Annotated in this window: 108 protein-coding genes, 5 tRNA genes and 1 pseudogene (2 of these 114 only partly in view); 82 read left to right on the top strand and 32 right to left on the bottom strand. The window is 64.3% G+C overall.

What is annotated here, in order from left to right:
- The 14 genes and pseudogenes from GE073_RS20285 to GE073_RS20220 form a co-directional block, all read left to right on the top strand.
- Positions 1–10 carry the 3' portion of an aspartyl-phosphate phosphatase Spo0E family protein gene (locus tag GE073_RS20285; protein ID WP_153784191.1) on the top strand. 173 nt of this gene lie to the left of the window's left edge, so the window shows 10 of its 183 coding nt (coding positions 174–183); its start codon lies beyond the left edge, outside the window; its stop codon occupies positions 8–10.
- A 213-nt stretch (positions 11–223) separates the two neighbouring features.
- Positions 224–475: a hypothetical protein gene (locus GE073_RS20280; protein WP_153784190.1), complete on the top strand. Its 252-nt coding sequence runs from the start codon at positions 224–226 to the stop codon at positions 473–475.
- Between the two features lie 224 nt (positions 476–699).
- Entirely contained in the window at positions 700–1,032 is a 333-nt protein-coding gene (locus GE073_RS20275) for a PadR family transcriptional regulator (RefSeq protein WP_153784189.1), read from the top strand.
- Positions 1,029–2,357, top strand: a complete 1,329-nt coding sequence (locus tag GE073_RS20270; protein ID WP_194843422.1) for an FtsW/RodA/SpoVE family cell cycle protein — start codon at positions 1,029–1,031, stop codon at positions 2,355–2,357. The genes GE073_RS20275 and GE073_RS20270 overlap by 4 nt, the downstream gene beginning before the upstream one ends.
- A 158-nt stretch (positions 2,358–2,515) precedes the next feature.
- Positions 2,516–3,847: a 4-hydroxyphenylacetate 3-hydroxylase C-terminal domain-containing protein gene (locus GE073_RS20265; RefSeq protein WP_153784187.1), complete on the top strand. Its 1,332-nt coding sequence runs from the start codon at positions 2,516–2,518 to the stop codon at positions 3,845–3,847.
- Positions 3,844–4,905, top strand: coding sequence for an ABC transporter ATP-binding protein (locus tag GE073_RS26085; RefSeq protein ID WP_153784186.1), 1,062 nt, complete (start codon positions 3,844–3,846; stop codon positions 4,903–4,905). The genes GE073_RS20265 and GE073_RS26085 overlap by 4 nt, the downstream gene beginning before the upstream one ends.
- Positions 4,902–6,344: a 4-hydroxyphenylacetate 3-hydroxylase family protein gene (locus GE073_RS20255; protein WP_153784185.1), complete on the top strand. Its 1,443-nt coding sequence runs from the start codon at positions 4,902–4,904 to the stop codon at positions 6,342–6,344. Before GE073_RS26085 ends, GE073_RS20255 begins: the two co-directional genes overlap by 4 nt.
- A gap of 188 nt (positions 6,345–6,532) precedes the next feature.
- Positions 6,533–7,561 (top strand): ABC transporter substrate-binding protein, encoded by a 1,029-nt coding sequence (locus GE073_RS20250; RefSeq protein ID WP_153784184.1) that lies wholly within the window; start codon positions 6,533–6,535, stop codon positions 7,559–7,561.
- Positions 7,562–7,716: 155 nt separating this feature from the next.
- Positions 7,717–8,505, top strand: a complete 789-nt coding sequence (locus GE073_RS20245) for an ABC transporter permease (RefSeq protein WP_052333665.1) — start codon at positions 7,717–7,719, stop codon at positions 8,503–8,505.
- On the top strand, positions 8,498–9,754 hold the full coding sequence (locus GE073_RS20240; protein WP_194843421.1) for an ABC transporter substrate-binding protein: 1,257 nt from the start codon (positions 8,498–8,500) through the stop codon (positions 9,752–9,754). The genes GE073_RS20245 and GE073_RS20240 overlap by 8 nt, the downstream gene beginning before the upstream one ends.
- A 614-nt stretch (positions 9,755–10,368) precedes the next feature.
- Positions 10,369–12,370, top strand: a pseudogene (locus GE073_RS20235) (Na+/H+ antiporter).
- Between the two features lie 118 nt (positions 12,371–12,488).
- Complete coding sequence (locus GE073_RS20230; protein ID WP_228551676.1) at positions 12,489–13,025, top strand: GNAT family N-acetyltransferase; 537 nt, start codon at positions 12,489–12,491, stop codon at positions 13,023–13,025.
- Between the two features lie 144 nt (positions 13,026–13,169).
- Positions 13,170–14,324 (top strand): winged helix-turn-helix domain-containing protein, encoded by a 1,155-nt coding sequence (locus GE073_RS25845; RefSeq protein ID WP_153784182.1) that lies wholly within the window; start codon positions 13,170–13,172, stop codon positions 14,322–14,324.
- A gap of 114 nt (positions 14,325–14,438) precedes the next feature.
- Positions 14,439–15,743, top strand: a complete 1,305-nt coding sequence (locus GE073_RS20220) for an MFS transporter (protein WP_153784181.1) — start codon at positions 14,439–14,441, stop codon at positions 15,741–15,743.
- A gap of 141 nt (positions 15,744–15,884) precedes the next feature.
- Here the strand turns inward: GE073_RS20220 and speD are convergent, their stop codons facing one another.
- From speD to GE073_RS20195, 5 genes are all read right to left on the bottom strand, one after another.
- Positions 15,885–16,691, bottom strand: a complete 807-nt coding sequence (speD, locus tag GE073_RS20215; protein ID WP_028600743.1) for an adenosylmethionine decarboxylase — start codon at positions 16,689–16,691, stop codon at positions 15,885–15,887.
- Positions 16,692–16,779: 88 nt separating this feature from the next.
- Positions 16,780–17,520: an ABC transporter permease gene (locus tag GE073_RS20210; RefSeq protein ID WP_416362096.1), complete on the bottom strand. Its 741-nt coding sequence runs from the start codon at positions 17,518–17,520 to the stop codon at positions 16,780–16,782.
- Positions 17,517–18,518 (bottom strand): glycine betaine ABC transporter substrate-binding protein, encoded by a 1,002-nt coding sequence (locus GE073_RS20205; RefSeq protein ID WP_153784180.1) that lies wholly within the window; start codon positions 18,516–18,518, stop codon positions 17,517–17,519. The genes GE073_RS20210 and GE073_RS20205 overlap by 4 nt, the downstream gene beginning before the upstream one ends.
- Positions 18,515–19,183: an ABC transporter permease gene (locus GE073_RS20200; protein ID WP_153784179.1), complete on the bottom strand. Its 669-nt coding sequence runs from the start codon at positions 19,181–19,183 to the stop codon at positions 18,515–18,517. The genes GE073_RS20205 and GE073_RS20200 overlap by 4 nt, the downstream gene beginning before the upstream one ends.
- Positions 19,180–20,481 carry an ABC transporter ATP-binding protein gene (locus tag GE073_RS20195; protein ID WP_153784782.1) on the bottom strand — a complete coding sequence of 434 codons (1,302 nt, stop codon included), beginning with the start codon at positions 20,479–20,481 and terminating at the stop codon, positions 19,180–19,182. Before GE073_RS20195 ends, GE073_RS20200 begins: the two co-directional genes overlap by 4 nt.
- 179 nt (positions 20,482–20,660) lie before the next feature.
- On the opposite strand from GE073_RS20195, the gene GE073_RS20190 reads away from it, so the two are divergent.
- The 4 genes from GE073_RS20190 to trhA all read left to right on the top strand — a co-directional run bounded on the left by GE073_RS20190 (position 20,661) and on the right by trhA (position 23,233).
- The gene (locus GE073_RS20190; protein ID WP_028600745.1) at positions 20,661–21,386 is read left to right on the top strand and encodes a hypothetical protein; all 726 of its coding nucleotides are present in this window, start codon (positions 20,661–20,663) and stop codon (positions 21,384–21,386) included.
- A 29-nt stretch (positions 21,387–21,415) separates the two neighbouring features.
- Positions 21,416–22,156 carry a pirin family protein gene (locus GE073_RS20185; RefSeq protein ID WP_153784178.1) on the top strand — a complete coding sequence of 247 codons (741 nt, stop codon included), beginning with the start codon at positions 21,416–21,418 and terminating at the stop codon, positions 22,154–22,156.
- Positions 22,153–22,494, top strand: a complete 342-nt coding sequence (locus GE073_RS20180; protein ID WP_153784177.1) for a hypothetical protein — start codon at positions 22,153–22,155, stop codon at positions 22,492–22,494. The genes GE073_RS20185 and GE073_RS20180 overlap by 4 nt, the downstream gene beginning before the upstream one ends.
- A gap of 94 nt (positions 22,495–22,588) precedes the next feature.
- Positions 22,589–23,233 (top strand): PAQR family membrane homeostasis protein TrhA, encoded by a 645-nt coding sequence (trhA, locus tag GE073_RS20175; protein WP_028600748.1) that lies wholly within the window; start codon positions 22,589–22,591, stop codon positions 23,231–23,233.
- 107 nt (positions 23,234–23,340) lie between these two features.
- Here trhA and GE073_RS20170 read toward each other — a convergent pair whose 3' ends face one another.
- On the bottom strand, positions 23,341–23,982 hold the full coding sequence (locus GE073_RS20170) for a GntR family transcriptional regulator (protein WP_028600749.1): 642 nt from the start codon (positions 23,980–23,982) through the stop codon (positions 23,341–23,343).
- A gap of 502 nt (positions 23,983–24,484) precedes the next feature.
- Between GE073_RS20170 and rocD the strand changes: the two genes are divergently transcribed.
- The 6 genes from rocD to GE073_RS20140 all read left to right on the top strand — a co-directional run bounded on the left by rocD (position 24,485) and on the right by GE073_RS20140 (position 34,784).
- The gene (gene rocD / locus GE073_RS20165) at positions 24,485–25,693 is read left to right on the top strand and encodes an ornithine--oxo-acid transaminase (protein ID WP_153784176.1); all 1,209 of its coding nucleotides are present in this window, start codon (positions 24,485–24,487) and stop codon (positions 25,691–25,693) included.
- 78 nt (positions 25,694–25,771) lie between these two features.
- The gene (rocF, locus tag GE073_RS20160) at positions 25,772–26,713 is read left to right on the top strand and encodes an arginase (protein ID WP_052333667.1); all 942 of its coding nucleotides are present in this window, start codon (positions 25,772–25,774) and stop codon (positions 26,711–26,713) included.
- Between the two features lie 1,106 nt (positions 26,714–27,819).
- Complete coding sequence (locus GE073_RS20155; protein ID WP_153784175.1) at positions 27,820–32,247, top strand: M20/M25/M40 family metallo-hydrolase; 4,428 nt, start codon at positions 27,820–27,822, stop codon at positions 32,245–32,247.
- A gap of 301 nt (positions 32,248–32,548) precedes the next feature.
- Positions 32,549–33,388 (top strand): ABC transporter substrate-binding protein, encoded by an 840-nt coding sequence (locus tag GE073_RS20150; RefSeq protein WP_028600753.1) that lies wholly within the window; start codon positions 32,549–32,551, stop codon positions 33,386–33,388.
- A 23-nt stretch (positions 33,389–33,411) separates the two neighbouring features.
- Positions 33,412–34,065 carry an amino acid ABC transporter permease gene (locus GE073_RS20145; RefSeq protein ID WP_307719995.1) on the top strand — a complete coding sequence of 218 codons (654 nt, stop codon included), beginning with the start codon at positions 33,412–33,414 and terminating at the stop codon, positions 34,063–34,065.
- The gene (locus tag GE073_RS20140; protein ID WP_028600755.1) at positions 34,062–34,784 is read left to right on the top strand and encodes an amino acid ABC transporter ATP-binding protein; all 723 of its coding nucleotides are present in this window, start codon (positions 34,062–34,064) and stop codon (positions 34,782–34,784) included. The genes GE073_RS20145 and GE073_RS20140 overlap by 4 nt, the downstream gene beginning before the upstream one ends.
- A 119-nt stretch (positions 34,785–34,903) precedes the next feature.
- On the opposite strand, the gene map is transcribed toward GE073_RS20140, so the two are convergent.
- The 4 genes from map to GE073_RS20120 form a co-directional block, all read right to left on the bottom strand.
- Positions 34,904–35,647 carry a type I methionyl aminopeptidase gene (gene map / locus GE073_RS20135; RefSeq protein ID WP_153784174.1) on the bottom strand — a complete coding sequence of 248 codons (744 nt, stop codon included), beginning with the start codon at positions 35,645–35,647 and terminating at the stop codon, positions 34,904–34,906.
- A gap of 91 nt (positions 35,648–35,738) precedes the next feature.
- A complete protein-coding gene (locus GE073_RS20130; RefSeq protein WP_153784173.1) occupies positions 35,739–36,101 on the bottom strand; it encodes a helix-turn-helix domain-containing protein in 363 nt (120 codons plus the stop codon).
- A gap of 119 nt (positions 36,102–36,220) precedes the next feature.
- Positions 36,221–37,054: a lipase family protein gene (locus GE073_RS20125; RefSeq protein ID WP_228551674.1), complete on the bottom strand. Its 834-nt coding sequence runs from the start codon at positions 37,052–37,054 to the stop codon at positions 36,221–36,223.
- 179 nt (positions 37,055–37,233) lie between these two features.
- Complete coding sequence (locus tag GE073_RS20120) at positions 37,234–37,398, bottom strand: DUF1328 domain-containing protein (protein ID WP_028600758.1); 165 nt, start codon at positions 37,396–37,398, stop codon at positions 37,234–37,236.
- A gap of 348 nt (positions 37,399–37,746) precedes the next feature.
- On the opposite strand from GE073_RS20120, the gene GE073_RS20115 reads away from it, so the two are divergent.
- The 3 genes from GE073_RS20115 (at position 37,747) to GE073_RS20105 (ending at position 40,781) form a co-directional block, all read left to right on the top strand.
- The gene (locus tag GE073_RS20115; protein ID WP_101808085.1) at positions 37,747–38,349 is read left to right on the top strand and encodes a DUF948 domain-containing protein; all 603 of its coding nucleotides are present in this window, start codon (positions 37,747–37,749) and stop codon (positions 38,347–38,349) included.
- Between the two features lie 144 nt (positions 38,350–38,493).
- Positions 38,494–39,648, top strand: a complete 1,155-nt coding sequence (locus GE073_RS20110; RefSeq protein ID WP_028600760.1) for a PP2C family protein-serine/threonine phosphatase — start codon at positions 38,494–38,496, stop codon at positions 39,646–39,648.
- A 128-nt stretch (positions 39,649–39,776) separates the two neighbouring features.
- The gene (locus tag GE073_RS20105; protein ID WP_146000463.1) at positions 39,777–40,781 is read left to right on the top strand and encodes a hypothetical protein; all 1,005 of its coding nucleotides are present in this window, start codon (positions 39,777–39,779) and stop codon (positions 40,779–40,781) included.
- Positions 40,782–41,077: 296 nt separating this feature from the next.
- On the opposite strand, the gene GE073_RS20100 is transcribed toward GE073_RS20105, so the two are convergent.
- The 9 genes from GE073_RS20100 to GE073_RS20060 form a co-directional block, all read right to left on the bottom strand.
- Positions 41,078–41,302: a hypothetical protein gene (locus tag GE073_RS20100; protein ID WP_228551672.1), complete on the bottom strand. Its 225-nt coding sequence runs from the start codon at positions 41,300–41,302 to the stop codon at positions 41,078–41,080.
- Positions 41,299–41,943: a DUF5345 family protein gene (locus GE073_RS20095; protein ID WP_153784172.1), complete on the bottom strand. Its 645-nt coding sequence runs from the start codon at positions 41,941–41,943 to the stop codon at positions 41,299–41,301. Before GE073_RS20095 ends, GE073_RS20100 begins: the two co-directional genes overlap by 4 nt.
- The gene (locus tag GE073_RS20090) at positions 41,940–42,428 is read right to left on the bottom strand and encodes a sigma-70 family RNA polymerase sigma factor (protein ID WP_194843417.1); all 489 of its coding nucleotides are present in this window, start codon (positions 42,426–42,428) and stop codon (positions 41,940–41,942) included. The genes GE073_RS20095 and GE073_RS20090 overlap by 4 nt, the downstream gene beginning before the upstream one ends.
- Before the next feature lie 87 nt (positions 42,429–42,515).
- Positions 42,516–43,397 carry an ABC transporter permease gene (locus tag GE073_RS20085; protein ID WP_028600765.1) on the bottom strand — a complete coding sequence of 294 codons (882 nt, stop codon included), beginning with the start codon at positions 43,395–43,397 and terminating at the stop codon, positions 42,516–42,518.
- A complete protein-coding gene (locus GE073_RS20080; RefSeq protein WP_028600766.1) occupies positions 43,397–44,257 on the bottom strand; it encodes an ABC transporter ATP-binding protein in 861 nt (286 codons plus the stop codon). The genes GE073_RS20085 and GE073_RS20080 overlap by 1 nt, the downstream gene beginning before the upstream one ends.
- Positions 44,258–45,218: 961 nt before the next feature.
- On the bottom strand, positions 45,219–46,448 hold the full coding sequence (locus tag GE073_RS20075; RefSeq protein WP_052333669.1) for a magnesium transporter CorA family protein: 1,230 nt from the start codon (positions 46,446–46,448) through the stop codon (positions 45,219–45,221).
- Between the two features lie 148 nt (positions 46,449–46,596).
- On the bottom strand, positions 46,597–47,379 hold the full coding sequence (locus GE073_RS20070) for a sigma-70 family RNA polymerase sigma factor (RefSeq protein WP_028600767.1): 783 nt from the start codon (positions 47,377–47,379) through the stop codon (positions 46,597–46,599).
- A complete protein-coding gene (rsbW, locus tag GE073_RS20065) occupies positions 47,376–47,834 on the bottom strand; it encodes an anti-sigma B factor RsbW (protein ID WP_028600768.1) in 459 nt (152 codons plus the stop codon). The genes GE073_RS20070 and rsbW overlap by 4 nt, the downstream gene beginning before the upstream one ends.
- A 33-nt stretch (positions 47,835–47,867) precedes the next feature.
- Positions 47,868–48,188 (bottom strand): STAS domain-containing protein, encoded by a 321-nt coding sequence (locus tag GE073_RS20060; RefSeq protein WP_028600769.1) that lies wholly within the window; start codon positions 48,186–48,188, stop codon positions 47,868–47,870.
- 199 nt (positions 48,189–48,387) lie between these two features.
- Between GE073_RS20060 and GE073_RS25145 the strand changes: the two genes are divergently transcribed.
- The 3 genes from GE073_RS25145 to GE073_RS20050 all read left to right on the top strand — a co-directional run bounded on the left by GE073_RS25145 (position 48,388) and on the right by GE073_RS20050 (position 50,879).
- Positions 48,388–48,543 carry a hypothetical protein gene (locus GE073_RS25145; protein WP_164820196.1) on the top strand — a complete coding sequence of 52 codons (156 nt, stop codon included), beginning with the start codon at positions 48,388–48,390 and terminating at the stop codon, positions 48,541–48,543.
- 89 nt (positions 48,544–48,632) lie between these two features.
- Positions 48,633–49,172, top strand: a complete 540-nt coding sequence (locus GE073_RS20055) for a general stress protein (protein ID WP_028600770.1) — start codon at positions 48,633–48,635, stop codon at positions 49,170–49,172.
- Positions 49,173–49,337: 165 nt separating this feature from the next.
- Complete coding sequence (locus GE073_RS20050) at positions 49,338–50,879, top strand: DHA2 family efflux MFS transporter permease subunit (protein WP_052333671.1); 1,542 nt, start codon at positions 49,338–49,340, stop codon at positions 50,877–50,879.
- 1,552 nt (positions 50,880–52,431) lie between these two features.
- Here GE073_RS20050 and GE073_RS20045 read toward each other — a convergent pair.
- The 3 genes from GE073_RS20045 to GE073_RS20035 all read right to left on the bottom strand — a co-directional run bounded on the left by GE073_RS20045 (position 52,432) and on the right by GE073_RS20035 (position 54,524).
- Positions 52,432–53,652 (bottom strand): NAD(P)/FAD-dependent oxidoreductase, encoded by a 1,221-nt coding sequence (locus GE073_RS20045; protein ID WP_028599476.1) that lies wholly within the window; start codon positions 53,650–53,652, stop codon positions 52,432–52,434.
- Positions 53,653–53,812: 160 nt separating this feature from the next.
- Positions 53,813–54,016, bottom strand: a complete 204-nt coding sequence (locus GE073_RS20040) for a hypothetical protein (protein WP_043111523.1) — start codon at positions 54,014–54,016, stop codon at positions 53,813–53,815.
- Between the two features lie 13 nt (positions 54,017–54,029).
- Positions 54,030–54,524 carry a YtxH domain-containing protein gene (locus GE073_RS20035; protein ID WP_052333375.1) on the bottom strand — a complete coding sequence of 165 codons (495 nt, stop codon included), beginning with the start codon at positions 54,522–54,524 and terminating at the stop codon, positions 54,030–54,032.
- A gap of 195 nt (positions 54,525–54,719) precedes the next feature.
- Between GE073_RS20035 and GE073_RS20030 the strand changes: the two genes are divergently transcribed.
- On the top strand, positions 54,720–55,808 hold the full coding sequence (locus GE073_RS20030) for an asparaginase (RefSeq protein ID WP_052333376.1): 1,089 nt from the start codon (positions 54,720–54,722) through the stop codon (positions 55,806–55,808).
- Between the two features lie 65 nt (positions 55,809–55,873).
- On the opposite strand, the gene GE073_RS20025 is transcribed toward GE073_RS20030, so the two are convergent.
- Positions 55,874–56,725: an AraC family transcriptional regulator gene (locus GE073_RS20025; RefSeq protein ID WP_153784169.1), complete on the bottom strand. Its 852-nt coding sequence runs from the start codon at positions 56,723–56,725 to the stop codon at positions 55,874–55,876.
- Between the two features lie 241 nt (positions 56,726–56,966).
- Here GE073_RS20025 and GE073_RS20020 point away from each other — a divergent pair, with 241 nt between their 5' ends.
- From GE073_RS20020 to GE073_RS20005, 4 genes are all read left to right on the top strand, one after another.
- Positions 56,967–58,145, top strand: coding sequence for a galactokinase (locus tag GE073_RS20020; protein ID WP_028598521.1), 1,179 nt, complete (start codon positions 56,967–56,969; stop codon positions 58,143–58,145).
- Positions 58,146–58,243: 98 nt separating this feature from the next.
- Entirely contained in the window at positions 58,244–59,230 is a 987-nt protein-coding gene (gene galE, locus GE073_RS20015; RefSeq protein ID WP_153784168.1) for a UDP-glucose 4-epimerase GalE, read from the top strand.
- A gap of 59 nt (positions 59,231–59,289) precedes the next feature.
- Positions 59,290–60,945 carry a UDP-glucose--hexose-1-phosphate uridylyltransferase gene (locus GE073_RS20010; protein ID WP_153784167.1) on the top strand — a complete coding sequence of 552 codons (1,656 nt, stop codon included), beginning with the start codon at positions 59,290–59,292 and terminating at the stop codon, positions 60,943–60,945.
- A gap of 357 nt (positions 60,946–61,302) precedes the next feature.
- A complete protein-coding gene (locus tag GE073_RS20005; protein ID WP_228551670.1) occupies positions 61,303–61,737 on the top strand; it encodes a hypothetical protein in 435 nt (144 codons plus the stop codon).
- 131 nt (positions 61,738–61,868) lie between these two features.
- On the opposite strand, the gene GE073_RS20000 is transcribed toward GE073_RS20005, so the two are convergent.
- A complete protein-coding gene (locus tag GE073_RS20000; RefSeq protein ID WP_028598517.1) occupies positions 61,869–62,099 on the bottom strand; it encodes a DUF1128 domain-containing protein in 231 nt (76 codons plus the stop codon).
- Between the two features lie 178 nt (positions 62,100–62,277).
- Here GE073_RS20000 and yyaC point away from each other — a divergent pair, with 178 nt between their 5' ends.
- From yyaC to GE073_RS19960, 8 genes are all read left to right on the top strand, one after another.
- On the top strand, positions 62,278–62,862 hold the full coding sequence (yyaC, locus tag GE073_RS19995) for a spore protease YyaC (protein ID WP_052333134.1): 585 nt from the start codon (positions 62,278–62,280) through the stop codon (positions 62,860–62,862).
- Positions 62,863–62,899: 37 nt separating this feature from the next.
- Entirely contained in the window at positions 62,900–63,730 is an 831-nt protein-coding gene (locus GE073_RS19990) for an alpha/beta fold hydrolase (protein ID WP_153784166.1), read from the top strand.
- Between the two features lie 51 nt (positions 63,731–63,781).
- Complete coding sequence (locus GE073_RS19985) at positions 63,782–64,429, top strand: DUF6483 family protein (RefSeq protein ID WP_028598515.1); 648 nt, start codon at positions 63,782–63,784, stop codon at positions 64,427–64,429.
- A gap of 111 nt (positions 64,430–64,540) precedes the next feature.
- Positions 64,541–65,746: a class I SAM-dependent methyltransferase gene (locus GE073_RS19980; RefSeq protein ID WP_228551667.1), complete on the top strand. Its 1,206-nt coding sequence runs from the start codon at positions 64,541–64,543 to the stop codon at positions 65,744–65,746.
- Between the two features lie 84 nt (positions 65,747–65,830).
- Positions 65,831–67,561, top strand: a complete 1,731-nt coding sequence (locus GE073_RS19975) for a histidine kinase N-terminal 7TM domain-containing diguanylate cyclase (protein ID WP_153784165.1) — start codon at positions 65,831–65,833, stop codon at positions 67,559–67,561.
- A gap of 125 nt (positions 67,562–67,686) precedes the next feature.
- Positions 67,687–68,769: an HD-GYP domain-containing protein gene (locus tag GE073_RS19970; RefSeq protein ID WP_153784164.1), complete on the top strand. Its 1,083-nt coding sequence runs from the start codon at positions 67,687–67,689 to the stop codon at positions 68,767–68,769.
- Between the two features lie 30 nt (positions 68,770–68,799).
- Positions 68,800–69,714 carry a hypothetical protein gene (locus tag GE073_RS19965; protein WP_028598511.1) on the top strand — a complete coding sequence of 305 codons (915 nt, stop codon included), beginning with the start codon at positions 68,800–68,802 and terminating at the stop codon, positions 69,712–69,714.
- Positions 69,715–70,259: 545 nt separating this feature from the next.
- Positions 70,260–71,882, top strand: coding sequence for an O-antigen ligase family protein (locus GE073_RS19960; protein WP_194843414.1), 1,623 nt, complete (start codon positions 70,260–70,262; stop codon positions 71,880–71,882).
- A 48-nt stretch (positions 71,883–71,930) separates the two neighbouring features.
- Here the strand turns inward: GE073_RS19960 and GE073_RS19955 are convergent, their stop codons facing one another.
- Positions 71,931–72,242: a dehydrogenase gene (locus GE073_RS19955; RefSeq protein WP_153784162.1), complete on the bottom strand. Its 312-nt coding sequence runs from the start codon at positions 72,240–72,242 to the stop codon at positions 71,931–71,933.
- 148 nt (positions 72,243–72,390) lie between these two features.
- Entirely contained in the window at positions 72,391–72,855 is a 465-nt protein-coding gene (locus tag GE073_RS19950; RefSeq protein WP_028598508.1) for a cupredoxin domain-containing protein, read from the bottom strand.
- 178 nt (positions 72,856–73,033) lie between these two features.
- On the opposite strand from GE073_RS19950, the gene GE073_RS19945 reads away from it, so the two are divergent.
- From GE073_RS19945 to GE073_RS19930, 4 genes are all read left to right on the top strand, one after another.
- On the top strand, positions 73,034–73,642 hold the full coding sequence (locus GE073_RS19945) for an undecaprenyl phosphate transporter UptA (protein ID WP_028598507.1): 609 nt from the start codon (positions 73,034–73,036) through the stop codon (positions 73,640–73,642).
- A gap of 66 nt (positions 73,643–73,708) precedes the next feature.
- Positions 73,709–74,275 carry a thioredoxin family protein gene (locus GE073_RS19940; RefSeq protein WP_028598506.1) on the top strand — a complete coding sequence of 189 codons (567 nt, stop codon included), beginning with the start codon at positions 73,709–73,711 and terminating at the stop codon, positions 74,273–74,275.
- An 8-nt stretch (positions 74,276–74,283) separates the two neighbouring features.
- Positions 74,284–74,919: an MBL fold metallo-hydrolase gene (locus GE073_RS19935; protein ID WP_101808246.1), complete on the top strand. Its 636-nt coding sequence runs from the start codon at positions 74,284–74,286 to the stop codon at positions 74,917–74,919.
- Positions 74,920–74,992: 73 nt separating this feature from the next.
- Positions 74,993–77,239, top strand: a complete 2,247-nt coding sequence (locus GE073_RS19930; RefSeq protein WP_153784161.1) for a Tex family protein — start codon at positions 74,993–74,995, stop codon at positions 77,237–77,239.
- Between the two features lie 90 nt (positions 77,240–77,329).
- On the opposite strand, the gene cmpA is transcribed toward GE073_RS19930, so the two are convergent.
- Positions 77,330–77,476: a cortex morphogenetic protein CmpA gene (cmpA, locus tag GE073_RS19925; protein ID WP_101808076.1), complete on the bottom strand. Its 147-nt coding sequence runs from the start codon at positions 77,474–77,476 to the stop codon at positions 77,330–77,332.
- Positions 77,477–77,549: 73 nt separating this feature from the next.
- Positions 77,550–77,903, bottom strand: a complete 354-nt coding sequence (locus GE073_RS19920) for a hypothetical protein (protein WP_028598503.1) — start codon at positions 77,901–77,903, stop codon at positions 77,550–77,552.
- A gap of 96 nt (positions 77,904–77,999) precedes the next feature.
- Between GE073_RS19920 and GE073_RS19915 the strand changes: the two genes are divergently transcribed.
- The 6 genes from GE073_RS19915 to GE073_RS19890 all read left to right on the top strand — a co-directional run bounded on the left by GE073_RS19915 (position 78,000) and on the right by GE073_RS19890 (position 79,115).
- A complete protein-coding gene (locus GE073_RS19915; protein WP_028598502.1) occupies positions 78,000–78,476 on the top strand; it encodes a SprT family protein in 477 nt (158 codons plus the stop codon).
- 31 nt (positions 78,477–78,507) lie between these two features.
- Positions 78,508–78,583 (top strand) — tRNA-Asn (locus GE073_RS19910).
- A 5-nt stretch (positions 78,584–78,588) separates the two neighbouring features.
- Positions 78,589–78,679 (top strand) — tRNA-Ser (locus tag GE073_RS19905).
- Positions 78,680–78,840: 161 nt separating this feature from the next.
- Positions 78,841–78,915 (top strand) — tRNA-Glu (locus tag GE073_RS19900).
- Positions 78,916–78,924: 9 nt separating this feature from the next.
- A tRNA-Lys gene (locus GE073_RS19895) sits at positions 78,925–79,000 on the top strand.
- 29 nt (positions 79,001–79,029) lie between these two features.
- Positions 79,030–79,115, top strand: a tRNA-Leu gene (locus GE073_RS19890).
- 129 nt (positions 79,116–79,244) lie between these two features.
- Here the strand turns inward: GE073_RS19890 and GE073_RS25570 are convergent.
- Positions 79,245–79,673, bottom strand: coding sequence for a DUF4183 domain-containing protein (locus GE073_RS25570; RefSeq protein ID WP_228551663.1), 429 nt, complete (start codon positions 79,671–79,673; stop codon positions 79,245–79,247).
- A 226-nt stretch (positions 79,674–79,899) separates the two neighbouring features.
- Here GE073_RS25570 and GE073_RS25565 point away from each other — a divergent pair, with 226 nt between their 5' ends.
- From GE073_RS25565 to GE073_RS19825, 13 genes are all read left to right on the top strand, one after another.
- Entirely contained in the window at positions 79,900–80,142 is a 243-nt protein-coding gene (locus GE073_RS25565; protein WP_028600465.1) for a hypothetical protein, read from the top strand.
- Positions 80,143–80,623: 481 nt separating this feature from the next.
- Entirely contained in the window at positions 80,624–81,580 is a 957-nt protein-coding gene (locus tag GE073_RS19880) for an ABC transporter permease (protein ID WP_028600466.1), read from the top strand.
- Positions 81,581–81,631: 51 nt separating this feature from the next.
- Positions 81,632–82,519 carry a carbohydrate ABC transporter permease gene (locus GE073_RS19875; RefSeq protein ID WP_043111943.1) on the top strand — a complete coding sequence of 296 codons (888 nt, stop codon included), beginning with the start codon at positions 81,632–81,634 and terminating at the stop codon, positions 82,517–82,519.
- A gap of 169 nt (positions 82,520–82,688) precedes the next feature.
- On the top strand, positions 82,689–84,353 hold the full coding sequence (locus tag GE073_RS19870; protein ID WP_028600468.1) for an extracellular solute-binding protein: 1,665 nt from the start codon (positions 82,689–82,691) through the stop codon (positions 84,351–84,353).
- A 114-nt stretch (positions 84,354–84,467) separates the two neighbouring features.
- Positions 84,468–85,256 (top strand): response regulator transcription factor, encoded by a 789-nt coding sequence (locus tag GE073_RS19865; protein ID WP_228551659.1) that lies wholly within the window; start codon positions 84,468–84,470, stop codon positions 85,254–85,256.
- An 8-nt stretch (positions 85,257–85,264) separates the two neighbouring features.
- Complete coding sequence (locus GE073_RS19860) at positions 85,265–87,079, top strand: sensor histidine kinase (protein WP_228551657.1); 1,815 nt, start codon at positions 85,265–85,267, stop codon at positions 87,077–87,079.
- Between the two features lie 81 nt (positions 87,080–87,160).
- Positions 87,161–88,231 (top strand): M42 family metallopeptidase, encoded by a 1,071-nt coding sequence (locus GE073_RS19855; protein ID WP_028600470.1) that lies wholly within the window; start codon positions 87,161–87,163, stop codon positions 88,229–88,231.
- A gap of 541 nt (positions 88,232–88,772) precedes the next feature.
- Positions 88,773–90,533 (top strand): ABC transporter substrate-binding protein, encoded by a 1,761-nt coding sequence (locus tag GE073_RS19850; RefSeq protein WP_323744207.1) that lies wholly within the window; start codon positions 88,773–88,775, stop codon positions 90,531–90,533.
- 213 nt (positions 90,534–90,746) lie between these two features.
- A complete protein-coding gene (locus tag GE073_RS19845) occupies positions 90,747–91,715 on the top strand; it encodes an ABC transporter permease (protein WP_153784158.1) in 969 nt (322 codons plus the stop codon).
- Positions 91,712–92,683 (top strand): ABC transporter permease, encoded by a 972-nt coding sequence (locus tag GE073_RS19840; protein WP_153784157.1) that lies wholly within the window; start codon positions 91,712–91,714, stop codon positions 92,681–92,683. Before GE073_RS19845 ends, GE073_RS19840 begins: the two co-directional genes overlap by 4 nt.
- Positions 92,650–93,687: an ABC transporter ATP-binding protein gene (locus GE073_RS19835; RefSeq protein WP_153784156.1), complete on the top strand. Its 1,038-nt coding sequence runs from the start codon at positions 92,650–92,652 to the stop codon at positions 93,685–93,687. The genes GE073_RS19840 and GE073_RS19835 overlap by 34 nt, the downstream gene beginning before the upstream one ends.
- Positions 93,684–94,712, top strand: coding sequence for an ABC transporter ATP-binding protein (locus tag GE073_RS19830; RefSeq protein WP_153784155.1), 1,029 nt, complete (start codon positions 93,684–93,686; stop codon positions 94,710–94,712). Before GE073_RS19835 ends, GE073_RS19830 begins: the two co-directional genes overlap by 4 nt.
- 188 nt (positions 94,713–94,900) lie before the next feature.
- Complete coding sequence (locus GE073_RS19825) at positions 94,901–95,302, top strand: DUF2500 domain-containing protein (RefSeq protein WP_180968393.1); 402 nt, start codon at positions 94,901–94,903, stop codon at positions 95,300–95,302.
- Positions 95,303–95,698: 396 nt separating this feature from the next.
- Here GE073_RS19825 and GE073_RS19820 read toward each other — a convergent pair whose 3' ends face one another.
- From GE073_RS19820 to GE073_RS19810, 3 genes are all read right to left on the bottom strand, one after another.
- A complete protein-coding gene (locus tag GE073_RS19820; protein WP_101808069.1) occupies positions 95,699–96,685 on the bottom strand; it encodes a lipoate--protein ligase in 987 nt (328 codons plus the stop codon).
- Positions 96,686–96,823: 138 nt separating this feature from the next.
- Positions 96,824–97,054: a hypothetical protein gene (locus GE073_RS19815; protein ID WP_028600476.1), complete on the bottom strand. Its 231-nt coding sequence runs from the start codon at positions 97,052–97,054 to the stop codon at positions 96,824–96,826.
- A 292-nt stretch (positions 97,055–97,346) separates the two neighbouring features.
- Positions 97,347–98,243 carry a phosphatidylinositol-specific phospholipase C/glycerophosphodiester phosphodiesterase family protein gene (locus GE073_RS19810; RefSeq protein ID WP_052333601.1) on the bottom strand — a complete coding sequence of 299 codons (897 nt, stop codon included), beginning with the start codon at positions 98,241–98,243 and terminating at the stop codon, positions 97,347–97,349.
- A gap of 164 nt (positions 98,244–98,407) precedes the next feature.
- On the opposite strand from GE073_RS19810, the gene GE073_RS19805 reads away from it, so the two are divergent.
- The 16 genes from GE073_RS19805 to GE073_RS19730 all read left to right on the top strand — a co-directional run.
- The gene (locus tag GE073_RS19805) at positions 98,408–98,842 is read left to right on the top strand and encodes a GtrA family protein (RefSeq protein ID WP_052333602.1); all 435 of its coding nucleotides are present in this window, start codon (positions 98,408–98,410) and stop codon (positions 98,840–98,842) included.
- A gap of 479 nt (positions 98,843–99,321) precedes the next feature.
- On the top strand, positions 99,322–99,624 hold the full coding sequence (locus GE073_RS19800; RefSeq protein ID WP_028600477.1) for a hypothetical protein: 303 nt from the start codon (positions 99,322–99,324) through the stop codon (positions 99,622–99,624).
- A gap of 115 nt (positions 99,625–99,739) precedes the next feature.
- Positions 99,740–100,513: a YveK family protein gene (locus GE073_RS19795; RefSeq protein WP_043111925.1), complete on the top strand. Its 774-nt coding sequence runs from the start codon at positions 99,740–99,742 to the stop codon at positions 100,511–100,513.
- Entirely contained in the window at positions 100,494–101,192 is a 699-nt protein-coding gene (locus GE073_RS19790; protein ID WP_028600479.1) for a CpsD/CapB family tyrosine-protein kinase, read from the top strand. The genes GE073_RS19795 and GE073_RS19790 overlap by 20 nt, the downstream gene beginning before the upstream one ends.
- Positions 101,193–101,284: 92 nt before the next feature.
- Positions 101,285–102,199 carry a UTP--glucose-1-phosphate uridylyltransferase GalU gene (gene galU / locus GE073_RS19785; protein ID WP_043111928.1) on the top strand — a complete coding sequence of 305 codons (915 nt, stop codon included), beginning with the start codon at positions 101,285–101,287 and terminating at the stop codon, positions 102,197–102,199.
- Position 102,200: 1 nt separating this feature from the next.
- Positions 102,201–103,100 (top strand): glycosyltransferase, encoded by a 900-nt coding sequence (locus GE073_RS19780; RefSeq protein ID WP_028600480.1) that lies wholly within the window; start codon positions 102,201–102,203, stop codon positions 103,098–103,100.
- A gap of 92 nt (positions 103,101–103,192) precedes the next feature.
- Positions 103,193–104,617 (top strand): lipopolysaccharide biosynthesis protein, encoded by a 1,425-nt coding sequence (locus GE073_RS19775; protein WP_084137572.1) that lies wholly within the window; start codon positions 103,193–103,195, stop codon positions 104,615–104,617.
- Between the two features lie 5 nt (positions 104,618–104,622).
- Complete coding sequence (locus tag GE073_RS19770; protein ID WP_052333603.1) at positions 104,623–105,612, top strand: polysaccharide pyruvyl transferase family protein; 990 nt, start codon at positions 104,623–104,625, stop codon at positions 105,610–105,612.
- A 104-nt stretch (positions 105,613–105,716) separates the two neighbouring features.
- On the top strand, positions 105,717–106,364 hold the full coding sequence (locus GE073_RS19765; protein ID WP_052333616.1) for a sugar transferase: 648 nt from the start codon (positions 105,717–105,719) through the stop codon (positions 106,362–106,364).
- Positions 106,365–106,392: 28 nt separating this feature from the next.
- Complete coding sequence (locus GE073_RS19760) at positions 106,393–107,325, top strand: GDP-L-fucose synthase family protein (protein ID WP_028600483.1); 933 nt, start codon at positions 106,393–106,395, stop codon at positions 107,323–107,325.
- Between the two features lie 43 nt (positions 107,326–107,368).
- Entirely contained in the window at positions 107,369–108,364 is a 996-nt protein-coding gene (gene gmd / locus GE073_RS19755; protein ID WP_028600484.1) for a GDP-mannose 4,6-dehydratase, read from the top strand.
- Positions 108,365–108,368: 4 nt separating this feature from the next.
- Positions 108,369–109,742: a hypothetical protein gene (locus GE073_RS19750; protein ID WP_028600485.1), complete on the top strand. Its 1,374-nt coding sequence runs from the start codon at positions 108,369–108,371 to the stop codon at positions 109,740–109,742.
- A gap of 16 nt (positions 109,743–109,758) precedes the next feature.
- A complete protein-coding gene (locus tag GE073_RS19745; protein ID WP_052333604.1) occupies positions 109,759–110,907 on the top strand; it encodes a glycosyltransferase in 1,149 nt (382 codons plus the stop codon).
- A 27-nt stretch (positions 110,908–110,934) separates the two neighbouring features.
- Positions 110,935–112,155 carry a glycosyltransferase gene (locus GE073_RS19740; RefSeq protein ID WP_052333605.1) on the top strand — a complete coding sequence of 407 codons (1,221 nt, stop codon included), beginning with the start codon at positions 110,935–110,937 and terminating at the stop codon, positions 112,153–112,155.
- Complete coding sequence (locus tag GE073_RS19735; protein WP_084137574.1) at positions 112,152–112,811, top strand: WcaF family extracellular polysaccharide biosynthesis acetyltransferase; 660 nt, start codon at positions 112,152–112,154, stop codon at positions 112,809–112,811. Before GE073_RS19740 ends, GE073_RS19735 begins: the two co-directional genes overlap by 4 nt.
- 69 nt (positions 112,812–112,880) lie before the next feature.
- A protein-coding gene (locus tag GE073_RS19730; protein WP_101808062.1) for a glycosyltransferase family 4 protein crosses the window boundary here: on the top strand, positions 112,881–113,276 show its 5' end (the start). It continues 972 nt past the right edge of the window; 396 of the gene's 1,368 nt are visible here — the first part of the coding sequence; the start codon lies at positions 112,881–112,883; the stop codon falls past the right edge of the window.

The following is a 113,276-nucleotide window of genomic DNA, read 5'->3' as shown; positions in this document are numbered from 1 at the left end:
GGTATCGTAGGGAGCGGCCCATTGGGACCGGCTGAAAGGTAGAAAAGCCGTCGGAATTTTTAGCCGACGCCCCCACTGAAAAATGAAGCCCCCGCAGGAGCGAGCCCCTGCGGGGGCTTAGTTCGTTGGCCCCGTGCTTCGGACTCTTGCTGCCGGACTCAGGAGCAGGGCGGGCATTCCGGCAGATTGACGGTCGCAGCGCCGATCTCAGACGGCGGACGACGTGCCTTACTACAAGCTGCAGGATGACGAGGACCTCTGGAAAGCGAGCTTCGCCGAATTCTGCGGCTCCGGCAAGAGCGGGAGGAGAGTTCGGCGAATTCGACCTCGATGCGAGGGCGAGACGATGGAGACGGGCGATGTTGCCGCCGGCGTACCGGACCTCCATGTCGAGGAGCGGATGCGGAGCGGGGGCCGCGCATCCGCCTTTTTCAAGCCGTCGCCGCATGAAGGGGCCGCGATGGATTTTGTGTGATACGCCATGGATACGAAAATCATCCAAAATCGAAAAAAGTCTGCCTAGGCGCAGGCTGAAGCCTAGGACGTGCTTGCAAACCCGCTCAGGGGCAAGTAACGCCGCCTTTTCGTGCCAGCTGCAAACCCTGATGGAAATAAAAGGGTTGATTATTTCCGCTCTTGCCTTTACCCTTATCCCTAGTATATCTATCCCTAGATAATCTAGGTATTGGAGGATTGCAGATGAAAATCGGCAAGGAGCTGATGAAAGGGAGCACCGTCATCCTCGTGCTGTCGCTGCTCGACCGCAAGGAGATGTACGGCTACGAGCTGGCCAAGGAGCTGGAGCGCCGCTCGGAGGGGCTGTTCCAGCTGCAGGAGGGGACGCTGTATCCGATCCTGCACGCGCTCGAGGCGGACAAGCGGGTGGAGTCGTATTGGAGCGAGGAGGGCGGGCGGCGGCGCAAGCATTACCGGATCACCGATCTCGGCCGCAGGCAGCTCGGCGAGCGCAAGCAGGAATGGCTGCTGTTCAGCCGGACGGTCAACCGGGTGCTCGGGGAGGGCGGCGCATGACGGGTATCGGGCAAGACCCGCGGGTGCGGGCGTATCTCGACGCCGTCTGCTCCAAGGTAAGGGCGAAGGAGCGGCATGCCGAGATCCGCGAGGAGCTGCTCGGCCATCTGGAGGAGCTGGCGGAGGAGCTGAGGGCGGAGGGCATGGAGGAGCCGGAGGCCGCTCGCGAGGCGCTGCGCCGCATGGGCGATGCGGAGCGGGTGGGCGCCGGACTGCACCTGGTGCATCGGCCGAAGCCGGATCTGTGGCTGGCGGCCATGGCAGTGCTGCTGCTGCTGGCGGGCTTGGCGTATGTGTACGGGCTGCAGCAGCGGTGGCCGTATGAGTCGACGCTGCTGCAGAAGCAGCTCCTCCACGGTGCAGCAGGCCTGGTCGTGCTGACCGCCTGCTATTATGCTCCGCTGCAGTCGCTTCGCCGCTGGAGCTGGCCTATTTTTGGGGCGGGAGCGGCGCTGCTTGCGGCGGCGCCGCGCTTGGGCGTTCAGGTGAACGGCCATAGAGGCTATTACAATCTTGGGCCCTTGATCGTTGAATCAGCCGGGCCCGCGATCTTGTTCATGCTTATAGGCGCGGCAGGCATTCTTTCCCGACTGGAGACGGGTAAAGCAGGGCAGACGAGCCTCTGGCGGGATGCGGTCGACAAAGCGGCTCTGCTCGGAATGCTGCCGGCTTTCCTTTTCCTCTATAGCAACGACTTGTCCAGGCTGCCCCTTTACGCAGCTGGCCTTGGGGTCATCGTGCTGCTGAACCGTCGGTGGCGGCTGGCTGCGGTCGGCGCCGCGATGGTTCCGGTGATCGTTCTTGCGGCTATGGTCTTTAAGGAGCCTTATTTTTATTACGCCTGGGAAAGGCTGACCGGTACGGGCATGGCCAAGGGCAGCAGCGAATATCAGCTTGCGATAGCCCTTGACGCGGTGCGGAGCGCCGGCTGGCTCGGCCAGGGCTTTCATGCCGGGCCGGATTCGACTGTCCCCGTCTCCAGCGAATTTCTGTTTCCCTTCCTCGTCTATTCGCTCGGCTGGGCGTTCGGCCTGCTGCTCGGCACGTTGCTGCTGCTGTTCAGCGGCCGCTGCCTCGCGCAGGCGCTGCGCGTACAGGACTGTCATGCCCGCGCCTTGGCTGCCGCGCTGGCGGCGGTGTTCGGCGTACAGACGATCTGGAGCTTGCTGCTCACCTTCGGCATCGTGCCGGTCATCGGCTATTCGCTGCCGCTGCTCGGCTGGGGCAGTCCGCTGCTCGGCGAGATGGCGATGCTCGGGCTGCTGCTCGGCTTGATCCGGCAGCGGGATCGGAAGCCGGCGGCCTTTTCCTCCGCAGCGGGTTGACAGGCGTGGAGAAGTGCTATACCTTATTATTCAAAGCAAATAACTTGGGATATTGTCCACCCGATCACGGGAGGCCTTTTGTTCCGGCTCGCGAGCGTCCGCTCGTCCTGCCGGGACCGAAGGCCTTTTTTCATTCTATCCGACGAGGAGAGGTAGCGATGAGCGTTCGACCGTGGCCGCATACCGGCCAAGCCGGGCTGCGGCTGGAAGAGGCGGAGGGCGAGCCGCCGCTGCGGCAGGCCAAGGAGCTTGACGGATTGCGGCAGGAAAGAAGGAAGCTCGCCGACTGGCTGCGCAAGGGCGAGGACCCGTGGGAGCGGTTCCCCGCCGCGCCGCGCTCGCGCGGCGAGCTGGCGGCGCTGAAAGGCGGCTGGCACGAGGCGGCGGACGGCGGCAGCCTGCTGCAGGGCGGATTCGCGGATTATGCGCTCGCGCTGCTGTCGGGCTGGGACGCCTTCGGCGAGGCGCTCGACGAAGGCGGAACGTTCTCCCGCCGTGTCCGGGCGATCGTGCGAGCGCTGCGGGAGGAGCGCCGCCTGCCGGTGTACGCGCCATTTCCGCTGCAGCCCGAAAGGACGGCATCCGGCGAGCGCGCGCCGCTGCTTCAGCCGTCGGCGGACGGCCTGCTGCTGACGGGAGTCCAGCCGGTTCCCGCGGAGGCGCTGCTCGCAGCCGAGCTGCTGCTCGCCGTGCCGGAGCAGCCGGACGGTCCGCCGTCGGCGCTGCTGCTCGTGCCGATCGCGAGCCCCGGCGCCGAGCTCGGCCCGTGGCAGGAAGGCGACGCCGCGCTGGAGCTGCGGCTGCGGCGGGTGCTCGTGCCGCAGGAGCGGGTGCTGGTCCAAGGCGATGCGGACCGGGTGCGGCTGCTGCTGAGCGAGCCGCCGTTCGCGGGGCTGGCGGACTTCCAGCGCGCGGCGCGGGAGCTGGAGCGGCTCGGGGAGCTGGCCGGGCTCGCGTTCGCGCTGGCCGAGCGCGGCGGCCGGACGCCGGAGCTGGAGCTCGGCAGCCGGCTCGGGCTGCTCGTGCAGCGGCTGGAGACGCAGCGGGCGCTGCTGCTGGCGGCGGAGCGGGAGGCGGCCGCCGCGCCGGGCGGCGTCTGGCTGCCCGCGGAGGTTCCGCTGTACGCCGCACTCGCCGAGAGCGGCGCGGCGCTTCGCGAGGCGGCGGCGCTGCTGCCGGAAGCGGCGGGCTGGCGCATCGCCGTCCCGATGCGGAGCGCCGGCCGTTCCGGCGCTGCGGCTTCCGCCGATGCGGCCGCATCCGAGGAAGCGGCGCTGGCGGAGCGGGCGCGCTGCTGGACGAGCGGCCGGCGCGCGCGGGAGCTGCAGCTCGGAGTGCTCGCCTGGGGCAGCGACGAGCAGCGCGCCGCGGCGAGCTGGAGCCGCTATCCGGCGGACCGGCTGCGGGGGCTGTACCGGAGCTTTTGGCAAAGCTGGGAAGCGGGTCGGACGGACGGTTCGGCGCAGCGACGAAAGGGGGAGGACGAATGACGGTCAAAATCGAGGCGCAGGGCATCCGCATGGCCTACGCGTCGGGGAGAGGAGCCGCCCGCGCTTCGCTGGAGGTGCTCCAGGACTTCGGCCTGCAGATTCGCGAGGGCGAGTTCATGAGCGTGCTCGGCCCGAGCGGCTGCGGCAAGTCGACGTTCCTCGGCATGCTGGCGGGCCTGACCAAGCCGACGGAAGGCTCGATCACGGTGGACGGCCAGCCGCTGACGGGAGTGAGCCGCCGCAACGGCGTCGTATTCCAGGGCTACGCGCTGTTTCCGTGGCGGACGGTGCTGCACAACGTGGAGACGGGGCTGCAGATTCGCGGCGTGCGCGCTAAGGAGCGAAGGGAGAAGGCCCGGCACTACGTTCGGCTCGTCGGGCTGGAGGCGTTCGAGGACCGCTATCCGCATGAGCTGTCCGGCGGCATGAAGCAGCGCGTGGCGATCGCGCGGGCGCTCGCCTACGATCCCGACGTGCTGCTCATGGACGAGCCGTTCGGAGCGCTGGACGCGCAGACGCGGGAAACGATGCAGGCCGAGCTGCTCCGCATCTGGGAGGCGAGCCGCAAGACGATCGTTTTCATCACGCACAGCTTGGACGAAGCGGTCTATCTGTCGGATCGCGTGGCGGTCATGACCGCCCGTCCCGGCCGGGTGAAGGCCATTCTCGACATCCCGCTGGAGCGGCCGCGTCCGGCCTCGATCCGGGGCGAGGAAGCGTTCGTGGCGCTGCGCAGGCAGGCTGCCGCGATCCTGCAGGACGAGGTCGAGCAGTCGGACCGGCTGCTGCGCGAGGAGGCGCTGCTCGGAGCCGCGGAGGCGGCGAGAGGGCAAGAGGCGGAGGCGGTCGGAAGAGGGAAGGCGGCTCTGGAAAAGAGGGCAGGAGGGCAAGCGGGGGCGGGGGCGGCTGAACCGGAACGGGTCAAGCTGGAGCCCGTACAGGCGCAGCTTTCGGCCAGCACGGAGCCTATTGGGACGGCTGCGCCGGCTCCGGCCAAGGCCGGGCATGGCGAGCCTCCGTCTCTCCTCGGCGCGGCCGCCGGCGGAGAGTCCCGATGAGCGCGGGCGCCCGGTATCTCGAGCGGCTGAACGACGGCCGCAACGTCTGGATCGGCGGCAAGCCCGCCGGCGATATCCGCGAGCACGAGGCGCTGCGCGGCACGGCGCGCTCGGTCGCGGCCGTCATGGACCTGCAGGACGATCCGGAGCTCGGGCCGAAGCTGACGTACCGGACCGAGGATACGGGCGCGCGGGCGAACCGCGCGTTCCAGAATCCGCGCAGCCCGCAGGAGCTGGCCGGCCGCCGCGAGGCGTTCTACCTGTGGTCGGCGGCGACGTTCGGCGTCATGAGCCGGATCGGCGGCTTTTACCGCGCGCAGCTGGCGGCATGGCACGAGCGGCGAAGCCTCATCGCGGCCGAGCAGCCGCAGTTTCCGGACAAGCTCGACGCGTATTTCCGCTATGTGCGGGACAACGACCTGCTGCTGACGGCGGCCGGCCACGACCCGCAGGTCGACCGCTCCAAGCTCGCCTCCGAGCTGGGAGACGCCTATGCGGCGCTGCGCATCGTGCGCGAGACGGAGGACGGCCTGATCGTGCGCGGCTCCAAGATGATCGCCACCGGAGCGCCGTACATGGACGAGATCATGGTGTCGCCGCACAGCCCCAAGCAGCAGGCGGAGCATCGATACGCCGTCATGTTCGCGGTGCCGGTGTCCTACCCGGGCCTGCACCTCGTCTGCCGCGAGCCGTTCCATGCCGAGGATACGGAGGACCATCCGCTGTCCGGGCGCTACGACGAGCTGGACGCGGTGCTTGTGTTCGACGATGCGCTCATTCCTTGGGAAAGGGTGTTCATCCACGACGATCCGGCCGCCATCTGGAAAATCCGCTCGGACCGGCTCGCCGGCTCGCTCAGCATCCATGAGAACATCGCGCGGCTGCTGGCCAAGCTGGAATTCACCGCCGCCGTCGGGCAGGAGCTGGCCTTCAGCATCGGCATTACGCGCTTCGGCCATGTGCAGGCGAAGCTGTCCGAGCTGCAGCGCCAGGCCGAGTCGGTGCGCGCGCTGCTATTGGCGGCGGAGGATGGAGCCGAGCGCCATGAGTCGGGCGTCTGGGAGCCGCGCCTCGCTCCGCTGACGACGGCCAAAAATCTCGGCAACCGCTACTACCCGCGCGCCATCGAGATTCTGCAGCAGCTTTCCGGCGCAGGCATGCTGCAGACGCCGGCGACGGCGCGCGAGCTGGACACGCTGGCGGGCGGCGCGCTGGCGCCGCTGCTGCACAGCGCCTACGGCGGAGCGGACCGCGGCGCTCCCGAGCGCGTGCGGCTGCTCAAGCTCGCCTGGGATCTCGTCGGCAGCCCGCTCGGCGCGCGGCATGAGCTGTACGAGCGCTTTTACGCCGGAGATCCCGCGCGCACCTATGCGGCTCAGTACGCCGAATACGACAAGAGCGCGCTGATCGCCCGCACTCTATCCCGCCTCGGCAGCTGAGGCAAAGCCAGGGTCCGCGCGCGAACAAGGGAAGAAGCTCCCTTGTTCGAGGAACAGCCCGGGTCCAAGCGCGGACAAGGGAAGAAGTTCCCTTGTTTCGAGGGAAAGCCCGGGGCCGACGCATCGCTCAACCGCCTCTCTTTTCCGACAGCCCCCTATCCATAGATTCGAAAGGAGCCTATCTATCGATGAAAGCCATCCGCATCCGCACCATGCGCCGAACGAGCCTGACGGCGCTCGCCGTCATCGCCGCCGCGGCGCTGCTCGCCTCCTGCGGCAAGAACGAGCCGGCCGAGCCGGCGGAAGCCGCGGCCGGAACCGGCGGCAAAGAAATCGTCGAGTTCAAGTACCCCGACAACCCCGGCTTCGACCTCGTCTATCTGGCGGACGAGCTCGGCTACTTCGACGGCACGTCCACCCGGCCGAAATATGTCGGCAAGATCGCCGCGCCGCAGATCATCCCGCTTGTCGGCACCGGAGATATCGACTTCGGCTCGCGGATGGTGCCGCTCGTCATCTCGGCGATCGCCAGCGGCGCCGACATCAAGGTTGTCTCCGCCGGCGGCAAGACGCTGGAGGACGCTCCGCACATGAAGTATTTCACCCGGGCGGACTCCGGCATCAAGACGGCCAAGGACCTCGAGGGCAAGACGATCGGCATCAACAGCTTCGGCGCCTGCGCCGAGTTCGTGTCCAAGAAATACTTCAAGGAGCAGGGCGTCGACGTGAGCAAGATCAAGTTCCTCGTCGTGCCGGACGACAAGCAGGAGCAGACGCTGGAGCAGGGCGGCATCGACCTGGCGATCATCCACGCGCCGTTCTCCGGCCGCGCCGGCAAGAACGAGAAGTTCACGCAGCTGTGGAGCGACTACGATCTCGACGGCGGCCTCGGCGGCATGGCGCCGTACAGCGCCAACGGCGAGTTCGCCCGCAAGCATCCGGAGGCGGTCCGCGACTTCGTCGCGACGATCGCCAAGACGGCCAACTGGGTGAACGACCATCCGGAGGAGGCGAAGGCGATCATCGCCAAGCGGCTGAACATGAACGTGGAGTACATCGACCGCTTCGCCTACGTCGAGGACCTGGTCGTCACCGAGCCGCCGATTCAATATTACATCGATATTCTCGAAGAGAACGGCAAGATCGACAAGGGCAAGGTGAAGGTGAAGGACGTCTATACGAACGAATTCAACCCGAACGCGTCCGGCTCGGCTTAGCGTCATATCGTCATAACGGACTAGCGCCGAAACGCCATAACGTCATAACGGCATGACGCAATAGCGGAATATCGTCATGACGGACTTGCGCCATAACGCCATAACGTCATAACGCATAGCGGCCAAGCGGTCTGCCCGAAAAGGAGAAGATGCTCATGGCTCGACCCTCGTCCGCCTTCTCGGCGGGACGAATCGTAGAACGGAGCGCGGCGATCGTCGCGTTCCTCGTACTCTGGGAGCTGCTGCCCCGGCTCGGCGTCATCAGCGAGGCTTACCTCAGCCCGTTTTCCGTCGTGGCGGCCACCGTCTGGGAGCTGCTGAGCAGCGGAGCGGCATGGGAGCATGTGTCGGCCAGCCTGAGCCGCTCGCTGTCGGGCCTGCTGCTGGCGGCCGCGGGAGGCATTGCGCTCGGCCTGCTGATCGGCTGGTTCCGCCGCGTCGAGGCGCTGCTCGATCCGCTGCTGCAGCTGTTCCGGCAAATATCGGCGTTCGCCCTGCTGCCCGTATTCATCCTCTTCCTCGGCATCGGGGAAGCGTCCAAGACGGCGATCATCCTCTGGGCGTCGTTCTGGCCGATCCTGCTGAACACGGTGGGCGGGGTGCGCTCCGCCGACAAGCTGCTGATCGACTCGGCCCGCTCGATGGGCGCGTCGCAGGCATACTTGTTCTTCCGGGTCATCCTGCCGTCGGCGGCTCCGAGCATCTTCACCGGCATCCGGCTCGGCGGAGCGAACTGCATCACGGCGCTCGTCGCCGCCGAGATGATCGGGGCTTCGGCGGGACTCGGCTTCTACACGCTCAACTCGCAGGAGATTTTCCAGATCCCCGACATGTATGCCGGCATCCTGCTGCTCGCGGCGATGGGCCTGCTGCTCAATTACGTTCTGGCTTGGGTGGAAAGGCGGTTCACGCGCTGGCGGAGAGGTCTGGCCGCTCATGGCTGAGGAAGGCCGGCCCGACCGGCAGCGCTGGAGCGATCCGCTGGCATCGGCTTCGCTGCCGGCCGGACCGTCTGCGCGGCAGGACGGAGGCGGCGCCTCGGACCGCGCAGCGGCGGAGGCTGCCGGCGGCGCCTCGCAGCTTGCGGCGGCGGAGGAGAGCGGCGGACGCCGGCGCGGCGCTCGGCTGCGGTCCGGCGAGCGGCCCGGCGGCCAGACTGGACCGGCATCGCCTTGGCGGCTGGCCGCGCTGGTCGCCGCGAGCATCGCGCTGCTGGCGCTCGCAGGCTTCGGCAGGCTGCCCGGCCTCGCCGGCGGAAGCGCGGGCGGCCTCGGCAGCAGCTCCGGCAGCGGAGAACCCGCATGGGCGGCTCGCAGCCTCGACCCGAAGCGGCTGACGATCGGCTACGTCAAAGACAGCCCGCGCGTGCTGCTGCGCGAGGACGAGGCGCTGCGGCAGGCTGCCGCGGCTGCGGGCGTCAAGCTCGCCTGGCGCGAGTACGCGGACAGCTCCGCGCTCGTGCGGGCCGTGCAGAGCGGCGAGGCCGACTTCGGCGAGGCGGACGATGCGGCGCTGGCGAGCCTGCATGAAGCCGGCGACGGGCTGCGGGCGCTGGCGGCGGAGCCGTCCAACCCGCAGGCCTATGCGATCGTCGCCCGCGAGGGAAGCGAGCCGGGGGACGTCGCCGGGCTGCGCGGGCGGACGATCGGCTACGTGCCGCGCAGCAACAGCCACGCGCTGCTGCTGCAGGCGCTGCGCCAAGCCGGCTTGTCCGAGGCGGAGGTCGAGCTGCGGCCGCTGTCGCCGGCGGAGCTGATCCGCTCTTTTCGCAAAGGAAGCCTGGACGCATGGGCGGCGCAGGAGCCGGAGCTGACGCGGCTGGAGTCGCTGGACGACCGCGTGCTCGCGGACGGACAGGCGATCGCGGGCGCCGTCGGCCTGCGCGAGCTGCTGCTGACGACGGCCGAGAACGAGGCGAGCCGCGGCGAGCTGCTGGAGGCGGTCGTCTGGGCGTACGGCATGCAGGACGAGTACCTGCTGCGCGACTATCATGACGCGGCGGAGCGGCTCAGCGAGCAGACGGACGTCACGCATCTGCAGTGGCTGCGCCTGTTCGAGCGCAAAAGCTTCGGCACCGCTCCGCTGCTGCCCGGCATCCAGGCGGAGGAGCAGCGGCTCGCCGACGCGCTGGCCGAACTCGGCCTCCGCGCGAGCCCGATCGACATGCCGGAGCTGCTGCGAGCTCCAGAGTGAGGTTTCCTCATGCTTCCTCATATCGAAAGAAGCGTTCCAATCGGCTCGAAAGTGCCGGGCGGAACGCTTCTTTATTTCATGAGCTTCACTCTCGCAGCGCCGACATCATGTCGAGGCATGCAAGCCTGACAGCGGGATTGCATAGACGCTCAAGCGATACGGAGAAGCCTTATTTTGTCGAATCGGAGGTTTTTGGCAATCTAATGATACTGGCGAGCGCTATTCAGTCGTTTCGGCATGGCAAAAGCTCTTTTTTGGAGCAATAAGCTCGCTGAGTATCGTTGCGTTTTTGGCCAGCCTCTTTTGAAGGAAATAACGTCTGTGAGTATCGTTGGAGATGCGGGTGGAGGGGGCCGCCGGGAGGGCGCTGCTGGGGCGGGCTGCTTTAGAAATCGGGCTATGGTCGCTTCCGCGCGATGCAGGCGTGCCGCGAGGATGCCGGCGTCCCGCCTTGATCTGGCGTGCCGCAAGGATGCAGGCGTGCCGCCTTGATGCAGGCGTCCCCTGGACGCAGGGCGTCGCGTCCCGGTTAGGTTCAGCCTGCTTTCTTATGGTAAAGTAATAAGATACTGCCTCATAAGGCTGTCCATTCGCTGAAGGAGCTTGATGGAATCATGGAGATTTTTCTGCTGACGATGGCGCTGCTGGTCATGATCGGAGCCTCGAACGTCATCCAGCGCCTCATCCCGTTCGTTCCGGTGCCGATCATCCAGATCGGGCTCGGCATCGCGGCGGCGTACATGCCGTTCGTGCATCATGTGCCGTTCGAGCCGGAGCTGTTTTTCGTGCTGTTCATCGCGCCGCTGCTGTTCAATGACGGCAAGATCACCCCGCGCGAGGAGCTGTGGCGGCTGCGCTCGCCGATCCTGCTGCTGGCGCTGGGCCTCGTCTTCGCGACCGTGCTGCTCGTCGGGCCGTTCATCCACTGGCTGATCCCGGCCATTCCGCTGTCGGCCGCGTTCGCGCTCGCCGCGATCCTGTCGCCGACCGACGCGGTCGCGGTCGGCTCGATCTCCGGCCGGGCCAAGCTGCCCGGCGGCATCCTGCGCCTGCTCGAGGGCGAGGCGCTCATGAACGACGCCTCCGGCCTCGTCGCGTTCAACTTTGCGATCGCGGCGACGGTGACGGGGTATTTCTCGATCACGCATGCGGCCGGCAGCTTCATCGTCATCGCGCTCGGCGGACTCGCCGTCGGCGCGGCGCTCGGCTTCGCCGCCGTCTGGCTGCGGGTGTGGCTGCGGCGCTGGGGGATGGAGGACATCACCGTCCATATGCTGATCCTCATCCTGACGCCGTTCCTCATCTTCCTTGCCGCCGAGCATCTGCATGTGTCGGGCATCCTCGCCGTCGTCGCGGCGGGCGTCGTGCATGCCGTCGAGCGCGACCGGATGGGACCGTCGACGATCCGCCTCAACGTCGTGTCCGACAGCACCTGGTCGGTCATCCTGTTCTGCCTGAACGGCCTCGTGTTCATGCTGCTCGGCTTCGAGATTCCGGCCGTCATCACGAAAATATGGGAGGATCCGAACTACCACAACGGCCAGGTCATCGGCTATATCTTCGCGATTACGGCGCTGCTGCTGGCGCTGCGCTTCGTCTGGGTATGGGCGAGCGACCGCCGCTGGAAGCCGGCGCTGCTGACGGCGCTGTCCGGCGTGCGGGGAGCCGTGACGCTGGCGGGCGCGTTCTCGATCCCGCTGCTGCTCGGCGACGGCTCGCCGTTCCCGGAGCGCAGCCTCATCCTGTTCATCTGCGCCGGCGTCATCCTGCTGACGCTCGTCATCGCGAGCGTCTTCCTGCCGCTGCTCACCCGCGAGCCGGGGGCGGCGCCGAAGGTCGGCGCGGAGGCCGCCGCCAAGGAAGCGGAGCGGCGGGCGCGCATCAAGGTGCTGGAAGCCGGCCTGAGCACGGTGCAGGCCGAGATGCGCGAGGACAACCAGGCGGCGGCGCTTGCGATCAAGGCCGACTACGCCCAGCGGCTGCAGGAGCTGCGCATCGGCCTGGCGGCCGACACGGAGTCCCGCTCGGCGGTCGTGCCGCTGCGGCTGGAAGCGCTGGAGGCCGAGCGCCGGCTCGCCCGCGAATGGCTGGCCGACGGGCGCATCACGCCGCAGCTGGAGGAGGCGTTCCAGTCGTCGCTGAACCGCGTCGAGCTGGCGTTGACGAATCGCTTCAAGCTGCTGGCGGCGCTGCTGTACGGCTTGTTCATCCGGCTGTTCACCAAGCGCGGCCGCCTGCGCAAGGCGCTTGAAGGCCGAGCGGGTGAAGGAGGAGTACAAGGATCTCAAGCAGGCGGCCATCGGCGCCTCGATCGAGCGCCTGCGCGAGCTTGAGGGCGAGTACAGCCCGGACCTCATCCAGGCGATGCTGGGCCATTATCGCGAGCTGGCGCTGCGCCTGCGCGGAGACCGGTTCGGGCGGGGCGAGACGGGCACTGCCGCCGAGCGCCGCGAGCTGGAGCAGAAGGCGGTGCAGGCCGAGCGCAACGAGATCCAGCGGCTGTTCGAGGAAGGCGGCATCGACCGCAAGCTCGCGGCCAAGCTGCGCGTGTACGTCAACTACCGCGAGGCGAGCCTGCAAGAGAACGAGCAGCTCGGCACGCACGCCGCCCATTGACGGCGCATGCGTCAGGATCTAGAAAGGACGGAGAGAGATGAGCCCAGACAAAGCGGATTTTTCCAAAAAGACGGCAATCCCTCATCAAGAGGAAGAGGGGCCGCGTGAGAAATCGGGCTTGGATGCAGCCCTGGCGGTGAGGCGGGCTCTCGGGCCGATCGGGCAGGAGCTGTCGGCAGACGCAGTCAAGGTGTCGCCTCCGGCGGCCGAGCAGCTCCGCCTGCAGCCGATGACGATCGCCCATTACGCCGGGGCCTATGCGCTATGGGAGCGGACGGAAGGTCTGGCGCTGAGCGGCGCGGACTCGCTGGAGGCGATCGCCTCCTATCTGGAGCGCAACCCGGGCATGAGCTTCGTCTGCCTGAGCGGCAGCCGGGTCGTCGGCACGTCGATGTGCGGCCATGACGGCCGGCGGGGCTATCTCTACCATCTGGCGGTCGATGCGGAGCACCGCGGCCGAGGCATCGGCCGGCAGCTGGCGGAGCGCTCGCTCGCGGCGCTCGGAGAGGCCGGCATCGAGCGCTGCCACCTGATGGTGCTCGAGGACAACGAGAGCGGCGTTGCTTTCTGGAGCCGATCGGGCTGGACGCGCCGCAGCGGCATCCTGCTGTTTTCCAAGGATCCAAGCGGCTTGGCCGTGCCGGAATCCGGCTAGCCGGCCGCCGCCGCATCCGTCCCTTGCAGTCCCGTCTTCGGCCAAGGCCGAGGCGGGGCTGCTTTTGCTTGGACATCCGCAGGGAAGCGGCTCTCGCGAAGAGCATGCTATAATGGCGCCAGGATCTTGAAAAGGAGCAACGTCATGAGACTGGATTTCAGCGAGAACGGATATGCGGTGTCGACGGAGGGAATGTCGATCGAGCTCCTGCCGAAGGAGTATGCCTTGCTTCATTTTCTCAGCCGCAACCAGGGGCAGGCCTTCAGCCGCGAGCAGCTGCTCGACCGCGTATGGCCGCGCGAGTATCCGGTCGAACGGACGGTCGACGACCATATTTACCGGCTGCGCAAAAAGCTGGCTCCGCTCGACGGAGTCGAAATCCGCACCGTGCGGGGCTTCGGCTATGTCCTGACCATCGGCGGCGGCGGCGATCCGTGCAAGCCCTCCGCGCAGGACGGAGAGCTGCAGGAGCAGATGCGGGAGATCTTCGTCAAATACCATCGCTACGGCCAGGGCAAGTCGATGCTGGCGCTGGCCCGCCAGCAGGATGTGCTCGGGTTCGAGCTGGACCCGTTCTATGCCGTCTACACCCGCTTCGTGCAAGGCGACGTGCAATGGCTGCTGGACGGCGGCGGCCTGAAGCCGCCGGAGCGGCTGTACTGGCTGCTGCTGTTTTTCCTGTTCGCCGGGAAGCCCGAGGAGAGCCTCGCCTACTGCGAGCGGGCGCTCGCTGACGGACGGCTGCCGGAGAGCCAGCATCGCGAGGTGGAGCTGCTCAACATTCTGGATCTGTATGCGGCGTCGGGCCGGCCGGAGGCCGCGCTGGAGCGGCTCCGGCACACCCGGGAGCGGATCGCCCGCGATCCCGGCTTCAAGAGCTTCGAGACGCCGGCGGCCGTCTCCGAGCTGTACGCCCGGCTCTACATGGAGACGGACGATGAGCGGCTTCAGGCTCTGGAAGCCCGCATCGAAAGGCTGCTGGCCGAACAGCCTTTCCTGAGGGAGATCGGCAGCTTCCAGATCGTCAGCGGGCTGAGGCGCCTGCGCGCCGGCGACCGCAAGGCGGGGGAAGCGAGGATCGACGAGGGGCTCGGCGTCCTGGACATCTCCGGCTTCGTGCCGATCAAGCTGTTCGGGCTGTTCCGCATCGTGCAGCTCTGCCGGCAGATGCCTGTCCCCGGCGCGGAGGCTGCCGTCCGCCGGTACGAGCGGCAGTTCGCGGAGGAGTCCGCCCGCTGCGGCCTGCCCGGCCTGCTGAGCCGGATCGGACGGGAGCTCGAGGCCGGACTGCAGGGCTGATTTCAGCGTCGCGCCCCGGACGGATTTTTTGGCGCTCCTCTGATCATCCTCTGACATTCCGGCGCTAAAGTGGATCTCAACCAACGGCTTCCCGCCGGACAGGAGAGATCCGTCATGACCCATCCATCCGCAGCAGGCCGCGGCCTGCTGGCCAACAAGGCTTACAGGCGCGTCTTGGGCGCCTATACGTTCGCCGTCTTCGGCGACTGGTTCGATATGATCGCCATCCAGGTGCTCGTCGCCTACCGCTGGGGAGCGAGCCCGCTCATGCTGGCTCTCATCCCCGTCAGCCTCGCTCTGCCCGGCATCGCGTTCGGCTCCTTTGCCGGCGTCATCGCCGACCGGGTCGACAAGCTCAAGCTGATGCGGCTCTGCGATCTGGCTACGGCGCTGCTGACGGCTTCTTTGCTGCTCGCGCCGAACCTTTACGCGCTCTTGCCGCTGCTCGCCCTGCGGTCGGCCGTCTCCTCGCTGAACGTGCCGGCCCAGCAGGCGCTGACCCGCAGCCTCGTCCGCGAGGATCAGCTGCTGCAGGCATCCTCGCTGAACGGCCTCGTGAACCAAAGCTCCAAAATCGCCGGACCGCTGCTCGGCGGACTGACGCTGAGCGTCCTTTCACCGGGCTGGTGCATCGCCCTCAATGCCGTCCTGCGGCTGCTCTCCTGCCTGCTGCTGTTCTTCGTCAAGCCGGAGGCCGCGGCGTCCGGCGCCGCCCGCGGCGCTGGTGCGCCGGCGAGCGCCGGCGATGACGGCCCTCCGCCGATTCCGGCCCGGCAGATGTGGCGGGAGGGCTGGAGCTTCATCCTCCGCTCGCGCCTGCTGCGCAATACGATGCTGTTCGGCCTGGCGGGCACGCTGCTCATCCAGATCGTCGACTTCCAGTTCGCCAGCCTGTTCCTCGCGATCGCCCCTGAGCGGGACGAGATGCTGGGCTGGCTCATCGCCGCGGCGGGCGCCGGAGCGGTGGGCATGATCGCCCTTATGAACCGCGCCGGAGCGAAGCTCAGCCACGGCGTCCGGCTCGGCGGAGGCTACGCGATGATCGGCGCTGCCATCGGCGGGCTCGGCCTGCTGCAGCCCGGCGTCGCCGCGCTGCCCGTCCTGCTGCTCGGCCTGCTGCTCGGCGCCGGCAACGGCATGTTCATGGTCGCCTTCAGCTATTGCCTGCAGAAGGAGACGCCTCCCGCCATGACGGGAAGGGTGTTCGGCATCCAGAGCATGGTGCTGGGCACGGTCATGATCGTGGCGCCGCTGCTCGGCGGGCTGCTCGTCGGCCTGGCCGGACCGCGCCTCATCTTTGCCGGCCTCGGAGCCCTGATCGCGGTCGTCGGCGTCGGAGGCCTGCTGCTCGCAGGCCGGCTGTGGCCGGCCTCGGCGCCCGTCCAGAGCCCGCCTCCCGTCCGCGCGGCCCAAGGCTGAGCGCCGCTGACGGACGCGCGCCGCCGCTCCTGCGTCGTCGACGCCATGCGAAAAAAGACGCCTCATCGAATCGTCATCGGCTTGGCCCCCTGGGGGGCGCCAATGTCCATTCGGCGGGGCGTCTTTCCTTTTCCGCGGCGGTCAGCTCATGTTTTTTCCGTAGAAGATCTCGTCCATCTCGGCCTTGAGCTTCTCCGTAATCTCGTCCTGCTCGGCGCGGCTCAGCTTGTCCCGGGTGTAGCCGAACAAGTAGTTGTCGAGGTCGAACTGCTTGAGCTTGCACTTCGTGTGGAAGATGTTCTCCTGATAGACGTTGACGTCGATCATATGGAACAGATCCTGCGCCTCGTCGGGAATGTAGTTCTGGATGGAGCTGATGTCATGGTCGATGAACAGCTTGTGCCCGGTAATGTCGCGCGTGAAGCCTCGCACTCGGTAGTCGATCGTCATGATGTCGGTATCGAACGAGGAGATCAGGTACGTCAGCGCCTTCAGCGGGCTGATCTCGCCGCAGGTGGAGACGTCGATGTCCGCGCGGAACGTGCTGATGCCCTCGTCCGGATGGAACTCGGGATACGTGTGCACGGTGATATGGCTCTTGTCGAGCTGCAGCACGACGTTGGCCGGCATCGGGCCTGGCGACTCGTCGAACGCTTCCTTGGGCACCTGGACGACCGGCCCCTCGGAGACGAGCAGCGTCACGCTCGCGCCCTGGGGCTCGTAGTCCTGCTTGGCCGTATTCAGCACATGCGCGCCGATGATGTCGGCGACATGGCGGAGGATGCCGTCGAGCCGATCCGAGTTGTACTGCTCGTCGATGTAGGCGAGGTACGCCTCGCGCTCTTCCTTCGTGCGCGTGTAGCAGATGTCGTACATGTTGAAGCTGAGCGACTTCGTCAGGTTGTTGAAGCCATGCAGCTGAATCACTTGCTCGTGCGTCAGTTTCATCCGGCAGTCCTCTCCTTCGCTGCGATAAGTCCGTCTTCCTTATTACCCGGCCGCGGCAAAATGACCCAAAGGCCCCGAGCGCCGGCGCTCAGCCCTGCGCCTTCGGCACCGGCGGCACGGCCGCATCGGCGCCGTCCTTGCCGGACGCGCCGCCGCCGGCGCGCGGCCGCCGCGAGCGGGCGGCGGCCGGATCGAGCCGGCGCTGGAGCGCTCCGAGGCCGATATCCGCTACGATCGCGAGCAGCGCGGCCGGCAGCGCGCCGGAGTAGATGCGCAGCGAGTTCTGGCCGTTGATGCCGGCGTACACCTCGCGGCCGAGGCCGTCGCCGCCGACGAGCGGCGCGATCGTGGCGACGCCGATGGCGATGACGGCCGCGACGCGCAGGCCGGTCATCATGTACGGCAGCGCGAGCGGCACGCGCACGCGCCACAGCTGCTGCCAGCGGCTCATGCCGACGCCGCGCGCGGCGTCGATCAGGCTGCCGCTCACCTGCTGCAGCCCGACGTAGGTGTTGCGCACGATCGGATTGAGCGAGTAGAGGAACAGCCCGGCCATCACGGTCGCGTTGCCGAGCCCCATCCACAGCATGAGCAGCACGAGCATCGCGAGCGAGGGCACGACCTGCAGGATGCCGGTCACGGCGAGGACGAGGCGCGCCGTCCAGCGGCCGCGCATGCACAGGATGCCGAGCGGCAAGCCGGCCAGCAGGGCAAGCCCGACGCCGGCGGCGACCATCTGCACATGCTGGAGGAAGTATTCGCCCATAAGCCCGCGGTTGCGCCAGAAATAGTCCGCGAAGTCGGCGAACGTCATGTCCGGTTCCGTCACTTCGGAATCAGCCCTTTCTGCTTCAGGTAGGCGAGGGCGACCTCGCGCTCGCTCTTTTTCTCGATGTCGACCTGGTAGTTGAGCCCGATCATCGTCTCCGCGTCGATCGCGCCGATCAGCGGCCGCAGCGCCTCCTTGACGCCGGGATGGAGCGCCTCCATCTTCTTGCGCATGACCGGCGAGGCGTCATAGGGCGGGAAGAAACGGCGGTCGTCCTGCAGCGTCTGGAGATCGAACGCCTTGAGCCGGGCGTCGGTGGAGTAGGCGAGCACGATGTCGACCTGCTCGTTCTTGACCGCCGTATAGACGAGGCTCAGCTCCATCGGATACGCCTTGGCGAACGAGATGCCGTACTCCTGCCGGAAAGCCGGATAGCCGTCGCTCGCCCGCTCCAGCCAGGACGTGTCGACGCCGAAGCGCATCGAGGCCGCATCGGGCTTGATGTCGGAGATGCGGCGATAGCCGCTGGCCTCCGCGACCTGGCGGCGCACGGTGAAGGCGTATGTGTTCTCGAAGCCGAGCGGATCCATCCAGTCGAAGCCGTAGTAGCGGTCGAAGCCCTCCTGCGCCTGCCGCAGCACCTCGGCGCGGTCCTTGGACAGGCTCTCCAGCGGGAAGTGGTTGTTGAAAATCTCGCCCGAATACAGCGTCGCCAGGTCGATGTCGCCGCGATCGAGCGCGCTGAAGACGAGCGGGCTGGCCGCCAGGTCGGGAATGACCTTGACGTCGAGGCCGGTCTTCTGCTCGATGAGCGCCTTGTACATCTCGGCGAGGATTTTCGTCTCGGTGAACGTCTGCGCCCCGATCCGCAGGTCGGGCCGGGCGCCGCAGCCGGCTCCCGCCAGCGTCAGCAGCAGGACGAGGCAGGCGCTCGCCGCCGTCCTCGCCGCCCGAGGCTTGCCGGCCAGAGCCTTTAGAGCCGTCGCTGTCTTCGGCCAGCGCCAGCCGCAGCGTCCCTTGTCCGTGCCGCGCTCGCCGCATCGCCGTGCCAGGCTCATGCCGCCGCACCTCCCCGCAGGCCGAAGCGGCGTCCGAGCGCGGATTCGAGCCAGCCGAGCAGCAGGTCGGCGGCGAGCGCCAGCGCGATCGCGCCGAGCGCGCCGGCGACGATCAGATACGGCTGGTTGACGCCCATGCCGGAGACGATGAGCTGGCCGAGGCCGCCCGCGCCGACGAGCGTGGCGAGCGTCGCCCAGCTGATGACGTACACCGTCGTCAGCCGGATGCCCGACATGATGTACGGCACGGCGAGCGGCAGCTGCACCCGCAGCAGCCGCTGGGCGGCCGAGTAGCCGAGGCCGCGCGCCGCCTCCAGCACATGCGGATCGACGGAGCGGAAGCCCTCGTACGTGTTGCGCAGCACCGGCATGATCGAGTAGAGCAGCAGCGCGAGCACGGCCGGGCGCGCCCCGATGCCCATGAGCGGGATGAGGATGGCGAGCAGCGCCAGGCTCGGGATCGTCTGCAGCAGGTTCGCAAGGAAAAAGACGGCGCTGTTCAGCCAGCCGATCCGGCTGTAGACGAGCAGCACGCCGAGCGGGAGCGAGATCGCCGAGCCGATGAGCACGGCGATCAGCGACAGCGTCAGATGCTCGCGCAGCGCGAGCAGCAGGTCCGGCAGCCGCTCGCCGAGAAACTCAAAAAAAGAGAGGCCGTCGCTCATGAGTGCTCCTCCCGAGTGCCGCTTTGCGGGCCGAGGCCGGTCGAGGAGCTGGCGGGGGGCTCCTCCCTGGTGCCGCCATGCGGGCCGAGGCCGGTAGAGGAGCCAGGCTCCTCCCCGTTGTCGCCATGCGGCAGCTTCTCCGCCAGATGCCGCACGACGCTGCCGCGCGTGATGAGGCCGATGAAGCGGCTGCCCTCGTCGATGACGGCGACGTTGTGCAGCCGGTGGCTCGCCAGCAGCTCGACCGCCTGCGTCAGCGGCGTGCCGGACTGCACGGAGTAGCGCACCGGCATCATGACGTCGGCGACCGTCTTGTCCTCGTCGCCGTAGCTGTCCATCACGTTGTAGATGGATACGCTGCCGAGCAGCTTGCGCTGGCGGTCGACGACGTAGAGCGAGTCGACCTTGCGCCGCTCCATCGTCGTGATCGCCTCGGCCAGGCCGCGTCCCGGATAGGTGACGGCCGGCTGCGTCACCATGACGTCGTTCACCGTCGGCCCGTCGGCCATCACGAAGCCGCCGAGATCCGGTCCGGCCTCGCGCTCGGCGACGTCCGCCGCTCCGCCGGCCTCGAGCCGCTTCTGCCCGATGAACGTGCGCACGAAGTCGTTCGCCGGACGCCGCAGCATGCGGTCCGGCGTATCGCTCTGCACGACCTCGCCGTCCTTCATGAGCACGATCCGGTCGGCGATCTTGAGCGCCTCGTCCATGTCGTGGGTGACGAACACGATCGTCTTGTGCAGCTCCTGCTGGAGCCGCGCCACGTCCTCCTGCAGCTGCTCGCGGCTGAGCGGATCGAGCGCGCTGAACGGCTCGTCCATCAGGATGATGTCGGGATCGGCCGCCAGCGCGCGCACGACGCCGACCCGCTGCTGCTGCCCGCCGCTCAGCTCCGACGGATAGCGGTCGCGGTACAGGTCGGGCTTCAGCCCGACCATGTCGAGCAGCTCGTCGACGCGCCGGGCCGTCTTGTCCGCGTCCCAGCGCTTCAGCCTCGGCACGACGGCGACGTTGCGCCCGATCGTCATATGCGGAAACAGGCCGACGCTCTGGATGACGTAGCCGATGCTGCGCCGCAGCTCGACCGGATCGATCGAGCGGATGTCGCGGCCGCCGATCTCGACCGTGCCGCTCGTCGGCGAGACGAGCCGGTTCACGAGCCGCATCGTCGTCGACTTGCCGCAGCCGCTCGGGCCGATCAGCACGGTCATTTCGCCTTGGCGGAATTCGAGATTGATGTTCTTGAGGGCATGAAAGCCGTCGTCATAGCGTTTGTTCACGTCGCGGATCTGGATCATCGTCATCCTCGCTTCACCTCCGGATGCGGCTTCATGCCGCGCATGCGATGGGTAAAGTATGTTCCTGATGCTGGAGCTTCATCCGTCCGCTCCCTGCCGCGCCTCGCCGGCCGCCGAATTGGCGCCGCGGAATCGGAACATGCTACAATTTAGCAATCGGGGAAAGGGGAGGACGGAGCATGGAGCAGCAGCTTCCGCCAAAGATGACGGTGTACCATGTCGCGGGCGTCGCGACGTATCCGTCCACCTTTTACGAATGCCGGCGCCGCCTCGAGCGGCTGCTCGGCTTGATCGGCACGGAGGCCGAATTCGAGACGCTGTTCCCCTACGGCGACTATTCGCGGAGCCTCTGGCGGCAAGTGTGGGAGGTCCGCTCCGACCTGGCGCGCCGCGTGCTGCCCTCGCGGATCGGCGGGCGCTCGATGGTCAAGGAGATCGAGCGCACCTACGGCGGGGCTGGCCCGATTCTGTTCATCGGGCATAGCGGAGGAGGGCTGGCCGCCTATCAGGCCGCCCGCCTGCTCCATCAGCGCGGAGTGGACGCCGAGCTGCTGCGCGTCGCCCAGGTCGGCTCGCCCAAGACGCCGATCGACGACGCGCTGCAGGCGTCGGTCGCGTATTTCTACGCGGTCGACGCCGCCGGCAAGCCGGACGATCCGATCACGCGCATCGGCGGCTGGGGCGGCTGGCGGTCCGTTCCCGGACGGATGCCGCAGTGGAGCCGCGTCCGCCATGCGCCCGGCCATGTGGAGGGGCTGCCGGTCATCGGCGGGCATACGAACTATTTCCGGCATCAGCTTCCCTATGTGGACGCCAGCTCGCGCAGCAATCTGGAAAAGACCGTCGACGCGATCTATTCCTGGTTGAAAGCCGGCTATTCGTCCGCTACACTTATAAAAGGTTAGCTGATTCAATAAAGAAAGGGGAATCTTCCATGCAGGCCATTATCCGCAACGAGGACCGGTACCACCGCGAGAGCGACTGGCTGAAAAGCAGCTTCAGCTTCAGCTTTGGGGAGTTTTACGACGAGGCGAATCGCAGCTTCGGGCCGCTGTGCGTATTCAACGAGGACATCATCGCCGGGGGCAAAGGCTTCGGCGCGCATCCGCACCGCGAGATGGAGATCGTCTCCGTCGTCCTGAGCGGCCGGCTGAAGCATGAGGACAGCGCGGGCAACAGCGCCGTCACGACCTATGGGGGAGTGCAGCGGATGACGGCCGGCACCGGCATCGTGCACTCCGAGGTCAATCCGGATCCGGAGGAGCCGGTCCATCTGCTGCAAATCTGGCTCGCCCCGCAGACGCGGCGGCTCGAGCCTTCCTATGAGACGAGCGTCTTCGATCCCAAGTCGGCGCGCGGCCAGCTGCTGCCGATCGTTTCCCGCGATGCGGCCGGACCGGGAGCGGCCGCCATTCATCAGGACGTGACGTTCTATCTGACCGTGCTGGACGAGGGAATGACGGTCGAGCATTTCACGCGCGAGGAGCGGCTGCTGTATCTGTTCGCCATCGACGGCCAAGCGGAGATCGAGGGCATCGGCGAGCTGTTCAAGGGCGATACGCTGCGGGCGGACGGCCTGTCGCGGCTCTCCCTCAAGGGCGGCGCGGGCGGCGGCCGGCTGCTGCTGCTGGACATGGGCGCGGGCGCGCCGGCCGGAGGAGGAGAGGGCGCATGAGCGAAAAGCGCAGCGAGAAGCTGCTCATCAAGCTCGTCATCGGCCGGACGCTCATCGACACGGCCGAGCACAAGCTCTCCGCGCATGTCGAGGAAGGCGGCCGCGGCTGGATCATCACCGTCAGCGCGCTGACGCCGCGCGAGGCCGACTATATCGGAGCGAACGTCGGCCAGCTGAACTTTTTCCACTTCATTACGGAGGCGGTCGGCGGCGAGGAGCGCATCCGCAAGTTCTGGCTGTATGATCTGGACGAGCCTGCCTATCAGTACGACCCGGCGACGGGCGAGGCGATCTTCGAGGTGAACGCCAGAGTGGCGTATTCCAACGAGCGGGTGTAGACTTTAAGGACGAGCCGCTCGTCTAACGAGCGATGCCGGAACCGCCCAGGCCCAAGCGCCATAGGATGGAGCAAGACCGGAAAGGAGGGGCCCCATGGCCAACACGCATACGTACACCCGCCGCGAGGAGGTCGCGAACGCGATCACCCACGGCATCGGCACGGCGCTCAGCATCGCGGCGCTCGTCGTGCTCATCGTTTTCGCCGCCTGGAAGGGGACGGCGATGCATGTCGTCAGCTTCACGATCTACGGCACGGCGATGCTGCTGCTGTACACGGCTTCGACGCTCGTGCACAGCTTCCGCGACGGACGGATGAAGGACATTCTCGAGGTGCTGGACCATTCGTTCATCTATGTGTTCATCGCCGGCACGTACACGCCGCTCGTGCTGCACACGATCGGCGGATCGCTCGGCTGGACGCTGTTCGGCATCGTCTGGGGGATCGCCGTCGCCGGCGTCGTGTTCAAGGCGTACTTCACCAAGCGCTTCCTGTTCACGTCGACGCTGCTGTACATCCTGATGGGCTGGATCGTCGTCTTCGCCTGGGGCCCTCTTACCGCGAGCCTCGCTCCGGCGGGCCTGACGCTGCTGATCGCCGGCGGACTGCTGTATACGGTCGGCACGGTGTTCTACGTCTGGCGCAGCTTCCCGTACCATCACGCCGTCTGGCATCTGTTCGTGCTGGCGGGGTCGATCGCGCATTTCTTCACGATCCTGCTGTACGTGCTTCCCCGCTGATCGGGGAGGCTCCCTATCCTAAAAGAGCCCGCCGCTCCAGCTTCCGATCCTCTTGGGTCGGAAAGCCGAGCGGCGGGCTGTTTTGGCTGCTGCCGGTCGAAAGCTGTTCAGATCATGTCGAAGTCGATGATCCGCCAGTGATGCTTGATCGCCTGCTCGAGCCGGAGCTTGTCGCGCTCGCGGAACAGCTGCGCGATCAGCCGATGCTCGGCGTTGACCTGGCGGAGCAGCGACGCGAGCCGGCCCTTGTCGTCGCTGGCGTAGCTCTGGCGCATGAAGCCGTTCTTGAGCGAGTGGAGGCTGTCGACGAGCGGCGAGTTGCCGCAGCGGTTCTGGTAAAAGTCGTGGAATTCCGCCTGGCGGGCATAATAGCCGCCGAAATCATGGGCATCGAGATCGTCCTCGATCGCCTCGACGATCCGGTCGAGCTGCTTCCAGTCGCGTTCCTCCAGCCGTTCGCAGGCGAGCGAGGCGGCGAGCGCGTCGAGCGTGCCGAGCAGGAGGGAGTAATCCTCCTTCTTCTTGCGGTCGAACGCCTTCACCGTGAAGCCCCGGCGCGGCAAGTAGTCGAGCAGATTGTCCGAAGACAGCTGGAAAAGCGCCTCCCGCGTCGGCGTGCGGCTGATGTCGAGCCGCTTGCAGATTTCCGCCTCGTTGATCTTGGAGCCGGGCTGCAGGCTGCCGTCCTGAATGCGCTGCGCGATATATTCGTAGACATGGTCCTTCAACGATTGATACTTGAGCTGCATGCCGAAGACTCCTTTGCGGCGTAATGGCGATCATCCTGCTATGTATGGTTATGCAATATAATGTATACAAATGATCTACCGTCATCATATCACTGCCTCCTTGCCTCATCAAGCTTCTTTCCGTCTGAAATGGAAATAAAAGGCGGGCCTGGGGGGCCGCCATCGGAAACGTCTGAAAATTCCGTTGATGGTTTTCGAATCCTATGTTATGATCTCTTCCATAACTCTCTCTTTTTTTTGATTCAGACTGAATATTGTATACATAGGGGTGAGCCGGCGGCGACCCGGACGCTGGGACAACCGCCCCATTCGGGCGCAGCAGGAATCGGACAAGCGCTGTCCGAATAGGATAGAGCAGCCCATTCTTTGCTCGAATTCGAGCAGCGGGGATTTTCGCTGGAAGACGCTTTTCCGCCTGGATGCCGAGGGCATGCAGGTTTTTTACCGGCATGATTTGTATACAAAATACAATATGCATATTGATGCAGACGGGAGAGGATTTATGAACTCGGCTCGCACGATTGAACTCTCGGAACGGTATGCGGCGCACAATTACCATCCGCTGCCGGTCGTCATCGAAGAAGCCCAGGGCGTCTGGGTGAAGAGCCCGGAGGGCAAGTCGTACATGGACTTTCTGAGCGCCTACTCCGCGCTCAACCACGGCCATCGCCATCCGAAGCTCGTCGCCGCGCTCAAGGAGCAGGCCGACAAGGTGACGCTGACCTCGCGCGCGTTCCACAGCACCGCCGCCGGTGAATTTTACGAGAAGCTAGCCCGCTATACGGGCAAAAGCCGCCTCATCGCCATGAATACGGGAGCGGAGGCGGTCGAGACGGCGCTGAAGGCGGTCCGCCGCTGGGCGTACCGCGTCAAGGGGGTGCCGGACGGCCAGGCGGACATCATCGTCTGCAGCGGCAATTTCCACGGGCGCACGCTCGCCATCACCTCGTTCTCGTCGCATGAGGAGTACAAGAGCGGCTTCGGCCCGTTCCTGCCGGGCTTTACGATCGTTCCGTACGGCGATCTGGCGGCGATGGAGGCGGCGATCACGCCGCATACGGCGGCGATCCTCGTCGAGCCGATCCAGGGCGAGGCCGGCATCGTGCTCCCGCCGGACGGCTACCTGCGCGGCATCCGCGAGCTGTGCGACCGCCACCGCGTGCTGATGGCCGCGGACGAGATCCAGACCGGCTTCGGCCGCACCGGCTATCCGTTCGCCTGCGACCGCGAGGGGGTCGTGCCGGATCTGTACATCATGGGCAAAGCGCTCGGCGGCGGCATCCTGCCGATCTCGGCCGTCGCTTCCAGCGATGAGGTGCTCGGGCTGTTCGAGCCCGGCTCGCACGGTTCGACGTTCGGCGGCAATCCGCTCGCCTGCGCCGTCTCGGCAGCCGCGCTGGACGTGCTGGAGGAGGAGGATCTCGCCGGCCGCTCGCTCCGTCTGGGCGGCCTCGTCATGGAGCGGCTGCGCGCCATGGGCAGCCCCGCGGTCAAGGAAATCCGCGGCAGCGGCCTGTTCATCGGCATCGAGCTGCAAGGTCCGGCGCGTCCGTACTGCGAGCAGCTCATGCAGCTGGGGCTGCTTTGCAAGGAGACGCATGAAAATACGATCCGGCTGGCGCCGCCGCTGACGATATCGGAGGAGGAGCTGGAGTGGGCGCTGGAGCGCCTGCGGCTCGTGCTCGTCGGCGACGGCCACGGACTGGATTGAAGCGGTTGACGTGAATGAACTGAATCTGACCTCGAGCTGAATTCGATTTCCATTCCATCGATAAAGGGGCAATCCGATATGTTCAGCTATGCCGAATCGTTCCACAGCCGCCCGGAAGCGGCGAAAAAAATCCAGCTGATCCATGCGCCGTTCTGGCTGGGAGGCGGAAGGGCGGGCGCCGAGCTCGGCCCGGAGAGCATCGTCGAGGCGGGCATGAAGCGCCAGCTGAAGCATATGGGCCTCGAGCTGGCGGAGGAGATCGTCGTCGATGTGCCGCGTCTCGCCGCCGAACCCGCGACCGCCGGGACCAAGATGAAATACTTGGCCGAGGTGAAGGAGATGGCGGGACTGCTCGGCGAGCAGGTGCACCGGGCGGCCGCGGGCGGACGCTTCCCGCTCGTCCTGGGAGGAGACCACAGCATCGCGATCGGCACGCTGGCCGGACTGACGGGGCATCGGGGCAATCTCGGGCTGATCTGGTTCGACGCGCACGGCGACTTGAACACGGAGGAGACGACGCCGTCGGGCAACATCCATGGCATGGCGCTGGCCGCCGCGATCGGGCGGGGCGGCTTCACGCTCGCCGACATCCCGGGGGCGGGTCCGTTCATCCGCAAGGAGAACGTCGTCATCATCGGCGCCCGCGACCTCGATCCGGGCGAAAGGGAATTCATCCGCGCGGAAGGCATCCGCTGCTTCACGATGCATGAGATCGACCGCATGGGCATCCATGCCGTCATGGAGCAGGCGATCGCCATCGCCGGCGACGGCACGGACGGCGTGCATGTCAGCTTCGACCTCGACGTGCTCGATCCGCTCGAAGCATGCGGCGTCGGCACGCCGGTGCCGGGCGGGCTGAACTACCGCGAAGCGCATTATGCGATGGAGCTGCTGGCCGAAAGCGGCCTCGCCACGTCGCTGGAGCTGGTCGAGGTGAATCCGCTGCTCGACCCGAGCCGCCGCACGTCGCGGCTGGCCGTCGAGCTGGCCGCCTCGCTGCTCGGCAAGCGGATTCTGTAAGGCGGCGCGCCCGCAGCAGGGACGATGCGCAGCCGCAGGCCAGCGCGCCAGGCGCCTGCGTGACGCCGGGGCGCGGCAGATCGCCAACTAGTTAGCCTCTCGATTGGTGTGCGGGACATCGGCGGATGGAGTGAGGTCCGTTTTTACCCGTTGATTGGTTTACGGAACGCTAGCTGAGCGGATAGCGGCAACTCGCTGCTGGCTCATACGACGCGTGAAGGAAGTTTGAGCTCGCTACGCACGGTTTTTCCGCGCGTAGCGAACCAGACCGAGGGAGCCGAGCTCGCTACGCACAGTATTTCCGCGCGTAGCGGGCCAGGCCGAGGGAGCCGAGCTCGCTACGCACGGTTTTTCCGCGTGTAGCGGGCCAGGCCGAGGGAACTGAGCTCGCTACGCACAGTATTTCCGCGCGTAGCGGGCCAGGCCGAGGGAGCCGAGCTCGCTACGCACAGTATTTCCGCGCGTAGCGGGCCAGACCGAGGGAGCTGAGCTCGCTATGCACAGTATTTCCGCCCGTAGCGAGCCAGGCCGAGGGAGCTGAGCTCGCTACGCACAGTATTTCCGCGCGTAGCGGGCCAGACCGAGGGAGCTGAGCTCGCTACGCACAGTATTTCCGCGCGTAGCGAGCCAGGCCGAGGGAGCTGAGCTCGCTACGCACAGTATTTCCGCGCGTAGCGGGCCAGGCCGAGGGAGCCGAGCTCGCTACGCACAGTATTTCCGCGCGTAGCGGGCCAGACCGAGGGAGCTGAGCTCGCTACGCACGGTTTTTCCGCGCGTAGCGCCCTCGATCTAGCGAGGCAATTCCTCCCGTGGCAGCTAAACCCGTCCATCTCCATCGCCGCCGCCATAGACGCGGCAGTTGCGTTCCGCATCCAACGGCATGCGTTCGGATAAGTTTGGTCTCGGAATCTATGAATAAAGATGCAGATTGATCTCGATTCGCGCCCGATCGCGATTTTTCGCTATTTTCTCGAAAAAGGGCTGGGCAGAAGGCGGGCGGGGTGTTATAATTTCTCCCATACAATATACAATGTTATGAATATTGTATACATAGCATTCAGCGAGCAAGGGGAAGAAGAGAGATTTCATTCGGGGAGGAATGAACGTTGGTCGAACAGAAGCGCAGCAAAAAGGCGAGAAAGCCGTTCCTGGCGGCAGTCGTCGCGCTGTCCGTCGCAGGCACGCTCGTATCTCCGGCTGGTTGGGCGGTCACAGCCTATGCCCAAGAAGCCGCGGTCGTCACGGAGCCGACAGCATTGCCTTACAACGTACTGGCGAGCACGTCGCTGCAGCCGGGACAAGCCGGCTACGACGCGTATGTGTATCTGAACCATCTGGCAGGCGCGATCGGCGCTCGTCCGGCGGGCTCGGCAGAGGAGCAAGCGGCCCGGGATTACATCAAGCTGCAGTTCGAGGACATGGGCTACAGCCCTACGGTCACGGAGTTCACGTATACGACAAGGACAACTCAAGGCAAGTCGAACAACGTCGCCGCCGTCAAGCACGGCAAGTCGCCGCGCACGATCATCGTCGGCGCCCACTACGACAGCGTGAAGGCGCCGAGCAAGGGTGCCGACGACAACGCCTCTGGCGTCGCCGTCATGCTTGAATCCGCTAAAGCGGTATCGCAGCAGCAGGATCTGCCTTACACGATCAAGTTCGTCGCCTTCGGCTCGGAGGAAAACGGTAAGCAAGGCTCAGCTGCCTACGTCGCGGCCATGAGCGAGGAAGAGAAGGCGAATACCGTCGCGATGATCAATCTCGACAGCCTCGCCGCCGGCGACAACATGTACGTCTACGGCGACGAAGGCGAGGCCGGCTTCGTCCGCGAGCAGGCGCTCGCCATCGCGCAGCGGCTGAACCTGGACCTGCAGACGCAGCCGGGCGAAAACGCCGAGTATCCGGCCGGAACGACGGGCGATTGGAGCGACCATGCGCCGTTCGAGGACGCGGGCATTCCGTACGGCTATCTGGAAGCGACCAACTGGAGCCTGGGCGACAAGAACGGCTACACCCAGACGGAGAAGGACGGCGAGATCTGGCATACGGGCAAGGATACGCTGGACTATTTGAACACGAACTATCCGGGCCGCATCGAGGAGCGCCTGAGCACGTTCGCGTCCGTGCTGACGCAGCTGCTCCGGGAAATCAAGGAGCCGGGCGCGAAGCTGGAGCTGAGCAGCGACAAGGCATCGCTGACGAAGAAAAGCGAGATCGAAGTCGAGTTCACGGTGCCGAGAGGCTTTACCGTATCGGATGACACCTACTTGAACTGGAGCTTCGGCGGCAAGCCGCTGTCCGACTGGAAGCAGCGCGACGCCAGCGCCAAGCCGACGAGCAATGCCTTCATTTATTTGAAGGACAAGCCGGTCGTCGCAAACGGCAAGGTGACGGCGACGGTTGTGTTCGACCAGGCGTACAAGGTCAACAACCAGCCATACGAGCAGCTGAACGTCTCGCCGTCGACGCTGCGCCGCGACTATCCGAGCCTGCTCGGCACGCATGAGCTGATGGTGACGGACAAGCAGGGCGAACGCATCGGCTCCGCGCCGATCAAGCTGAACGTGTACGACTCGTACCGCACGTACGACGAGATCCGTCCGGAGATCGACCGCATCACGGCCGAGTCCAAGGCGGGCCGCTACATCGAGACCGAAGTGCTCGGCAAGTCCGTGCAAGGCCGCGACATCAACTTCACCGTGCTGGCCAAGGACAAGGCGTCCGTCGACCAGTACGTGAACGAGACGCTGCCGCTCATGATGGACGATCCGGCCGCGCTGCAGGCGAAAATCCGCAGCGGCCAGCTGACCGGCTACAAGGTGCCGATCTGGATCAACAACATCCATCCGGACGAGGCGCCGGGCGTCGACGCGATCCTGAACTTCTTCGAGGAAATGACGAAGAAGGACGAGATCTCCTACGAGACGACCGATGCCAGCGGGCAGAAGCAGCAGGTGACGATCGACATCGACGAGGCGCTCGACAACGTCATCTTCCTGATGAACTTCACGCAGAACCCGGACGGGCGCTTCCTGAACACCCGCGCCAACGCGAACGGGTTCGACCTGAACCGCGACAACTCGTACCAGACGCAGCCGGAGACGCAAATCGTCGCCAGCGAAATCGCGAAATGGTCGCCGCTGTCGTTCCTGGACCTGCACGGCTTCGTGGGCGAGTTCCTGATCGAGCCTTGCACGCCGCCGCATGATCCGAACATCGACTACGACCTGCTCATCGACAGCATGGTCGAGCAGGCGGATGCGATGGGTCGCGCGGCGATCGCCAACACGTACTACGACAAGTACCATATCCCTTACCTTGAGGCGAAGAAGCTGGCCGAAGGCAAGGATGGCGAAGTGATCGCGAACGCGACCGGATGGGATGACGCATCTCCGGCCTACACGGCGGTGTACGCGATGCATCACGGAGCGCTCGGCCATACGATCGAGATTCCGGAGCTCAACGAGGAGTCGACGACGGCGCTGCTGTACACGCTGTTCGCCTCGACGGACTATGTGATCCACAACAAGGAAAAGCTGTTCCTGAACCAGCTTGAGGTATACAAGCGCGGCGTGGACAACGTCGACAGCCCGAACGTCGACCAGTATCTCGTGAACGCCGAGTATGAGCCGATCGGACGTCCGCGTCCGGAAGGCAAGAGCTTCTTCCCGGACTATTATGTACTTCCTGTAGACGCATCGCTGCAAAAGAACGCGCTCGAAGCGGCCAATATGGCGAACTACCTCATCCGGGGCGGCGTGAAGGTCGAGCGCACGACCCGTCCGGTCCTCGCCGGCGGCGAGCTGTATCCGGCCGGCACGTACATCGTGCCGATGAACCAGGCGAAGCGCAGCTTCGCGAACCTGGTGCTGTACGACGGCATCGACGTCTCCGACTTCGGCGAGATGTACGCGGACATCGTGCAAAGCTTCTCTTATATGAGAGGATTCGACCGCTATGCCGTCTATGACAAAGGCGCATTTGCCGGCGCCACTGAGCGCGCGGCCAAGGCGGCCAAGCCGGCCAGCTCCCTCTCCGGCAGCGGCGACGCCTATGTCATCCGGAGCACGAACAACGACGCGGTCCGCGCGGTGAACGAGCTGACGGCGGCCGGCAAGACGGTCACGCTGCTGACGGCCGGCGGCGCGGGCTACGAGAAGGGCGACTACCTCGTCTCGTACGAGAGCCTGAAGCCGCTGCTCGCGAAGTATTCGCTGCAAGCCGTCCGCTACCCGGGCGGAACGATTTACGGCAAGCCGCTGCCTGCGGTGAAGGTCGCCGCCTCCGGCGTGCCGGCGTTCGCCCTCAAGGATCTCGGCTTCAACGTGACGACGGACGCCGCTGCGAGCGACGTGCTCGTCAATACGTGGAACAAGCCGCTCGTCGAAGCGGGCAAGCCGTACATCGGCTACGGCCGCGCGGCGATGAGCACGCTGAAGACCTCCGGCCTGCTGCCGGGCTTCGACTTCAAGACGACGGGCAGCACGCATGAGGGCCTGTTCAAGGCGACGATCAGCCAAGACAGCATCATCGGCGCTCCTTATGAAGCGGATGACTATCTGTATACGCAATCCGGAACGTTCGTGACGAGCGTGCCGAGCGGCTCGACCGTCGTCGCCAAGGCGAGCGGCGATCCGGACTTCTTCATCGCCGGCTGGTGGCCGGGACATGATGCGGTCAAGGGCCAGACGATCGGCTTTACGTACCACAAGGATCTGACGTATGTGACGGCATTCTCCAACGAGCTGACGAACAAGGCGCATCCGCAGGCTCAATACCGCCTGCTGGCGAACGCCATCTACAACGCGGCGACCAAAGCCGAGTTCGCGGATGCGGGCAGCATCGTCGCGCCGACGCCGACGCCGGATTCGGGCGGCCCGATCTATGTGCCGACGCCGACTCCTACGCCTAGCCCGACGCCGACTCCGTCGGCAGAGCCGACGGCTACGCCTAGCCCGACGCCGACCCCGGTCGTCGTGCCGAACTTCAAGGATCTCGGACCTGTCCTGAGCTGGGCGGGATCGGCCATTCAGGAGCTTGCGGCCAAAGGCATCCTGAAGGGACTGACCGAGGACGCCTTCGGTCCGAAAAAGACGCTCACCCGTGCTGAATTCCTGACGATGCTGGCGCGCGCTTACGGGCTGCCTGCCGCCAGCGGCGGGACGAGCTTCAGCGACGTGCCGGCGGGAGCCTGGTACAGCGAGGCGATCGCCAGCGCCGTAGCGGCCGGCATCGTGCAGGGCACCGGCACCGGCAAGTTCGAGCCGAATCGCGCCGTAACCCGCGAGGAGATGGCGATCATGGCCGCGAACGTCTGGAAGCTGAAGGCTCAGCCTGCCGCTCCGGACACCGCTTCGACGCTTGCCGGCTTCGCCGACCAAGCCAAAATCGGCGGCTACGCCAAGGACGCCGTCGCGCTGCTCGCCAGCGCCGGCATCATCCTCGGCACCGGCGACGGCAACTTCACGCCGAAGGGCGACGCGAACCGCGCCCAGGCGGCGGTCATCGTCAGCCGCCTGCTGGCGGTATCCTAGATGCCGAGCGGAACCTAGCATGCGAAGAAAGGACTGCCTGCGGGCAGTTCTTTCTTGCTGCTAAGACAAGCAACGGATGAAGCGATGATGCGGTAATCCGATAAAGCTTATTATTTTGCTTGCAGCATCGACATGCAGGGAATAAATGCTAGTATTTTGGGTAATATTGTTAAGTCGACTGCCTAATTATGCCCGGCAGTTGTGCGGGAAGTCCGGCAATGTTATACTGGCTTCCGGTAATTAATTATTACTTTTCGTGCATAATTCATCACAACTCATAGAGGCAGGGGAGATGCAGCCAATGAAAAAGGTTTGGACGGTTACGATTGCGGCAGCGCTGCTGCTGACGGCATGCGGACAAAAGACGACGAACGAGGGCGGAGCGGGAGCGACGGCTTCGCCGGCGCCGACGGCGGAGGCATCGGCAGCCCCGGGCGGACTGCAGATGGACAAGCTCGTGCTCGGCACGAGCGCGGACTACGCGCCTTACGAATTCCACAAGAAGATCGACGGCAAGGACCAGATCGTCGGCTTCGACATCGAGATCGCCAAGGAGATCGCCAAGGATCTCGGCGCCGAGCTGGAGATCAGCGACTCGGACTTCGACGGGCTGCTGCTGGCGCTGAACGGCGGCAAGGTCGACCTGGTCATCTCCGGGATGACGCCGACGGAGGAACGCAAGCAGAACGTCGACTTCTCCAAGATCTACTATAAAGCGGAGCAAGGCGTCATCGTGAAGAAGGGCGAGGAAGGCAGCTACGGCTCCCTGGACGATCTGAAAGGCAAGAAGATCGGCGTGCAGAAGGGCTCGATCCAGGAAGGCATCGCCAAGGAAGTCGAAGGCGCGAAGCTGACGTCGCTGGCGAAAATTCCGGAGCTGATCCTGGAGCTGACGAGCGGCCGCGTGGACGCGCTGATCGTGGAGAAGCCGGTCGCGGACCAATACGTCAAGACGCAGGACAGCATCGCGCTGGCGGACGTGAAGATCGAGCAGTCGGAAGAGGAAGCCGGCTCGGCGATCGCGATCAAGAAGGGCAATCAGGAGCTGCTGGACGCCGTGAACAAGACGATCGACCGCTTGCAGGCGAGCGGCGACATCGACCGCTTCGTCGTGGAAGCGAACGAGCTCGTCGGCGAATAAACGACGGACGGAGCGTTCTATAGATGAACTTGAACTTTTCCTTTCTGGATGAGTACGGCTCGTACTTCATCAGCGGCGCGTGGGTGACGCTGCAGCTGTCGTTCTTCGGCGTGCTGCTCGGAACTTTGTTCGGCATCGGCTTCGCCCTCATGCGGCTGTCGCGGATCTGGATCGTCAAATTCCTGGCGACCGCCTACATCGAGATCATCCGCGGCACGCCGATGCTCGTGCAGATTCTCATCATCCACTACGGCCTGACGAACTTCGGCGTCAACCTGCCTGCCTTCGCGTCCGGCGTCGTCGCGCTGACGATCAACAGCGCCGCCTACATGGCGGAGGTGTTCCGCGCCGGCATCCAGGCGATCGACAAGGGCCAGATGGAAGCGGCCCGCTCGCTCGGGATGTCGCGCTGGCAGGCGATGCGCCTGATCGTGCTGCCGCAGGCGTTCCGCAACATGCTGCCGGCGATCGGCAACGAGCTGATCGTCATCATCAAGGACTCGTCGCTCGTCTCGACGATCGGCATCGCGGAGCTGCTGTACAACGCCCGCACCGTGCAGGGCAATACGTTCATTCCGCTGGAGCCGCTTATCGTAGCGGCCGGCGTCTACTTCATCATGACCTTCACGCTCTCGCAGCTGCTGGGCGTGCTGGAGAGGAGGCTGGGCAAGCGATGATCGAGATCCAGGGATTGCGCAAGTCGTTCGGCAGCAATGAGGTGCTCAAAGGCATCGACGCCAGCATCCAGAAAGGCGAGGTCGTCGCCGTCATCGGACCGAGCGGCTCGGGCAAGAGCACGTTCCTGCGCTGCCTGAACCGGCTCGAGGAGCCGACTGGCGGCACGATCCGGTTCAAGGACCGCGACGTGACCGCGGCTCAAAAGGAGCTCAACGAGATCCGCCAGAAGATGGGCATGGTGTTCCAGCATTTCAACCTGTTCCCGCATATGTCCGTGCTGGACAACCTGACGATCACTCCGTGCAAGGTCAAAGGCTTGAAAAAGGAGGAGGCCGAGCGGATCGCGCTGGAGCTGCTGCGCTCCGTCGGCCTCGAGGACAAGCGGGACGCGCGTCCCGACAGCCTCTCCGGCGGCCAGAAGCAGCGCATCGCGATCGCGCGGGCGCTGGCGATGCAGCCGGAGGTCATGCTGTTCGACGAGCCGACGTCCGCGCTCGACCCCGAGATGGTCGGCGAGGTGCTCGACGTCATGAAGCGGCTGGCGCAGAACGGCATGACGATGATCATCGTCACGCATGAGATGGGCTTCGCCCGCGAGGTCGCCGACCGGCTGATCTTCATGGACGGCGGCTACATCGTCGAGCAGGGCGACCCGCGCGAGGTCATGGCCGCTCCGCAGCATGCCCGGACCAAGGAGTTCCTGTCCAAGGTGCTGTAAGCAGCCGAGGCTGAGCCGCTTGCAGCAGCCGGTTCTCCGCGGCGGCCGGAGTCTTGATTGACGTTCCCAGGCACATATGTGCCTGGGATTTTTTGTTTGCTGGATGCCCCCGGCCTCCGCTACAGCACGGTCAGGATGTGCGGACCGTCCTCCGTGATCGCGACGGAATGCTCGTACTGGACGCAGATCGAGCGGTCGGCGGTGCGGGCGGTCCAGCCATCGCTGTCGACGAAGGCGCGCGAGTCGCCGAGCGTGAACATCGGCTCGATCGCCAGCACGAGGCCGTTCTGGAGCAGCGGGCCTTTGCCCGGCAAGCCGTAGTGGGGCACGGACGGCTCCTCCCACAGCTCGCGCCCGAGCCCGTGTCCGCTGAAGTCGCGGACGTTGCCGTAGCCGCGGGCCCGGGCGAGCTGGTCGACGGCCGCGCCGATGTCGCCGACATGCCGTCCCGCGACCGCCTGCGCGATGCCGAGGAAGAGCGCTTCATGGCAGTCGTGCATGAGCCGCCGGATCGCCTCGGAGACGTCGCCGACCGCGTAGGTCCAGGCCGAGTCGCCATGGAAGCCCTGATAAAAGGCGCCGATGTCGATCGAGATGACGTCGCCCTCGGCCAGCGGCCGGTCATCGGGGAAGCCATGGCAGATGACGTCGTTCGGCGCGGAGCAGATCGAGTAGGCGAAGCCGTGATGCCCTTTGAAGCTTGGAACGGCGCCGCGCTTTCGGATCATTTCTTCGACGAGACGGTCCAGCTCCAGCGTCGTGACGCCGGGCTTCACCCGTTCCTTCAGCAGCTCGTGGCACTCCGCCACGATTTGGCCGGCCTTGCGCATGAGGGCCAGCTCTTCCTTCGTTTTCAAGTTCATGGAATCCCTCCTGTTGGAAAAGATGCGGCGCCGAATGTCCATCTCATGCAGGCCCTCGCAGGCGTCGGCTGCAGCCGCCAAGGCAGCCGCATCAGGATCCGCGCAATCGCAGCGCGGATCGATAGGCTTCGAGGCTGGCGAGCAGAAACTCGCGCTCGTCGGCGCGGAGGCCCGAGAGCGCGAGCGGATCGTCGCCCGACTGAGGAAGCGACGGAGGGCCGGCAGCCTCGGCCGAGAGGCCGAGCAGGTGGTCGGACGACACCCCGAACAGGCGGCACAGCCGAACCAGCATGTCATAGTCCGGCGCATTGACGCTGTTCTCGTATTGGGAGACGGTCGACTTGGCGACGGACAGCTCGTCTGCCAGCTGCTGCTGTGTCCAGCCGAGCCGCTGCCGCTGCGCGCGCAGACGGCCGCCGAGGCCGATGCGGCCGGGGGCGTTCGAAGTCGTCATGGGTCAAGGCCTCCTTTGGCCGGACAGCCGGCATGGAATCGCCTCATTATAGCGCAGCGCGAGCGCGCGCAAAAGGCGTCCTTCTCCGAGCCGGCGGGAAAGGACGTCTTTGGCCAGGACTAGCTGCCCTCGCCGGGCAGCTTTTGCGCGTTCGGACACCAGCCGATCGGACTGCGGCACATCGCGGCGGCGAACTCGGGCTCCCGTGCCGCCAGCGCGTTGAAGTAGCCGAGCAGCACATGATTGCCGGAGAAGCTGCCGCCGCTGAAGTCGAGCTCGGCCAGCTCGCTCACATGGGCGTAGTAGTAGATCAGCTTTGTTCGCGGATCTTGATAGACGAGCGGCGGCAAATAGGTGACGATGTCGTTGCTGTTCGCCAGCCGGAAGCTGCGCGGGACAGCTTTGGCGTACGCCTCGGCAAAATCGGAATCGCCGACGCGCGGCGCGGCGAACGTGTAGACGATCGGCTTGCGGACGGGGTCGTTCTTCGCCAGATCGAGAGCGGCCAGCGTCGCGAGCGCGCCGCCGAGGCTGTGTCCGGTCAGGAACAAGGGCTTGCGCGCTCCGGTCCGTCCGAGCAGCTCCCGCAGCTGCGAGCGCAGGCTCTCGTAGAGGGAGGTGAAGCCGCGATGGGTTTTGCCGCCGTCCTTGACGATGGCGTAGTCGACCTGCTCGGCCATGAAGTCGGTCAGCCACTCCGACGTCGAGCTCGTGCCGCGGAACGCGGCGACGACCGCATGCGGCGATTCGGCGACGAAGCCGAACGGCTGGGCTGGGGCTCCGGCATGCCCCCCGGCCTGAAAGACGCCGACCACCTCGTAATCGTCGGGCAGCCGCACCTCTCCCGTTCCTTTCAGCAGCAGATAGGTTTGTCCGCACACGGCCGCAAGAAACAAAGCCGTTCGCTGATCCATGACAGGGGTGGCGCTGCTGAGTTTCACTTTTCTGCTCACGCTGCCCAGCTCCTTTGGCGCTAGAGTGCTTGTAGAGCAGTATATGCAGCAGCGCATCCGGTTGCGCCTAAGCCCAGAGCCGATGCCGGGTTATCCTTCGCTATAAAATAGAAACATCCCGAAGCCCTTGTCAAAGGGATCGGGATGTCTAGTCTGAATTCGCTGCCGCCTGTCTAGCGTCAAGGGGTCGTTCGACGTCCGGTAATGAGGGAGATGACGAACAGCACCAGGAAGACGAAGAACAGGATTTTCGCGATGCCGGCTGCGGCTCCTACGATGCCGCCGAAGCCGAAGATTGCGGCGACGATGGCGATGATCAGAAAAATAACGGCCCATCTCAACATGGGATTCACCATACCTTTCAAAGTAGAGTTGGTTGGCGCGGATCCGGATGATTCGGCTTGCCTCTGCTGGAGGCTTCCGAAGCTTTCGGATCCGCCGGACGGTTGCTTGCCGTCCGCTGATGTAGCTGTATTAACCCTGGCCTTTGAGCCCTAAACAATCGTTCCCTGAATTTGTCCGGCCTTACATCTAATCTGAATTTTTGAGCGCGCTCGCGACCCTGCCGACCTGCGGCTACCGGCCGCAAAAGCTTTCCAGCGGCCGATCCGTTGATTGGATCGACGAAGCCCGGGGTATTAACGCTTAAGTCAAAATCGGTCGATAAGAGCCGTCTGAGGAGGATATAGAACATGGACTATTTGATTGGAATCAGCGTGCTGATCATCGCCATTTCGATCGCGGTGCTCGTCGTTTATTTGGCTCAGACGCTCAAGAAAGTGCAGTCGTCGCTTGACGCGGCGAGCGGGGCGATCCGCGAGGTTCAAGGTGCGGTGCAGGAATGGAAGGGCGATGTCGACGAGCTGGTCGTAAGCGTGAAGGATCTGACCAAACAGGTCAATCACCAGATCGATGCCGTCGATCCGCTGATGGCTTCGGTCCGCGAGGTCGGCACGACCGTGCATGAAGTCGCCGCTGCCGCCCGCGAGTTCTCCACCGGCTGGACGAACCGCCTGCGCCGCAAGGCGCATGAATCGGCGGTGACGGCCGAGCTGGAGGAAAAGGGCCTGAAGGCGAGCCTGCCCGCAGCGGAAACGGACGCTCGCAGCGGCAGCGCCGCCGCTTATGCCGGCACGGCCGTGCCGCTGCGCTCCGGCGGCTCCGCTGCCGGCCAGCCGCCGAAGAAGGTTCCGGTGCTGGCCGAGGACGCTTCCGGCTCGCCCGCATGGGTCGGCTGGCTGGACGTCGGCATCCAGGCGGCGCGCCTGATCCGTTCGAGCCGCTCCAAAGCCTAGATTCGTACGAGCCGCGCCGCGCGGCGGCTGGACTTTGCCGGCAAGTTGCTTTAGGATAGAACCAAACGTTTGGCTATAAAGGCAGGCAGGGGGGCCGCTTCGGCTGCCTTGCTTTTGCCGCGATTTCGGGGAGAAGGAATCATCATGCGGATAGTAGTTGTCGACGATAACGCGATGAATATAACGGTCGTTCAGGAGATGCTCAAGCGGGCAGGCTACTGGGACGTGAGGGCCGCTGCCTCCGGCATGGAGCTGTTCGCCATGCTCGGTCTGGAGGAGAACGGCGCCGAGCCGGCGGAAGGCATTCCGACGCCGGACGTGGACCTCATCCTGCTGGACATGATGATGCCCCGCATCGACGGCATTGCGGCCTGCCAAGCCATTCAGGCGTCGGAGCGGCTCCGGGACATCCCGGTCATCATGGTCACGGCGATCGGGGATTCCAAAAAGCTGGCCGAGGCGCTCGATGCCGGCGCGATCGACTACGTGACCAAGCCGATCAACCGCATCGAGCTGCTCGCCCGCATCCGCGTAGCGCTGCGGCTCAAGCAGGAGAAGGATTGGCATCGCGAGCGCGATCGGCGCATCCGCGAGGAGCTGCAGCTGGCCAAAGAGGTGCAGTCGGCGGCCTTGCCGCCGAAGCTGGAGGAGAGCGGAATCGTCATCGATGCGATCTACCAGCCTTCCGAGGAGCTGTCCGGCGATCTGTACGCCTGGAACCGGATCGACGAGCATCGCTACGGCATCGCCGTCATCGACGCGATGGGCCACGGCATCTCGTCGTCCCTCGTCTGCATGTTCATCGCTTCGGTGCTGAGGGACGCGATGGTGACCAAGGTCGAGCCGGTGCTCGTCATGGAGGAGCTCAACCGCCGCGCGCTGCAGCTGCAGTTCGCGGATCAGCTCATCCAGTATTATTTCACGGCGCTCTATATGGTCGTAGACCTGCAGCGGGGCACGGTGGAGTACGTCAATGCGGGCCATCCGCCGGGACTGCTCGTGCGCGCGGGCGGACAGGGGACGGAGGAGCCGCTTTCCGGCGGAGGCATGGCGGTCGGATTGTTCGAGGGCGTCACCTTCCAAAAGCAGGTCGTGGAGGTGCAGCCCGGCGACCAGCTGCTGCTGTTCACGGACGGCCTGCTGGAGCTGGTGAGCGGACCGGAGGAGGGCCGGCTCGAGATGCTGATGGAGCGCATGGCCGGAGCCGTGCGGACGAGCGGCTCGCTGCATGAGCTGCTCCTGTCCGAGGACGGGCCTCGGCCGGACGACTGCTGCCTCGTGCAGATCGGCATCCGCTGAGCGGCTGCCCGCCTTGCCATCCGATGGAATTGAAAAAGGCCTCAAGCTCTGAAAAGCAGAGCTTGAGGCCTTTTTTTGCGAGGAGCTGCCGGCTCCTGCGCCAACACGCTCAGGACCGTAAGAACGGCATGAGGTCTCATCGGTTCGTCGAGGCTGGCATTGCCGGGGAGTCGAAAGTACCCTGGCTGGTGGAAATGAGGCGCAACGGCTCCACGAGGGAGTCGAAAGTGCCCTGGCTCGATGAGGCGTGGCAAATCGACTCGATGAGGGAGTCGAGAGTACCCTGGCTGGTGGAAACGCGGCGTATCGGCTCCACGAGGGAGTCGAAAGTGCCTTGGCTGGTGGAAATGAGGCGTATCGGCTCCATGAGGGAGTCGAAAGTGCCTAGGCTGGTGGAAATGAGGCGCATCGGCTTCGTGAGGGAGTCAAAAGTACCCTGGCTGGTGGAAATCCGGCGCATCGGCTCCACGAGGGAGTCGAAAATGCCTGGGCTGGTGGAAACGCGGCGTATCGGCTCCACGAGGGAGTCGAAAGTACCCTGGCTGGTGGAAACGCGGCGTATCGGCTCCACGAGGGAGTCGAAAGTACCCTGGCTGGTGGAAATGAGGCGCAACGGCTCCACGAGGGAGTCGAAAGTGCCTAGGCTGGTGGAAATGAGGCGTATCGGCTCCACGAGGGAGTCGAAAGTGCCCTGGCTCGATGAGGCGTGGCAAATCGACTTGATGAGGGAGTCGAGAGTACCCTGGCTAGTGGAAATGAGGCGCAACGGCTCCATGAGGGAGTCGAAAGTGCCCTGGCTGGTGGAAATGAGGCGTATCGGCTCCACGAGGGAGTCGAAAGTGCCCTGGCTCGATGAGGCGTGGCAAATCGACTCGATGAGGGAGTCGAGAGTACCCTGGACGGTGGAAATGAGGCGCAACGGCTCCATGAGGGAGTCGAAAGTGCCTAGGCTGGTGGAAATGAGGTGCATCGGCTTCGCGAGGGAGTCGAAAGTACCCTGGACGGTGGAAATGAGGCGCATCGGCTCCACGAGGGAGTCGAAAGTGCCCTGGCTGGTGGAAATGAGGCGCATCGGCTCCATGAGGGAGTCGAAAGTGCCTTGGCTCGATGAGCGTGGCAAATCGACTCGATGAGGGAGTCGAAAGTGCCCTGGCTGGTGGAAATGAGGCAAATCGGCTCAATGAGGGAGTCGAAAGTGCCTTGGCTCGATGAGCGTGGCAAATCGACTCGATGAGGGAGTCGAGAGTACCCTGGCTGGTGGAAATGAGGCGCATCGGCTCCACGAGGGAGTCCAAAGTGCCCTGGCTCGATGAGGCGTGGCAAATCGACTTGATGAGGGAGTCGAGAGTACCCTGGCTGGTGGAAATGAGGCGAATCGGCTCCATGAGGGAGTCGAAAGCGCCTGGGCAGAATGGAGCTGGTCATTCGTTCAGGCTCGTTTGTCGCGGCTGCGGCCCCAGGCATGCCAGAGCCAGTAGACGAGCAGCGGCGTCGGCACCTGGATCAGCCCCCATAGTCCCCAGAACCAGCGGTTGCGGCCATGCCGGGTCGCGTGGACGAACAGCCAGGTGCTTTGGGCGAACAAGGCGGAGAAAATCAACACCCACCCATACAGCGGAAATGCGGACAATGCCTCCCAATCCGTTCGGTTCATACGCTTCCCCCTCCGTTCCCGGCTGCTTTTTCGTTGCGCCTGCTCTCGAGCGGCCGCCGCAGCAGGCCGGCCAGCGCGACGAGAGCCAGCGCAGCGGCTGTCAGCGCGAGCTGCGCTCCGACGTAGTAGGCCGGAGCCGCTCCGGCCGCCCAGATGCCGGCGGCGAGCAGCACGGCTGCCGCCAGCCAGAAGCGCGCCAGGTCGCGCAGCAGCCGGCGGCGCTGAGCGGCCTGGACCTCGCGCACGAGAGCGAGCATCTGCTGCGGATCGGCATCCTTTTCCGGCAGCGCTTCATCCATCCGCTTCAGCTCGAGAGAGAGGCGGCGCTCAAACGCTTCCTGCGCCCGTTCCTCGGAACGATGCTCCGCCCGCCGCGCGGCGTCTGATCCCGCCTGCTCCACGCCCGGCGCTTCATCCTGACCATCCGCGGGCCGCGCGGCGTCCGATCCCGACCGCTCCACGCCCGACACTTCATCCTCTCCTTCCTCCGGCCGCGCGGCGTCCGATCCGGCTCGCTCCACGCCCGGCGCTTGATCCTGACCATCCTCCCGCCGCGAGGCCTCCAATCCGTCTCCTTGCCGCCGTTCCTCCCGCCGCGGCGCCTCGTCCCGGGCCGCTTTTGGACGTTCCTTGTCCTTCATTCCTCCGTCAGCTCCTTCCGCAGCTTGGCGAGTCCGTGATGGACCCGCGACTTGGCCGTGCCGGCGGCAACGCCGGACAGCTTTCCGATCTCCTCATACGAATAGCCGTAATAGTGCTTCAGCAGCACGGCGGCCCGCTGCTCGTCCGGCAAGGCGGCGAGCGCCTCCAGCAGCTCGAGCCGCAGCTCCGGATAGCTGTGCGCAAGCTTCATCCGCTCCGCTTCCGCGTAAGCGGACTGCCGCCGATCCCGCCGCGTCTCCCGCCGCTTCTCATCGAGATAGACGCGGGTCGCGATCGCCAGCAGCCATGTCGAGAACGCGGACTCGCCCCGGAACCGCCCGATGCTCTCCACGGCGCGGATCATCGTCTCTTGAGCGAGATCCTCCGCCAGCGGCCCGCTCAGGCATAGCTTGAGCAGGTACTTGCGCAATAAGCCGTACTGCTCCCGAAGCAGCTCCGCGATCGCCCCGGCATCGCCCCGCACGGCGCGGCGGAGGCGGGGATCTTCCGTCCGACGTTTGCTCCAAGCTCCGATCTTGACCTTCTCCGCCTCCTTCCGCAGCCCCGGCGGTCAGCCGAGCTTTTCGAGAAATTGATGCCGCTGCGCCAGTCGTCGCGCCGAGCGCAGCAGCAGCCAGGCGATCAGCGCGAGAGCGGCAGCCATCAACAGCATCGCGCCGCTGCCGAGCAGCAGCAGTCCCGTCGCCTGTCCGCCGGCGAGCGCGAGCACCGGCAGCACGACGACGCCTCCGAGCTGGTACGCCTCTTGGAATCCTTTGACCTTGGCCGAGATGAGCATCGTCGCCAGCACGATGACGGCCGTCAGCGCAGGCACGACGAGCAGCATCAGCGGGAGCCAGTTCCACGTCGGGAAGATCAGGCCGCCGAACACCGGGTACGCCAGCGAGTTGACGACGATGCCGTAAAGGAGAAAGCTGCCGAACGTCAGCCCGAGCGCGGGCAGGAGGGCTGACAGCGCCTTGCCGAGCAGCAGCTGGTTCATCGAGATCGGTGCATACAGCAGCCCCTCCAGCGTCTTGCGCTCCTTTTCCCCGGCGAAGCTGTTGGCGGTGATGATGCTGGCGGCCATCGCAGGGATGAGCAGGAACATCGGTGCGAGCAGGTAGGTCAGGGCGAAATACAGCACCCGCTCGATGTCGCCCGGCAGCGGCGCGAGCTGCGCCTGCAGCGCAGGCGGGGCGGACGTGGTCACGAGCTCGAGCAGGAAATCCAAGTTGCCCATGCGGCTCACTCCTTCGGCTCCGGCCGGCAGCGCGGAGAAGCGGACGACGGAGATGAGGATCGCCGGCAGCACGCCTCCGAAGACCAGCGGCACGATCAGCATCGGCAGCCATAGCTGCACGCTTGCCTTGAGCGCGCGCATGTCCTTGAGGGCGATCGCCCAGACGGGACCGAAGCGGCTTTGACCCACGAGTTTTTCATGCCGGCTCATCAAGACTCCTCCTTCCGGATCTGGAAATAGACCGACTCGAGATCGTCGTTCAGGATGCGCGCCTCATACAGGCGGCTTTCCGCGGCCGCCCGGGCGATGAGCGCCGGCAGCTCGCCGTACGACGGCGCCTCGACGACGAAGCGGCCGCTTCGTCCCTCCCAGCCGTCCGCGCGCAGCTCGACCCGCAGGCTGCGAATGTAGCGGGAGCGCAGCTCGTCCAGCGTGCCCTCGGTCTTTTTGACGCCCTGCTCGAGAAAGATATACCGGCTGCAGACGGTTTCCAGCTGGGCGAGCACATGCGAGCAGATGAGCACCGTGACGCCTTCGCGCTCGTTCAGACGGCGCAGATAGCCGAGCACGTCCCGCGTGCCGTCGGGATCGAGCCCGTTCGTCGGCTCGTCGAGCAGCAGCACTGACGGACGGTGCAGCATCGCGCGCGCCAGGCCGAGCCTCTTTTTCATGCCGGTGCTGTACGTCCCGGTCGCCCGATCGAGAAAAGCGTGCAGAGACAGCACGTCGGCCAGCTCCTCGATGCGCTCCTCGGCCGGAATGCCGTACAGGTCCGCATAGAAGCGCAGATTGGCCCGCCCCGTCATGTCCTCGTAAAGGCCCGGCTGCTCCGTAAGCGTCCCGCAGCGACGCCGCACCTCGTCTCCATTCTGCAGCGGACTGAGCCCGTCAACGGAGATCGTGCCTTCTTCCGGCCGCAGCAGGCCGTTCAGTAGCCGGATGAGCGTCGTTTTGCCGGCGCCGTTCGGCCCGATCAGGCCGGTGATCGCTCCGGGCTCGATCTGCGCGCTGAAGTCTTTCAGCGCTGTCTTGTCTCCGAATCGTTTCGTCACCTTGTCGAACCGGATCATAGTCTATCGCCCCCTGTCTTTATTCTGCCTATAAGTCGTCTGCGGGAGCCGATTCGTTCAAGGGGAGGGAGGTTTTTTTTAGAGGGGCTGCCGGTAGAGAAGCCGACTTGGATCCGATTGGAGAAGGGGGAGCGATGGGAGCGGGAACGAGCTTGCAGCCGGCCTGCGAAGTTGGTGGGAAGGCAGGCGGACCTATCGGCAGGGCGAGCGGCGCCGAATCAGACTTTGAGGGGAGCTTCTTGGCCAGCGCGTGCGTCGGATTATCAGCGTCGATTTTACTTGCGATGTAGGCGTTCATGCAAGAGGGAAGACGGAGGGAGTGCAGGAGGAGACGGACGGAGTGCAGAAATGGGGGGGCCGGGAGCTGGCGGCAGCGATTGCGGCCAGCCGGAAGGGGAAGGCGACGGGGCGCTGAGCTTGGCGCGACCCGTTCGTGACGGTCCCGGCTTTGGGGACGCGCCTGGACCTGGGAGAAGCGCCGATATTCGGGGAATCGCCGCTGCCATGAACCAGTCCGCCGCCGCACCGCGGCCCGAACCGGGCGAATCGAAGGCACAATTGTGCCTTGGTGCCCGCTCCGCAGCCCGAACCGGGCGAATCCAAGGCAGAAAAGTGCCTTGGATCCCGCTGCGCGGCTCGAACCGGGCGAGTCCAAGGCACAAATGTGCCTTGGTGCCCGCTCCGCGGCCCGAACCGGGCGAATCCAAGGCAGAAATGTGCCTTGGTGCCCGCTGCGCGGCCCGAACCGGGCGAATCCAAGGCACAAAAGTGCCTTGGTGCCCGCTGCGCGGCCCGAACCGGGCGAATCCAAGGAACAAAAGTGCCTTGGTGCCCGCTCCGCAGCCCGAACCGGGCGAATCCAAGGCATAAATATGCCTTGGTGCCCGCTGCGCGGCCCGAACCGGGCAAATCCAAGGCACAAAAGTGCCTTGGAGCCCGCTCCGCAGCCCGAGCCCGGCGTCTAGTCCCGCTTCTCCCCGTCATCGCCGGGGTACGGGCGCCGGCTGCGGCTGCCGCCGGAAGCGGCGGCTTGCGGGCGCTTGGCCTTGGCCGGCCGCGAGCGCTTCGGCATCGGCGCGGCTGCGGACGGCTCCGCGGCGGCCTGCTCCTTGCCCCGCCGGGCGCGCCTGCGCGATTCGGCGCGGTCGGTGAGCAGGTCGCCCGTCCAGCCTTTGAACCAGAGCCAGGCGTACAGGCCGGCGGCGAACAGCACGATCGAGGCGCACAGGATCGGGAAGCCCCAGCGGCTGTCGATTCCCGGCAAGTAGCGAAAGTTCACGCCCCACAGCGTGCCGGCGATCGTCGGCGGCACGAACAGCGCGGTGAAGATCGTCAGCGTCTTCATAATGTCGTTGCCGCGGAAGCTGGCGATCGCATCGTCCATCGCGATGAGCGTGTCGATCTCCGACGTGTAGCGGGTGAGCAGCGAGTCGATGCGTTCAAGCTTGTAGCCGAGGCGCTGGAATTCCGGCGTATCCAGAATGGCGTCCACATACGCTTCCTTGACGGAATCCTGCACCTCGCGGATCGGCAGGAACAGATGCGTCCAGTGCAGCAGCTCGTGGCGGCGCTCGAAAATGACGGGCAGCAGGGCGGTGCGGTTGCGGCTGTGCACGGCACGCTCCAGCTCCGTCAGCTTCCGCTCGTAATCGTCGAGGCCGCCGTGGAACGCCTCCAGCAGCGCTCCGAGCAGCACGAGGAACGCCTCGCGCGCGCCTGGGCAGCCTTCCATCCATTCGGCCCAGGACCCCGCCTGCAGCTTGAGCGGCAGGCGCGGGTCCTCGTGCCAGGTGACGAGGCGGGAGCCGCACAGCCAGTAGTGCAGCGGCTGCGGCTCGCTCTCGGCGGCGTCCGGCTGCACCATGAGGGTGCCGGAGAGCAGCGGCTGCTGCCGCTCGTCGAGGCTGAAATGGACCTCGTTGCGGCGGCGGCCCTCCGTCTCGCGGAGCCATGAAGAGCAGAAGGGCAGCTCCGACGCGAGCGCGCGGAGCTGCTCGGCCCGCTGCGCGGCGATCTGCTCAGCCAGGCGTCCGGCCTGCTCCATGGCCGGATCGGCGGGCCGGCGCCGGCCCGCCGAGCGCGACCGGACAAGCGGAGCTTGCCCGTCCGGGAGGAAGGAGCGGGCATGGCGATCGTCCTGGATGACATGCCATTCCCATCCGGCCTTATAGTTGAGCTGGCGATGAATCATGGGCTCCGTCCCCCTCCCGCGCTTGGCGTCGATCTTTCCATCATACCCCGAAGCCGCCGCGCTTAACAACCGGCTCCGTTCCTGCGCAGGCCGCGCCAAAAGGCCGCATCCGACGTTCGGATGCGGCCTTTGGCGCGGCATGAGGTCGCTACGCCTCGTCGTACGGCTGGCCGTCCTCGGAGAGCAGCCGCTTGAGCTTCTCGATGGCGCGGCGCTGGATGCGCGAGATGCTCATCTGCGAGACGCCGAGCCGATCGGCGATCAGCCTCTGCGGGATGCCTTCCTCGAAGGCGAGCTGCAGCACTTGCTGCTCCTCGGGCTTGAGCTGCTCGAGGGCGGCCTTCAGATCCATCTTTTTGTCCACGGTATCGAAGTCGTCCGCCTGGGAGCCGATCAGCTCCCCGAGCGTCGTCGTGCTCTCGTCCTCCGAAATCGGAGTATCGAGCGAGATATAATGATATAAGTCCCGGCCGCCGAGAATTTCCAGCGTCTCCTCGACGGATAGATCCATGCGCAGGGCGATCTCCTCGATGCGGGGCGAGCGCTCCAGCTGGACGGTCAGCTCGTCGATCGCCTGCTGCACGGCGATGCCTTTTTCCTTGATGCGCCGCGGAACCTGGATATACCAGGATTTGTCCCGCAGGTAGTTTTTCATATGGCCAATGATGCTCTTCATCGCGTACGGCTCGAACTGCACGCCCATCGAGGCGTCGAACTGGGCGAACAGCCGCAGCAGCGCCATCTGGCCGACCTGGTACAGATCCTCGTACAGATCGGGGCGGTTGCGCGCGATCTTGCCGGCCGCCATCTTCACCATCGGCTCGTAATGCGTGATGAGCTGCGTCGCCAGATCGTTGTTCGGGTTGTTCTGATATTCCAGAATAAGGGCTGTTCCTGCCTGGGGAGAAGGGCTGGCCGGTTGCATGCTCATGCCATCTCCCCACTTTTTACCAGACGTTTGGTAAGTACGACCTCCGTCCCTTTTTCGCTCCGCACTTCGACTTCGTCCATGAGAGCTTGCATCAGATAAAGGCCGAGGCCTCCTGCCTGGATGTCGTGAATGGACTTGCCATGGAGCGGCTCGGCTCTCTGGGCGACGGAGGCGGCGTCGAAGCTGTCCCCCTCGTCCCGTACGACGATCGACAGCGCTTCGCCGGCCCGGAGGAAGCTGACTTCCATCTCGCCGGCCGGCTCGCTGTCGGCGCGTCCGGCATAAGCGTACAGGACGGCGTTGTTGCAGGCTTCCGACACGGCGACTTTCATATCCTCGATCTCCTCGTAGGTAAAGCCGACCTTGGTGGCCACTCCGTACAGAGTCAGCCGGATCAGGTCCAGATAGTCGGATTTGGCCGGCAGGCGCAGCGTGATTTTTTCTTCAGCAGTCATGGTTGATTCGGTCCTTTCTGGGCGCCGTAGGCTTCAGGATTTGGTGAGGAAGGAAGTGATTCCGGTCATGTCGAACAGCTTGCGGATGCCGGGCGGAATCGCCTCGACTTCGAACGGGGCGTTTTTGGCGTGCCGGGCTTTCAGGACGGAAACGAAAATGCCGATTCCCGTGCTGTCGATGTATTTAAGGTCGCGCAGGTTGAGGATCAGCTCGCGGTCCGTCAGCTCCATGAGGGGCGCCATCGCGGCGCGCAGCTGGGACGCGGAGTCGAGGTCGAGCTCTCCGCTCAGGTAGACGATGCAGCGGCCTTCCTGAGTTTCGGTGCGTAGTTGGAACTTCTCATTCTGGTTCATAGATCCCTCTCCTGGTTCTGATTGATGATACTTCGGCTTCATTAATAGCTCATAGCAAGATAATAACCCTTCCGAGACGGAATGAAACGGGCGCGGCCTGGGAAAACCGTCCTTTTTTTTGCGTGGAAAGCGGTTTTTCTCCGGCGGCCCCGGGTTAATAGTGCAATAAGCAGGGCGAAACCAAAAGGAGGTCCTATCCATGGACAATCGGAACGTGCAAGTCGAGGAAAGGCATGTGGAGCACAAATCGGACTCGAGCATGGTCGCATCGACGTTCATCAAGTACGCCGCTTATCTCATCATCTTTTTCGGCGTCCTGTACTTCCTGATCCAATACATCATCCCCATGTTCTAGCGCCGGCATCCGGGAGGCCGCCTGACCGCCAGCAGCGGATGGAGGAGCGGCGCCCGGGGAAGCCTATCTTTCACAAGGAGGAGAACGATATGAGCAGAACGATCGGAATTTTCGACAACCAGGAGCAGGCCGTCAAGGCCGTGCAGGCGCTGCGCGACGGAGGCTACGCCGCAGACGAGATCAAGGTCGTCGGGCGGGACCGCGACGCGGTACGCTTCGTCGAAGCGGATACGGACGTGCATGCCGACGAGCTGCAGGAAATTCGGGACGCGCGTGGCGGCGACGGCACCGGCATGCCCGGGACGTTCGTCGTAGGCGCGGCTCCGCTTGGCGGAGGGACGATGTCCGGCACCGGCGTCGCGCCTTATCTCGGCGGAGCCTATCCGGCCGTTGCCGGCGGCTTGATCGACAGCGGCGACACGCCGTTCGAGAACATCTTCAAAGACTTCGGCCTCGGCGAAAGCGATGCGGAAGCTTGCCGCGACGCCGTATCGGAGGGCCGAATCGTCATCATCGCGGACCGCGATGACGGCTCGGACGGCGGTTATGAGGCCGACGGACCGACGGAGGCCGCCCTCGGCGAGGCCGAGACGCTGCTCCGGGCGAACGGAGCGGTCAAGATCCTTTAAGGCACGAGCAGCACGGCATGGCGAAGAGCCTGCGCAGAAGCCATTCTGCCGCGGGCTTTTTGGACTTAGCGGAAACATCCATTGACTGTCCAATCCCTTTAGAAGTAAGATATACATCTGTCAAGAACATCAGAAGGAAAGAGGGGATAGTCCTTGAGCAAGTCCATGCCGGCTGCCGGCGTGCCAGACGCCGCCGCGGCCTCCATCCGCAAAGGACCGATCGTCGCTGCGCTCATCATCGGAGCGTTTGTCTCGCTCCTCAATCAGACGCTCATCAACGTCGCGCTGCCGACGATTTCGGCCGATCTCTCGATCGAGCCGAGCACTGCCCAATGGCTGACGACAGGCTTCATGCTCGTCAACGGCATCCTCGTGCCGCTCAGCGCCTATCTGGTCGGCCGCTTCACGACGCGCCTGCTGTTCCTCGTGTCGATGATCCTGTTCTCCATCGGCACCGTCATCTGCGCGCTCTCCGGACAGTTCCCCGTCCTCATGGCCGGCCGGATCGTCCAGGCTGCGGGAGCGGGCGTGCTCATGCCGCTGATGAACGTCATCTTCCTCTCGATCTTCCCGGTCGAGAAGCGCGGCCAGGCGATGGGGCTCATGGGCATCGCGATGATCTTCGCGCCGGCGGTCGGTCCGACGCTGTCCGGCTGGGTCGTCCAGCATTACGACTGGCAGGTGCTGTTCTATATCGTGCTGCCGATCGCGATCGCGTCGCTGCTGCTCGGAGCCTTTACGATGAAAAACGTGCTGCCGCGCCGCGAGGTGAAGCTCGATTATCTCGGCGTCGTGCTGTCCACGCTCGGCTTCGGCGGCCTGCTGTACGGCTTCAGCGAAGCCGGCACGAAGGGCTGGGACAGCTCGCTCGTGCTGGCGATGCTGGCGATCGGCGCCGTCAGCCTGGTCCTGCTCGTCTTGCGCCAGCTGTCCATCAAAACGCCGATCCTGGAGTTCCGCGTCTTCAAGTTCAACATGTACGCCCTGACGACGGTCATCAACATCCTCGTCACGATGTCGATGTTCGGCGCGATGATCCTGCTGCCGCTCTACCTGCAGAACATTCTCGGCTTCACGCCGATCAAGGCGGGGCTGCTGCTGCTGCCCGGCGCGATCCTCATGGGCATCATGAGTCCGATCACGGGCATGATCTTCGACCGTGTCGGCGCCCGCTGGCTCGCCGTCACCGGCCTTGTCATCACCGTCGTCACGACATTCGAATTCAGCCAGCTGACGGACTCGACGTCCTATCAAGTGCTGATCCTGCTGTATACGGCGCGCATGTTCGGCATGTCGCTGCTCATGATGCCGATCATGACGGCGGGACTCAACCAGCTGCCGCGCGAGCTGCTCGCCCACGGCACGGCGATGTCCAACACGCTGCGCACCGTCGGCGGCGCGCTCGGCACGGCGCTGCTCGTCTCGATCATGAGCAGCCAGGCCAAGCAGCAGGGAGCGGACATGATCCGCCAGGCGGGCATCGATCCGAGCGACGCCGCGAACAAGGCGGCGGTCGCTCATATTACCCAGGAAGCCTATATCCACGGCATCAATTCGGCTTTCCTGCTGGCCACGTGGATTTCGGCCGCGGCGCTCGTGCTGGCGTTTTTCATCCGCAAGACTTCGCCGCAGGAAGCGGTCGTGCAGTCGGTGCCGGCCGCCGCGGTTGCCGGCCACGCTCCGACGGAAGGCAAGCTGGAGGGATAAGGTCCATGCTGGGAAAAGGAAAGGCTCGCGCGATGCGCGGGCCTTTTTGATGGGTAAAAATGGATGAACAGGCCGCTGCGCCAGCTCGAGCCGAATGGGACGAATAGGCCGCTGCGCGATCCGAGCCGAATGGGACGAACAGGCCGCTGCGCGATCCGAGCCGAATGGGACGAACAGGCCGCTGCGCGTGCCGAGCCGAATGGGACGAACAGGCCGCTACGCGAGCCGAGCCTTTCTCCGATTCCACTGGAAGCCGGATGCCCTGATTTCCTGACCTCCTAGGCGGAGGCCATCCGTCTTCCAAGAGGACCGCTGCCGCTTCTCCGAAAGGCATCGTCTCGCTCCGCTTCCTTCGTCCCGGCGCCCGCCTTCACCCCCTTTTTATAGGGGGTGGACCACGTCTCCCGCAGACCCGGGAGACGGCAGTCTCCATTGCGCCCAACGCTTACTAGCCAAGCGAGTTGGCGTGCTCTTACCAATCACCTGCTCGTGCCTGCATAGCTGCCACTCGCTTGTTGCCAACTCACCTTTGGTCTCGGAGGCGCGAAATCGAGCCCGTAAGTCGAAAAAATCGAGTTAGCCGGCGCTTGGGGCGCGAAGTCGAGTCAGTAAGTCGAAAAAATCGAGTTAGCAGGCTCTTGGGGCGTGAAGTCGAGTCAGTAAGTCGAAAAAATCGAGTTAGTTGGAATGCGGGTCGGAGGAAGGGAGCGCAGTTACGCGGAAAAACCGAGCAACTCGGGTAGGAGAAGGCCCAAGCGGTCGGAGTTACACGGAAAAACCGAGCAACTCGGGTGAGAGGAGGCCCAAGCGGTCGGAGTTACGCGGAAAAACCGAGCAACTCGGGTGGGAGGAGGCCCAAACGGACGCAGTTACGCGGAAAAACCGAGCAACTCGGGTAGGAGGAGGCCCAAACGGTCGCAGTTACGCGGAAAAACCGAGCAACTCGGTCGTGCAGACGGACAGGGGCGGTAGCAATTAGTCAGCGGAGCGGGTTGGATGAGCTTTTGCTTGCAAGGGCGGAGGCCTCCTCGCGAAGAAGCAACGTAGGCTCAAGGACCAGCAGTGAAGCGAACGGGGAGCTCGTGGAGAAGCGGCAGCGGTTCCCTTGGAGGCCGGATTCCACCCCAGCTGGGGAATGGGATCAAAGGAATCTGGGCTCCAGGGAGATCGGAACGAGCCCCCGTCCCGCGAAGCGAATACGGTCCTGGCCTGCGTTCGCGAAGCGATTACGGTCCTGGCCTGCCCCCGCGAAGCGAATACGGTCCTGGCCTGCCTTCGCGAAGCGAATACGGTCCTGGCCTGCCTCCGCGAAGCGAATACGGTCCTGGCTCCGCCCCCGCGAAGGGATCGCGGTCCTGGCTCCGCCCCCGCGAAGGGATCCCGGTCCTCCCCCGCCTCCGCGAAGGGATCGCGGTCCTGCCTCCGTCCCGCGAAGGGATCGCGGCCTGCCCCCGTCCCGATCCGCCGATCCGTGAAAGCGGGCCGGGCCTTCCGCCGATTTTGCTCTTTTCGTCTTGCAGCCCCCGTCCCGCTCGGTTGCACCGCTGAGCAGCTACTGAAGGGAGGGGCGGGAAAGCCCGACAATGGCCTCCATCGGATGCGACTCGCCCCGGATCAGATCGCGAAGCAGATGCGCCGCCATCATGCTGTAGACGGTGCCGTTGCCGCCGTAGCCGAGGCAGTAATAGACGCCGTCGCGCTCCGGATCGCGGCCGATGAACGGCAGGTTGTCCCGCGACTCGCCGAAGGCCGCGCTCCACTCGTAGTCGAGCGTGCTGTCGAGCATGGGGAACAGCTCCGCCAGCTGCCGAGACAGCTTGGCGATCCGCTTCTGGCGGGCCGCCTCGCCCTGCACCGGGTCGGGACGCTCCTCGTCGAGGCCGCCGATGACGATCCGGCCGTCGACGGTCGTGCGCAGGTACAGGTACGGCCGCGCCGTTTCCCACAGCATCATCCCTTGATGCCAGGGCTCCAGCGACTGCTGGACCGGCGTCACGCCGGCAAAGGAGCGGTTGATCGCGGCCTTGATCAGCTGCCCGCGCAGCTCCTCCGGCTCGTAGCCGACCGCATAGATGACATGCTTCGCCTCGATGCTCGCGCCGTCGGCCGTCTCGAGCACCTGCTTGCCGCCGTTCAAGCGGTGGAGCGCGATCTCCGTCCGCTCGCAGATGAGCAGTCCCGCATTCACCGCGGCGTTCGCCATCGCTTGCACGAACTGGAACGGATTCACCTCCGCGTCGCCGGCTGTGACGATCGCGCCCGGCTTGGAGAACGGGAAGCGGGAAGCGATGTCCTGCGGCTCCCAAAAATGGACCGGGAAGCCGTGTTCCCGCAGCGCCTCGTATTCCTTGCGCAGCTTGGGCAGATCCTGCTCGCTGCTGGCATAGTAAAGGCTGCTCCGGCGGCGGAAGCCGATGTCTCCCGGCAGCGTGGAGGCGGTCAGAGCCAGCTGCTCGACGGCATGCAGGCATTCCCGGTAGAAGCGCACGGCGTCGGTGCGGCCGATCTGCTCGATCAGCTCCGTCAGCATGACGTCATTGGAAAATTGCAGCAGCCCCGTATTCGCCGACGTGCTCGCTCCAGCTACGGCATCCCGCTCCAGCACGCAGGCGGAAATGCCGCTGCGCGCGAGCACGAGGCCGCAGCAGATGCCGGACATCCCGCCGCCGATGATGGCGACTTCGACTTGCTGCTTGCCCGCCAGAGGCGGATAGGACTCGACATGGGTCATCGTCAGCGGCCAAAACAGCTTGCCGGCATGGTGGTCGTTCATGGACAGATCATCTCCTGGTCATAATATAGCCCATCCGGCGAATCGGCTATGCGCGGTTATCGCGAGCGCCCGCTCCCGACATCGGGACCGGGCAAGCGGCAAAAGCCCCGCCCTCATCCATGAATAGATGGATGAGGGCGGGGCTTCGCAGAGCGCGGCTTTACTCCTGGACGGGATCGGGCACGAGTCCATCCTGCTCGAGCTCGGCATTGGTGCGCACGCGCTCCATGTCGTTGCCGAGCCGCTTCATGTCATCCACGTCCTGTACCATCGACCCGTTCTCGGCCTCGTCGACGTCCCGGTGGGGAGCGCCGGCCTGTCCGTCGCGGATCGGACCATTGTCCTTGGATTCAGGGCTGCTCATCGGAATCGCTCCTTTAGTTGGAGAAGCCGGCTCCGCTGCTGTCGTTCTTGAACACGTTGGCGGAAGCCTGCGCGTCCTTCTTGTTCGCCTCGGCCTCTTCCTTGATGTTGTCGACGTGGCGGCTCGCTTCGGAAGACACCTGCTGGGCATGATCCTTCACGTCCGCGATCGCTTCCTTCGTCTCGGAGACTGCCGTCGCCGCCGTCTCCTTGATGGCGTCCTGATGGACGAGAGCCGCTTCCTTCGCCTTGGCGGCGAGCTCCTGCACCTTGGTGCCGATAGCGGAAGCCTTTTCGCCGGCTACGGCGGCCGTCGACTTGGCCTGCTCGGCGAGCAGCGCGCCTTGCTTCTTGGCGTAATCCGCCGCGTCCGAGGACTTGCGGGCCAGATCCGTACGGAGCTCCTTGCCCGATTTAGGGGCGAACAGGAGGGCTGCCGCCGCGCCGATCGCGCCTCCGATCAGAATGCCTTTCGTTACGCCTCCGCCTTTAACGGTTTCGTTTGCCATGACCGTTCATCTCCTTTAATTCGTCGTTGAAGATAGATAACCGCTATTCGTTTCGTTGAAACGAGTACGGTGGTGCTTGGACGAATCGGACTGGTATAATGGATTGCCGGCTGCTCGGACGTCACCCGTCCGAGGAATCGGGAATACATCGGTAGAAGATCATCGGCACGATCAAAGAAAGGAAGCCTGACGCAGATGGACTACACGCAACAGCATCATCCCGGCGTGCCTCTCTCCGGCACGACGCGAGGACAATGGGCTGAAAACATCCATACCGGCCGCATCGCGGTCGTCGACGCCTCGGGCCGCCTGCTGGCAGCCGCAGGCGATCCCTACGCCGAGGCGTTCATGCGCTCGACCGCCAAGCCGGTGCAGGCGGCTCCGTCCATCGCGGCCGGCCTCATGGAGCGCTTCGGGCTCCCGGAGGAGGCGATCGCCCTCATGTCGGCCTCGCATCGCGGAGCGCCGGAGCATATCGCGCTGCTGGAGCGCATGCTGGAGCTGACGGGAGTGCGGGAGGAGCAGCTCGCCTTCCACGACGACCTGCCGCTCGGACGGCATGAGCGCGACGAGGCGATGCGGGCCGGAGCCGCGCCGCGCAAGCTGTATCATACCTGCTCGGGCAAGCATGTCGGCCTGCTCGCTTACTGCCGGATGATGGACTGGCCGCTCGAAGGCTACACGAACCCGGAGCATCCGCTGCAGCAGCGGATGCTGGAGGCCGTCGCAGCGTTTGCGGATCTGGAGCCGGAAGAGATCGGCCGCGCGGTCGACGGCTGCGGCTTGCCGGTATTCCGGCTGCCGCTCGAGGCGATTGCGCTGACGTACGCGCGGCTCGCGCTGCCGGAAGCCGCGATGGCGGACGACGAGGCGCTGCCCGCCGCCAGGCGCGTCGCGGAGGCGATGCTGGCGCATCCCGCCCTCGTCGAGGGCGAGGGCAGGCTCGCGAGCGTGCTGCTGGAGCATGGCATTCTCGCAAAAAGCGGCGCCCAGGGGATGTTCGCGCTGGCGATTCCGCAAGCCGGAATCGGCGCGGCGATTCAAGTCGACGACGGCGGAGAATCCGCCTGGCCGGTCATCGCGGCGGAGCTGCTCGACCAGCTGCGCGGCAGCCTGGACCTCGCCGGGGTGCTCCCGGAGGATCGGATCGACTTGGAGCGGCTGCTGTCCGCTGCGGCCGAAGGCGTGCGGGCCCAGTTCCCGGAAGTGATGGTCAGCTCGACGGGCGTCGAGACCGGCCGGCTGCGGCCGGCCTTCGAGCTCGAATGGAGCAGCGGCTTGTAAAGGAAGAAGCTGTCCCGGGCGGGACAGCTTCTTTTTGCGGACTGCAATCCAAAGCGGGATGGAGGTCAGGAGCCCCATACCGACTGCCTGTACTCGCTCGGCGATTCGCCGTAGAAGCGGCGGAACTGCCGCGAGAAATAAAGCGCGTCCTGCAGGCCGACGGAGGAGGCGATCTGCTCGATCGTCAGATCCTTGCGCTCGCGCAGCATGAGCCGGCCTTTGTCGATGCGCAGCCGCAGCAGGTACGAGACCGGCGTCGCGCCGGTATGGCGCTTGAACACGCGGGACAGGTACGCGCGGCTGTAGCCGAGCGACTCGGCGATGCCTTCCATCGTAACGGGCTCGGCATACTGCGTCGACAGCAGCCGCAGCAGCGCGCGCACGAGCGCGTTGTCCTCCTCCGCGCCGCCCGGCGCATCGCCGGGCTCGTCGCGGCGCGCGCAGGCGCGGGCGATCTCGCCGAGCGCCAGCTGCAGGCCGCCCGCCGCGGCGAGCTGCGCTCCCGCCGGCTGGCGCAGGGCGTCCATCGCCAGCCGCAGGGCGGCGGCCGGCCGGCGGCTGCGCCCCGTATCGGCGACCGTCCGGCCCGCGCCGAAGGCGGCGGCCGCCTCGGCCGCCCAAGGCCCGCGAAAGGCGATCCAGCGGTACGCCCACGGATCGGCGCGGTCGGCCTCGTAGGAGACGAGCTGCTCCGGCTCGATCAGGAACGACTGGCCGGCGCCGAGCTCATGCTCGGCGCCGCCGCCCGTGAAGCGGCCGCGGCCGGACAGCACATGATGGAGCAGGTAAAAGTCGTACACCTTCGGGCCGATCCGATGGCCGGGCCGCGTCTGGCCCTCGCCGGCAAACAGGATCTCCAGCGGCTGTCCGGCGCCCGTCTCCGCGCTGGACGCGACGCGATAGTAGAATTCCTTCACTCGCAAGCGCCTCCTTTATAAGCTAGATTGTATCCGCGACGGGCTTGGTTGAACAGAAGAAGTCACATATATCCATATCCAGTTCACATGCTGCCATTCCGTGCGAGCTTTGCCGGACGTATACTGAGACTGTAACGAGCGTCGCGGCAAGCGTGAAAGGCGCGGCCCGGAGCCGGAGAGGCAAGGCCGCTCGGGCCCGATTTGTCTATAATGACCAATTCCGAGAAAAGGATGATTGAACATGGCGGATTTGAAACAGCTGACGGATTCGTTCCTGACTTTGTTTGGCGGAGAGGCGGAGAACATCCGCTTCTACCAGGCTCCGGGCCGGGTCAATCTGATCGGCGAGCATACCGACTACAACGGCGGCTACGTGTTCCCGGCCGCGCTCACGTTCGGCACGACGCTGCTGCTGCGGCCGCGGGAGGACCGCCTGCTGCGGTTCGCCTCGACGAATTTCCCGGACAAGCGGTTCGACGTGGCGCTGGACGGCATCGCGCATCGCGAGGAGGACGACTGGAGCAACTATCCGAAGGGCATCGTCCATGAGCTGCAAAAAAGCGGACGGGGACCGGAGAAAGGCTTCGACCTGCTCTACCATGGCGAGATTCCGAACGGCTCGGGCTTGTCCTCCTCCGCTTCGATCGAGGTCGTCACCGGCTACGCGCTGCTGACCGAAGGCGGGCATCCGGTCGACCTCACCGAGCTGGCGCTGCTGGCGCAGCGGTCCGAGAACGAGTTCAACGGCGTGCAGTGCGGCATCATGGACCAGTTCGCCGTCGCGAACGGCCGCGAGGGCCAGGCGATGCTGCTGATGTGCGACACGCTCGAGTTCCGCCACGTTCCGTTCGAGTCGGGCGACCATGTGCTCGTCATCGGCAACACCAACAAACGGCGGGGACTCGTCGACTCCAAGTACAACGAGCGGCGCGCCGAATGCGAGCAGGCCGTGCAGGAGCTGCGCTCCGCCTATCCGGAGCTGACGCTGCTCGGCCAGCTGACGCCGGAGCAGCTGCGCGCCGAGGAGAGCCGCATCGCCAGCGAGACGGTGCGGCGCCGCGCGCGGCATGTCGTCGAGGAGATCGACCGCGTGCTGCAGTCGGTCGACGTGCTGGAGCAGGGCGATCTGGCGGCTTTCGGCCGGCTGATGAACGCCTCGCATGACTCGCTGCGCGATCTGTACGAGGTGACGGGTCGCGAGCTCGACGCGATGGTCGACGCCGCGCGCAAGGTGCCGGGCGTGCTCGGCTCGCGCATGACGGGCGCCGGCTTCGGCGGCTGCACCGTCTCGCTCGTCCATAAGGACAGCGTGGACCGCTTCCGCGAGCAGGTCGGAGCCGAGTACGCCGCGGCGACGGGGCTGCAGGCGGACTTCTACGTCTGCTCGATCGGCGACGGCGTGTCCCGGATCGACGTCTAGCCTTCGCGGACCATATGCCGGAGGCGGGGTTTGTCGTATGATCGTAGAGGCGGCAAGCCTGGCAGAGACCGCATGAGCTTGGGAGAGGAGAGATCAGCATGGCAGTTCTGGTAACGGGAGGCGCGGGCTATATCGGCTCGCATGCCGTAGCCGCGCTTTTGGAAAAGGGAGAAGAGGTCGTCGTCGTCGACAACCTCCAGCAGGGCCACCGCGAGGCCGTCACAGGAGGACGCCTGTACGAGGGGGATCTTCGCGACGAGGAGCTGCTGGACCGCATCTTCCGCGAGAATGAGATCGACGCGGTCATCCACTTCGCGGCGAACTCGCTCGTCGGCGAGAGCATGAAGCTGCCCGGCAAGTACTACCACAACAACGTATACGGCACGCTCTGCCTGCTGGAGGCGATGAACCGCGCCGGCGTGAAGCGCATCGTGTTCTCCAGCACGGCCGCGACCTACGGAGAGCCGGAGAGCGTCCCGATTCGCGAGAGTGACCGGACCGAGCCGACCAACGCCTACGGCGAGACGAAGCTCGCGATGGAGAAGATGATCCGCTGGTTCGAGACGGCCCATGAGTTCCGCTACGTCTCGCTGCGGTACTTCAATGCGGCCGGCGCGCACGAGAGCGGCAAGATCGGCGAGGACCACGATCCGGAGACGCATCTCATTCCGATCGTGCTGCAGACGGCGCTTGGCCAGCGGCCGCATATCTCGGTATTCGGCGAAGACTATCCGACCGAGGACGGCAGCTGCGTGCGCGACTACATCCATGTCAGCGACCTGGCGGACGCGCATATCCTTGCGGTCGAGCGGCTGCGCAGAGGCGAGACGAGCGCCGTCTACAACCTCGGCAACGGGCACGGCTTCTCGGTCAAGCAAGTGATCGACATCGCCCGCCGCGTGACCGGACGCGAGATTCCGGCCGTCATCGAGCCGCGCCGCTCCGGCGACCCGGCGGTGCTGATCGCCTCCTCGGAAAAGGCTCGCGCCGAGCTGGGCTGGAATCCGCATCGCAGCGATCTGGAGGCGATCATCGCCTCCGCCTGGGCCTGGCACCAGTCCCGTCCGCAAGGGTACCGCGGCTAAGGCGTGCAGGCAAGCACGCCCTAGTCCGGCCCGTTCCATCTAGAAAGGAGCTGCATCCCATGACAACGCATCAACCCGCTTCGTCCGCCGAGCAGGCGCTGCAGGCGGTCGAGGCACTGATCGCCGGCGCGCTGAGGCGCGGCCTGCTCGAGCCGCTCGACGCCGGCGCGGCCCGCAACGCCGTTCTCGACCTGCTCGGCTTCGACGCGCCGCTGCCCGGCGAGGAAGAACGGCCGGCCTGGAGCCAAGGCCTGCTCGAGCCGCCCGCCTGGGCGTCCGGCACAGCCGGCGCCTCCCCGTCCGCCGACGGCCCGGGCATGCCGGAGCTGCTCGCTCCGCTGCTCGATTATGCGGCGGAAGCCGGCATCGTGCCGGACCGGACCGTGACGCAGCGGGATCTGCTCGATGCGCGCATCATGGGGCTGCTCCTGCCGAGGCCGTCGGAGACGCAGGCGCGCTTCGCCCTGACCGCGGCGAGCCAGGGCGTGGCGGCGGCGACCGACTGGTTCTACCGGCTCAACGTCGACAGCAACTACATCCGCATGGACCGCGTCGAGCTGAACCGGAGCTGGACGCATCCGACGGAGTACGGCGAGCTGGAGATTACGGTGAACCTGTCCAAGCCCGAAAAGGACCCCGCCGAGATCGCCCTGCTCAAGACGCTGCCTCCGTCGAGCTACCCGAAATGCCTGCTCTGCAAGGAGAACATGGGCTACGCGGGACGCGCGGACCATCCGGCCCGCCAAAACCACCGCATCCTGCCGCTCCAGCTGAGCGGCGAGGCATGGTTCCTGCAGTATTCGCCTTATGTGTACTACAAGGAGCACTGCATCGTGTTCCGCGCCGAGCATGTGCCGATGGCGATCAGCGAGGAGAGCTTCGGACGGCTGCTCGACTTCGTCCGGCAGCTGCCGCATTATTTCGTCGGCTCCAACGCCGACCTGCCGATCGTCGGCGGCTCGATTCTGAGCCATGACCATTTCCAGGGGGGCCATCATGCGTTCCCGATGCAGACGGCGCCGATCGAGGCGAGCTTCCGCCATCCCGGCTACGAGGATCTCCGCTTCGGCATCGTCCGCTGGCCGATGAGCGTGCTGCGCGTCAGCGGCAGCGATCCGGACCGGCTGCGGCGGGCGGCGGGCGAGCTGCTCGCGGCCTGGCGAGGGTACAGCGATCCCGAGGCGGAGGTGCTGGCGTCCAGCGTCCAGAACGGCGAGCGGGTGCCGCACAACACGATCACCCCGGTCGCCCGCAGAGGAGCGGACGGCTCCTACGAGCTCGACCTCGTGCTGCGCAACAATCGCACGAGCGAGCGGCATCCGGAGGGCATTTTCCATCCTCATCGCGAGCTGCATCATCTCAAAAAGGAGAACATCGGCCTGATCGAGGTGATGGGACTGGCCGTGCTGCCCGGCCGGCTGAAGCAGGAGATGGAGCTGCTCGCCTCCTGCCTGGACGGCTCGGCCTCGTGGGAGCAGGCGCTGGCGGAAGGACCGCCGACGATGGGGCAGCATCGGCTCTGGCTGGAGGAGCTGCAGGCTTCGGCCGGCGGCGCGGCGCTGGAGCGCGGAAAGGCGCTGCGGCTCGTGGAGGCTTCGGCTGGCGACAAGTTCCTGCAGGTGCTGCGGGATGCGGGAGTGTACAAGCAGACCGGAGAAGGACGGGAAGCGTTCGGACGCTTCCTGGCCTCGGCCGGCCTCGTGCCGGCTGGTTGACCGAAGCGGCGGCGCAGGGTCGGAGCCGGAGCAAAAGCATCAGGACGAAGCCCGGGGGCGGGAGAGCCTCCGGGCTTCGTCTTTTTTGCATTCCGATCGAGGCGCATTCTGTCGAATCTGCATGAATGTGAACAAAATTTCTGGTCGAAATTTACCGATGTTCATAGATTGATCAAAAATGGCGTCATCAAGAGGTCGATTGTAAAAATAAATTAAAAAATCAATTGTAGAACGTTCGTTTCTATGGTATTTTTTTATATATAAACGTTAATAAATTGACTATTATCACGTTCGACATGTTAATGTGGAGGGGAAACGAAAACGATGCAAATTATGCCGCTTGAGGATTTTCTGAAATTGGACTCGGACGAACAGGTCGAGAAGCTGAAGCGCTGGAAGGCGGACTACACGCTCAAGGATATCCGCGAAGCCTGGAACTTCAAGCATTCCGCCCAGTACTACATGCTGCTCAAGAAGCTGCGCATCTACGAGCGCGTCGTCAACAAATCGGACAAGTTCTACCCGGACCAGCTGAACGGCAGCCAGGCTCCGGCGGGAGAGCGGACGAGCTTCTCCTACCCGGCCCGCGAGCAGAAGCTGCCGGCCGATCAGTTCGGCTACCAGCTGAACGTGACGCTGACGGGACCGGAGCTCGCCGACAAGCTGGAGCGCCTCGCGGCCTTCCTGCGCGGCGAGCAGAAGAGCGTATCCGTACGCCTCTCCGTGGAAGCGGCTGCCGAGGAGGCCGGCGCCTCCGAAGAGGGCCAGGAAGAAGAGCAGACGGCCGTCTAAGCCGGATCGCATCGCGCCATGAAACGCCAAACAAGGTACCCGCTGCTGCGCGCGGGTACCTTGTTTTGATGTCGGACCTTTCCGGCGCGGGGCCGGATGAAGGGCGGGGACGGCGCTTCCGGTGCCGGCCGTCAGCCGACCCTGCGGAGCTTGCCGAGCTCGGAGACGAGCGCCTCCACCTCGGAGATGCTGAACGACGGCTTGGAGGCGACGACCTCGTACAGGTCGCGGATGTCCTCGTAGCGGTCGATGGAGAAGGAAGAGGCCTGCATCGCGGCGGCCGTCGCCATGCGGAGCTTCTCCTTGATCGCCTCGATCATGAATTCGACGTTTTGCTGGGTAGGCTCGTTGAGATCTGGCATAGGTTCCTCCTGTGGACTTGCTCTGCTTTCGGTCCATTGTATCATGAATGCCGGCCGCTCGCCGAGAGCTCGTTGAATCTGCTCCCGCACATCCGTTACAATGAAGCGAGACGGGCGGGTCAGGGAGCGGACGGCGGCATCAGGCGGCGCTCACCCCGCGTTAATGAGGGTGCGGATAATGAATCGTGAACCAAAAACGAACCGGATGGAAGATTCGGCCAAATGGGCTCGCGTGGACAAGGCCGGGCTGCAGACGTTTTTCGAGGCGGTGGCGGCCAAGTTCCCGGCTCGGGAGGACGTCGTTTTCCTCTGCATCGGCAGCGACCGCTCCACGGGAGATTCGCTCGGGCCGCTGGCCGGCTCGCTGCTGGCGGAGCTCGGCTTTCCGCGCGTGCTGGGCACGCTGGAGCATCCTTGCGACTCGGAGCAGGTCGGGCCGATCCTCGCGACGCTGCAGGAGGCGAGCTGCGTCGTAGCGATCGACGCCTGCCTCGGGAGGGCCGAGTCGACCGGACTGTATCTGGTGCGCAGCGGGCCGCTGCAGCCGGGCCAGGCGATCGGCCAGCATCTGCCGCCGGTCGGCGATTACAGCGTGGCGGCGGTCGTCAACACGCAGGGACATAAGCCGTATTGGATCATTCAGACGACGAGCCTGTACCGGGTGCTCGGCATGGCCCGCACGATCGCGGATGCGGCGGCGGCGGCCTGGCCGGGGGAGGACCGCGCGCCGGCAGGTTTGATGCCCGGCTCGCCGCGGCAATAAGGACGACTACATGCACGACGAAAGGATGAGGATGTCGATGTCGAACCGAACGCTCGCCAACCGCAGGCTTACGCTTCAAGGAGGCGCCGATCTGGCCTACCGCGACAACGGAAGAGGCGGCGAGGCTGGAACCGCGCTTGTGCTGCTGCACGGATTTTGCGGCAGCTCCGCCTATTGGGAGCCGCTGCTGCCGCTGCTCGAGCCGCATGGAAGGGTCATCGCGCTCGATCTGCGCGGGCATGGCCAGTCATCCGCCGCCGGCGAGGAGATCATCGGCATGGAGACGCTCGCCGACGATGTCGCGGAGCTGCTCGAGTCGCTCGAGGTTGGCCCGGCGGTCGTGCTCGGCCATTCGATGGGGGGCTACGCCGCGCTCGCGCTGGCCGAGCGGCATCCGCAGCTGCTCGCAGGACTCGGCCTGATCCACTCGACGCCGCTGCCGGACAGCCCCGAAGCCCGCGAGGGCCGGGACAAGGCCGCGGCCGCGCTGGCTGCGGACGGCATCGTGCCGTTCGTGGACGGGCTCGTGCCGAAGCTGTTCGCGCCCGGAGCGGACGGCAGCCTGCTGGACAAGGCCAAGGAGATCGGCTACGGCACGGCCGCGTCCGCAGCCGCCGCGGCGGCGCGCGGCATGAAGGCTCGCCCCGACCGCAGCTCCGTGCTGCAGTCGCTGGAAGCGCCGCTGCTGCTCGTCGCGGGCAGCGAGGACGGCGTCGTGCCGCCGGCCAAGGCATTTGCCGCCGAGGCGCCCCGGACGCGCAAGGAAACGCTGGACGGAGCGGGACATATGAGCATGATGGAGCAGCCGGAGCGGCTGGCCGGACTTATCCGGGACTGGCTCGGCTTCTTGCCGGGGCAGAGCCGCTAGCGGGCGGTCCGGCCGGCAGTCGTCGCGAGGCATCATCGGAGGAGGGATCGCATGTTCCAGAGGGATTACATCATGCGGATGATCGAGGGCATGGCGCAAGTATCGGCGACGATCCTCGGCCTGCGCAAGGCCGGCAAGCAGGAGGAGGCGCTGCAGGTCGTCGAGGAGCTGCTCGACCGGCAGTTCGGCATGAACGGCAGGCTGCTCAAAAGCTTGTCCGAGGACGATCTCGTCCGCATGCTGTCCCGTTCCGGCGATCCGGACCCGTCCCTGCTGCTCGGACTCGGGCTGCTGCTGCGGGAAGAAGCGTCCGTACAGGACGACCTCGGCCACGAAAGCGCCGCGTTCCATACGCGGCTGAGGGCGCTGCATCTGCTGCTGCGAGCCTCTTCGTACGGCGCGGAGCCGAGCCCGGACGGCGACGCCGAGCGGCTGCTCGGGGAGCTGTCCGCCTATGAGCTGCCCCCGGACAGCAAGCGCCGGATCGCCGCTTGGCGCGAGGAGCAGGGGCGGTACGATCGCGCCGAGGATTTGTGGTACGAGCTGCACGAGGACGGCCGGCTGGAGCCGGGCGAGCTCGGTCGTTTTTACGGCCGGCTGCAGCATCTGACGGATGAGAGCCTGGAGCGGGGCGGACTGAGCCGCCAGGAGCTGCTGGAGGCGGCGAAGCCTTGGCTCGCCGAGACCGGCAAGGAATAGAATGCGACCGAGCGCCGGCAAGCGGCGCGGACGGCGGAAGCGGCCCCAGCCGGCAGATGCGGCTCGGGGCCTTGCTTTTCGCTGCGGGAAAGAAAGGAGCCGAATGCAGGGATGATGAAAGAAGAGTGGGAACAGGCGCTGGAGGAGGCGGTCGGACAGGAGGCGCTGCTGCAGGCGACGTTCAGCGGAGCGAAAGGCTCGGCCGAGGAAGAAGGCGGCCTGCCTCCTCGCACGGTCGTGCGGCCGGTGCGGCTGAAGGCGGGACTGCGCTACCAGTTCGAAAAGCACTACCCGACGAAGGTGCTGCATGAGAACGTCGAGCCCGGCGACGCCGCCGGCCGCATGGCCGGACTGCTGCGCGCCGGCTACCGGCAGGCGCTCGTCAAGACCAAGGAGGCCGATCTGCAGGTCTTGATCTCCAAAAAAGGAAAAGCCGCGCTGCTGCGCAAGCCGCCGACCGGCAAGGCGGCGGCCGACGCTCCGTCGCATGACCGGATGAAGAAGCGGGTGCTGACGGAGGGCGAGGCGCCGGCGTTCCTGCAGGAGCTGGGCATCCTGACCCGCGAGGGCAAGGTGAAGGCGGACAAGCAGGACAAGTACCGCCAGATCAACCGTTTCCTCGAGATGGTGCAGGACGTGGCGGCAGAGCTGCCGACGGGGCGCGAGCTGACGATCGTCGACTTCGGCTGCGGCAAATCGTATCTCACGTTCGCCCTCTACCATCTGCTGGCCGTCGAGCAGAAGCGGCCGCTGCGCGTCATCGGGCTCGATCTGAAGGAGGATGTCATCGCGTTCTGCTCGGCGCTGGCGGAGCGGCTCGGCTACGACAGGCTGTCGTTCCAGGTCGGCGACATCGGCCAGTTCGGAGGGCTCGAGCAAGCCGACATGGTCGTCACGCTGCATGCCTGCGATACGGCGACCGACGCCGCCTTGGCCAAAGCGGTCGGCTGGGACGCCTCGGTCATCCTCTCGGTGCCCTGCTGCCAGCATGAGGCGTTCCGCCAGATCCGGAGCGAGCCGCTCGCGCCGCTGCTCGACCACGGCCTGCTCAAGGAGCGCTTCGCCGCGCTCGCCACCGACGCGGCTCGCGCCTCGCTGCTGGAGGCGGCCGGCTACCGGACCCAGGTGCTCGAGTTCATCGATCCGGAGCATACGCCCAAAAACCTGCTCATCCGCGCCGTCCGCCGCCGGGAGTCGGGCTCTGCCGCCGAGCATCGCCTCCGGAAGTGGGAGGAGTACCGTCGCTACCGCGACTCGCTGAGCCTCGATCCCGCTCTCGAGAGGATGCTCCGCAGTGCCGGAAGGCTCCCGGAATAAACGGCCGGACGTTGCCCGGCACCTGGAATCGGCCCTTCTCCCAAGCGTCAATCCGTGCTGGAATTGCCTCGATCCTGTGCTATAATGGAAGACAATGGAACGATGCAGGGATGGGTGAAGGGCTTGGAATCATGGATTTGGATTGATTTCAGTGTGTCTGTCTTCATGCTCGGCCTGTTTTTTTATATTTTTATTCATAATCCAATAACACGCCTGCATAAGGCGTATTTGGTTTTTCACTTTTTCATGCTCCTCTGGCCTCTCTCCCAGTTTCTCCTCCAAACGACGACGATCGTCCAATACCAATTGCTTTTCCGTTCGATCTCTTACGCGGGGCTGTCGCTGCAAGGGCTCGGCTGGCTCGTCTTCGTCTGCTTCCTGACGGGACGCTCCTATCTCCTGACCCGGCGGACGCTTGCGCTGCTGGCCGGTCCGACCGCGCTGCTCGCAGCGCTCGTGCTGGCCGAGCCTCGGCAGTTCTTCCTCTTCTCCGGGGACGGCGCGGGCGCGGTGCAGCGGTTCGGTCCGCTGTCCTGGGCGCTGCTGGCCCAGCTCATGCTGATGGCGGGACTGTCGATCGCCTGCATCCTCTCGGCGCTGCGCGCAGGAACGACGCTTCGCCATCGCAAGCAGGTCGGGATGGCTCTCAAGGGGCTGCTGCTGTTCCTGCTTTTCGGCTGGCTGGACCTGCTCGTCAACGTCGTCTACGACAGCCGATTTCCCGATATCTCCGGCATCTCCTCGGTCGGGCTCGCGCTGACCGCCCTCTATTTCTGCGTCTCCATCGACCGCTACCGCGTGTTCGACATCGTGCGCATCGCCCAGCAGGACATCGCCGATTCGATGTCGGCCGGCCTGCTCGTGCTCGACGCGGAAGGCACGGTGCTGGAGGCCAACCGTTCGCTGCAGCGTTATCTGTCCGTGCAGAGCGGGGACCGCTTCGATCTGGGCGCTTTTTTGCGCTCGCAAAAAAGGCCTTCCGGAGAAACGGCCGCGGAGCTCGGCCGAGCCGGCGAGGCGGTGGCGGAGCCGATCCTGCAGGAGCTGGTGCTGAGCGCATCCGACCTGCCCGGCGCGCCTTTGCTCCACGTCCAGGTGCACGCTTCTCCGATTGTGTCGGGGGAGCGCGAGCTGCTGGGGCGGGTCGTCACGTTCCAGGACGTCTCGGAGATCCGCCAGCTCGTCGAGGAGAAGCATCGGCAGAACGAGATGCTGCAGCTCCGCAACCGCGAGCTGGTCCAGATCCAGGAGGAGCTGTTCCGGGCCAATCTCAAGCTGGAGGAGATGGCGACGACGGACAGCCTGACCGGCTGCTACAACCGCCGCTTTCTCATGCAGCGGCTGGAGCAGGAGGTGGTGGCGAACGTCCGGTACCGGATTCCGTTCGCGATCATCCTGTTCGACATCGACCATTTCAAAGGCATCAACGACCGTCACGGGCATCTCGTCGGGGACGAGGTGCTGCTGGAGACGGCGACGGCCGTCAAGGGCATGCTGCGTCGCTCCGACGTGCTCGCCCGCTATGGCGGAGAGGAATTCGCGGTTTATCTCCCCCACACGACCCGCCTGCAGGCCGAGCGCCTCGCCGAACGGCTCAAGATCGGGGTAGAGGCGAACCGGGTCGCTACGGGACGGCCGGGACTGACGCTGTCGATTACGATCAGCCTCGGCGTCTTGTCGGTCGAAAACGAGAGTCCGCTCGGAATCAAGGACCCGAAGGCCTATTTGCGGGAATTGTTCGAGGAAGCGGACGCCGCGCTCTACGAGGCGAAGGGCAACGGGCGCAACTGCATGGTCGGAAGGAGAAGGGCCTAGGTATACTTCGGGACGTTCGACCCCCTCAAAGGAATGACAACTCTTCGAACCATTTGGTAGAATAGAAGGAAAATCCCGTATGTCAGCTCAATTCCGGCTGGACCAAAAGAAAGTGGAGCCCAAGCATGAGAAAAGTACAACTCGACCGCATCCAGCCCGGCGCGACGCTGGCCAAGCCGATCTTCCGCGAGGACGGCAACGTGCTGCTGGGGGAGGGCATGCCGCTGAGCGAGCGGTTCATCCAGCGGCTGCGCGATCTTGGCGTCGACATCGTCTATATCGAGGACGAGCTTACCGCAGGCATCGAGCCGAACGAGACGCTGCGCGAGGAGACCCGCCGCAAGGCGGCCGCGGCGATGCACAAGCTGGTCGCCGACCAGATGAGCCAGTCCGCCGTCAAGGGGCGGGCGGCACGGCCGGAGCTAGGCCGCGTCTTCCGGTCGGTATTCAGCGAGATCCTGAACGATGTCATGCGCCGAGAGGACGTGTTCGCCGGGCTGAGCGAGATCAACACCCACGACTCCTATCTATTCCAGCATTCGATCAACGTGGCGGTGCTGGCTGGCATCATCGGCATCGCCAAGGGCTACAACCGCAATCAGCTGGAGGAGCTCGGCATCGGCGCGCTGCTGTTCGACATCGGCATGACCAAGGTTCCCCGCGCCATCCTGGACAAAAAGGGACCGCTCACGGCCGAGGAGCGCAAGGTCATGGAGCGCCATGCGGTCGACGGCTACGATCTGCTCCGGAAGGAGCATGATCTGTCCCTGCTGTCGGCTCACTGCGCCCTGCAGCATCACGAGCGCTACGACGGCAGCGGCTATCCCCGCGGCCTGCGCGGCGGCGAGATCCACGAATACGCGCAGATCGTCGCCATCGCCGACGTGTTCGACGCGCTCACCTCGTCGCGGTCGTACCGCAAGCGCTATACCCCGTCGGAGGCGATCGAGTTCCTGTTCGCGGCCGGCAACACGTATTTCGACCTGGAGCTGGTGCGGCTGTTCTGCAGCCATATTTCCATGTACCCGGTGTCGACGACCGTGCTGCTCAGCACAGGCCAGATCGGAGTCGTCGCGCGCAATTTCCAGGTGGCTGTCCATCGTCCGGTCATCCGGATCATCCGCGAGGCTGGAGGCAGAGTGCCGGCCGAGCCTTACGAGATCGATCTGCGGGACCAGCTTCATGTGACGATCGTTCGCGAGATTTAGCTTGGCCACTAAGGATTGGGGAGGATCAAGATGATGCAGCCTGATTCAACGGCTCCCGCTCAAGCAGCAGAAGAGCCGGCAGCCGTACTTGCCGGAGACAGCCTGGAGACGACGCTCATACCCGCGCTGCTCCTCGGCAGCCGCACGCTCGTCGAGCAGCGGCAGCTGTCGGCGGTCGGCACGCTTACTCTGCTCGAAGGGGACTTGATCGAGATCGAGGCGGAAGGGCCCGAGCGGTTCCGTCTCGGCGAATCCGTCTGGCTGACGGTGGAGTCGCCGTCCGGCAGCTACCGCATGGCTACGCGCGTGATCGGCCGGCGCGCCAAGTCGCTCGCGCTGCTGTTCCCCTACGAGCGCTATCGGATCATGGACGAGAAGCGCATCCATCCGCGGGTCGAGGTGAACTGTCCCGGCCGCCTGCTCCTGGACGACGAGCGGCTGAAGCGCGAGCCGACGAGAGCGGATCTGCTCCGCTACAGATGGTCCGACGAGCTGCGGCATGAAGGTCTCGACGAGGCGCTGCTGGAGAAGCTCGTGCGCCTCATGGACGAGGAGGATCTGCATCTGCTCGAGGAGGAGGAGCGGTGCCGGCGGGAAAAGGCCGCGCGCGCCGAGATCGTCGTCTCCAACATCAGCCTGGAGGGCGTCGGCTTCCGCGCTGCGGGAGGCATGGAGCTGGAATGCCACGGCACCGTAGGCGCCGTGCTGGATCTCGGCTTCGAGCTGAGCTGCACGCTCGAGATTCTGTGGCGGCAGGACGCCGCAGGCGTGCTCAGCTACGGCGCGCGGATGAGCGGCTTCACCGCCGAGGGAGCGCGCCAGCTGAGGGCGTTCGTGCTTCACGAGCAGATGAAGCAGTATTATCAGGTGCGCCGCGGACTGGCGGCGGACGATGGCGCAGCCGCCGGTCTCGAAGCCGCGCCGGGCGAGGACGCGGAGCACTGACCGGCTTCGTCCGCGCGAATGGCGCGGCGGAGAGCGGCAGGCCAGGCGGGAAGCGCGGGCTTGCCCTGATGAGCGTGTTGGTTTTAATGCCGAAACAGCGAAGCCGGAGAGCGTGCTCTCCGGCTTTTTTCGCTTTTCGCAATGGGACTGCCCCGTGCGCCGAAGCAAGGGAAGAAGGTCCCTTGCACGCGGGCTGGCCGGGGCCGATCGCCGAAGCAAGGGAAGAAGTTCCCTTGCTCGCTCGTCGGCGGGGACTCCTTTCATGTGCGAGCCATCCTTCATCGCTTGTTCGGCCGTCCCCTTGGCCAAGTGCGGCCGTCTAAGCCGCGCTCCGGCAGGCTAGAATGCTACCAAAGGCCGCGGCGATCGCCTGTTGGTTCAACTAGGCGGCATGGGCCGACTGAGCGGCGGAGGAGGGGCGGCAATTGGCGGATGGCATGGAGGCGGGAGAAGCGGAGTCGAAGAGGGCGGGGGCGGCGCTTCTCTTGGCTAGAGGTCCCCTTGCTCGTGCGAGGAATATAGGTCGTAGAGCGGGAGCCAGAATGGTGGCAGGGAGAGCGGATACGGGACTTCGGCTCGCGCGCGCGGCGGGACTGGCGAGCATCTTGGAGTCGCAGCGCTGGCGCGACGAGCTGTTTCATCGGCTCGCGTTTGCGGCGGGACTGGCGCTGCTGCTGAGCGCGGCTTTTCGCCGCTCCGGCTGGTTTTTCGATCGCGACGGGCATGGCTTCTTGGCGCTGCTGGCGGCATTCGGGCTTGCCGCTTTTTTACGAGGAGACCCGGGAGGATGGCGCTTGACGCAAGGGAGCAGGGGCGGCAGGCTGCCGCTCGCCGCGGCTTGCTGCATCGGACTCGCGCTGCTCTATGCGGCGCGTAGCCTCGGATCGCCGGTCTCCGTCCAAGGCAGCGTGGAAGAAGCGCTGCGCTGGCTTTCTTTCGGCTCGTTGGCCCTCGTGCTGGCGGCATGGCAACGGAAAGAGCGTCGGCCCGAATCGGCCGTATCCGCCGCGGCCTGGGCGCTGCAAGGCTTTTCCGCCTTCGCGGCGGCAAGCTCGCTGGCCGCCTGGTGCGGCTGGATCGTCGGCCCTGACTTCATGCTGCGCACCGCCGACGGACGCTTGAGCGCCACGGGCGCCAGGCTCGCCGGCTACCTGCAGTACAGCAATGCGCTCGGCGCCTTCGCCGCCGCGCTGCTGGCGTGGCAATGGCTCGTTCTCGCGCGGAGCGGCTCGCCCCGGCTTCGCCGCAGCGCCGCTTGGCTGGCTCCGCCCTGCCTCGCCGTGCTGCTGCTGAGCGAGTCGAGAGGAGCGCTGCTGGCGCTGCTGGCGGCGGCGGTTCCGGGCTTGCTGCTGGCGCGCCGCTTGTCTAGCCGTGCGGAGCCGGGACCCGGCCGTCGCGAGCTCCGCGCGGAGCGGCTGCGCTGGCTTCTCGCGGCCTGGAGCAGCTTGCCGGGAGCAGCTGCGCTGGTCGCGCTCGCCCGCTTCCGCGAGCGGGCGACAGAGGCGGCGCTCGCCCAGGACGCGGCCGTCTGGCTCGCCCTGCTGGCGGCTTCGGCAGCGGGCGCCGTTTGGATCGAGCGTACGATGGCGGCCTCAAGCGAGCGCTTGTCCCAGCCCGCTACGGCGGCGGCAGCTGGGCCTGCGGCCGTCCTGCACGCCGGCATCCGTTCCGCCGCCGTCCTGCTGCTCGGCGCCGCCGCGGCGCTCAGCCTGAGCCGCGGCGGCGGCTGGGACCGGTTCGATCCCGCCGAACCGACCTCGGCGGCGACCGGAGCGTCGCGTCTGCTGCTCTATCGCGACGGCTGGGCCGCCGCCCGCGAATCCTGGCTGCTCGGCTACGGCGCCCGGGCGTGGGAGCTGCTGCGGGGCTCGTTCCAGTCGGCGCCGTATGCGGCCGGGGAAGTGCATAGCGGCTACCTCGACATGCTGCTGACCGCCGGGGCTCCCGGCCTCGCGCTGCTGCTGGCGCTCGGCGCTGCGCTGCTCGCGGCCGCAGGCGCGAAAGGCGCGCTCGGCGCCGTGCCGGCGGCCTCGCTGCTGCTGCATGCGGCGATCGACGTGGACATGTGCTACGGCGCCTACTGGCTGCTGCTGCTTGTCCTGTCGGCCGCAGGCGCGTCCCTCGCTCCGCCCGCGTCCGCTGCCCGGACAGAAGGCGGAGACGGCTAGGAGGCGCCGGCGTGGACGGGAGCGGGCCGCCGCGCAGGGCGGCGGCGCTCAGCCGCCGAAAGCATCCCGGAACGCCAAGCGCAGCCGCTCCGGCTCGACCTCCCACAGCTCGGCGATGTCGCCGCAGACGTTATCGTCCCACCAATCGCACAGCTTTTTGCGGTTGTCGTGATTTTCGTGGACGAAGATCAGGTTGAGGCCCACTTTTTTCGTGTACAGCTTCTCCGCCTGCTCCATCTTCTCCTTGGGGATGAACGTCTTGAGCCGCTTGGCGGTCCGGTACAGCTCGTTGCTGCAGGCGCGCCGGATCTTGCGGGCCGTCGGCAGCTCGGCCGCGTGCTTCGTCTTGTGGCTGTTCATGGAGCCCACTCCTTTCGTTCTCCATCTATATGCCGGGACGGCCGCCGCGGTGCGGGGATGGACGGGAGGCGCGCGCGCCTTCAAGCCGCAAGGAAAAGAGCCTTTCTTCTCGCTTCGGGAGAAGGAAGGCTCTTTCGTTTTTTTTCGCTTACTGGACGTGAATGTAGCCGACCATCGGGCCGCTGTGCTTGAGATCGGTGTGGATCTGGCATTCGATCGGGTACACGCCGGCCTTGGAGGCGACGAAGCTCACCTCGGTCGTCTCGCCTTTCTTGACCTCTCCGCTGACGCCGAGCCCCTTGATGGTGAAAGGATGGGAGGCTCCGTTTACCCCGCTGATGCGCAGCGTGACCTTCTCGCCCTTGGGCACGATGATCGTGGCCGGGCTCCATTGGTACACCTCGAGCTCCTCGCCGCCGCGCGTCGTCGTCTTGAATTCTCCCGTCACCATCTCATAGACATGTCCCGTATCCGGCTGCTGCGCGGCGGCCGAGGCGGGGAGCGGATCCCCCTGCTTCGGGTAGAGCTGCCAGCAGGCGAGCGCCAGGACGGCGATGGCGAGCGCGAGACCGGCCGTCCTTAGTTGGCGTTTCGTAATGATGATCGCTTTCATGCTTCGTCTCCCTTCTTGTCCGGTGCTGTCCTATTTTTATGCGGAGGACGGTCTGTCCATGCCAGCGGAAACGGGCCGATCCATCTATGGCATCTCTTGACAGCCCTATGATAGAATACCGATGACAGAAGCGGCTCGGACGAAAGCCGCGAGAGATGGAAATGAAGGAGTGGAGCGCATGCATCTGCTGCATGATCTGGTGGACAAGCTGCTCGGCATCGTCGAGCAGCTCGGTTATTTCGGCATCATCCTCGGCCTGGCGATGGAGGTCATCCCGAGCGAGATCGTGCTCGGCTACGCCGGCTACATGGTCTCGACCGGCAGCATGACGTTTTGGCTGGCGGTGCTGTGCGGCACGGTCGGCGCGGTCGTCCAGCAGTGGATCCTCTATGCGATCGGCCTGTACGGAGGACGGCCCTTCCTCGACAAGTACGGCAAGTACATCAAGATCAAGCCGAAGCATATCGACGCGGCGGAGCGCTGGTTCGACCGCTACGGTCCGGGCATGGTGTTCACCGCCCGTTTCGTGCCCGTCATGCGCCAGGTGATCTCGATTCCGGCCGGCATGGCCCGGATGTCGCTGACCCGGTTCACCGTGCTGACGGCGATCGCCTCGCTGCCGTGGGCGATCCTGTTCGTGACGATCGGGCGCAGCCTCGGCAGCAACTGGGGCCAGATCAAGGAAAAGGCGGCCCCGTACACGATTCCGGCGATCCTCGTCGCGCTCGCGGTCATGATCGTTTATGCGCTTTTCAAGTACCAGCGCTCGCGCGGACGGACCGTCTGATTGAGCAGGCGAGCCGCCATTTGATACAATGAATGCAATCGATCCATAACCCAAGGAGTGATTCCGATGGCACGCAGCGTAGCCAGCAAGCTGAACCAAGGCATCAGCCCCCGGCAGTTCCGGGACGGCATGACGAAAAACAAGGATGCTTTCGACGACTGGTACGACAAGTTCGAATGGCCGAGCGAGGACGATCGGGAATTTTTCGAGCAGCTGAACAACCGCGACGACCTGCGCGTGCTCATCCTGATGGCCGAATGGTGCGGCGACGTCGTGCGCAACATCCCGGTCGTGTTCCGCGCGCTCGAGAATAGCGGCGTTCCGGTGGAGGTGCTCGTCATGGAGGAGCATCTGGACACGATGGACGAGTTCCTGACGATGGGCGGACGCTCCGTGCCGGTCGTCATCGTGGCGGATACCGGCGGCCATGTGCTCGGCACGTGGGGACCGCGTCCGGAGCATGTGCAGGAGGCGATGAGGGCGTTCAAGCGGGACAACCCGGACCGCGAGGCGCCCGACTACCAGGAGAAGCTGTCGCTGACGCGGCAGGAGATGGGACGCCGGTACGGAGAAGGAACCGGCTATCAGGCGGTCATCGTCCGGGAGCTGCGCGAGCTCCTCTCCTCGTTCTGATGGCGGCGATGAAGATCGTCCCGTTCGTGCTCGGACCGATCCAGACGAACGGCTATCTGCTCGTCAACGAGGAAACGAACCGGGCCGTCGTCATCGACCCCGGCATGAACCCGAAGCCGCTCTTGAACCGCATCGCGCAGGATTCCATCCAGCTCGATGCGATCCTGCTCACCCATGCCCATCTCGACCATATGGGCGGGGTGGACGAGGTGCGCAAGGCTTGCGGCTGTCCGGTCTACATCCATGACCTGGAGGCGGACTGGCTGACCGATCCGGCGCTCAACGGCTCCTTGCGCTGGAGCCATATGACGCCGCCGCTGACGACCGATCCGGCCGAATATGCGCTCGAAGAAGGCATGCGGCTGAAGCTCGCGGGCTTCGAGTTCCGCGTGCTGCACACGCCGGGCCACAGCCCGGGCAGCGTCAGCTTCCTGCACGGCAAGAACCTGTTCTCGGGCGACGTGCTGTTCCGCGAGTCGGTCGGCCGCACCGATCTGCCCGGCGGACGCGAGGCGGATCTGTTCAACTCGATCCGGGGCAAGCTGTACCGGCTCGACCCGGACGTGACCGTCTACAACGGCCACGGGCCGAAGACGACGATCGGCCACGAGATGGCCCATAATCCGTACGTACGGCTGGGATGACCGGCCATCCGCTCCCGTCCTGCGGCGCCCACCGCCGGCGGGAGCGGTTCATTTTTGGACAGGAGGAATCGGCATGGCGGAGCAACAAGCAGGCGTGAAGGAAGCCGAGGGCGAGCGGACGGCGGCGCAGGCGGCGGAGGAGCAGGAGCGGATCGTGCGCGGCATCGCCCAGGAGCTGGGCTTGCCGCTCGGCAAGGTCAAGTCGGCGGTGTCGCTGCTGGACGAGGGCAATACGATTCCGTTCATCGCGCGCTACCGCAAGGAAATGACCGGCGAGCTCGACGAGAACGAGCTGCGCGGCATCGAGGAGAAGCTGGCCTACCGGCGCAATCTGGAGGACCGCAAGCGCGAGGTGCTGCGGCTGATCGGCGAGCAGGGCAAGCTGACGCCGGAGCTGGCGCAGGCGATCTCCGCCGCGTCCAAGCTGCAGGAGGTCGAGGATCTGTACCGGCCGTACCGGCAAAAGCGCAAGACGCGCGCTTCCGTCGCGCGGGAGCGGGGGCTGCAGCCGCTGGCCGACTGGCTGCTCTCGCAGCCGCGCCAGGGCGAGCCGCTCGCCGAGGCGCGCAAGTACGTCACGGGCGAGGCCGGCGCGCAGACGCCGGAGGAAGCGCTCCAAGGCGCGATGGACATCGTCGCCGAGAGCATCGCCGACGACGCCCGCATCCGCGCCTGGGCGCGCAAGTTCACCGCGGAGCAGGGCGTCATCCGCTCCGAGGTCCGGCAAGCGGGAGCGGAATCGGTGTACGAGATGTACTACGACTATCAGGAGCCGCTGCGCAAGCTGCCGCCTCACCGCACGCTCGCGATCAACCGCGGCGAGCGCGAGGAGGTGCTGCGCGTCTGGCTGGACGTTCCGGCAGCGCGCATCCATGACCATATTCTCCGCCATACGCTCCGCCAGGGCGTCGCGCCGGCGATTCGGGACGTGCTGGCCGCCGTCGTCGAGGACGCGTACAAGCGGCTCATCGCGCCGTCGATCGAGCGCGAGGTGCGCGCGGAGCTGACGGAGCGGGCGGAGGAGCACGCGATCGGCATCTTCTCCGCCAATCTGCGCAGCCTGCTGCTGCAGCCGCCGGTGCGCGGCCATGTCGTGCTCGGCGTCGATCCGGCGTACCGCACCGGCTGCAAGCTGGCGGTCGTCGACGCCACCGGCAAGCTGCTGGAGGTGGCGGTCGCCTATCCGACGCCGCCGAACAACAAGGTCGCCGAGGCGGAGCGGCTCATCGGCTCGCTGATCGACCGCCATGGCGTCACGCTCCTCGTCATCGGCAACGGCACCGCCTCGCGCGAGACGGAGAGCTTCATCGCCGCGCTCATCCGCGGCCGCGTCGCCGCCGGCAAGCCGGGCGCCGAGGCGCTCCGCTACATCATCGTCAACGAGGCCGGAGCGAGCGTCTACTCCGCCTCCAAGCTCGCCGCCGAGGAATTCCCCAAGCTCGATGTCGCGGAGCGCAGCGCGGTGTCGATCGCACGCCGGCTCCAGGATCCGCTGGCGGAGCTCGTCAAGATCGAGCCCAAGGCGATCGGAGTCGGCCAGTATCAGCACGACGTCAGCCAGAAGCGGCTCGGCGAGACGCTCGGCGGCGTCGTCGAATCGGCGGTCAACCACGTCGGCGTCGACGTCAACACCGCCTCGGCGTCGCTGCTCTCCTATGTGGCGGGCATCAATGCGACGACGGCCAAAAACATCGTCAAGCATCGGGAGGAGAGCGGACGGTTCGGCTCCCGCAAGGAGCTGCAGAAGGTGCCGCGGCTCGGCGCGAAGACGTACGAGCAGTGCATCGGCTTCATCCGCATCCCCGAGGCGGAAAATCCGCTCGACCGCACGCCGATCCATCCGGAGTCGTACGGCGTCGTCGACCGGCTGTTCAAGCAGCTCGGCCTGTCGCTCGGCGAGGTCGGCGGCGAGACGGCCCGGCAGCGGCTGGCGGCTGCCGACATCCCGGCGCTCGCGGCGGCGATCGGCGTCGGCGAGCCGACGCTGCGCGACATCGTAGACAGCCTCATGCGGCCGGGGCGCGATCCGCGCGAGGAGCTCGCGGCGCCGGTGTTCCATCAGGACGTGCTGGCGATCGAGGACCTGCAGCCGGGCATGGAGCTGCAGGGCACGGTGCGCAACGTGATCGACTTCGGCGCTTTTGTCGACATCGGCATCAAGAACGACGGCCTCGTGCATATCTCTCAGCTGAGCCGCAAGTTCGTCAAGCATCCGATGGACGTCGTGTCGGTCGGCGACGTCGTCACCGTCTGGGTGCTGAACGTCGATCTCAAAAAAGGCCGCGTCGGCCTGACGATGCGCGGTCCGAACCCTTCCTGAAAAGCCGAAAGGCCTCTCCTCCGACTCGGGCAGTCGGGGGAGAGGCCTTTGGCTTGCTTGCAGGCGGCGAACCGCGTCCGGGCCGGCGCGTCAGCCGTCCTGGCGGACCGCTTCCTCGTCCGGCTTGGCGGCCTGCTTCGTCCGATAATAGAACCAGCAATCGTTCAGCAGGCGCACCTGCCGGAGATCCTTCTTCTGGAAGGCGCGCATCAGTTGGCTGCTCAGCCATTGCGGCATCCGCATCGTCCTCCTTCTGCCGTTCGTGATCTACACAGCATATGGGGGAAGAGGCGAACAGGTGCAGGTCCAATCAGTCTTCGTACTCTTCCTCGTACCATTGCTCCAGCTGCGCGAGCAGCGCGCGGATCTCGGTCAGCAGCGAGATGAGCGGGTAGGACTTCTCCGGAATTTCCTTGAAGGAGCGCTCGAGCTGCTCCAGATGCTCGAGCCCGCTCTGCGTCGGCAAGCCGCGCTCATGCAGCTCGGAGGGGGAGAACTCGGCGATGCAGCGTGCGAGCGGCGGCACCTCGGCTGCCGTCAGCTTATCGAGCTCCTTGTGCAGCCGCAGATTGAGCGCGGACAGCTGATAGGCGTGCGTATCGGGCATTTCCACCAGGGAGAGCTGGCCTCCAAGCTGGAACAGAACATACTTCATCGTAGGCATGGCGAAACATCGGGCTCCTCTCGCGGTCGATCATTCGTCTACTTGACAGTGTAGCCCAGGATCCCTTTACAATTCAAGGGGAAGGAGGGGACGGGCATGGACGATCGGGAGCTGCAGGCATGGGTGGAGCGCGTCTCGCTGGAGACGTTCGGACTTCCGTTCCGCCACCGGGCCGCCTTCAACCGGAGGCTGTCCTCTACCGGGGGACGCTACTTCATGAAGTCGCATCATATCGAGATCAGCGCGAGGCAGCTCGAGGCTTACGGGGCGGAGGAGACGGAGAAGATCATCAAGCATGAGCTGTGCCACTACCATCTGCATCTGCTCGGACGCGGCTATCGTCATCGCGATCCCGAGTTCAAGGCCTGGCTGGAGCGCTCCGGCGGGTCCCGCTACTGCAAGCCGCTGCCGGACAAAGCCCGTAAAACGCTGCCCTATCGGTACAAGCTCGTCTGCGGAGCCTGCCGCATGGAATATCTCCGCAAGCGCAAGGTCGACCCGGCCCGCTATGTCTGCGGACGATGCCGGGGCCGGCTATCCCTTTACGCGCTTGACACAGCCGGAAGGCCATGATAAATTATGGTCAGGCTTGTTTTGTAAACGTTCCCTGATAGCTCAGTTGGTAGAGCACTCGACTGTTAATCGAGTTGTCACAGGTTCGAGTCCTGTTCGGGGAGCCATTCATGGAGAGATACCCAAGTGGCTCAAGGGGACCCTCTGCTAAGGGGTTAGACTGCGTAAGTGGTGCGAGGGTTCGAATCCCTCTCTCTCCGCCATCTGTTTCATCCAGGAAGGACCGGCAGCGGTCTTTTTTCTTTGTTGTTTTTCGGCAGTGGAGCGCTAAAATGGTTTTATAAAAAAAGCTTGCGTTATCCTGCGGCTTGTGATAAGATCATTCATGTTGCTTCGAGGAACTGGGTTCCGGACAAGCCATCGCGGCCCGTTGGTCAAGGGGTTAAGACACCTCCCTTTCACGGAGGTAACAGGGGTTCGAATCCCCTACGGGTCACCATCTTTTTTAGAGCCATTAGCTCAGTTGGTAGAGCACCTGACTTTTAATCAGGGTGTCGAAGGTTCGAGTCCTTCATGGCTCACCAGTTTTGTTTCCCCTCGTTTTACCTAACGTGCGGTAGTGGTGGAATGGCAGACACGCTATCTTGAGGGGGTAGTGGGCGTACGCCCGTGGAGGTTCGAGTCCTCTCTACCGCACCATACTTCGTCAATCCAACCCTTACTTCGTAAGGGTTTTTTGTTTTCCCGCAATACGCGGAAAGAGGCCCCCGTCTCCTAAAGGAAACGAGGGCCTCTTCGGCTTGTCTGGGCGCGCAGCGCGGACCGGCTTCAGCTCGTGATCGTCGAATTGACGATGAGCGAAGGCACCGACGTGCTGGTGGAGGTCGTGCCGTCGTAGGAATGGAATTCCAGAATGACCGGAGTGCCGGGGACGATGTCGGCGGATGCGATCACGACCGTCGTCGGCGACGTCGTCGTGAGCGCTCCTTGCTGCAGCATGCCGATGACATACACATTGACATAACCGCCGGCAGAGACGACGGGAAGGCTGCCCGTCGGCACAGGGTCTCCTGCATCGTCGAAGAAGCTTTCGGCCGGAATGGTCACCGTGCCGGCTCCGGCGTCGATCATCGGGGCGGTCACCGCCGTGTTGAAGCGGGTTACGGCATCGTCGACAGCCGTGACGGTCGTCGTATCCACGGTGCCGCTCACTGTGCTCGTCACGACGAGGTACGGCTTGATCAGGGAGGGAGGCATGAGAGGATCCTCTCCTTTCCGAGTTGATTCTATAAGATATGAATCCCGCCAGGGGAAAGTGATAGATTCGGGCCCGTTGCGAGCGGATCGGGAAGCTCTGCGGCGCGCTGCGGCCAGCGAGAGCCGGCAGCTCTCCAGCTGGATCGGCGTTCCGGGCGACGGCAGGTCGCGGACGAGCAGCGTGAGGCGGCCCGGCTCGACCGAATAGGCGCGCGGCGGCTGCGGCATGCCGTTGATGTACAGCTGCTGCCAGGTGACCGCGCTCGGAGCGGGGATGTCGCCGATGCCGCCCGCTCCTGGCCCGTATCGCCGGCTGACGCCGTCCGAGCGGGCCAGGAACCCGAAGCGCTCGGCTACGATCGTACGCCGTGCGACCGCCCGGGACCGGCTCGGCTTGCGCCTGACGGCTCGCGGCTCGCTCCGCCTTTTCCCGGCCTCTCGGCAGCGGCAGGCTCTGCGTCCGGGCTGATCCGTTCGAAGGAGCCGGCCTCTAGTTTTGCGCAGCGCCTCGCTTCCGCCTCTGCGGCGCTTCTTCAGCCTGCTGCACGGCGCCGATCGCGGGGCTCGCAGCAAGGGCTCGCTTTTTCGTCGTTTCGTCATATCTGCTCTCCGCCTTTGCCAAAAGTATATGAGGCGCGGAGCCGGATCGAAACGGCGCTGCCTCCGCTTTGGGCGTTTTCGAAGCGGACTCCATTGGAATGGGAGACCGGCATGTGAGGTATGTTGACCTTTTGGCCGGTCTGACGAAAGGCGATGTCAGGTGTAAGCGAAATCAAAATGGTTGGATAACGCATACATTTTTTGTAAGGGTTCACAAATTGCGATCATCCCAATCAAATATGTGATGGAAACTCACATTTCTTTGATTTCTATCATTTTTCGTTGAATGGGCCAGTAGAAGCGCTATCACGCCCATCCTACAATTAGAAGCGGGGGGAGGAACAATCAACATGGCTCAACTACAAACGGAATTGAACCCGGCGCAACGGCCGAAAAAGAAAACGGTCCTGACCCGCTTCTTCGGACAATGGGACCTGCAGCTGATGGTCATTCCCGCGCTGCTGCTCATTTTCGTCTTCAGCTACATCCCGATGTACGGCGTTATCACAGCCTTTCAGGACTACAACATCTTCAAGGGCATCACAGGCAGCCCATTCGTCGGTTGGAAGCATTTCGAGCGCTTCTTCAACGATCCGAACTTCACGCGCGTCATGCGCAACACGCTTGTCATCAGCGGGCTTAAGCTCGCCGTCGGCTTCCCGGCCCCGATCCTGCTCGCGCTGCTCCTCAACGAGGTGCGCAACCGCTTCTTCAAGCGAATCGTGCAGACGGTCAGCTACCTGCCGCATTTCCTTTCCTGGGTCATCGTATCCGGCCTCGCCATCTCCATCCTGTCCACGGAGAACGGCAGCCTCAATATGCTCCTGCAATCGCTCAACCTGATCGACGAGCCGCTCAGCTGGCTGAGCATGCCGGAATACTTCTGGACGATCCTCGTCACGACGGGCGTCTGGAAAGAAATCGGCTTCGGCTCCATCGTCTACCTGGCCGCCATCGCCGGTGTCGATCCAAGCCTGTACGAAGCCGCCTCGATGGACGGGGCCAGCCGCTTCAAGCAGATCTTCCTGGTCACGCTCCCGTCGATCATGCCGGTTGTCGTCATCTTCTTCATCCTGGCGGTCGGCAACCTGCTCAGCGCAGGCTTCGAGGATATTCTCCTGCTCGGCAAGGACCCGATTCTGCGCAATGTGTCCGATGTCTTGGATACGTACGTGTACCGGATGGGCATCGAGTCCCAGCGGTTCTCCTATGCGACTGCCGTCGGCCTGTTCAAGGCGATCATCAGCGTAGGGCTGCTGACGCTGGCCAATCTGTTCGCGAGACGTTCCGGCAACAGCCTCTGGTAATCGACACCAAGAATCAGGCCCTTTAAGGAGGAAGCTGCGTTGAAAATCAGGATGAGCAGCGGCGACCGCGTGTTGACCGCCTTCGTCTATCTCTTTCTGGCCTTGCTGGCCCTATCGACCTTCTATCCGTTCTGGAACGCGCTCGTCGTCTCCTTGAACAAAGGCATGGACACTGCGCTCGGCGGAGTCACCGTCTGGCCGCGGTCCTTCACCTTGGAAAACTACGAAATCGTCTTCCAGGACAAGCGCATCATCCACGCTTTCGGCGTCTCCGTGTTGCGTACGATCATCGGCACCGCCTCCGCGATTCTGTGCACGGCGATCTTCGCCTACGGCATGACCCGAAGCGAGCTGATGGGCCGCAAGTTCTACATGGTCGCTTGCCTGATCACCATGTACTTCAGCGGCGGACTGATCCCATCCTTCCTGCTGATTCGCGAGCTCGGCCTGTTCGACTCCTTCTGGGTGTTCATCATCCCGTCGCTCATCAGCGTTTGGAACATGATCGTCTTCCGCACCTTCTTCCTCGGTCTCCCGGCCGGTCTGGACGAGTCGGCGAAGATCGACGGCTGCGGCTATTGGGGCACTTTCTTCCGGATCGTGCTGCCGCTCTCGGGACCCGTCATCGCGACGCTGTCGCTGTTCACGGCGGTCGCCCATTGGAACGACTGGTTCATGCCAAGCATCTACATCAACAACGAGAACCTGATTCCGATCCAAACGAAGCTGCAGCAGATCCTCAACTCCAACATCATGACCGAGCAAATGCAGCAGCTCGATTCGGCGGCGCAGGCCCGCCTGTCGGCCATGAAGAGCATCACGAGCAAGTCGCTCTCGATGGCGACGATGATGGTGGCGACGCTGCCGATCATCATGGTCTATCCGTTCGTACAGCGCTACTTCGTCAAGGGCGTTCTGGTCGGCTCCGTCAAGGGCTGATTCGGAGACTTCAGCCCACTTCGGCCGCAAGCAAGTACTCTTGGTTTTTAGGCGCGGCAGTCCGCCGAGCGGGTGGCCGCGCGTTCAAACATAGCAATCCTTCTATCATTAGAGCTGAGAAAAGGGGATGAACGAGTTGGGCAAATGGAACAAAAACGCGTTCAAAGGCATGGCTCTGGCATTGGCGGCAGCGACTGCGCTGGCCGGCTGTTCGGGCGGAAATAACGGCAACAACGGTGCGGGCAACAGCGGCGCAGCCGAAAATGCAGGCACGCCGAGCGCCTCTCCGGCAGCCTCCGCCGCGCCTGAGGCCGGCGCGGCCTGGACGGTCGGGAGCGAGCCGCTCGAGTACAGCATGTACGGCCATTATGATTGGTACACGATGCCGACATGGGGCGCCGACGAGTCATCCAAGTGGATCAAGGACAACATGAAGGTCAACGTGACAGCGGTCCAGTCGGGCGGCAATGCGGCCCAGAAGCTCAACACGATGATCGCCTCCGGCACGCTCCCCGACGTCATCTGGATGGACCGCGGCGCGGATGTCGAGAAGCTGCGCGCGGCCGACATGCTCGTACCGTTCGACGACTACCTCGACAAATATCCGAACTTCAAAAAATGGGTCGGCGAAGAAGCGATCAACATGCTCCGCTCGAGCGACGGCAAAATCTATCAGTTCCCGAACTGGTACACGTCGCAGCCGATCGGCAACGCCGGCTACGTCGTCAACAAAAAATACTACGAGGCGCTCGGCTCGCCGAAGCTGGAGACGACGGACGACTTCTACAACTATCTGAAAGCCGTCAAGGAGAAATTCCCGAACGTGACGCCGTTCAACCCGGACCTGGCGGTCGACGGCCAAGGGCTTGACGTTCTGTACAGCGCCTTCAAAGAAGATGCGAACCTCGCCTCCATCTCCAACCGGGCGGCGATCAGCGGCGACAAGCTGACATCGATCTTCAAGGACGACGTCTTCCGCGAGTCGATGCTGTATGCCTCCAAGCTGTTCCGTGAGAAGCTGATGAGCGCGGATTCCATGACCCAGACGAAGGATCAGGTCAAGGAAAAGGCCTACACGGGAGGAGCGGCCGTCTTCGCCGGCGCAAGCCCGACGGAGTATGGGTCCGTTGGCGATGCCGAACTGAAGAAGAAGGACCCGAACGACGGCTACTTCATGGTCTGGCCGATCCACAAAGAAGGTCTCGACAAGAACAAGATCTTCCCGGGCACGTTCACGCGCCTCGGCTGGAACGTCAGCGTCATCACGAAATCCGCCAAGGATCCGGAAAAGATCTTCGCGTTCCTCGACTGGCTGACCGGTCCGGAAGGTACCCGTACGCTGATCTGGGGACCAGAGGGCAAATACTGGGACGGCTATGACGAAGCGGACGGCGCTCCTAAGTTCACGGAAGCTTACCTGAGCGACGTAGAAGGCCGCACCAAAACGATGGACGCTACCGTCAACCTGCAATGGGTCGGCAATTCCGTCTTCATCGACAAGTCCAAGATGAAATTCGAGTCGACGCTGCCGGCAGCCGAGCAGACTTGGGAGTCGAAGTACCAAAGCACGATTACGTGGCCGACGCAGAAGGACGCGACGGAGTTCATCAACCTCGCGCCTGCGGCCGACTCCGAGGAGGGCATCATCCAGACGAGCGTAGAAGAGATCTGGGATGAGGCTCGCGCCAAGGCGCTGTATGCGAAGAGCGACGAAGAAGTGCTGTCGATCCTCGATAAAGCCGACAAGGACGCCATGGCGATCGGTTATCAGCAGCTGCTTGACTTCAAGACGCAAAAATGGCAAGAAAACAAAACGAAAATGGCGGGCAACTAAGAAGCGACTGTATTCGGGATCCGCTCGCGCTATACTAGAGGAAAGTCCGCCGTCCCGGCCGGGACGGCGGTTTTCTTTCATAGAACAGGACCGAAACGCGAAGGAGGGGGCTCCGTGAAGTATAAGGTTCTTCTCGTCGACGACGAGGAGCTGGACTTGAAGGGGATGCTCGCATTCATTCCGTGGGAGCAGCTCGGGCTGGAGGTCGTAGGCGCCGTGCACAACGGTTATGACGCTTATGCGATTCTGGAGCGGGAGCGGATCGACATCTTGGTGACCGATGTCCATATGCCGAGAATGAATGGGCTGGAGCTGGCGGAGAAGGCGCTTTCTTTATATGCCTCCCTGCGGGTCGTCTTCGTGAGCGGCTACCAGGATTTCCATTATGTGAAGCAGGCGCTGCAGCTCCGCGCCTGGGGGTATGTGCTCAAGCCGATGGACGACTCGGAGCTCGAAGCGGCGCTGCTGAGACTCGTGCAGCAGCTCGACGGGGAGAAGGAGGCGCTGCCAGCCGCTTCTGCGGCGGCGCACGACGTCAAGGAAGAGGCTCGTCCTTCCGGAGCGCCCGGCAAGGGAAGCTCCAAAAACGCCAAGCTCATCATCGAGATGACGGCGTTCATCGAGAAGCATCTGCATGAGAATCTGACGCTGAAGCTACTGGCGGACGAATTTTCCTTTTCGCCCAATTATCTCGGCGCGCTGTTCAAGGAAGAGACCGGAGTGAACTTCAGCGAGCATCTCATCGATCGGCGCATGCGCAAGGCCGGGGAGCTGCTGCGCGAGACGAGGCTGCGCATCTACGAGATTGCCGACAAGGTCGGCTATCGGTACATGCCGTATTTCAGCCGCCAGTTCAAGGAAACGTTCGGGGTCACGCCCAACGAATATCGAAGAATGGGATGAGCGGCGCTATGGATCGGAAAAAGAACTACATCCCGTTCGGCATCAAGCTCTTCGCATCCTATATGCTGCTGACGATCGTGCCGCTGGCGATTCTCGGCTATGTCGCCAACATGGTCCTGTCGGAATCGGTTCGCTCCCAGACGGAGAGCAGCCTGCGCGGCACGCTGCGGCAGATGGAGGACAACATTCAGTACAAGGTCGGAGATACGAAGCGGCTGAGCGACGCGCTGTATTACGACACGACGCTCGCCCGGTCGATCCGTCATGCGGAAGCCGGCTGGGTCAGCTATGAAGCGACCAAAAAAGTGCTGATGCCCAAGTTTTGGGCGACGCTCGACTCGACGAACCGCAAAATGCGGCTCAGCGTCTATTTGAAGAACGAATCGATCTCGGAGGTGTATTATACCGCCGATCCGGGGACGGATATCGTCGCGGTCAAGAACCGCTTTTTCGAGATGCTGCATCTGAGCCGCATCGAGAACGAATCCTGGTATCGCATGTTCCCGGAGGAGAAGTACGGCTCCACGCTCGTCTGGATGCAGGTCGGCGACGACGCCGAGCATGGCCGTATCTCGCTGCTTCGACGGCTCGTCGATACGAGCCAGGCGACCGGCTTGCGGGATGTCGGCATGATTCGCATCAGCGTCTTTCTGAGCGATCTGTTCGAAAGCGTGGATGCGAGCAAGCTGATCCGCGGCAGCGCCTTGCAGATCGAGGCGATGGACAAGCAGATCATGTTCGCCTCTGGGCCGCGAGAAGAAGCTCCAGCCAACTGGAAGGGCATGCCGGTGGATCGTCATCTGATCATTCAGGATCATCTGCCGGATCTGGGCTACAATCTCGTGGCGGCGATCCCGATCGACGTGCTGGAATCGGGCTCCCGAAAAATCACCTGGATTACGATGCTTGTCTGCGTGCTGAGCGCGATCGTCATCGCTGCGGTCGCGCTGACTGTGACGCGAGCGTTCATGAAGCGGATCAACAAGATCATCCATATTCTGCAAGCGTTCAGCCAAGGCAGCTACAGCAAGCGCATCCGCTACCGCGGCCAGGACGAGTTCGCGCAGATCGCGGACTCGCTCAATGCGCTCGGGGCGCGGACCGACAATTTGATCCAGGAGGTCTATCTGACCAACCTGCGCAAGAAGGAGGCGGAGCTCGAGTCGCTGCAGGCCCAGATCAATCCGCATTTTCTCTATAATACGCTGTCCTCGATCAGCCGGCTGGCCAAGTTCGGCGAGGTGGAGAAGCAGCATCGGATGATCATGAACCTGGCGAAGTTCTACCGCATGTCGCTCAACGAAGGCAAGACGATCATCCCCGCGGGCAACGAGCTTGAGCAAATCCAGGCGTACCTGGCCATTCAGCAGGTCAAGTACGGCGACCGGGTAAGCGTGACGTATGAGTGGGACGCGGAGGTGAACCGCTTCATGATGACGAAGCTGCTGCTGCAGCCGTTCGTCGAGAACGCGCTGGAGCATGCGTGGAAGGGCGACCGGATCGAGCTGGCGATCGGCGCCAAGCTGCTCCGCGAGGATAGCGGCTTATGTCTCGAATTCTGGGTCCGCGACGACGGGATCGGCATGCCTCGGGAGCGGGTGGAGGAGCTGTTCTCCGACCGCCAGCCCGTGCGGCGCGGCTACGGCATCCGCAACGTCCACGAGCGCATCCAGCTGTATTATGGAGCTCCTTACGGCGTTCGCATCGAGAGCGATCCGGCTTGCGGCGGCACTCTCGTCCGCATCCGCATCCCGGCGCGCCGAGGCATGGAAGGGGCGTCCGCCTCGGTGGACGAGCTGCTTGAGGGACAGGCGGGCGGCTGAGCGGACCCGCTCGAACGGTTTTGGCATCCATCCTGGCATGCGCTATACTGGAATCATTCGGGTAGCAGGAGGTCAAGCAGGATGAATCAGGAAACGATGGAGCTGTTCCGCACGATTACCGAGATGAGGGCCGTGCCGGGACAGGAGCTGGAGCTGCGCCGGTTCGTGGAGGCTGAGCTCAAGCGGCATACGGACGAGCTTGTCCACGACCGCCTCGGAAGCGTCTTCGGCGTCTTTCGCGGCGACGAGCAGGGGCCGCGCATCATGGTGGCCGGCCATATGGACGAGGTCGGCCTGATGGTGACGGCGATCACCGAGAGCGGCATGCTGAAGTTCGTGACGCTAGGCGGCTGGAACGCCCAGACGATGCTGGCGCAGCGCATGGAGGTCGTCACGGACGACGGGCCGGTCATCGGCGTCATCGGCTCGACGCCGCCGCATCTGCTCGACGATGCCGCGCGCAGCAAGGTCGTCGACATCAAGTCGATGTACCTCGATGTCGGCGCGGACAACCGCGAGGACGCGATGTCCATGGGCATCCGTCCCGGCCAGGCGATCGTGCCGGTATGTCCATTCACGCCGATGGCCAATCCGAAGAAGATCATGGCGAAGGCCTGGGACAACCGCTACGGCGTCGGCCTGGCGCTGGAGCTGGCTCAGGAGCTCAAGGGCGCCGAGCATCCCAATGTGATCTATACGGGCGCTACCGTTCAGGAGGAGGTCGGCCTGCGCGGAGCGCGGACCGCGGCCAATCTCGTGCAGCCGGACCTGTTCCTGGCGCTCGACGCGAGTCCGGCGGCCGACTCCACCGGCGACCGGACCGCGATGGGCCAGCTTGGCAAAGGCGCGCTGCTGCGCGTCCAGGATCCGGGCATGATCACCCACCGCGGCTTGGTCGAGCTCATCCGGGATACGGCGGAGACGGAGGGCATCCGGTACCAGTACTACTTCTCGCAGGGCGGCACGGATGCCGGACAGGTGCATCTGTCGGGCATCGGCGTTCCGTCCGCGGTCATAGGCTTGCCGGCCCGCTATATCCATACCGCCGCCGCCATCATGCATGTCGACGACTACGACGCGGCCAAGCAGCTGCTGTTCCGGCTGGTCCGCAAGCTCGACCGAAGCACGTTCGAGACGATTCTGTCCCGGTAAGGGAGAGGCGTCGGGCTAGCGCGAAAGACCCCTGAGGAGGGGTCTTTTTTCATGGAACGGGTCCGCTTTTTGTCCTAAAAGGAGAAGCCCGGCGAGGGACGGACTTCACCTTAATGGGATATGGTGGCAATTATGGAGGGATAATTACAACATCAAGTTAACGTATTGCTTTTATATTGCGTTAAAGCGTTGCATTAAAAAACAACAAAATTATACGAAAAATAATGGCTTTTTGCTTCAATTTGTACTGTGTCCAGCATTCGTTTCAAATCGAAATAAAAGCGTCAGATTTCCTGACATTTTGTTTGAATATCCCGAAAATCGAATACTTATCTCACATTCTCACTTCATTGATAATGGCCTCTAAACCTAACAACGGTCTAACTGAAAGCGCTGCCCGATGAAAAAAGATTCTATGCATATTTATGCGATCAATAAAATTTTAATTATTTTCAGACATATCTATATTCTAACGTTAAAAAAGGTGCTACAATGAGACCGGAAAAACACAGTTTTGGCTAGAGCCAAGGAGGAATGTGGAGTGGCAGCTTCATCGTTTAAGTGGAAAGCCATGATTGCCAGCTTGTCCGTTATGGGGGTCATCGCCGCAGGCTGCGGCAACAATGACAACGGCACGAACACCGCCGGAAACACAAATACACCGGCGACGAACACCGCGAACGAGGGAGCGGCGTCCCCGGCTCCGTCGGCTGAGCCTTCCGGCCCGGTCAAGGGCGGCACGCTGACGATCGGTACGTTCTCCGACATCGTCAACGCGAACCCGATTTACATCGCAGATACCTCTTCCGGCGATGCCGCGTACTTCATGTTCTCCAACCTGCTCGACTACGATGCGGGCGGCAACGTCGTCGCCGAGCCTTGGTCCCTGCTCGAAGCTCTTCCGGAAATTTCGGCAGACAGCCTGACGTACACGCTGAAGCTGAAGGCGAACGCCAAGTGGAGCGACGGCCAGCCGGTGACGGCGGACGACATCGCGTTCACGTTCAACACGATCAAGGATCCGGCCGCGGCTGCCCCTGGCATCAGCACCTTCGACAAAGTGGACAAGGTTGAAGTCATCGATCCGCAAACGGCCAAAATTACGATGAAGACCGTTTACGCTCCATTCCTGAACGCGCTCGTAACCAACGTCGTTCCTTCTCATATCCTGAAGGACGTGCCGGCAGCCGAGCTGCAAAGCAATCCTTACGGCACCGATCCGGCCAAGACCGTCACGAACGGACCTTGGAAATGGACGGAATGGAACCAGAAGCAATACCTGTCGTTCGAAAAGGACGCCAACTACTGGGCGAAGGACGTCAACGACGTCAACATCGACAAGATCATCTACAAAATCTATGCGGACCAAAACACGACGGTGCAAGCGGCCATCAAAGGCGATGTCGACATGGTCGGCGGCATTCCGGTTACCCAAGTCGAAGCCGTCAAGGCGAAAGAGAACCTTACCGTCGAGCTGGAGCCAGGTCCGCTGTACGAGTACATGAGCTTCAACTTCAACAAGATGAACTGGGGCGGCAAGGAGTCTCCGTTCACGGGCGAAAAGACGCGTCAAGCGATCGCTTATGCGATCAACCGCCAAGGCGTGCTTGAAAACATCCTCAAAGGCACCGGCAAGGCGCTCAACGCTCCATTCCTGCCAGGCACATGGGCGGATCCGGGCAGCGACGCGGTCAATTATGACTACAATGTCGAAAAAGCGAAGCAGCTGCTGGCCGAAGACGGCTGGAAAGACAGCAACAACGACGGCACGGTCGACAAGGACGGCTTTGAGTTCAAGTTCGAGCTGCAGTACAACTCCGGCAACAGCCGCCGCGAAGCGGTATCCGCCGTCATCCAGCAGAACCTGGCTGATATCGGCATCGGCGTAACGACCAAGGGCATCGACTTCTCGTCCTGGATCGAGCAGAACATCACGCCGGGCAAATACCAGGCCGCGCTGCAAGCCTGGTCGCTCAACAGCCCGGATCCGGACAGCGAATCGGTCTTCTCGTCCAAGTACTTCCCGCCGAACGGCCAAAACTCCGGCTGGTACAAAAACGAGACGCTGGACAAGCTGTGGGTTGACGGCTACTCCACGACGGATCAAGAGAAGCGCAAAGAGATCTACAAGCAGGTCGCTCAGCAAATCTCCACGAACCTGCCTTATGTCTTCCTGTATCAATACGGTACTCCGTCGGTCTACAACAAACGTGTCGTCTTTGGCGACGCTAAGCCGGTGCCAGCGCTCGCTTACGGCGAATACTTCGGCATCAACAAATGGTCGCTGGAAGAAAAGAAATAAGACCCTGTTAGCCTGAGATTCAACCGATAAAGGGGGAAGGGCATTGTCCTTCCTCCTTTATCCTTTCTCCACTTGGAACCCAGCCTTCCCTCGCGATGGGAAGACGGTTTTGCCCTGAGCATAACCGGTCCCGAACGCCTGCTGTCCGGTTCTGCCCGGCGCAAAGCCGCTCATCCGCAACTCAAGCATCCAGCACACAAGGAGGATCCACTTATGGGCGAGTATATGATCCGGCGGACGCTGCAGTCTGTCGTCGTGCTCTTTCTGATCTCCATCTTCACGTTCGGTCTGATCCATGCCGCTCCAGGCGGTCCCACTCAGATCTTCCTCTCCCCCGGCCTGTCGCCGGAAGCAGGCCAGATCCGAGCGGAGCAGCTCGGCCTCAACGATTCGCTGCCGGAGCAATATTTCCGCTGGCTCGGCAACATTCTGACCGGCGATCTCGGCTCTACGTTCAAGAACAATATCCCGGTCGGGGACATTCTGTGGCCGACGGTCAAAAATTCGGTCATCCTGATGGGAGCGACCTGGATCATGACGCTGCTGATCGCCATCCCGTGGGGCATTTATAATAGTACGAAAGAATATGGACTGTCTGACCAGAGCGCTTCCTTCATCTCCTATGTCGGCTTCGCGATGCCGACGTTCTGGTTCGGAATCATCTTGCAGAGCTATGTCTCCATCAAGCTGGACTTGCTTCCGCTATCGGACATGTATACGATCGGCAAAGAAGGCAACATTCCCGATCTGCTGATGCATATGGTGCTGCCGGTCTCGGTGCTCACGATTGTCTCGCTGGCCGGCTACCTCAAGTATTCCCGCTCCAGCATGCTGGAGGTGCTGCAGCAGGACTACATCCGCACCGCCCGTGCCAAGGGCGTCAAGGAGAATAAAGTCATCTTCCGGCACGCGCTGCGCAACGCGCTCATTCCGCTCATCACGCTTGTCGGCCTCGATTTGCCGATGCTGGTTGGCGGCGCCGCGGTGGCGGAGGCGGTATTCAACTGGCCGGGCATGGGCCAGCTGTTCGTCCAAATGGCCGTTGCGCGTGAATACTCCGTCCTGATGGCGATCACGCTGCTCGGCGCCGTATTCGTCGTCATCGGCAACCTGATTGCAGACATCCTGTACGCGGCCGCCGATCCGCGCGTGCAGCTATCCAAAGGAGGGAAAGCGGCATGAGTGCACATCTGCAGCCAGCATCCAACGTGGAAGCTCCCGTCAACGCCGCTCCGCTCTCGGAAAAGCCGATCGGTCCTTGGCGTCTCGCCTGGAGCAAATTCAGGCGCAACCCGTTCGCCATGGGCGGCCTGGTCGTCATGCTTCTGTTCATCGTAGCAGCCGTCGCCGCTCCCTGGATCGCTCCGTATGATCCAGCCCGCCAAAATCTGCTGAACGCCAACTTGCGCCCGTTCACCGGCGACCATGTCCTCGGCACGGACGAGCTGGGCCGCGACATTTTCTCGCGGATCATCTTCAGCGGACGCATCTCGCTGACGATCGGCTTCGCCGTCGCAGCCGTCGCCGTCATCATCGGCTCCATTATCGGCGCCATCTCCGGCTACTTCGGCGGCTGGATTGATATCATCCTGATGCGCATCGTCGACGTCATGTACTCGGTTCCGACACTGTTCCTGAACATCCTGATCGGCGCCATCTTTGGCACGAACTTCATGCTGATGATCATGATCCTGTCGTTCACGAGCTGGATGGGCGTGGCGCGGCTCGTCCGCGGCAACTTCCTGCAGCTGCGCGAGATGCAGTACGTCGAGGCTGCCAAGTCGATCGGCGTCAGCAGCTGGGGCATCATTTTCCGCCATCTGCTGCGCAACTCGAGCTTCCCGATCATCGTCAATGCGACGCTTATGGTCGGCGGCGCGATCTTGGCGGAATCCGCGCTGTCATATCTCGGACTCGGCATCCAGCCGCCAGACACGAGCTGGGGCATGATGCTGAGCAACGCGCAGGAGTTCATGCTGCTTGATCCGATGCAAGGCGTCTACCCGGGCATGTGCATCTTTATCGTCGTTCTGGCTGTAAACTTCATCGGCGACGGCATCCGCGACGCGATGGACCCTCGTCAAAAAGCACAACTTTCTCCAAGGAGGCTGGACCAATGGCGCGCAAAATTCTCGAAGTCAACGAAATGAGTGCCGGCTTCCTCGTGAACAAGGAGATCGTGAAAGCGACCGACCGCATCTCCTTCAACGTGGAAGAGGGAAAGACGCTGTGCATCGTCGGCGAGAGCGGAAGCGGCAAAAGCGTCACTTCCCTCGCCATCATGCGCTTGATCGATTACGCAGGAGGAGCGATCCTCGAAGGCGACATCACGTTCAACGGAGCTTCGCTGCCAGCGAAGGATCAGGAGGAAATGCGCCATATCCGCGGCAACCAGATCGCGATGATCTTCCAGGATCCGATGAGCGCGCTCAATCCGGTATTCACGGTCGGCGACCAGATCGCCGAGAGCCTGCGCCTCCATCAGAACAAATCCGACAAGGATGCGATGAAGGAAGCGGTGGAGCTGCTGCGCCAGGTCGGCATCCCGTCTCCGGAGGTCCGCGCCAAGCAGTACCCGCATGAGCTGTCCGGCGGCATGTGCCAGCGTGTCGTCATCGCCATCGCCCTGGCGTGCCGGCCGCAGCTGCTCATCGCCGATGAGCCGACGACCGCGCTCGACGTGACGGTGCAGGCGCAGATCCTGGATCTGCTCCAGAATCTGCAAAAAGAAACCGGCATGGCGATCATCCTCATCACGCATGACATGGGCGTCGCGGCGGAAGTCGCCGACCGCATCGTCGTCATGTACGCCGGCGGCATCATGGAGGAGGGCTCGGTCGAGGAGATCTTCGCCAAGCCGAGCCATCCTTATACCGTGGGCCTGCTGAAGTCGATTCCCGGCTTCGAGGCGAATGACGGCAACGAGCTGTACACGATCAAAGGCACGATTCCGCGCATCAACCAGCTGCCGACCGGCTGCCGCTTCCATCCTCGCTGCGAGCATGCGATGGACATCTGCCGCAAGCAGGAGCCGGGCTTCTTCCAGATCGGACAGGACCATAAGGCCGCTTGCTGGCTGTTCGAGGAGCATGCCGCCGAGTCGAAGGTTTCGCCGGCGAGAGCGGCGATCGAGCACGGGGAGGTAAGGGTATGAGCAAGCAGCTGTCGAACGAGACGCTCATTGAGATCAAGCACATCAAGAAATACTTCCCGATCAAAAAAGGGCTGCTCAGCCGCGTCGTCGGCCAAGTAAAGGCGGTCGACGATATTTCCCTGGAAATCAAGAAGGGAGAGACGTTCGGCCTCGTCGGCGAGTCCGGCTGCGGCAAATCGACGCTCGGCCGCGTCATCCTGCGCCTGCAGAGCGCGACAGACGGCGAAGTCATCTACAACGGCCAGAACATCCACGCCCTCGGCAGCTCGAAGCTGCGCGACCTTCGCCAGGATCTGCAGATCATCTTCCAGGATCCGTTCGGCTCCTTGAACCCGCGCTTCCTCGTCAGCGACATCATCGGCGAGCCGCTCAAGGTGCATACGAACATGACGGCCGCGCAGATCGACGCCCGCGTCGTCGAGCTGATGGAGCTGGTCGGTCTTGACGCCTCCCGCCGCAATCGCTATCCGCATGAGTTTTCGGGCGGCCAGCGCCAGCGCGTCGGCATCGCGCGCTCAATCGCGCTCAATCCGAAGTTCATCGTCGCGGACGAGGCGGTGAGCGCCCTGGACGTTTCGGTCCAGTCCCAAGTGCTCAATCTGCTGGCCCGACTGCAAAAGGAGCTGGGCCTGACGTTCCTGTTCATCGCCCACGGCCTGAACGTCGTCCGCCACATTTCCGACCGGGTCGGCGTCATGTATTTGGGCAAGCTGGCGGAGGTCGGACCGACGGAGGAGCTGTACAACAAGCCGCTGCATCCGTATACGGCGGCGCTGCTTTCCTCGATTCCGCGTCCGAATCCGGCGCTCAAGCGCGAGCGCATCATCCTTAAGGGCGACGTGCCTTCTCCGGCCAATCCCCCGAGCGGCTGCCGCTTCCATCCACGCTGCCCGATGGCGCAGGATCGCTGCAAGGCGGAGGAGCCGCTGCTCGCCGAAGTGCTGCCGGGCCGTCAGGTCGCCTGCCACTTCCCGCTCGTCGAGGACGGCGCGCTGGAGCGGCTGGCCGCGAGAACTCTCGGCTGATCCATCGAATCGACAAGCTGTTCCTCCAAACCGGCCTGGCCGGCTTGGAGGAACGGCTTTTTTGACGACAGCGGCTCGGAAAGAGTTCGGATGAGGACGAGTCCGGCCAATCCCTTCGAATAAGCGTCCCGCTCCGACATAAAATGGGACTAAGGAGCCTAAGGTCAGTCATCGGGGAGGGAACGCGAGTGGGAACCGATTCGGGCATCGATTCGATCTTTACGACGGCGGGAACGAGCTTGACGATTCTGATCGCGGTCATCGCGGTCATCATCGGAGCGGGGCTGATCCGCTCGTACGCCAGCTGGAGCCGCAACAGCGCGCAGCCGCTGCTCTCGGTCAAGGCGGCGGTCGTCAGCAAGCGCTCGCGCGTGCGAAGCCAGCAGCCGTACGAGGAAGGGCAGCCGCAGCAGACGAAGACCGATTATTACGCGACGTTCGAGGTGGAAAGCGGAGACCGGATGGAATTCGCGATCAGCGGACGCGATTACGGCCAGCTGGCCGAAGGCGATATCGGCAAGCTGTCGTTTCGCGGCAGCCGCTTCCAGGGCTTCGAACGCGACAACAACCGCGTCATTCAGTTCGGCTGAAGGCAAGCGGAGCTTGCGCGGCGATTCCGCCGAATATCGTCTTGACCCGGAGGCCGAGCACGGCGCCCGCACCGGATAGAGCCGGATTTCCTCTTGAGGAAATCCGGCATTTTGGCGTGGTTTCCTTTTTCAAGCGAATCCGGAGTTGACTCTCCTGCAAGAGGAGGGTGTACAGCAAGGCAAGGAAAGGAGGAGGGCGCATGCTTGGGGGGGAGCGAAATGGCGGAGGAGAGCGGCGTGACGGTCAACGTATTGAAGATCAATCGACATGGGAGCTTCCGCGCGGATCGCTGCGGCCGTCTCGACGGTCTTTGAAGCGGGCTCGCTGTCATAGCCGCGCCGAAAAAGCTCCCGCCTGCCGAGGCGGGAGCTTGAAAGCGTATGGACAAGCTTCTGTCAGAACAGCAGCTGCAGGAATTCGTCCAGCTCGACCGGGCCAAGATAAGGGACGAGATCGACGCCGGCGAGCGCTTCGCGTACCGCTTCGGGCTCATAGCGGATGCCGGACAGCAGCTCCTCCAGCTCGGCGACCTCGGCGATGCCGAAAAAGTCGCCGTAGATCGAGGCTTGCTCGATGCGGCCCGAGGCTACGTTGAGCCGGACGTCGTACGTGCCGGCGGACAGGCGCTTGACTTGCCGCATGTTGAACGCCGGCGAGCGGCCGTAATTCCAGTCCCAGCTGCGATACCGCTCGTCCGCGAGCTTGCGGACGCCTTCCCAGTCGGCTGCGGAGAGCTCGTACGTCTCCGGCGTACGGCCCTCGTACAGCGCCGAGAGCAGGCGGGAGCGGAATTGCTCGACCGACATCGGCTCCTGCAAAAACTCGGAGATGTTGGCGACGCGGCTGCGGACCGATTTGGTCGACTTGGACTTGAACTTCTCCGGATTGACCTTGAGCGCGGAGGCGACATGGGAAATGTCGGATTGGAACAGTAGCGTGCCATGCGTATACATGCGGCCGCGCGTTGCGAACTGCGCGTTGCCGGATATTTTGCGCTCGCCGACCTGGATGTCGTTGCGTCCGCTCAGCTCGGCCTCGACGCCCATCGAGCGCAGCGCCTCGATGACCGGAGCGGTGAACTTGCGGTAGTTGCGGAACGACTCGCCGTCGTCCTTGGTGATGAAGCTGTAGTTGAGATTGCCGTGATCGTGGTAGACGGCGCCTCCGCCGGAAAGACGGCGCACGACATGGATGCCCTGCTCCTTGACGTACTCCTCGTTGATTTCCTCGAGCGTGTTCTGGTTTTTGCCGATGATGATGGACGGCTCGTTGATGTAGAACAGGAGGTAGTCGTTGTCGGCGGGAAGATGGCGCAGGATGTATTCCTCCAAGGCGAGGTTGAGGGACGGATCGTGCATGTCCCGATTCGAGACGAACAGCATGGCGGCTTCTCCTCCATTGGATAGGATGCTTGCGATGAGAACAATGTACCATATCGGGTTAACGATTCCCAATTCGGGCAGCAGCAGAAAAAGCCCCGCTCCACGTCATGCGGAGCGGGGCAGGCCGGAGCCATCCGATCAATAAAGCGAGATCGTCAGCGTATCCTTTTCGTTGTACGTATGAAGCGTCGCTTCGCTGCCGGTAATTTCCACGCTGATCAGCGAACGGAGGCTGTTCTTCAGCGAATTCTTGCCGGTAAACAGCTTGCGGTTCATGACCTCGCCCAGTTTATCCAGCGCTTTTTTATTGTTTTGTTCCGTTACATAAACGGGAATTTTTTTGTTTTGAAAGGAAATGAGCGTTCTCATCGCTTTTCACTCCAATTCTTTTCGAGTTGGTCCTGCTTTTATCGGTCTTTCCTCGTCGTTCTTGGTTGTTCTTATTGTAACCAAGCAAGATTAAGAGATTCTTAAAAAAGCGTTATGAAATGGTTACAAAGGCATTGACATGGACGTTTGCAAGCATAAATAGCATGCAATTCGTCTCTTTCATAAAGTAAGTATAATCAAACTTGACAACAGTTGCAACCTCTGATACAAATTTCTTCCCTACAAGGTTTTCTGGATCGAATCCGTCATTCCTGCTTGCGTAGGCAAGGGATCAGGAATTTCTTTTGGGCAGCTGGATTCGGGACTGCTCCAGGCGCCCGTACGTCATCGAATCGCTGTAAATGCCATGCACGCCGATCGCCGCCAGATCGCGGATGATCGTCTCGTCGTTGACGGTATGCGCATAGACCGGCACGCGCATGGAAGCGAGCTTGGCGATGAACGGAGCGGACTTCAGGGCGCGGTCCTGCGCCATCGTGATAGCGTCCACCTTCGGTTCCGCGAGGACGAAGTCGAGCACCTGACGCTCGCTGTCCTGCGATTGGTACAACGTATATATATAGGAAGGAAAAGCATGGATGCTTTCCACCCAGCGAAGCATGTCCCGGCTGTAAAGCTGCGGAATGACGCGCTCCAGCACGCCCTCCTTGCCGCTTGCGGCGCGCATCATCGCCTCGAACTGCTGCCGCACTTCTTCCTCGCTCGTTCCTTTCGTATCGGTGACGATCCATAGATCGGGATGGTTTTGCAGCAGCTCGACGATCTGCTCGAAGCTCATCGCGTGGTATCGGCCGTAGATCGGCAAGGAGAGCAGGGGCTCCAGCGGAGCCGGGCGGTCCATCTGCTCGCGGGGGATGACCTGCTTGAACCGGTCGTACAAATAGTTGCCCCAATCGTGGCGGCTGAGCAAAAAGCCGTCTGTCGTCAGCTGCAGATCGACCTCGAAAACGCGATAGCCGCGTGCATAATTCTGCTCGAAGGCTTCGCGCGAATTTGTAAAGAACAGCTGATCCACCGACCCCATCGCATGAGCGACCAAGGACTGGCTCGTCCAGGCCGGCGGCGGCTCCCGCCAATCCAGCAGGGCGGGCCGGCTGCCGGACAGCAGGGGCAGAGCGGCTGCGGCGAGCGCGATTCCAATCGCAGCCCGCTTTAATCGTTCGAACATGATTTCTCTTTCCTCGCTCTCTCGGAATGCAATCCTATCTATTATATAATCCGAAGCCTTGATTTTCGATATTTTTCCAGCATTCGGAAGGCGCTTGACGCAAGCCCTTGCGTTGGCTTACGGTTAAAGGCGGAACGTCACTCGGAGTCGGGAAGGAAAGAACGATGGGAACTCTAGTCAAATACGGGCTGACCGGCGTCATGAACACGCTGGTCGATTACGGCGTATTCGCTTTGCTGCATGCGCTGCTCGGCGTCAATTACCTGATCGCCCAGACGGCAAGCTTCGCATGCGGGACAATCAACAGTTATGTGGTGAACCGCAGCTGGACCTTTGGTCGCAGAGGCCGGGCCCCAAAAGCCGAAATGCTTAAATTCCTTGCCGTAAACGGCCTAATGTTCGGATTATCGACCTCCATTTTAGTGCTTTGCGAGGAATGGCTTGGCTGGAATGCGCTGATCGGCAAAGCGATTTCGATCATTGCCGCTACTGGAATCGGATTCATCCTGAATCGGCTGTGGGTATTTCGAGAATCGGGGCCAGCGGACGAGGCGACCAAAGTCGCGAGCCTTGTCGAATCGGAGCCGGGAAAGAGCTGATCCGGGAAAATCGACGGGGAAGCTGATTCGCAAGTCCTTGTCCTGCCGCCGGCCCGGCAAGGCCATGTCAGCTGATCCGTCACCGTCAAAGACCGAAAAAGCCGCTCTGCGAGCGAGATTTTCGGTCTTTTTCACGTTGACCGGATCATGAGTCCGAAGTCATTGGCGCTGGCGAAGCGAGCCTTTTCTAGGAATAGGAAAGGGAGCGCATACATGGCAGTGGAAGCGGAAACAAATCTGAATATTCATGCGGGGCTTCCAGCCGGAAGTAGGAGAGGAGGCGTGAAAACCGGGCATGAAAATGAACAGGAAAGACTAATCCGAAACATGCCTTTCTTCCCTCAACCAGTTGCTACTATCTGTGTCATAATCGTTACGAACAAGCTATCCCCTGTCGGATGCTTGTCCGTAAAGCGAAGCGGTTTCTGACGGCTGTTGTCTGATCCATGCGAAGTCTGATGATTCGGGGAGGAACCGATATGGCGCTTCAAAAGCAGGCGGAAGAGGGATCGCTGACTGCGAAGCGGGAGAGGCTGCGCGCTTTTTTCGATCGCCTGGCGCTGGACGAGACGCTGGGGGCGAACGGACCGAGAGCCTCCGTCCGGGCGGACCGTGCGCTCGCTTCGGCCGGCGCGGGCTCGCCTGCGGATGCGGCCGGGCTGCTGACCGGACTGTTGCGGGAACGCGGCATCGCCGATTGCGTCGAGCAGCTGGTGGAGCATGTGCTGCGCGGAGGCAGCGTCGAGGCGTTCCTTCAGAAAGCGGACGATAAGCGAAGATAGAGCAGACAAAGGAGAAGGATCCGATGGATGCTATTTTTTTTCCTTGAAAGTTCTCGTTTCGAATAATTAAAACTATTTAATAACTCGTTTAGAATTCTCATTTGGAGGGGACATCTTGGAACTCAACCACTACCTGTTCATTATCCGCAAGCGCCTCTGGATGATCGCGGCCATCGTCGTCATCAGCGGCTCGCTCGCGGCGACCTACTCTTACTGGTATGCGAAGCCGCAGTACGAAGCCTCGGCCAAGCTGCTCGTCGGCCAGGTAAAGGATGGCGGAGGGCTGATGTCCAGTCTGGATCTGAATCTCATCAACAGCAATATCCAGCTCATCAAAACCTACAAGGAAATCATCAAGACGCCGCGCATCATGCAAATCGTCGCCGAGGAATATCCTCAGCTGCATCAGACGGCCGGCGAGCTCGCCGGCAAGGTGACCGTCAGCTCGGTCAACGACACGCAGGTCATGTCGGTCACGGCCAGGGACGGCAGCTATGAGAGCGCGGCGCGGATCGTGAACGCCGTCTCCGTCGTGTTCTCCAACGAGATTCCGAAGCTGCTGCAGGTCGACAACGTCTCGATCCTCAATCAGGCGGATCCGCAGGCGGTGGCCGCCCCGGTCGCCCCGAACGCGAAGCTCAACATCGCGATGGCGCTGGCGCTCTCGCTGCTCGCGGCGCTGGGCCTGGCGTTTCTGCTGGAGTATCTGGACGATACGATCAAGACCGAGGAGGATGTCGCGGAGGTGCTCGGGCTTCCGGTGCTGACGGTCATTCCGAAATTCAAGGACAGCGAGGCGCTGCCGCCAGCCGGCACGCATCGGGACAAGAAACCGTTGCCGGCCGCGGGCCGGGTAGGGAGGAAAAGCAATGTCACGCTCGACGCGTAGCTGGAGCCTGATCGCCCAGAACAATCCGAAATCGCCGATCTCCGAGTCGTACCGAATGCTGCGGACGGGGGTCGAATATGCCGGCGTCGACGAGCCGGTCGACCTGCTCATGGTCACGTCCTGCCGAGCCGGAGAAGGAAAAAGCACGACATCGGCCAATGTGGCGGTGACGTTCGCGCAGACCGGACAGAAGGTGCTGCTCATCGACGCGGACATGCGCAAGCCGTCGCAGCATCATATCTTCGGACTGTCGAACCGCGCGGGACTGACCTCCGTGCTGCAGGGAAGATGCAGCCTCGCCCAGGGCATCCAGGAGACGTCGGTGGAAGGACTCGACGTGCTGACCGCCGGCCAGACGCCGCCCAATCCGTCGGAGATGCTCGGCTCCAAGGCGATGACGTCGCTGCTGGAGCTGGCCAAGGGCAGCTACGACCGGGTCGTCATCGATACGCCGCCGATCATGGCGGTGACCGACGCGCAGATCGTCGCCGGCAAATGCGACGGCGTGCTGCTCGTCATCGACTCCGGCAAGGTGAAGAGCGATATCGCCCGCAAGGCGAAGGCGGTGCTGGAGCAGGCCGGCTCGCGGCTGCTCGGCGTCGTGCTCAACAACGTGGACCGCTCGAGCGGTAGCGGCTATTACTATTACTACTACGGCGGGGAAGAGCAGCAGGGCTGAAGCCGAGGCTGTCCGCGGACAGACCGGCCCGGACCGGAGCAGGGCGGGCCGAGCGTCAACCACCAATTCGATCCAAAGAAGGGATGAGGGGCATGCAAAAAGTAAGGAAAGCGATTATCCCTGCCGCAGGGCTCGGAACGAGGTTCCTGCCCGCGACGAAGGCGATGCCGAAGGAAATGCTGCCGATCGTCGACAAGCCGACCATCCAGTACATCGTGGAGGAAGCGATCGAATCCGGCATCGAGGACATCATCGTCGTCACCGGCAAGGGCAAGCGGGCGATCGAGGATCATTTCGACATCGCCTTCGAGCTCGAGCATACGCTGGCGGAGAAGGGCAAGCTCGACATCCTCGAAAAGGTGCGCCGCTCCTCCAACGTCGAGATCCACTACATCCGCCAGAAGGAAGCGAAGGGGCTCGGCCATGCCGTCTGGTGCGCCCGCAACTTCATCGGCGACGAGCCGTTCGCGGTGCTGCTCGGCGACGACATCGTGCAGTCGGACATCCCGTGCACGAAGCAGCTCATCGAGCAGTACGAGCGCTCCGGCAAGTCGGTCATCGGCGTGCAGACGGTCGGCGTCGACCAGACGCATCGCTACGGCATCGTCGATCCGATCGGCCATATCGAAGTGCCGCAGAGCCGGCTGCACGGCGTCAGCCGCTTCGTCGAGAAGCCCGCTCCGGGCGAGGCGCCGTCGAACCTGGCGATCATGGGCCGCTACGTGCTGACGCCGGAGATCTTCGACTTTCTCGGGAGGCAGGAGGTCGGCGCAGGCGGAGAAATCCAGCTGACCGACGCGATCCAGCGGCTCAACGAGAGCCAGGGCGTATTCGCCTACGACTTCGAAGGCATCCGCTATGACGTGGGGGAAAAGCTCGGCTTCATCCTGACGTCGCTGGAGTTCGCGATACGCAACCCTGAGCTGCGCCATCCGCTGCTGTCGGAGATGAGCGAGATGCTCGAGCGCGAGCTCGGCCGGGGCCTGATGGCGGCGCGGGGCGAGTAGCATGAAGGTGACTGTTGCGATCTGCACGCACAACCGTGCAAAAGACACGCGAGAGGCGGTGGAAAGCGTGCTCGCCCAGCAGGTCGACGAGTCGCAGTACGAGGTGCTCGTCATCGACAACCGCTCGACCGACGGCACGGCGGATGCGATCCGCGGCATCCAGGAACGACCCGGCGTCGGCCCGGAGCGGGTGCGCTGCATCCGCGAGGACAAGCTCGGCCTGTCGGCCGCGCGCAATCGGGCGATCCGCGAGGCGAGGGGCGAGTACATCCTGTTCCTCGACGACGACGCGGTGGCGAGGCCGGGCTGGATGGGCGCGATCGTCGACGTGTTCGAGCGGGACCCGGCGATCGGCTGCGTCGGCGGACGCATCGACCCGGTGTGGGAGGGCGGCGAGCCGGACTGGCTGCCGGAGGCGTTCAAGACGCTCTACACGGTGCTGGACTTCGCGCCGCGCGTCGTCGAAATGGAGGCGCCGCGCATCCCGTTCGGTGCGAACGTCGCGTTTCGGGCCGCGCTGTTCCGGGAGCATGAGCCGTTCCGCGAGGATCTCGGCCGCGTCGGCAGCAGCCTGCTGTCCAACGAGGAAAGCGAGCTGATCGGCCGCATCCGCCGGAGCAGCACCGTCTACTACACGCCGCATGCGGCCGTCGACCATAAAATCGACCGCAGCCGCATCAGCCGCAAGTGGTTCCTGCGCCGGGTGTACTGGCAAGGCATCAGCGACGCCGCGCGCGGAGGCCGGGGAGCGGCCTACATGCTAAAGCAGGCGCTCAAGATCGGCCCGTCGGCGCTGCTGCTGCTGCTCTCGCTGCCGAATCCGCAGAAGCAGATGGTGCAGCTGCGGCGCATCCAGTACAGCAACGGCTATATTGCCGGGAGGCTCGGCTGGTTCAAGTAAGGAGCGGACGGCTGCTGCGGCGCGCGGCCGGGCGAGCTGACGCTCTTATGGTCGCATAATGAATAATTTTTAGTGAAAAAGGAGAATCGCTCATGAGTCTGGACCCGATCCGGCCGGAAATCGCGCTCCCGGCGCAGCCGCCATCCCGGCGGCGGGGCCGGATCGGCCGCCTGGCCGGCGCGCTCCGCGGCAAGGGCGCGCTGGCGACGATCGCCCGCACGAGCGGCGTCAACCTGCTCATCCTGCTGCTCGGCACGCTGAGCTCCATCCTGACGGCCCGCCTGCTCGGAGCGGAGGGCAAGGGCGAGCTGGCGGCGATCCTGTTCTGGCCGGCCTTCCTCGCCGGGCTGACCGGCTTCGGGCTGCCGACGTCGCTGATCTACCAGGTGAAGCGCGGCGCGGCGCTGCGGGAGGCGGCGGCGCTCGCCTTCTCGCTGCTGCTTCCGGTCAGCCTGCTGACCGGCACGCTCGCCTGGTTCCTGCTGCCGCAGTGGATGGACGGCTACAGCGCCGAGGCGATCGCGGCGGCCCGCTTTTACGCCGCGCTCGCCGTGCCGATGGCGCTGGCGGCGAACCTGATCGCCGCCGCCGCCCAGAGCCGCGCGAGGTTCGGCGTCTACAACGGCATCCGGCTGTACGTGCCGCTGCTCAACCTCGCCGGACTGGCGGCGCTGTGGGCGGCGGGAGCGCTGACGCTGACCGCCGCCGCCTCGGTCTATCTGGCGACGACCGGCGCGGTCATCGCGGCGGCGCTGTACGCGCTGCGCGACGAGCTCGGCTGGGCGCCGCTGCGGCAAGCGTGGAGCCGGCGCGTCGCCGGTCCGCTGCTCGGCTACGGCAGCCGCGTGTACGGCACCGACCTGCTCGGCACGCTGTACGGCCAGTTCGACAAGCTGATCATCCTGGCGCTGCTGGCGCCGCGCGACTTTGGCGTCTACTCCGTCATCTACGCGCTGTCCCGCATGTTCAACGTCGTGCAGACGGCGATCACGAGCGTCGTATTCCCGAAGGTGACGGGCGAGAGCAAGGAGGTCGTCATCGCCTCGGTCAGCCGGGCGTTCCGGCTGTCGATGGCGCTCATGACGCTCGCGGTCGTGCCGGCGATGTGGATCGGCGGCCGCCTGATCGGCCTCGTGTTCGGCCCGGACTTCGCCGGCTCGAGCGCCGCGTTCTACCTGCTGTCGATCGAGTGCATCGTCGGCGGCGGCTCCTGGCTCCTCGCCTCGGCGTTCAACGCGATGGGACGGCCGGGCATGGTGCTCGTGCGGCAGCTGGTCGCGCTCGCCGCGACGATCGGGCTGTTCTTCGCCTTCGTCCCGATCTGGGGACTGGAAGGACTGGCGCTCGCGCTGCTCGGCGGCGCGTTCATCCGGATGGCGTTCTCGATCGCCTCGATGAAGCTGCTGTTCGGCGTCCCGATCCGCCGCATCCTGTCCGGCAGCGAGGACCTGAAGTTTCTGAAGGCTCGAATCCAAGCAAGAAAAAAGGCGGCATCCGCCGCCGAAGGGGGAGCATGAGACGCATGGGCAAGACCGAGATCGAATCGCCGCTCGCGGCGGGCCGCCTGGGCCTGCATCCGATGGAGCAGCTCAAGGAGAGGCTGTCGCTCATTACGAAGAGCATCCCGAAGGGCTCGGAAATCATCTACATCGACTACCCGGTCTACAGCAACATCGGCGACATCCTCATCATGAAAGGGACCGAGGCCTTCTTTCAGGCGCATGGCATCCGCGTGAAGGCCCGCTACAGCGTCGCCGACTTCCCGGACGAGCTGCGCGTGCCGCCCGGCGTCATCCTCGTGCTGCAGGGCGGCGGCAACTTCGGCGACCTGTACGCCAAGCATCAGCTGCTGCGCGAGAGCGTCGTGGAGCGCTATCCGGGCAACCGGATCGTCGTGCTGCCGCAGACGATCTTTTACAAGAGCGAGCTGAACTTCGGCCGCACGGCCAGCATCCTGAACCGCCATCCCGACCTGCATCTGTACGTCCGGGACTCGCTCTCGTACGAGATGGCGAGCAAGAAGTTCAAAAACGTGCAGGTCTACCTGTCGCCCGACATGGCCCATCAGCTGTATCCGATCGCCGCGCCGGAGCATCCGACGAAGGACACGCTGTTCTTCCTGCGGACGGACGTCGAGAAGACGCCCGAGCAGGAGAAGCTGGAGCGGAAGGCCGGCGGCTCGGAGAGCAAGGACTGGCAGCATCTCTACCATCCTGCGGAGCGGAAAGGCATCGTGCTGATCATGAAGCTGTACCGCTTCACGGCAGCCCGGGGGCTGCTGCAGCGCGTCTGGTACCGCTACTCGCAGCATCTGGTGGACAAGGCGGTCAGGCAGTTCGGCTCCTACCGCATGATCGTCACCTCCCGGCTGCACGGCCACATCCTCGCCAGCCTGATGGATTTGCCCCATGTCGTCCTCGACAACTCCTACGGCAAGAACATGAGCTATTACCAGGCTTGGACGAGGGATGTGCCGGGAGCGGAGCTGTCGACGGCCGAGCAGGCGAACTGATCGGGGAACGACGGGCGAACGGACCGGCGGGCGGCCGCCGGTCGAACGAATCCAAGGAAAGGGGAGCGGTTCACTTGGCATATCCAGACCGAAGCGAGGAAATGATGGCGGCGGGAGGCGGATGTCCGGCCCAGGCGCGGCAGATCGCTTTGTACGAAGGCATGAAGCGGGCGGTCGACGTCGGCTGCTCGCTGATCGGCCTCGTGCTGCTCAGTCCGGTGTTCGTGCTGATCGGCTTGCTGATCAAGCTCGAGGATCCGAAGGGAAGCGTCTTTTTCTACCAGACGCGCGTCGGCAAGGACGGCAAGCCGTTCCGCATGTTCAAGTTCCGCTCGATGGTCTCGAACGCGGAGGAGCGGCTGAAGGAGCTGCTTGCGCAGAACGAGGTCCAGGGCGCGATGTTCAAGATGAAGAACGATCCCCGCATCACGCGGGTCGGCCGCTTCATCCGCAAGACGAGCATCGACGAGCTGCCGCAGCTGGTCAACGTGCTGCAGGGCAGCATGTCGCTCGTCGGCCCGCGGCCGCCGCTGCCGCGCGAGGTCGCGGAGTATACGCCTTACGACCGCCAGCGGCTCGACGTCACGCCCGGCTGCACCGGGCTGTGGCAGGTGAGCGGACGCAGCAGCCTGACGTTCGAGCAGATGGTCGAGCTCGACCTGCAGTACGTGCGCGAGCGCTCGCTCGGCATGGACGCGCGCATCCTGCTGCGGACCGTGCGGGTGCTGCTCGGCAGCAAGGACGCGTTTTAATCCCATCAGCAAAAAGGAGCGGAAGGACATGGACAAGCAATCGGCCATCTACGTCGCCGGCCATCGCGGACTGGCGGGCTCGGCCATCTGGCGGGCGCTCGAGTCCAGAGGCTTCGCCAACCGGATCGGCCGCACGAGCCGCGAGCTCGACCTGCGCGACGCGGGGGCGGTCGAGGCGTTTTTCGCCTCGGCGGGAATCGAGTACGTCTTCCTCGCCGCCGCCAAGGTCGGCGGCATCGTCGCCAACAACGACTACTGCGGCGATTTCATCCGCGACAACCTGCTCATCCAGACGAACGTCATCGACGCGGCGCGTCGGCATGGCGTGAAGAAGCTGCTGTTCCTCGGCTCGACCTGCATCTATCCGAAGCTGGCGCCGCAGCCGCTGCAGGAGGACAGCCTGCTGCGCGGCGACCTCGAGCCGACGAACGAGGCGTACGCGATCGCCAAGATCGCCGGCATCAAGATGTGCCAGGCGTACAACCGCCAGTACGGCACGACGTTCATCTCGGCGATGCCGACGAATCTATACGGTCCGAACGACAACTTCGACCTGGAGACGAGCCATGTGCTGCCGGCGCTGCTGCGCAAGATCCACGAGGCGAAGGAATCCGGAGCGCCGGAGGTGCAGATCTGGGGCACCGGCACGCCGCGCCGCGAGTTCCTGCACGCGGACGATCTGGCGGACGCCTGCCTGCATCTGATGGAGCATTATGACGGCAGCGACATCGTCAACATCGGCGTCGGCGAGGACATCGCGATCCGCGAGCTGGCCGAGCTGATCGCCGGCGTCGTCGGCTACGAGGGCCGGCTGGCGTTCGACGCCTCCCGCCCCGACGGCACGCCGCGCAAGCTCGTCGATACGAGCCGCATCAACGGCCTCGGCTGGCGCGCCTCCACCCCGCTTGCGGACGGCATCCGCCAGGTGTACTCCGGCTATCGGCAAGCGGCGCTGGCTTAGCTTTTCAACCAAAAATCTATCATCCAATAGGGGGATGCGGCATATGAAAAAAGCGCTCATCACAGGGGTAACCGGTCAAGACGGATCGTATCTGGCGGAGTTCCTGCTCGGCCAAGGGTATCAGGTGTACGGCATGCGCCGGCGCACGAGCACGCCGAACTACGAGAACGTCGAGCACATCAAGAACCGCATCAACTGGGTGTCCGGCGACCTGACCGACCTCGCCTCGCTGATCGAGGCGGTGCGCGTCTCCGATCCGGACGAGGTGTACAACCTGGCCGCGCAATCGTTCGTAGCCGCATCCTGGCCGCAGCCGCTGGCGACCGGCCATCTGACGGCGATCAGCGTGACGAACATGCTCGAGGCGGTGCGCATCGTCAAGCCGAGCGCGCGCTTCTACCAGGCGTCGAGCAGCGAGATGTTCGGCAAGGTCGTCGAGACGCCGCAGAAGGAGACGACGCCGTTTTATCCGCGCAGCCCGTACGGCGTAGCCAAGGTGTACGGCCACTGGATCACGGTCAACTACCGCGAGAGCTTCGGCATGTTCGCCTGCTCCGGCATCCTGTTCAACCACGAATCGCCGCGCCGCGGCATCGAGTTCGTGACGCGCAAGGTGAGCGACGGCGTCGCCCGCATCAAGCTCGGCCTGCAGAAGGAGCTGCGCATGGGCAACCTCGACGCGCTGCGCGACTGGGGCTTCGCCGGCGACTACATCAAGGCGATGTGGCTCATGCTGCAGCAGGACGAGCCGGACGACTTCGTCATCTCGACCGGCGAGATGCACACGGTGCGCGAGCTGCTGGACGTCGCATTCTCCCATGTCGGCCTCGACTACCGCGACTACGTCGTCATCGATCCCGAGTTCCAGCGGCCGGCGGAGGTCGACCTGCTGCTCGGAGACTGCGCCAAGGCGAAGGAGAAGCTCGGCTGGACGCTCGAGGTCGGCTTCGAGCAGCTCGTCAAGATGATGGTCGACGAGGACCTGAAGCGCGTCCAGCACGAGGCGTCCTACCTGCACGCGATGAGCGTGAACGCCTAGCGCCATGGCCATGGCAAGCTCGCAGCCGCTGCAGCCCGCTTTCCGCCGGAGCGGCCGCTTGGGAGGGGCGTCGCTGGAGGACTGGGCGCGCCGGGGGCTGATCGCCTACTTCATCTTCGCCTCGATGGCCTATTTGCCGGAGGCGCTCAACGATATCGCGAGCATGCGCGTCTCCTACGCCAAGTTCGCGATCGGCGAGCCGCTGTTCGGACCGAGCCTCCGGTACGTCAAGGACATCCTGATGGTCGCGCTGCTCGGGCTGTTCTTCTGGATCGACATGCGCAGGCAAGAGCGCTACCGGCTGGCCGCGCACTACCTGCCTGTGATCCTGCTCCTCCTGTATGGCACCGCCGTGCTCGCCTATCGGGAGTCGACGGTCAACCTCTATCAGGTCGCGGCCGGGGGCCGCTCGCTGCTGCTGATCCTGTTCTGCGTCAAAGCGATCGGGCTGATGCGCGGCCGACCGGAGTTCATCCGCGCGCTCGCCCGCTGCATCGGCTGGCTGCTGCTGGTCGAGTTCATCGTGCTGGCGATCCAGTACGCGCTGTTCACCAGCCGGTTCGGTGTCGTGAATCCGTTCTCGCTGCGGCTGATCGGCACGTTCGGCGGCATCTCGATCGCCGGCTACCTGGCGCTCGGCAGCGCGATGATCCTGTACGCCGCCCGGCCGCGGCTCGGCCGGGTCCAGCGCAGGCTGGGGCCGCTTCTGCAGCTGCTCGCGCTCGGCGTCGCCGGCATGTCCGGCACGCGCTCGGCGATCATCGGCTGCTTCCTGATCGTGTTTTTCCTGCTCGTCGAAAAGGTGCTTCTCGGAAGGAAGCGCCCCGGATCGGCGTACTTGACGCCGGCGATCATCTGCTTCTCGCTGCTCGCCCTCACGGGCGGCGTGCAGGCGGCGACGCTGATGGCCGACCGCGGCAGCATTGTCGAGGCGCAGGTGGAGGGCGGACGGATCGACATGCTGACCGGCTTCTTCACTTCGAATCCGCTGAGCGTCGTGCTGTTCGGCGACGGCATCGGCTACGGCACGAATGCCGGCGTCAACCTGAACAAGCAGCTCGAGGTCGAGCTCGATCACCAGATCATGGACGGCACGTTCAACTCGATCCTGACCCAGTACGGCCTGCTGTCGCTGTCGCTGCTGCTGGCGGCGGCGATCGCGGCCGCGCCTGGACTGCTGCGCAAGCTGCGGAGCCGCAGCCTGCAGCTGTACGTGTTCGTCGTCGTCAACTTCGTCCTCTGCATCTCGACGAACATCCTGGAGCAGTTCGTCTATCTGTTCCTGCTGGCGGCCTGCTGGGCCGTGCTGACGGACGGCGAGCCGAGCCGCTCCGCCACCGGAGCGCTCGGCCGGACAGCCGCTCCGATGCCAACCTGAAGGGAGAAATGACGCCATGAAGCCGCTTGTACTGCTCACCGACGCCTATGGCGGACACGGCGGCATCGCCAAGTTCAACCGCGACCTGCTCGGCGCCGTCTGCTCCAGTCCGCAGGTCGAGCGGGCGACGGCGATCCCCCGCATCATGCCTTATCCGCCGGGAGAGCTCCCGCCGAAGCTCGACTACGTGACGGCCGGCCTGAACAGCAAGCCCCGCTATCTGAAAACGGTGCTCGGCTCGCTGCTGGGACGGGCGAGAGGCAGCGACGTCATCCTCTGCGGGCATATCAATCTGCTGCCGTTCGCGGCGCTCGCCAAAAAAATGACCGGCGCCAAGCTGGCGCTCATCATCCACGGCATCGACGCCTGGGACCCGGTGACGCGCGGCGGCACCGGCTGGGCGCTGAGCCAGCTGGACGCCGTCATCTCGGTCAGCCGGCTGACGCTGGACCGCTTCTGCGGCTGGACGGGCCTGGCCGGCATTCCGTCCTACGTGCTGCCGAACTCGTTCGAGCCGGGACAGTTCACGCCGGGTCCGCGGCCGGCTTATCTCATGGAGCGCTACGGGCTGCAGCCGCAGGACCGGATCGTCATGACGCTGGGACGGCTCGCGGGCCAGGATCGGCGCAAGGGCTTCGACGAGGTGCTCGAGGCGCTGCCGACGCTGAGGCGGCAGGTGCCTCGCCTGCGCTATCTGATCGTGGGCGACGGCAGCGACCGCGCGCGGCTGGAGGCGAAGGCCGCCGCCCTCGGCGTGGACGATGCCGTCGTGTTCACGGGCTTGATCGCAGAGGAGGAAAAAGCCGACCACTACCGGCTTGCCGACGGCTTCGCGATGCCGAGCCACGGCGAAGGCTTCGGCATCGTGCTGCTGGAGGCGATGGCCTGCGGCGTGCCGGCGCTGGCCTCGAGCAAGGACGGCAGCAGCGAGGCGCTGATGCACGGCAAGCTCGGCGAGCTGATCGATCCGGCCGATCCGGAGCAGGTGCAGGGGGGCATCCTGCGCCTGCTGTCCAAGCCGCGCGGGGAAGTGCCCGAAGGACTCGGCCATTTCAGCTACGCGAACTATACGGCAAGACTGCATGACATCCTGCAGCGGATCGGCGGCGATGCGGCCGTTCCCGCAGGGGGCTCCTTGCGCAGCACGGGCAAGCTGTCCGGCTGACCATTTTGAGAACAGGGAAGTGAAGGCATGAACATCCTGCATGTGATCGCCAATCTGGCGCCCCGCTACGGCGGCCCGGCAAAGGCGGGAATGGAGATGGCGGCGGCCCTCGCGGCGCGCGGCCACGACGTGACGATCTTCACGACCAACCAGGACGGAAGCGGCGTGCTGGAGGTGCCGACCGACCGGACGATCCGCAAGAACGGCGTGGACATCCGGTACTTCCCGGTCATCCAGCCGAAGTTCTGGCGCACCTCGCCGGCGATGGCGGCCGCGCTGAAAAAGGAGATGCCGCGCTTCGACATCGTGCATATCCACTCGCTCTATCTGTTCCACGGGATGGCTGCCGGCCATTACGCCCGCAAGCACGGGGTGCCGTACATCGTCCGTCCGCACGGGACGCTCGATCCGGTCATGCATGCCCGCCATCGCTATCGCAAGAAAATCATGGAGACGCTGTTCGAGGACCGCAACATCCGCCGCGCCGACGCGCTGCACTACACGACCGAGGAAGAGCTGCTGCTCGCCGAGCCGTACGTGCACGGAAGCTCCGGCTTCGTCGTCCCGAACGGCATCAACTCCTCCGACTACCGGGAGCTGCCGCCCAAAGGAACGTTCCGCTCCCGCTACAAGCTGCTGGAAGGCAAGAGGATGCTGCTGTTTTTCAGCCGCATCAACTTCAAGAAGGGGCTCGACGTGCTGGTCGAGGCGTTCCGCGACATCCATCGGCGCCATCCCGATACGGTGCTCGTGCTGACCGGACCGGATGACGAGAATTACGGCCAGAGGGTGCGCGACTGGCTGAAGGCGGCGTCCTTGAGCGAGTTCGCGATCTTCACCGGCATGCTGACCGGGACGGACAAGCTCGCCGTGCTGCGCGACGCCGACCTGTTCCTGCTGCCTTCGTACTCGGAGAACTTCGGCATCGCCGTCGTCGAGGCGATGGCCTGCGGCGTGCCGGTCGTCATCTCCGACAAGGTCAACATCTGGCGCGAGGTCGTCGCCGAAGGGGCGGGGCTGGCGACGCCGGTCGACCCGATCCGGGTCGCGGACGCGGCCTGCCAGCTGCTGGACGATCCTGAGCTGCGGGAGCGGATGGGCGAGCGCGGCCGCGCGATGGCCTCGCAGTATTACGAGTGGTCGCAGGTCGCCGCGCAGCTGGAGCAGGAATATCGCAGGCTCGCCGGAGAGGCCGGCCGGGCCGGAAGCGGGCGCGGCGCCCAAGCCGGCCTGACCTGGGGCTCATGAGCGCGAACCGCATCCGGCTCGACCGGTACGACCAGAGCGGGTACTCGCGCGGACGGAGCGGGGCGGTCGTGCTGCTCTGGTGGCTCGTGCAGGGCAGCCTGTTCCGCTACTCGCTGCATCCGATGTACGGCTGGCGGCGCTTCCTGCTGCGGCTGTTCGGCGCCCGGATCGGACGCGGCGTGCAGGTGCGGGCGACGGCGCGCTTCACCTATCCGTGGAAAGTGTCGATCGGCGACTGGTCGTGGATCGGCGACGAAGCGGAGTTCTACAGCCTCGACCGGATCGAGGTCGGCGCCCACTGCGTCGTCTCGCAGCGCAGCTATCTGTGCACCGGCTCCCATGACATCGAGGATCCTCGCTTCGGCCTGGTGACGCGGCCGATCGTCCTCCGCGACGGCGCCTGGGTCGCGAGCGACGCGTTCGTCTATCCCGGCGTGACGGTCGGCGTCATGGGCGTCGTCGCCGCCCGCAGCACGGTCACCCGTCCGGTGCCGGACGGCGAGGTGCATGCCGGCACGCCGGCGGCGTTCGTGAAGCGCCGGATCGTCAAGGACGGCGCGGAGGAAGGCGCGGGAGGCGCGGGAGTCGCGGAAGGCGAGGCCATGACGGACGGCGGACTCCAGAAGGACCGCCGCGCAGGACGGAACGCCGGTTGACAAGCGGCATCAAGCGAGGGAGACCGGCCGCAGCGCCGGCGAGCCCGCACGAAAGGAGGCCAAAGGGCGATGAGCAAGCCGCGCATCGTGTTCGTCATCAATTATTTTTATCCCGACTATGCCTCGACCGGGCAGATCCTCACCGAGCTGTGCCTGCATCTGCAGCATGACTTCGACATTACGGTCATCGCGCAGCAGCCGGGCTACGCCGGGGAGAAAAAGGACGCCAAGGCGCCGCGCTACGCCGAGGACCGGCTGGAGAACATCTCGATCCTGCGCATCCGCCTGCCGGAGGTGGACAAGCGCAGCAAGGCGAGCCGCCTGCGCTACATCTCGGCCTACTTCCTGCATGCGGTGCGGCTGCTGCTGCGGCAGCGCAAGGCGGACTTCGTCTACACGATCTCGCAGCCGCCGGTGCTCGGCGGCCTGATCGGCACGATCGGCAAGCTGGCGCTGCGCTCCAGG

Origin of the sequence: Paenibacillus sp. B01 (assembly GCF_009649995.1) — a bacterium.
GTDB lineage: Bacteria > Bacillota > Bacilli > Paenibacillales > Paenibacillaceae > Paenibacillus_O > Paenibacillus_O pasadenensis.
Note: the sequence above shows the minus strand (reverse complement) of the source record. Positions and strands in the feature narration are given on the sequence as shown.

Coding starts and splice junctions, on each gene's coding strand:
- GE073_RS20205 (WP_153784180.1), bottom strand. CDS start 18,518: ATGAGCCTGGCACGGCGATGCGGCGAGCGCGGCACGGACAAGGGACGC.
- GE073_RS19985 (WP_028598515.1), top strand. CDS start 63,782: ATGTTCCAGAGGGATTACATCATGCGGATGATCGAGGGCATGGCGCAA.
- GE073_RS19875 (WP_043111943.1), top strand. CDS start 81,632: ATGAGCAGCGGCGACCGCGTGTTGACCGCCTTCGTCTATCTCTTTCTG.
- GE073_RS19930 (WP_153784161.1), top strand. CDS start 74,993: ATGGCGGAGCAACAAGCAGGCGTGAAGGAAGCCGAGGGCGAGCGGACG.
- GE073_RS19740 (WP_052333605.1), top strand. CDS start 110,935: ATGAACATCCTGCATGTGATCGCCAATCTGGCGCCCCGCTACGGCGGC.
- GE073_RS19830 (WP_153784155.1), top strand. CDS start 93,684: ATGAGCAAGCAGCTGTCGAACGAGACGCTCATTGAGATCAAGCACATC.
- GE073_RS19745 (WP_052333604.1), top strand. CDS start 109,759: ATGAAGCCGCTTGTACTGCTCACCGACGCCTATGGCGGACACGGCGGC.
- GE073_RS19870 (WP_028600468.1), top strand. CDS start 82,689: ATGGCTCTGGCATTGGCGGCAGCGACTGCGCTGGCCGGCTGTTCGGGC.
- GE073_RS25570 (WP_228551663.1), bottom strand. CDS start 79,673: ATGCCTCCCTCCCTGATCAAGCCGTACCTCGTCGTGACGAGCACAGTG.
- map (WP_153784174.1), bottom strand. CDS start 35,647: ATGAACTTGAAAACGAAGGAAGAGCTGGCCCTCATGCGCAAGGCCGGC.
- GE073_RS20115 (WP_101808085.1), top strand. CDS start 37,747: ATGGACTATTTGATTGGAATCAGCGTGCTGATCATCGCCATTTCGATC.
- GE073_RS20185 (WP_153784178.1), top strand. CDS start 21,416: ATGCAGGCCATTATCCGCAACGAGGACCGGTACCACCGCGAGAGCGAC.
- rocD (WP_153784176.1), top strand. CDS start 24,485: ATGAACTCGGCTCGCACGATTGAACTCTCGGAACGGTATGCGGCGCAC.
- GE073_RS20120 (WP_028600758.1), bottom strand. CDS start 37,398: ATGTTGAGATGGGCCGTTATTTTTCTGATCATCGCCATCGTCGCCGCA.
- GE073_RS20010 (WP_153784167.1), top strand. CDS start 59,290: ATGACAACGCATCAACCCGCTTCGTCCGCCGAGCAGGCGCTGCAGGCG.
- GE073_RS19945 (WP_028598507.1), top strand. CDS start 73,034: ATGCATCTGCTGCATGATCTGGTGGACAAGCTGCTCGGCATCGTCGAG.
- GE073_RS19845 (WP_153784158.1), top strand. CDS start 90,747: ATGGGCGAGTATATGATCCGGCGGACGCTGCAGTCTGTCGTCGTGCTC.
- GE073_RS20070 (WP_028600767.1), bottom strand. CDS start 47,379: ATGAGCATGCAACCGGCCAGCCCTTCTCCCCAGGCAGGAACAGCCCTT.
- GE073_RS19815 (WP_028600476.1), bottom strand. CDS start 97,054: ATGAGAACGCTCATTTCCTTTCAAAACAAAAAAATTCCCGTTTATGTA.
- GE073_RS19840 (WP_153784157.1), top strand. CDS start 91,712: ATGAGTGCACATCTGCAGCCAGCATCCAACGTGGAAGCTCCCGTCAAC.
- GE073_RS20265 (WP_153784187.1), top strand. CDS start 2,516: ATGAGCGTTCGACCGTGGCCGCATACCGGCCAAGCCGGGCTGCGGCTG.
- trhA (WP_028600748.1), top strand. CDS start 22,589: ATGGCCAACACGCATACGTACACCCGCCGCGAGGAGGTCGCGAACGCG.
- cmpA (WP_101808076.1), bottom strand. CDS start 77,476: ATGCCGCAATGGCTGAGCAGCCAACTGATGCGCGCCTTCCAGAAGAAG.
- GE073_RS20060 (WP_028600769.1), bottom strand. CDS start 48,188: ATGAACCAGAATGAGAAGTTCCAACTACGCACCGAAACTCAGGAAGGC.
- galU (WP_043111928.1), top strand. CDS start 101,285: ATGCAAAAAGTAAGGAAAGCGATTATCCCTGCCGCAGGGCTCGGAACG.
- GE073_RS19915 (WP_028598502.1), top strand. CDS start 78,000: ATGGACGATCGGGAGCTGCAGGCATGGGTGGAGCGCGTCTCGCTGGAG.
- GE073_RS19775 (WP_084137572.1), top strand. CDS start 103,193: ATGAGTCTGGACCCGATCCGGCCGGAAATCGCGCTCCCGGCGCAGCCG.
- GE073_RS19800 (WP_028600477.1), top strand. CDS start 99,322: ATGGCGCTTCAAAAGCAGGCGGAAGAGGGATCGCTGACTGCGAAGCGG.
- GE073_RS19955 (WP_153784162.1), bottom strand. CDS start 72,242: ATGAACAGCCACAAGACGAAGCACGCGGCCGAGCTGCCGACGGCCCGC.
- GE073_RS25845 (WP_153784182.1), top strand. CDS start 13,170: ATGAGACTGGATTTCAGCGAGAACGGATATGCGGTGTCGACGGAGGGA.
- GE073_RS19990 (WP_153784166.1), top strand. CDS start 62,900: ATGTCGAACCGAACGCTCGCCAACCGCAGGCTTACGCTTCAAGGAGGC.
- GE073_RS20030 (WP_052333376.1), top strand. CDS start 54,720: ATGGACTACACGCAACAGCATCATCCCGGCGTGCCTCTCTCCGGCACG.
- GE073_RS19835 (WP_153784156.1), top strand. CDS start 92,650: ATGGCGCGCAAAATTCTCGAAGTCAACGAAATGAGTGCCGGCTTCCTC.
- speD (WP_028600743.1), bottom strand. CDS start 16,691: ATGAAACTGACGCACGAGCAAGTGATTCAGCTGCATGGCTTCAACAAC.
- GE073_RS20130 (WP_153784173.1), bottom strand. CDS start 36,101: ATGACGACTTCGAACGCCCCCGGCCGCATCGGCCTCGGCGGCCGTCTG.
- GE073_RS20240 (WP_194843421.1), top strand. CDS start 8,498: ATGGCTGAGGAAGGCCGGCCCGACCGGCAGCGCTGGAGCGATCCGCTG.
- GE073_RS20255 (WP_153784185.1), top strand. CDS start 4,902: ATGAGCGCGGGCGCCCGGTATCTCGAGCGGCTGAACGACGGCCGCAAC.
- GE073_RS20035 (WP_052333375.1), bottom strand. CDS start 54,524: ATGGCAAACGAAACCGTTAAAGGCGGAGGCGTAACGAAAGGCATTCTG.
- GE073_RS20000 (WP_028598517.1), bottom strand. CDS start 62,099: ATGCCAGATCTCAACGAGCCTACCCAGCAAAACGTCGAATTCATGATC.
- GE073_RS20180 (WP_153784177.1), top strand. CDS start 22,153: ATGAGCGAAAAGCGCAGCGAGAAGCTGCTCATCAAGCTCGTCATCGGC.
- GE073_RS19975 (WP_153784165.1), top strand. CDS start 65,831: ATGGAAGACAATGGAACGATGCAGGGATGGGTGAAGGGCTTGGAATCA.
- rsbW (WP_028600768.1), bottom strand. CDS start 47,834: ATGACTGCTGAAGAAAAAATCACGCTGCGCCTGCCGGCCAAATCCGAC.
- GE073_RS19970 (WP_153784164.1), top strand. CDS start 67,687: ATGAGAAAAGTACAACTCGACCGCATCCAGCCCGGCGCGACGCTGGCC.
- GE073_RS20275 (WP_153784189.1), top strand. CDS start 700: ATGAAAATCGGCAAGGAGCTGATGAAAGGGAGCACCGTCATCCTCGTG.
- GE073_RS20200 (WP_153784179.1), bottom strand. CDS start 19,183: ATGAGCGACGGCCTCTCTTTTTTTGAGTTTCTCGGCGAGCGGCTGCCG.
- GE073_RS25145 (WP_164820196.1), top strand. CDS start 48,388: ATGGACAATCGGAACGTGCAAGTCGAGGAAAGGCATGTGGAGCACAAA.
- GE073_RS25565 (WP_028600465.1), top strand. CDS start 79,900: ATGCCGTTGATGTACAGCTGCTGCCAGGTGACCGCGCTCGGAGCGGGG.
- GE073_RS19780 (WP_028600480.1), top strand. CDS start 102,201: ATGAAGGTGACTGTTGCGATCTGCACGCACAACCGTGCAAAAGACACG.
- GE073_RS19820 (WP_101808069.1), bottom strand. CDS start 96,685: ATGCTGTTCGTCTCGAATCGGGACATGCACGATCCGTCCCTCAACCTC.
- GE073_RS26085 (WP_153784186.1), top strand. CDS start 3,844: ATGACGGTCAAAATCGAGGCGCAGGGCATCCGCATGGCCTACGCGTCG.
- GE073_RS20220 (WP_153784181.1), top strand. CDS start 14,439: ATGACCCATCCATCCGCAGCAGGCCGCGGCCTGCTGGCCAACAAGGCT.
- GE073_RS19855 (WP_028600470.1), top strand. CDS start 87,161: ATGAATCAGGAAACGATGGAGCTGTTCCGCACGATTACCGAGATGAGG.
- GE073_RS20100 (WP_228551672.1), bottom strand. CDS start 41,302: ATGAACCGAACGGATTGGGAGGCATTGTCCGCATTTCCGCTGTATGGG.
- gmd (WP_028600484.1), top strand. CDS start 107,369: ATGAAAAAAGCGCTCATCACAGGGGTAACCGGTCAAGACGGATCGTAT.
- GE073_RS20170 (WP_028600749.1), bottom strand. CDS start 23,982: ATGCAGCTCAAGTATCAATCGTTGAAGGACCATGTCTACGAATATATC.
- yyaC (WP_052333134.1), top strand. CDS start 62,278: ATGAATCGTGAACCAAAAACGAACCGGATGGAAGATTCGGCCAAATGG.
- GE073_RS19940 (WP_028598506.1), top strand. CDS start 73,709: ATGGCACGCAGCGTAGCCAGCAAGCTGAACCAAGGCATCAGCCCCCGG.
- galE (WP_153784168.1), top strand. CDS start 58,244: ATGGCAGTTCTGGTAACGGGAGGCGCGGGCTATATCGGCTCGCATGCC.
- GE073_RS19790 (WP_028600479.1), top strand. CDS start 100,494: ATGTCACGCTCGACGCGTAGCTGGAGCCTGATCGCCCAGAACAATCCG.
- GE073_RS19920 (WP_028598503.1), bottom strand. CDS start 77,903: ATGCCTACGATGAAGTATGTTCTGTTCCAGCTTGGAGGCCAGCTCTCC.
- GE073_RS19735 (WP_084137574.1), top strand. CDS start 112,152: ATGAGCGCGAACCGCATCCGGCTCGACCGGTACGACCAGAGCGGGTAC.
- GE073_RS19770 (WP_052333603.1), top strand. CDS start 104,623: ATGGGCAAGACCGAGATCGAATCGCCGCTCGCGGCGGGCCGCCTGGGC.
- GE073_RS19765 (WP_052333616.1), top strand. CDS start 105,717: ATGGCGGCGGGAGGCGGATGTCCGGCCCAGGCGCGGCAGATCGCTTTG.
- rocF (WP_052333667.1), top strand. CDS start 25,772: ATGTTCAGCTATGCCGAATCGTTCCACAGCCGCCCGGAAGCGGCGAAA.
- GE073_RS19750 (WP_028600485.1), top strand. CDS start 108,369: ATGGCCATGGCAAGCTCGCAGCCGCTGCAGCCCGCTTTCCGCCGGAGC.
- GE073_RS20150 (WP_028600753.1), top strand. CDS start 32,549: ATGAAAAAGGTTTGGACGGTTACGATTGCGGCAGCGCTGCTGCTGACG.
- GE073_RS20050 (WP_052333671.1), top strand. CDS start 49,338: ATGCCGGCTGCCGGCGTGCCAGACGCCGCCGCGGCCTCCATCCGCAAA.
- GE073_RS20140 (WP_028600755.1), top strand. CDS start 34,062: ATGATCGAGATCCAGGGATTGCGCAAGTCGTTCGGCAGCAATGAGGTG.
- GE073_RS19935 (WP_101808246.1), top strand. CDS start 74,284: ATGAAGATCGTCCCGTTCGTGCTCGGACCGATCCAGACGAACGGCTAT.
- GE073_RS20095 (WP_153784172.1), bottom strand. CDS start 41,943: ATGAAGGACAAGGAACGTCCAAAAGCGGCCCGGGACGAGGCGCCGCGG.
- GE073_RS19805 (WP_052333602.1), top strand. CDS start 98,408: ATGGGAACTCTAGTCAAATACGGGCTGACCGGCGTCATGAACACGCTG.
- GE073_RS20145 (WP_307719995.1), top strand. CDS start 33,412: ATGAACTTGAACTTTTCCTTTCTGGATGAGTACGGCTCGTACTTCATC.
- GE073_RS20110 (WP_028600760.1), top strand. CDS start 38,494: ATGCGGATAGTAGTTGTCGACGATAACGCGATGAATATAACGGTCGTT.
- GE073_RS20105 (WP_146000463.1), top strand. CDS start 39,777: ATGAGGTCTCATCGGTTCGTCGAGGCTGGCATTGCCGGGGAGTCGAAA.
- GE073_RS20270 (WP_194843422.1), top strand. CDS start 1,029: ATGACGGGTATCGGGCAAGACCCGCGGGTGCGGGCGTATCTCGACGCC.
- GE073_RS20020 (WP_028598521.1), top strand. CDS start 56,967: ATGGCGGATTTGAAACAGCTGACGGATTCGTTCCTGACTTTGTTTGGC.
- GE073_RS20045 (WP_028599476.1), bottom strand. CDS start 53,652: ATGAACGACCACCATGCCGGCAAGCTGTTTTGGCCGCTGACGATGACC.
- GE073_RS20055 (WP_028600770.1), top strand. CDS start 48,633: ATGAGCAGAACGATCGGAATTTTCGACAACCAGGAGCAGGCCGTCAAG.
- GE073_RS19880 (WP_028600466.1), top strand. CDS start 80,624: ATGGCTCAACTACAAACGGAATTGAACCCGGCGCAACGGCCGAAAAAG.
- GE073_RS20250 (WP_153784184.1), top strand. CDS start 6,533: ATGAAAGCCATCCGCATCCGCACCATGCGCCGAACGAGCCTGACGGCG.
- GE073_RS20190 (WP_028600745.1), top strand. CDS start 20,661: ATGGAGCAGCAGCTTCCGCCAAAGATGACGGTGTACCATGTCGCGGGC.
- GE073_RS19950 (WP_028598508.1), bottom strand. CDS start 72,855: ATGAAAGCGATCATCATTACGAAACGCCAACTAAGGACGGCCGGTCTC.
- GE073_RS19965 (WP_028598511.1), top strand. CDS start 68,800: ATGATGCAGCCTGATTCAACGGCTCCCGCTCAAGCAGCAGAAGAGCCG.
- GE073_RS20075 (WP_052333669.1), bottom strand. CDS start 46,448: ATGATTCATCGCCAGCTCAACTATAAGGCCGGATGGGAATGGCATGTC.
- GE073_RS20195 (WP_153784782.1), bottom strand. CDS start 20,481: ATGATCCAGATCCGCGACGTGAACAAACGCTATGACGACGGCTTTCAT.
- GE073_RS20040 (WP_043111523.1), bottom strand. CDS start 54,016: ATGAGCAGCCCTGAATCCAAGGACAATGGTCCGATCCGCGACGGACAG.
- GE073_RS19760 (WP_028600483.1), top strand. CDS start 106,393: ATGGACAAGCAATCGGCCATCTACGTCGCCGGCCATCGCGGACTGGCG.
- GE073_RS19860 (WP_228551657.1), top strand. CDS start 85,265: ATGGATCGGAAAAAGAACTACATCCCGTTCGGCATCAAGCTCTTCGCA.
- GE073_RS20245 (WP_052333665.1), top strand. CDS start 7,717: ATGGCTCGACCCTCGTCCGCCTTCTCGGCGGGACGAATCGTAGAACGG.
- GE073_RS20080 (WP_028600766.1), bottom strand. CDS start 44,257: ATGATCCGGTTCGACAAGGTGACGAAACGATTCGGAGACAAGACAGCG.
- GE073_RS19980 (WP_228551667.1), top strand. CDS start 64,541: ATGATGAAAGAAGAGTGGGAACAGGCGCTGGAGGAGGCGGTCGGACAG.
- GE073_RS20085 (WP_028600765.1), bottom strand. CDS start 43,397: ATGAGCCGGCATGAAAAACTCGTGGGTCAAAGCCGCTTCGGTCCCGTC.
- GE073_RS19810 (WP_052333601.1), bottom strand. CDS start 98,243: ATGTTCGAACGATTAAAGCGGGCTGCGATTGGAATCGCGCTCGCCGCA.